The sequence below is a fragment of the Micromonospora sp. NPDC049359 genome (assembly GCF_044466585.1).
Taxonomy (GTDB): Bacteria; Actinomycetota; Actinomycetes; order Mycobacteriales; family Micromonosporaceae; genus Micromonospora.
Genome location: NZ_JBITMW010000001.1, coordinates 113,682 through 226,016, shown reverse-complemented (window position 1 = coordinate 226,016; position 112,335 = coordinate 113,682). Strand labels below are relative to the sequence as shown.

General features: G+C 71.9%; 111 protein-coding genes, 2 tRNA genes and 1 pseudogene (2 of these 114 running past the window's edge). 68 read left to right on the top strand and 46 right to left on the bottom strand.

The window, feature by feature from the left end:
- Window positions 1–667: the 5' portion of an SDR family NAD(P)-dependent oxidoreductase gene (locus tag ACIBTX_RS01105; protein ID WP_357124688.1), read on the bottom strand. The gene continues 158 nt to the left of window position 1, outside the view; the window shows 667 of its 825 coding nt (coding positions 1–667); the start codon lies at window positions 665–667; the stop codon falls past the left edge of the window.
- Window positions 668–792: 125 nt separating this feature from the next.
- Here ACIBTX_RS01105 and ACIBTX_RS01100 point away from each other — a divergent pair, with 125 nt between their 5' ends.
- Window positions 793–1,749 carry a CoA ester lyase gene (locus tag ACIBTX_RS01100; RefSeq protein WP_357394141.1) on the top strand — a complete coding sequence of 319 codons (957 nt, stop codon included), beginning with the start codon at window positions 793–795 and terminating at the stop codon, window positions 1,747–1,749.
- 77 nt (window positions 1,750–1,826) lie between these two features.
- Here ACIBTX_RS01100 and ACIBTX_RS01095 read toward each other — a convergent pair whose 3' ends face one another.
- Complete coding sequence (locus ACIBTX_RS01095) at window positions 1,827–2,369, bottom strand: DUF4190 domain-containing protein (RefSeq protein ID WP_357394139.1); 543 nt, start codon at window positions 2,367–2,369, stop codon at window positions 1,827–1,829.
- A gap of 117 nt (window positions 2,370–2,486) precedes the next feature.
- Between ACIBTX_RS01095 and ACIBTX_RS01090 the strand changes: the two genes are divergently transcribed.
- Entirely contained in the window at window positions 2,487–3,392 is a 906-nt protein-coding gene (locus ACIBTX_RS01090; protein WP_396831816.1) for an SDR family NAD(P)-dependent oxidoreductase, read from the top strand.
- On the opposite strand, the gene ACIBTX_RS01085 is transcribed toward ACIBTX_RS01090, so the two are convergent.
- On the bottom strand, window positions 3,393–3,929 hold the full coding sequence (locus ACIBTX_RS01085) for a DUF4190 domain-containing protein (protein WP_396831814.1): 537 nt from the start codon (window positions 3,927–3,929) through the stop codon (window positions 3,393–3,395).
- Window positions 3,930–4,105: 176 nt separating this feature from the next.
- On the opposite strand from ACIBTX_RS01085, the gene ACIBTX_RS01080 reads away from it, so the two are divergent.
- Window positions 4,106–5,302 (top strand): acyl-CoA dehydrogenase family protein, encoded by a 1,197-nt coding sequence (locus ACIBTX_RS01080; RefSeq protein WP_357124430.1) that lies wholly within the window; start codon window positions 4,106–4,108, stop codon window positions 5,300–5,302.
- Between the two features lie 103 nt (window positions 5,303–5,405).
- Here ACIBTX_RS01080 and ACIBTX_RS01075 read toward each other — a convergent pair whose 3' ends face one another.
- From ACIBTX_RS01075 to ACIBTX_RS01060, 4 genes are all read right to left on the bottom strand, one after another.
- A complete protein-coding gene (locus ACIBTX_RS01075; RefSeq protein ID WP_357124433.1) occupies window positions 5,406–5,813 on the bottom strand; it encodes a CoA-binding protein in 408 nt (135 codons plus the stop codon).
- Window positions 5,814–5,992: 179 nt separating this feature from the next.
- On the bottom strand, window positions 5,993–6,958 hold the full coding sequence (locus tag ACIBTX_RS01070) for a DUF2092 domain-containing protein (RefSeq protein ID WP_396831811.1): 966 nt from the start codon (window positions 6,956–6,958) through the stop codon (window positions 5,993–5,995).
- The gene (locus tag ACIBTX_RS01065; RefSeq protein ID WP_357171865.1) at window positions 6,955–7,545 is read right to left on the bottom strand and encodes a sigma-70 family RNA polymerase sigma factor; all 591 of its coding nucleotides are present in this window, start codon (window positions 7,543–7,545) and stop codon (window positions 6,955–6,957) included. Before ACIBTX_RS01065 ends, ACIBTX_RS01070 begins: the two co-directional genes overlap by 4 nt.
- 196 nt (window positions 7,546–7,741) lie before the next feature.
- Window positions 7,742–9,808 carry an intein-containing Rv2578c family radical SAM protein gene (locus tag ACIBTX_RS01060; protein WP_396831809.1) on the bottom strand — a complete coding sequence of 689 codons (2,067 nt, stop codon included), beginning with the start codon at window positions 9,806–9,808 and terminating at the stop codon, window positions 7,742–7,744.
- Window positions 9,809–9,899: 91 nt separating this feature from the next.
- Between ACIBTX_RS01060 and ACIBTX_RS01055 the strand changes: the two genes are divergently transcribed.
- The gene (locus ACIBTX_RS01055; protein WP_357124444.1) at window positions 9,900–10,319 is read left to right on the top strand and encodes a DUF393 domain-containing protein; all 420 of its coding nucleotides are present in this window, start codon (window positions 9,900–9,902) and stop codon (window positions 10,317–10,319) included.
- Here ACIBTX_RS01055 and ACIBTX_RS01050 read toward each other — a convergent pair.
- The 3 genes from ACIBTX_RS01050 to trxA form a co-directional block, all read right to left on the bottom strand.
- On the bottom strand, window positions 10,283–11,215 hold the full coding sequence (locus ACIBTX_RS01050) for an HTTM domain-containing protein (protein ID WP_357124447.1): 933 nt from the start codon (window positions 11,213–11,215) through the stop codon (window positions 10,283–10,285). The genes ACIBTX_RS01055 and ACIBTX_RS01050 overlap by 37 nt on opposite strands.
- Window positions 11,212–11,652, bottom strand: a complete 441-nt coding sequence (locus ACIBTX_RS01045; RefSeq protein WP_357124450.1) for a hypothetical protein — start codon at window positions 11,650–11,652, stop codon at window positions 11,212–11,214. Before ACIBTX_RS01045 ends, ACIBTX_RS01050 begins: the two co-directional genes overlap by 4 nt.
- Before the next feature lie 153 nt (window positions 11,653–11,805).
- Window positions 11,806–12,168 carry a thioredoxin gene (trxA, locus tag ACIBTX_RS01040; protein ID WP_074316526.1) on the bottom strand — a complete coding sequence of 121 codons (363 nt, stop codon included), beginning with the start codon at window positions 12,166–12,168 and terminating at the stop codon, window positions 11,806–11,808.
- A gap of 549 nt (window positions 12,169–12,717) precedes the next feature.
- On the opposite strand from trxA, the gene ACIBTX_RS01035 reads away from it, so the two are divergent.
- From ACIBTX_RS01035 to ACIBTX_RS00985, 11 genes are all read left to right on the top strand, one after another.
- Complete coding sequence (locus ACIBTX_RS01035) at window positions 12,718–13,233, top strand: MaoC family dehydratase (protein WP_355049005.1); 516 nt, start codon at window positions 12,718–12,720, stop codon at window positions 13,231–13,233.
- 75 nt (window positions 13,234–13,308) lie between these two features.
- Window positions 13,309–13,833 carry a hypothetical protein gene (locus ACIBTX_RS01030; RefSeq protein WP_357124455.1) on the top strand — a complete coding sequence of 175 codons (525 nt, stop codon included), beginning with the start codon at window positions 13,309–13,311 and terminating at the stop codon, window positions 13,831–13,833.
- Window positions 13,834–13,872: 39 nt separating this feature from the next.
- Complete coding sequence (locus tag ACIBTX_RS01025) at window positions 13,873–14,496, top strand: RNA methyltransferase (protein ID WP_357124691.1); 624 nt, start codon at window positions 13,873–13,875, stop codon at window positions 14,494–14,496.
- Between the two features lie 62 nt (window positions 14,497–14,558).
- On the top strand, window positions 14,559–15,269 hold the full coding sequence (locus ACIBTX_RS01020) for a DUF6758 family protein (RefSeq protein WP_357124694.1): 711 nt from the start codon (window positions 14,559–14,561) through the stop codon (window positions 15,267–15,269).
- A gap of 116 nt (window positions 15,270–15,385) precedes the next feature.
- Window positions 15,386–15,544, top strand: a complete 159-nt coding sequence (locus tag ACIBTX_RS01015) for a hypothetical protein (protein ID WP_007455302.1) — start codon at window positions 15,386–15,388, stop codon at window positions 15,542–15,544.
- A gap of 6 nt (window positions 15,545–15,550) precedes the next feature.
- Window positions 15,551–16,426, top strand: a complete 876-nt coding sequence (locus ACIBTX_RS01010; protein ID WP_363660066.1) for a PH domain-containing protein — start codon at window positions 15,551–15,553, stop codon at window positions 16,424–16,426.
- Between the two features lie 103 nt (window positions 16,427–16,529).
- A complete protein-coding gene (locus tag ACIBTX_RS01005; protein WP_363660067.1) occupies window positions 16,530–17,327 on the top strand; it encodes a SigE family RNA polymerase sigma factor in 798 nt (265 codons plus the stop codon).
- On the top strand, window positions 17,324–18,586 hold the full coding sequence (locus ACIBTX_RS01000; RefSeq protein WP_357124464.1) for a hypothetical protein: 1,263 nt from the start codon (window positions 17,324–17,326) through the stop codon (window positions 18,584–18,586). Before ACIBTX_RS01005 ends, ACIBTX_RS01000 begins: the two co-directional genes overlap by 4 nt.
- A 94-nt stretch (window positions 18,587–18,680) precedes the next feature.
- Window positions 18,681–19,553, top strand: coding sequence for a PHP domain-containing protein (locus ACIBTX_RS00995; protein ID WP_357124468.1), 873 nt, complete (start codon window positions 18,681–18,683; stop codon window positions 19,551–19,553).
- Between the two features lie 41 nt (window positions 19,554–19,594).
- Window positions 19,595–20,209 (top strand): MarC family protein, encoded by a 615-nt coding sequence (locus ACIBTX_RS00990; protein WP_355048999.1) that lies wholly within the window; start codon window positions 19,595–19,597, stop codon window positions 20,207–20,209.
- Window positions 20,210–20,253: 44 nt separating this feature from the next.
- Window positions 20,254–21,174: a RecB family exonuclease gene (locus ACIBTX_RS00985; protein ID WP_396831804.1), complete on the top strand. Its 921-nt coding sequence runs from the start codon at window positions 20,254–20,256 to the stop codon at window positions 21,172–21,174.
- 42 nt (window positions 21,175–21,216) lie between these two features.
- Here ACIBTX_RS00985 and ACIBTX_RS00980 read toward each other — a convergent pair whose 3' ends face one another.
- Both ACIBTX_RS00980 and ACIBTX_RS00975 read right to left on the bottom strand, forming a co-directional pair.
- Window positions 21,217–22,074 (bottom strand): oxygenase MpaB family protein, encoded by an 858-nt coding sequence (locus tag ACIBTX_RS00980; protein ID WP_357171859.1) that lies wholly within the window; start codon window positions 22,072–22,074, stop codon window positions 21,217–21,219.
- Window positions 22,075–22,148: 74 nt separating this feature from the next.
- Window positions 22,149–22,577 (bottom strand): Fur family transcriptional regulator, encoded by a 429-nt coding sequence (locus tag ACIBTX_RS00975; protein ID WP_355048996.1) that lies wholly within the window; start codon window positions 22,575–22,577, stop codon window positions 22,149–22,151.
- A 199-nt stretch (window positions 22,578–22,776) separates the two neighbouring features.
- On the opposite strand from ACIBTX_RS00975, the gene ACIBTX_RS00970 reads away from it, so the two are divergent.
- Entirely contained in the window at window positions 22,777–23,259 is a 483-nt protein-coding gene (locus ACIBTX_RS00970; RefSeq protein ID WP_357171858.1) for a DUF2231 domain-containing protein, read from the top strand.
- Between the two features lie 49 nt (window positions 23,260–23,308).
- Here ACIBTX_RS00970 and ACIBTX_RS00965 read toward each other — a convergent pair whose 3' ends face one another.
- Window positions 23,309–23,635, bottom strand: a complete 327-nt coding sequence (locus ACIBTX_RS00965; RefSeq protein ID WP_357124480.1) for a hypothetical protein — start codon at window positions 23,633–23,635, stop codon at window positions 23,309–23,311.
- A 51-nt stretch (window positions 23,636–23,686) separates the two neighbouring features.
- Here ACIBTX_RS00965 and ACIBTX_RS00960 point away from each other — a divergent pair, with 51 nt between their 5' ends.
- On the top strand, window positions 23,687–23,869 hold the full coding sequence (locus ACIBTX_RS00960; RefSeq protein ID WP_357124483.1) for a hypothetical protein: 183 nt from the start codon (window positions 23,687–23,689) through the stop codon (window positions 23,867–23,869).
- Between the two features lie 73 nt (window positions 23,870–23,942).
- Here ACIBTX_RS00960 and ACIBTX_RS00955 read toward each other — a convergent pair whose 3' ends face one another.
- Complete coding sequence (locus ACIBTX_RS00955; RefSeq protein WP_357171857.1) at window positions 23,943–24,311, bottom strand: FmdB family zinc ribbon protein; 369 nt, start codon at window positions 24,309–24,311, stop codon at window positions 23,943–23,945.
- 63 nt (window positions 24,312–24,374) lie between these two features.
- Complete coding sequence (locus tag ACIBTX_RS00950; RefSeq protein ID WP_357171856.1) at window positions 24,375–25,052, bottom strand: 5-formyltetrahydrofolate cyclo-ligase; 678 nt, start codon at window positions 25,050–25,052, stop codon at window positions 24,375–24,377.
- A gap of 85 nt (window positions 25,053–25,137) precedes the next feature.
- Here ACIBTX_RS00950 and ACIBTX_RS00945 point away from each other — a divergent pair, with 85 nt between their 5' ends.
- The 6 genes from ACIBTX_RS00945 (at window position 25,138) to ACIBTX_RS00920 (ending at window position 31,774) form a co-directional block, all read left to right on the top strand.
- Complete coding sequence (locus ACIBTX_RS00945; RefSeq protein WP_396831802.1) at window positions 25,138–27,492, top strand: diguanylate cyclase; 2,355 nt, start codon at window positions 25,138–25,140, stop codon at window positions 27,490–27,492.
- Between the two features lie 9 nt (window positions 27,493–27,501).
- Complete coding sequence (locus tag ACIBTX_RS00940; RefSeq protein ID WP_357124495.1) at window positions 27,502–28,464, top strand: UTP--glucose-1-phosphate uridylyltransferase; 963 nt, start codon at window positions 27,502–27,504, stop codon at window positions 28,462–28,464.
- Window positions 28,461–29,774 (top strand): gephyrin-like molybdotransferase Glp, encoded by a 1,314-nt coding sequence (gene glp, locus ACIBTX_RS00935; RefSeq protein WP_357124498.1) that lies wholly within the window; start codon window positions 28,461–28,463, stop codon window positions 29,772–29,774. Before ACIBTX_RS00940 ends, glp begins: the two co-directional genes overlap by 4 nt.
- A gap of 67 nt (window positions 29,775–29,841) precedes the next feature.
- Window positions 29,842–30,492, top strand: coding sequence for a GNAT family protein (locus ACIBTX_RS00930; RefSeq protein WP_355048988.1), 651 nt, complete (start codon window positions 29,842–29,844; stop codon window positions 30,490–30,492).
- A gap of 179 nt (window positions 30,493–30,671) precedes the next feature.
- Complete coding sequence (locus ACIBTX_RS00925; protein WP_357396413.1) at window positions 30,672–31,451, top strand: hypothetical protein; 780 nt, start codon at window positions 30,672–30,674, stop codon at window positions 31,449–31,451.
- Between the two features lie 246 nt (window positions 31,452–31,697).
- Window positions 31,698–31,774, top strand: a tRNA-Ala gene (locus ACIBTX_RS00920).
- 80 nt (window positions 31,775–31,854) lie between these two features.
- On the opposite strand, the gene ACIBTX_RS00915 is transcribed toward ACIBTX_RS00920, so the two are convergent.
- The 3 genes from ACIBTX_RS00915 to ACIBTX_RS00905 all read right to left on the bottom strand — a co-directional run bounded on the left by ACIBTX_RS00915 (window position 31,855) and on the right by ACIBTX_RS00905 (window position 34,276).
- Complete coding sequence (locus tag ACIBTX_RS00915) at window positions 31,855–32,538, bottom strand: lytic polysaccharide monooxygenase (protein WP_357124504.1); 684 nt, start codon at window positions 32,536–32,538, stop codon at window positions 31,855–31,857.
- A 144-nt stretch (window positions 32,539–32,682) separates the two neighbouring features.
- Window positions 32,683–33,261 carry a hypothetical protein gene (locus ACIBTX_RS00910; protein ID WP_357124507.1) on the bottom strand — a complete coding sequence of 193 codons (579 nt, stop codon included), beginning with the start codon at window positions 33,259–33,261 and terminating at the stop codon, window positions 32,683–32,685.
- 316 nt (window positions 33,262–33,577) lie between these two features.
- Window positions 33,578–34,276: a hypothetical protein gene (locus tag ACIBTX_RS00905; RefSeq protein ID WP_396831798.1), complete on the bottom strand. Its 699-nt coding sequence runs from the start codon at window positions 34,274–34,276 to the stop codon at window positions 33,578–33,580.
- 183 nt (window positions 34,277–34,459) lie between these two features.
- Between ACIBTX_RS00905 and ACIBTX_RS00900 the strand changes: the two genes are divergently transcribed.
- Window positions 34,460–35,461 carry a hypothetical protein gene (locus ACIBTX_RS00900; RefSeq protein ID WP_396831796.1) on the top strand — a complete coding sequence of 334 codons (1,002 nt, stop codon included), beginning with the start codon at window positions 34,460–34,462 and terminating at the stop codon, window positions 35,459–35,461.
- 52 nt (window positions 35,462–35,513) lie between these two features.
- On the opposite strand, the gene ACIBTX_RS00895 is transcribed toward ACIBTX_RS00900, so the two are convergent.
- Window positions 35,514–36,362, bottom strand: coding sequence for a DUF4352 domain-containing protein (locus ACIBTX_RS00895; protein ID WP_357124516.1), 849 nt, complete (start codon window positions 36,360–36,362; stop codon window positions 35,514–35,516).
- Between the two features lie 138 nt (window positions 36,363–36,500).
- A complete protein-coding gene (locus ACIBTX_RS00890) occupies window positions 36,501–37,166 on the bottom strand; it encodes a 4'-phosphopantetheinyl transferase superfamily protein (protein ID WP_357171850.1) in 666 nt (221 codons plus the stop codon).
- Window positions 37,167–37,349: 183 nt separating this feature from the next.
- Between ACIBTX_RS00890 and ACIBTX_RS00885 the strand changes: the two genes are divergently transcribed.
- Window positions 37,350–37,619 (top strand): hypothetical protein, encoded by a 270-nt coding sequence (locus ACIBTX_RS00885; RefSeq protein WP_357124522.1) that lies wholly within the window; start codon window positions 37,350–37,352, stop codon window positions 37,617–37,619.
- A 53-nt stretch (window positions 37,620–37,672) separates the two neighbouring features.
- Here ACIBTX_RS00885 and ACIBTX_RS00880 read toward each other — a convergent pair whose 3' ends face one another.
- From ACIBTX_RS00880 to ACIBTX_RS00870, 3 genes are all read right to left on the bottom strand, one after another.
- The gene (locus ACIBTX_RS00880; RefSeq protein WP_357171849.1) at window positions 37,673–38,455 is read right to left on the bottom strand and encodes a peptidase; all 783 of its coding nucleotides are present in this window, start codon (window positions 38,453–38,455) and stop codon (window positions 37,673–37,675) included.
- The gene (locus tag ACIBTX_RS00875) at window positions 38,455–39,747 is read right to left on the bottom strand and encodes a VWA domain-containing protein (RefSeq protein WP_357124528.1); all 1,293 of its coding nucleotides are present in this window, start codon (window positions 39,745–39,747) and stop codon (window positions 38,455–38,457) included. The genes ACIBTX_RS00880 and ACIBTX_RS00875 overlap by 1 nt, the downstream gene beginning before the upstream one ends.
- A gap of 387 nt (window positions 39,748–40,134) precedes the next feature.
- The gene (locus ACIBTX_RS00870; protein ID WP_357124704.1) at window positions 40,135–41,688 is read right to left on the bottom strand and encodes a phospholipid carrier-dependent glycosyltransferase; all 1,554 of its coding nucleotides are present in this window, start codon (window positions 41,686–41,688) and stop codon (window positions 40,135–40,137) included.
- A gap of 255 nt (window positions 41,689–41,943) precedes the next feature.
- Between ACIBTX_RS00870 and rsmI the strand changes: the two genes are divergently transcribed.
- Window positions 41,944–42,783 carry a 16S rRNA (cytidine(1402)-2'-O)-methyltransferase gene (gene rsmI / locus ACIBTX_RS00865; RefSeq protein ID WP_396831793.1) on the top strand — a complete coding sequence of 280 codons (840 nt, stop codon included), beginning with the start codon at window positions 41,944–41,946 and terminating at the stop codon, window positions 42,781–42,783.
- A gap of 13 nt (window positions 42,784–42,796) precedes the next feature.
- Here the strand turns inward: rsmI and ACIBTX_RS00860 are convergent, their stop codons facing one another.
- The gene (locus tag ACIBTX_RS00860; protein ID WP_396831791.1) at window positions 42,797–44,011 is read right to left on the bottom strand and encodes a hypothetical protein; all 1,215 of its coding nucleotides are present in this window, start codon (window positions 44,009–44,011) and stop codon (window positions 42,797–42,799) included.
- 158 nt (window positions 44,012–44,169) lie between these two features.
- On the opposite strand from ACIBTX_RS00860, the gene metG reads away from it, so the two are divergent.
- Window positions 44,170–45,972, top strand: a complete 1,803-nt coding sequence (gene metG / locus ACIBTX_RS00855) for a methionine--tRNA ligase (protein ID WP_357124537.1) — start codon at window positions 44,170–44,172, stop codon at window positions 45,970–45,972.
- Window positions 45,973–46,015: 43 nt separating this feature from the next.
- Here the strand turns inward: metG and ACIBTX_RS00850 are convergent, their stop codons facing one another.
- On the bottom strand, window positions 46,016–47,263 hold the full coding sequence (locus ACIBTX_RS00850; RefSeq protein ID WP_396831790.1) for a hypothetical protein: 1,248 nt from the start codon (window positions 47,261–47,263) through the stop codon (window positions 46,016–46,018).
- 76 nt (window positions 47,264–47,339) lie between these two features.
- Here ACIBTX_RS00850 and ACIBTX_RS00845 point away from each other — a divergent pair, with 76 nt between their 5' ends.
- The 6 genes from ACIBTX_RS00845 to ACIBTX_RS00820 all read left to right on the top strand — a co-directional run bounded on the left by ACIBTX_RS00845 (window position 47,340) and on the right by ACIBTX_RS00820 (window position 53,313).
- Entirely contained in the window at window positions 47,340–48,239 is a 900-nt protein-coding gene (locus ACIBTX_RS00845) for a TatD family hydrolase (protein ID WP_396831788.1), read from the top strand.
- Window positions 48,233–49,102 carry a 16S rRNA (adenine(1518)-N(6)/adenine(1519)-N(6))-dimethyltransferase RsmA gene (gene rsmA, locus ACIBTX_RS00840; protein ID WP_357396391.1) on the top strand — a complete coding sequence of 290 codons (870 nt, stop codon included), beginning with the start codon at window positions 48,233–48,235 and terminating at the stop codon, window positions 49,100–49,102. Before ACIBTX_RS00845 ends, rsmA begins: the two co-directional genes overlap by 7 nt.
- 86 nt (window positions 49,103–49,188) lie before the next feature.
- Window positions 49,189–50,139 carry a 4-(cytidine 5'-diphospho)-2-C-methyl-D-erythritol kinase gene (locus tag ACIBTX_RS00835; protein ID WP_357124550.1) on the top strand — a complete coding sequence of 317 codons (951 nt, stop codon included), beginning with the start codon at window positions 49,189–49,191 and terminating at the stop codon, window positions 50,137–50,139.
- A 107-nt stretch (window positions 50,140–50,246) separates the two neighbouring features.
- The gene (locus tag ACIBTX_RS00830; RefSeq protein ID WP_357124553.1) at window positions 50,247–52,052 is read left to right on the top strand and encodes an ABC-F family ATP-binding cassette domain-containing protein; all 1,806 of its coding nucleotides are present in this window, start codon (window positions 50,247–50,249) and stop codon (window positions 52,050–52,052) included.
- A 103-nt stretch (window positions 52,053–52,155) separates the two neighbouring features.
- Window positions 52,156–52,611 (top strand): DUF4383 domain-containing protein, encoded by a 456-nt coding sequence (locus ACIBTX_RS00825; protein WP_357124556.1) that lies wholly within the window; start codon window positions 52,156–52,158, stop codon window positions 52,609–52,611.
- A 225-nt stretch (window positions 52,612–52,836) separates the two neighbouring features.
- Window positions 52,837–53,313: a DUF4383 domain-containing protein gene (locus tag ACIBTX_RS00820; RefSeq protein ID WP_357124559.1), complete on the top strand. Its 477-nt coding sequence runs from the start codon at window positions 52,837–52,839 to the stop codon at window positions 53,311–53,313.
- An 8-nt stretch (window positions 53,314–53,321) separates the two neighbouring features.
- On the opposite strand, the gene ACIBTX_RS00815 is transcribed toward ACIBTX_RS00820, so the two are convergent.
- Both ACIBTX_RS00815 and ACIBTX_RS00810 read right to left on the bottom strand, forming a co-directional pair.
- The gene (locus tag ACIBTX_RS00815) at window positions 53,322–54,008 is read right to left on the bottom strand and encodes a TetR/AcrR family transcriptional regulator (protein WP_357124562.1); all 687 of its coding nucleotides are present in this window, start codon (window positions 54,006–54,008) and stop codon (window positions 53,322–53,324) included.
- A 223-nt stretch (window positions 54,009–54,231) separates the two neighbouring features.
- A complete protein-coding gene (locus ACIBTX_RS00810; RefSeq protein WP_357124565.1) occupies window positions 54,232–55,197 on the bottom strand; it encodes an acyl-CoA desaturase in 966 nt (321 codons plus the stop codon).
- Between the two features lie 126 nt (window positions 55,198–55,323).
- On the opposite strand from ACIBTX_RS00810, the gene ACIBTX_RS00805 reads away from it, so the two are divergent.
- The 9 genes from ACIBTX_RS00805 to ACIBTX_RS00765 all read left to right on the top strand — a co-directional run bounded on the left by ACIBTX_RS00805 (window position 55,324) and on the right by ACIBTX_RS00765 (window position 63,323).
- Window positions 55,324–55,545, top strand: a complete 222-nt coding sequence (locus ACIBTX_RS00805; protein ID WP_357171845.1) for a hypothetical protein — start codon at window positions 55,324–55,326, stop codon at window positions 55,543–55,545.
- Window positions 55,546–55,597: 52 nt separating this feature from the next.
- Window positions 55,598–55,669: transfer RNA gene (locus ACIBTX_RS00800), tRNA-Gln, on the top strand.
- Window positions 55,670–55,779: 110 nt separating this feature from the next.
- On the top strand, window positions 55,780–57,339 hold the full coding sequence (glmU, locus tag ACIBTX_RS00795; protein WP_357171844.1) for a bifunctional UDP-N-acetylglucosamine diphosphorylase/glucosamine-1-phosphate N-acetyltransferase GlmU: 1,560 nt from the start codon (window positions 55,780–55,782) through the stop codon (window positions 57,337–57,339).
- A gap of 57 nt (window positions 57,340–57,396) precedes the next feature.
- Window positions 57,397–58,377: a ribose-phosphate diphosphokinase gene (locus ACIBTX_RS00790; protein WP_355048964.1), complete on the top strand. Its 981-nt coding sequence runs from the start codon at window positions 57,397–57,399 to the stop codon at window positions 58,375–58,377.
- 311 nt (window positions 58,378–58,688) lie between these two features.
- The gene (locus tag ACIBTX_RS00785; RefSeq protein ID WP_357124575.1) at window positions 58,689–59,387 is read left to right on the top strand and encodes a 50S ribosomal protein L25/general stress protein Ctc; all 699 of its coding nucleotides are present in this window, start codon (window positions 58,689–58,691) and stop codon (window positions 59,385–59,387) included.
- A gap of 90 nt (window positions 59,388–59,477) precedes the next feature.
- Window positions 59,478–60,068 carry an aminoacyl-tRNA hydrolase gene (pth, locus tag ACIBTX_RS00780; RefSeq protein ID WP_357124578.1) on the top strand — a complete coding sequence of 197 codons (591 nt, stop codon included), beginning with the start codon at window positions 59,478–59,480 and terminating at the stop codon, window positions 60,066–60,068.
- A 134-nt stretch (window positions 60,069–60,202) separates the two neighbouring features.
- Complete coding sequence (locus tag ACIBTX_RS00775; protein ID WP_357124581.1) at window positions 60,203–61,033, top strand: inositol monophosphatase family protein; 831 nt, start codon at window positions 60,203–60,205, stop codon at window positions 61,031–61,033.
- A 65-nt stretch (window positions 61,034–61,098) separates the two neighbouring features.
- Complete coding sequence (cysD, locus tag ACIBTX_RS00770; RefSeq protein WP_357124584.1) at window positions 61,099–62,010, top strand: sulfate adenylyltransferase subunit CysD; 912 nt, start codon at window positions 61,099–61,101, stop codon at window positions 62,008–62,010.
- The gene (locus ACIBTX_RS00765; protein ID WP_357124588.1) at window positions 62,010–63,323 is read left to right on the top strand and encodes a GTP-binding protein; all 1,314 of its coding nucleotides are present in this window, start codon (window positions 62,010–62,012) and stop codon (window positions 63,321–63,323) included. The genes cysD and ACIBTX_RS00765 overlap by 1 nt, the downstream gene beginning before the upstream one ends.
- A 134-nt stretch (window positions 63,324–63,457) precedes the next feature.
- On the opposite strand, the gene galK is transcribed toward ACIBTX_RS00765, so the two are convergent.
- Together galK and galE are read right to left on the bottom strand one after the other, a co-directional pair.
- Window positions 63,458–64,627 (bottom strand): galactokinase, encoded by a 1,170-nt coding sequence (gene galK, locus ACIBTX_RS00760; protein ID WP_363661268.1) that lies wholly within the window; start codon window positions 64,625–64,627, stop codon window positions 63,458–63,460.
- A gap of 54 nt (window positions 64,628–64,681) precedes the next feature.
- Entirely contained in the window at window positions 64,682–65,665 is a 984-nt protein-coding gene (gene galE, locus ACIBTX_RS00755) for a UDP-glucose 4-epimerase GalE (RefSeq protein WP_363661269.1), read from the bottom strand.
- A 170-nt stretch (window positions 65,666–65,835) separates the two neighbouring features.
- On the opposite strand from galE, the pseudogene ACIBTX_RS00750 reads away from it, so the two are divergent.
- The 6 genes and pseudogenes from ACIBTX_RS00750 to ACIBTX_RS00725 all read left to right on the top strand — a co-directional run.
- Window positions 65,836–66,810 (top strand): annotated as a pseudogene (locus tag ACIBTX_RS00750) (hemolysin family protein); the annotation flags it as partial.
- A 189-nt stretch (window positions 66,811–66,999) separates the two neighbouring features.
- On the top strand, window positions 67,000–68,025 hold the full coding sequence (gene trpS, locus ACIBTX_RS00745; protein WP_363661271.1) for a tryptophan--tRNA ligase: 1,026 nt from the start codon (window positions 67,000–67,002) through the stop codon (window positions 68,023–68,025).
- 68 nt (window positions 68,026–68,093) lie between these two features.
- Window positions 68,094–68,621: a 2'-5' RNA ligase family protein gene (locus ACIBTX_RS00740; protein WP_357124707.1), complete on the top strand. Its 528-nt coding sequence runs from the start codon at window positions 68,094–68,096 to the stop codon at window positions 68,619–68,621.
- A 79-nt stretch (window positions 68,622–68,700) separates the two neighbouring features.
- Complete coding sequence (locus tag ACIBTX_RS00735) at window positions 68,701–69,624, top strand: YhjD/YihY/BrkB family envelope integrity protein (protein ID WP_357124603.1); 924 nt, start codon at window positions 68,701–68,703, stop codon at window positions 69,622–69,624.
- Window positions 69,625–69,632: 8 nt separating this feature from the next.
- Window positions 69,633–70,010, top strand: coding sequence for a GntR family transcriptional regulator (locus tag ACIBTX_RS00730; protein ID WP_357124606.1), 378 nt, complete (start codon window positions 69,633–69,635; stop codon window positions 70,008–70,010).
- 86 nt (window positions 70,011–70,096) lie between these two features.
- Window positions 70,097–70,534 carry a hypothetical protein gene (locus ACIBTX_RS00725; RefSeq protein ID WP_089017805.1) on the top strand — a complete coding sequence of 146 codons (438 nt, stop codon included), beginning with the start codon at window positions 70,097–70,099 and terminating at the stop codon, window positions 70,532–70,534.
- A 180-nt stretch (window positions 70,535–70,714) separates the two neighbouring features.
- Here the strand turns inward: ACIBTX_RS00725 and ACIBTX_RS00720 are convergent, their stop codons facing one another.
- On the bottom strand, window positions 70,715–72,340 hold the full coding sequence (locus ACIBTX_RS00720; RefSeq protein ID WP_363661272.1) for a glycoside hydrolase family 13 protein: 1,626 nt from the start codon (window positions 72,338–72,340) through the stop codon (window positions 70,715–70,717).
- Window positions 72,341–72,413: 73 nt separating this feature from the next.
- Window positions 72,414–73,478: a LacI family DNA-binding transcriptional regulator gene (locus ACIBTX_RS00715; RefSeq protein WP_357124613.1), complete on the bottom strand. Its 1,065-nt coding sequence runs from the start codon at window positions 73,476–73,478 to the stop codon at window positions 72,414–72,416.
- 179 nt (window positions 73,479–73,657) lie between these two features.
- On the opposite strand from ACIBTX_RS00715, the gene ACIBTX_RS00710 reads away from it, so the two are divergent.
- The 11 genes from ACIBTX_RS00710 (at window position 73,658) to ACIBTX_RS00660 (ending at window position 86,679) form a co-directional block, all read left to right on the top strand.
- A complete protein-coding gene (locus ACIBTX_RS00710; protein ID WP_363661273.1) occupies window positions 73,658–74,908 on the top strand; it encodes a maltose ABC transporter substrate-binding protein in 1,251 nt (416 codons plus the stop codon).
- Window positions 74,908–76,548 (top strand): ABC transporter permease subunit, encoded by a 1,641-nt coding sequence (locus ACIBTX_RS00705; RefSeq protein ID WP_357171842.1) that lies wholly within the window; start codon window positions 74,908–74,910, stop codon window positions 76,546–76,548. Before ACIBTX_RS00710 ends, ACIBTX_RS00705 begins: the two co-directional genes overlap by 1 nt.
- A gap of 8 nt (window positions 76,549–76,556) precedes the next feature.
- Window positions 76,557–77,456 (top strand): ABC transporter permease subunit, encoded by a 900-nt coding sequence (locus ACIBTX_RS00700; protein WP_357398681.1) that lies wholly within the window; start codon window positions 76,557–76,559, stop codon window positions 77,454–77,456.
- 68 nt (window positions 77,457–77,524) lie between these two features.
- Entirely contained in the window at window positions 77,525–77,872 is a 348-nt protein-coding gene (locus ACIBTX_RS00695) for a hypothetical protein (RefSeq protein ID WP_355048948.1), read from the top strand.
- Between the two features lie 278 nt (window positions 77,873–78,150).
- Entirely contained in the window at window positions 78,151–79,218 is a 1,068-nt protein-coding gene (locus tag ACIBTX_RS00690; protein WP_357124713.1) for a BMP family ABC transporter substrate-binding protein, read from the top strand.
- A gap of 187 nt (window positions 79,219–79,405) precedes the next feature.
- A complete protein-coding gene (locus ACIBTX_RS00685; RefSeq protein WP_396832119.1) occupies window positions 79,406–81,052 on the top strand; it encodes an ABC transporter ATP-binding protein in 1,647 nt (548 codons plus the stop codon).
- Window positions 81,049–82,398, top strand: coding sequence for an ABC transporter permease (locus ACIBTX_RS00680; RefSeq protein WP_357124626.1), 1,350 nt, complete (start codon window positions 81,049–81,051; stop codon window positions 82,396–82,398). The genes ACIBTX_RS00685 and ACIBTX_RS00680 overlap by 4 nt, the downstream gene beginning before the upstream one ends.
- Window positions 82,399–82,401: 3 nt before the next feature.
- Entirely contained in the window at window positions 82,402–83,679 is a 1,278-nt protein-coding gene (locus tag ACIBTX_RS00675) for an ABC transporter permease (RefSeq protein ID WP_363661274.1), read from the top strand.
- A 113-nt stretch (window positions 83,680–83,792) separates the two neighbouring features.
- The gene (locus ACIBTX_RS00670) at window positions 83,793–84,497 is read left to right on the top strand and encodes a cytidine deaminase (RefSeq protein WP_357171840.1); all 705 of its coding nucleotides are present in this window, start codon (window positions 83,793–83,795) and stop codon (window positions 84,495–84,497) included.
- A 129-nt stretch (window positions 84,498–84,626) separates the two neighbouring features.
- Window positions 84,627–85,907 carry a thymidine phosphorylase gene (locus tag ACIBTX_RS00665; protein WP_363661279.1) on the top strand — a complete coding sequence of 427 codons (1,281 nt, stop codon included), beginning with the start codon at window positions 84,627–84,629 and terminating at the stop codon, window positions 85,905–85,907.
- A 91-nt stretch (window positions 85,908–85,998) separates the two neighbouring features.
- Window positions 85,999–86,679 carry a DUF4272 domain-containing protein gene (locus ACIBTX_RS00660; protein ID WP_357130398.1) on the top strand — a complete coding sequence of 227 codons (681 nt, stop codon included), beginning with the start codon at window positions 85,999–86,001 and terminating at the stop codon, window positions 86,677–86,679.
- 2 nt (window positions 86,680–86,681) lie between these two features.
- On the opposite strand, the gene ACIBTX_RS00655 is transcribed toward ACIBTX_RS00660, so the two are convergent.
- Entirely contained in the window at window positions 86,682–87,590 is a 909-nt protein-coding gene (locus ACIBTX_RS00655) for a putative RNA methyltransferase (protein WP_357171839.1), read from the bottom strand.
- Between the two features lies 1 nt (window position 87,591).
- Window positions 87,592–88,083: a MarR family transcriptional regulator gene (locus ACIBTX_RS00650; RefSeq protein ID WP_357130392.1), complete on the bottom strand. Its 492-nt coding sequence runs from the start codon at window positions 88,081–88,083 to the stop codon at window positions 87,592–87,594.
- A gap of 59 nt (window positions 88,084–88,142) precedes the next feature.
- Here ACIBTX_RS00650 and ACIBTX_RS00645 point away from each other — a divergent pair, with 59 nt between their 5' ends.
- Together ACIBTX_RS00645 and ACIBTX_RS00640 are read left to right on the top strand one after the other, a co-directional pair.
- Entirely contained in the window at window positions 88,143–88,556 is a 414-nt protein-coding gene (locus tag ACIBTX_RS00645; RefSeq protein WP_363661275.1) for a PPOX class F420-dependent oxidoreductase, read from the top strand.
- 44 nt (window positions 88,557–88,600) lie between these two features.
- Window positions 88,601–89,674, top strand: coding sequence for an adenosine deaminase (locus tag ACIBTX_RS00640; RefSeq protein WP_363661276.1), 1,074 nt, complete (start codon window positions 88,601–88,603; stop codon window positions 89,672–89,674).
- A 6-nt stretch (window positions 89,675–89,680) separates the two neighbouring features.
- On the opposite strand, the gene ACIBTX_RS00635 is transcribed toward ACIBTX_RS00640, so the two are convergent.
- Window positions 89,681–89,998 (bottom strand): hypothetical protein, encoded by a 318-nt coding sequence (locus ACIBTX_RS00635; RefSeq protein WP_355048938.1) that lies wholly within the window; start codon window positions 89,996–89,998, stop codon window positions 89,681–89,683.
- A 503-nt stretch (window positions 89,999–90,501) separates the two neighbouring features.
- Between ACIBTX_RS00635 and ACIBTX_RS00630 the strand changes: the two genes are divergently transcribed.
- From ACIBTX_RS00630 to ACIBTX_RS00615, 4 genes are all read left to right on the top strand, one after another.
- Window positions 90,502–94,095, top strand: coding sequence for a nitrate- and nitrite sensing domain-containing protein (locus ACIBTX_RS00630; RefSeq protein ID WP_357130383.1), 3,594 nt, complete (start codon window positions 90,502–90,504; stop codon window positions 94,093–94,095).
- Window positions 94,092–94,496 carry a roadblock/LC7 domain-containing protein gene (locus ACIBTX_RS00625; RefSeq protein ID WP_007455462.1) on the top strand — a complete coding sequence of 135 codons (405 nt, stop codon included), beginning with the start codon at window positions 94,092–94,094 and terminating at the stop codon, window positions 94,494–94,496. Before ACIBTX_RS00630 ends, ACIBTX_RS00625 begins: the two co-directional genes overlap by 4 nt.
- Before the next feature lie 98 nt (window positions 94,497–94,594).
- Window positions 94,595–94,972 carry a DUF742 domain-containing protein gene (locus ACIBTX_RS00620; protein WP_357130437.1) on the top strand — a complete coding sequence of 126 codons (378 nt, stop codon included), beginning with the start codon at window positions 94,595–94,597 and terminating at the stop codon, window positions 94,970–94,972.
- Window position 94,973: 1 nt separating this feature from the next.
- Window positions 94,974–95,567 (top strand): ATP/GTP-binding protein, encoded by a 594-nt coding sequence (locus ACIBTX_RS00615; RefSeq protein WP_334628720.1) that lies wholly within the window; start codon window positions 94,974–94,976, stop codon window positions 95,565–95,567.
- Between the two features lie 241 nt (window positions 95,568–95,808).
- On the opposite strand, the gene ACIBTX_RS00610 is transcribed toward ACIBTX_RS00615, so the two are convergent.
- Both ACIBTX_RS00610 and ACIBTX_RS00605 read right to left on the bottom strand, forming a co-directional pair.
- Window positions 95,809–98,217: a transposase gene (locus tag ACIBTX_RS00610; RefSeq protein ID WP_357130434.1), complete on the bottom strand. Its 2,409-nt coding sequence runs from the start codon at window positions 98,215–98,217 to the stop codon at window positions 95,809–95,811.
- A 39-nt stretch (window positions 98,218–98,256) separates the two neighbouring features.
- Entirely contained in the window at window positions 98,257–99,237 is a 981-nt protein-coding gene (locus ACIBTX_RS00605; protein WP_396831779.1) for a DNA primase, read from the bottom strand.
- Between the two features lie 160 nt (window positions 99,238–99,397).
- Between ACIBTX_RS00605 and ACIBTX_RS00600 the strand changes: the two genes are divergently transcribed.
- Complete coding sequence (locus ACIBTX_RS00600) at window positions 99,398–99,739, top strand: helix-turn-helix transcriptional regulator (protein WP_357130377.1); 342 nt, start codon at window positions 99,398–99,400, stop codon at window positions 99,737–99,739.
- 12 nt (window positions 99,740–99,751) lie between these two features.
- Here the strand turns inward: ACIBTX_RS00600 and ACIBTX_RS00595 are convergent, their stop codons facing one another.
- From ACIBTX_RS00595 to deoC, 10 genes are all read right to left on the bottom strand, one after another.
- Window positions 99,752–100,426, bottom strand: coding sequence for a permease prefix domain 1-containing protein (locus ACIBTX_RS00595; protein WP_357130374.1), 675 nt, complete (start codon window positions 100,424–100,426; stop codon window positions 99,752–99,754).
- A 109-nt stretch (window positions 100,427–100,535) separates the two neighbouring features.
- Window positions 100,536–102,350 carry a thiol reductant ABC exporter subunit CydC gene (gene cydC / locus ACIBTX_RS00590; RefSeq protein ID WP_396831778.1) on the bottom strand — a complete coding sequence of 605 codons (1,815 nt, stop codon included), beginning with the start codon at window positions 102,348–102,350 and terminating at the stop codon, window positions 100,536–100,538.
- Entirely contained in the window at window positions 102,347–104,023 is a 1,677-nt protein-coding gene (cydD, locus tag ACIBTX_RS00585) for a thiol reductant ABC exporter subunit CydD (protein ID WP_357171834.1), read from the bottom strand. The genes cydC and cydD overlap by 4 nt, the downstream gene beginning before the upstream one ends.
- Window positions 104,020–105,027, bottom strand: a complete 1,008-nt coding sequence (locus ACIBTX_RS00580) for a cytochrome d ubiquinol oxidase subunit II (protein WP_357171833.1) — start codon at window positions 105,025–105,027, stop codon at window positions 104,020–104,022. Before ACIBTX_RS00580 ends, cydD begins: the two co-directional genes overlap by 4 nt.
- 11 nt (window positions 105,028–105,038) lie before the next feature.
- Complete coding sequence (locus tag ACIBTX_RS00575; RefSeq protein ID WP_357130358.1) at window positions 105,039–106,292, bottom strand: cytochrome ubiquinol oxidase subunit I; 1,254 nt, start codon at window positions 106,290–106,292, stop codon at window positions 105,039–105,041.
- Between the two features lie 181 nt (window positions 106,293–106,473).
- Window positions 106,474–107,379 (bottom strand): M56 family metallopeptidase, encoded by a 906-nt coding sequence (locus ACIBTX_RS00570; RefSeq protein ID WP_357130355.1) that lies wholly within the window; start codon window positions 107,377–107,379, stop codon window positions 106,474–106,476.
- Window positions 107,380–107,386: 7 nt separating this feature from the next.
- Window positions 107,387–107,848: a BlaI/MecI/CopY family transcriptional regulator gene (locus ACIBTX_RS00565; protein ID WP_396831774.1), complete on the bottom strand. Its 462-nt coding sequence runs from the start codon at window positions 107,846–107,848 to the stop codon at window positions 107,387–107,389.
- A 326-nt stretch (window positions 107,849–108,174) separates the two neighbouring features.
- The gene (locus tag ACIBTX_RS00560; RefSeq protein ID WP_357175041.1) at window positions 108,175–108,999 is read right to left on the bottom strand and encodes an aldehyde dehydrogenase family protein; all 825 of its coding nucleotides are present in this window, start codon (window positions 108,997–108,999) and stop codon (window positions 108,175–108,177) included.
- The gene (locus ACIBTX_RS00555; protein ID WP_396831772.1) at window positions 108,992–110,422 is read right to left on the bottom strand and encodes an aldehyde dehydrogenase family protein; all 1,431 of its coding nucleotides are present in this window, start codon (window positions 110,420–110,422) and stop codon (window positions 108,992–108,994) included. The genes ACIBTX_RS00560 and ACIBTX_RS00555 overlap by 8 nt, the downstream gene beginning before the upstream one ends.
- A 6-nt stretch (window positions 110,423–110,428) precedes the next feature.
- Window positions 110,429–111,388: a deoxyribose-phosphate aldolase gene (gene deoC / locus ACIBTX_RS00550; protein ID WP_396831770.1), complete on the bottom strand. Its 960-nt coding sequence runs from the start codon at window positions 111,386–111,388 to the stop codon at window positions 110,429–110,431.
- Between the two features lie 124 nt (window positions 111,389–111,512).
- Between deoC and upp the strand changes: the two genes are divergently transcribed.
- Window positions 111,513–112,145, top strand: a complete 633-nt coding sequence (gene upp / locus ACIBTX_RS00545) for a uracil phosphoribosyltransferase (RefSeq protein ID WP_357130340.1) — start codon at window positions 111,513–111,515, stop codon at window positions 112,143–112,145.
- Window positions 112,146–112,219: 74 nt separating this feature from the next.
- On the top strand, window positions 112,220–112,335 hold the beginning of the coding sequence (locus ACIBTX_RS00540; protein ID WP_357130337.1) for a GPP34 family phosphoprotein. 562 nt of this gene lie beyond the right edge of the window; 116 of the gene's 678 nt are visible here — the first part of the coding sequence; the start codon lies at window positions 112,220–112,222; its stop codon lies off the right edge, out of view.

Below are 112,335 nucleotides of genomic sequence, written 5' to 3'. Positions count from 1 at the left end.
TCTCGGCCCCCTTCTCCGGGCTGCGGAACGGCATGAACCGCATGCCGAAGGCGACCAGCCGACTGTCGTTGGCGAACCGGGTCCGCACCACTCCCGGATGGAAGCTGTACGCGGAGATGCCCGGCCAGCGCCGGGACGCCTCGGCGGCGAACAGGATGTTCGCCTGCTTGCTGGTGCCGTACGCGCCCATCGGGTGGTAGGCGCGCAGCGGCCTGTTGAGGTCGTCCGGATCGAGCGCGCCGAAGCGGTGTGCCCCCGAGGCGGTCACCACCGTCCGGCCCACCCGGTCGGCCAGCAGGTTCGTGAGCAGGAACGGGGCCAGGTGGTTGGCCTGGATCGACAGCTCGAAGCCGTCGACGGTGGTGAGCGGTTGAAGCGCGATGGCCCCGGCGTTGTTGGCCAGCACATCGATCCGGTCGTACGCGTCGCGCAGCCGCTCGGCCAGTCCGCGTACGTCGTCGAGGACCGCGAAGTCGGCCCGGAACAGCTCCGGGCGCTCGCCGGCTGTCTCCCGTACGCGCTCCGCCGCGGCCTGTAGTCGGGCCGGGTCCCGCCCGACGAGCACCACCTGGTCGCCGCGGCAGGCGAAGGCCACCGCGGCGGCCAACCCGATGCCGGAGCTGGCACCCGTCACCACCACCAGCCGACGCCCAGTGAGATCTTCCACAGGTCCATTCACCGCGGTCATGGCGCGAGGTTACCGTGGCGTCACCACGCCCTTTGGGATCGTTAAGTTTTCCTCGGATTCAGGTGGCGTCGGCGTGCCCGCCGGTCGCTGGAAGGAGCACATCCATGGCCGCAGTCGGTCGTCCCCGCCGGTCGTGCCTGGCCGTACCGGGTTCCAGCGTCAAGATGCTCGGCAAGGCGCAAGGGCTCCCCGCCGACCAGGTCTTCCTCGACCTGGAGGACGCGGTTGCGCCGCTGGCCAAGCCGGAGGCGCGCAAGAACATCGTGGCCGCCCTCAACGACGGCGACTGGGCCGGCAAGACCCGGGTGGTACGGGTCAACGACCTGACCACCCCGTGGACGTACCGGGACGTCATCGAGGTGGTCGAGGGCGCCGGCGCGAACCTCGACTGCATCATGCTGCCGAAGGTGCAGGACGCCGGTCAGGTGCGGTGGCTGGACCTGACGCTCACCCAGATCGAGAAGACGCTCGGCCTCGAGGTCGGCCGGATCGGCATCGAGGCGCAGATCGAGAACGCGGCCGGTCTGGTCAACGTGGACGCCATCGCGGCCGCCTCGCCCCGGGTCGAGACCATCATCTTCGGCCCGGCCGACTTCATGGCCTCGATCAACATGAGGTCGCTGGTGGTCGGTGGGCTGATCCCGGACTATCCGGGCGACCCGTACCACTACATCCTGATGCGCATCCTGATGGCCGCCCGGATGCACGACAAGCAGGCCATCGACGGCCCGTTCCTGCAGATCCGGGACGTCGACGCGTTCCGCGAGGTGGCGAAGCGTTCGGCGGCGCTGGGCTTCGACGGCAAGTGGGTGCTGCACCCGGGCCAGATCGACGCCGCGAACGAGGTCTACCAGCCGGCGCAGGCCGACTACGACCACGCCGAGCTGATTCTCGACGCGTACGAGCACTACACCTCGGAGGCCGGCGGCAGGCTGGGCGCGGTGATGCTGGGCGACGAGATGATCGACGAGGCGTCCCGCAAGATGGCGCTGGTGATCGCCGCCAAGGGCCGCGCCGCCGGCATGAGCCGTACCTCGTCGTTCACCCCGCCGGCGCAGTGAGTGGCCGGGCCGGGTCGCCCGCCGCCGGCCGTCGACCCGGTCCCGCATTCGGCGGTACGCCCACCCGCGCGCCCGCCTCAGTAACCGCTGTCGCTGCTCGCGCCCGTCGTGACCGCGAAGATGATCACGGCGACGTACGCGGCGATGCCCAGCACCATCAGCGCGGTGACGATCCAGCCGACGATGATGCCGGCCTTCGCCAACCCCTCGCCGTCCTCGCCGCTGGCCCGAATCTGCTTCTGCGCCACGTGACCGAGGATCGCCCCGATCGGCGCGGTGATGCCGCAGGACGTGAGACCGACCAGGGCCAGCACCAGTGACGCGATGGCCAGACCGTTGGTCTTGCGCGGGGCCGGGTAGCCGTAACCGGGGTACTGCGGCGGGTAGCCCGCCGGCGCGTACCCGGGTGCGGGGTATCCGGGCGGGGCGTAACCGGGCATGGGCTGACCGGGTGCCTGCTGCGCGCCCGCGTACGGGTCGACCGGCACGTACGGGTCGACGGGACCGGGCTGGGCGGGCACCGGCTGACCGGCCACCAGGGTCGGGTCCGGCGGTGTGCTCGACGGCTGAGCCGACCAGGTGGGGTCGTTCCAGTCGCCGGGGGGCGGGGGATTGGTCATGCGTGATCTCCGTCGGCTCGGCTGCGCCGCCAGAGTAGCCAGCAGTGACCAAACCCGACGCCCCCGCTCCCGGGTGCCGCGTTGCTCGGGCCGGTCGTAACGGGCAGGATCCCTGGCATGTCAACTGACGCGCGTGCCGCGGACCGGTCCGGCAGCCGACCGCGACGGGACGTGAGCCGTCCGGGTGTGGCGCGGCGCGGTCGGGCGGCCACGTCGACCGGCGCGACCGGCGCCGACGAGCCGGTCGCGCTGCCCGATCCGGTGACCATGCGGCTCGACGGCCGGGTCGCCCTGGTGACGGGGGCGGGCAGTCCGGACGGCATCGGGTACGCCACCGCGCGGCGCCTCGCCGACCTGGGGGCGCGGGTCGCCATCGTGTCGACCACTCGGCGCATCCACGAGCGGGCCGGTGAACTGGGCGTGACCGGGTTCGTCGCGGACCTGACCGACGAGTCCGAGGTGGGCGCGCTGGCCGACGCGGTGGCCGAGCAGTTGGGCGACGTCGAGGTTCTGGTCAACAACGCCGGCCTGGCGAGCCGGACCAGTCAGGGAGTGCTGCGGCCGGTCGCGCAGCTGACCTACGACGAGTGGCGCGGCGAGATCGACCGCAACCTGTCCACCGCGTTCCTGTGCAGCCGGGCCTTCATCGGCGGGATGGCCGAGCGGGGCTGGGGGCGGATCGTCAACCTGGCGGCCACCGCCGGCCCGGTCAACGCCCTGCCCACCGAAGCCGCGTACGCCGCCGCCAAGGCCGGTGTCGTCGGTCTGACCCGCGCGCTGGCCATGGAGATGATCGCCGACGGGGTGACCGTGAACGCGGTCGCGCCGGGCACCATCTACACGGCGGCCTCCACGATGGCCGAGATCAAGCAGGGTCTGGGCACCCCGGTCGGACGACCGGGCACCCCGGACGAGGTCGCCGCGGCGATCAGCTTCCTCTGCTCGCCGGCCGCGTCGTACATCACCGGTCAGATGCTCGTGGTGGACGGTGGCAACAGCGTCCGGGAGGCCCGGTTCCGCTGATCAGTAGCCGCGGCTGTCGCCGTTGTTACCGAGGATGACCAGCGCCAGCCAGCCGCAGCAGGCCAGCAGGGTCAGCGCGGTGAACACGTACCCAAGGATCAGGCCCCAGGTCGCGAGCTGGTCGCCCTCCTCGCCGGTGGTGCGGATCTGCCGCTTGGCCAGGTGACCGAGGACGGCGCCGGCCGGGGGGAACACGAAGGCGAACACCAGCGACAGGATCGCCAGCACGTTGGTGCCCCGACCGGGGCCGCCGGGAGGTGGGCCGTACTGGCCGTAGGGGCCCTGCGGCGGGTACGGCGGCTGCTGACCCCAGTGCGCCGGCTGGTGCGGCCCCTGCCGCTCGTACGGCGACGGCTCGTCGGCGGGTGGCCCGTACGGCGAGCGCTCCGGCGGTCCGGAGGACGACTGGTCCGGCGGTGGCGCGTACGGCGACTGGCCGGCCGGCGGTGGCGCGTACGGCGACTGGTCCCGGGGTGGCTCGTAGGGTGACGGCGGCGGCTCGTCTCCCGGCGGGCCCGACGGCGGCGGGTAGCTCACGGCTGTCCTCCTCCTGTCGGTGCCGGAAAAGTCCTTCTTGCCGGACGGTACCCGTAGCGGTGAACCTTTTCACAGCGGTTGTGTGGACTGGTCACCTTGGCCTGGCGGGCCGGGCGACCGATACTTACCGAGCGTTCAGTTACCCACGAGTAGTGCGCTGATCCCCGGAGGCCGAGATGGCTCGACTCGCCCAGACGCCCGGCCTCACCGACGTGCAGCAGTCGATCCTGGAGACCGTCCGGGAGTTCGCCGACAAGGAGATCATCCCGCACGCCCAGCGGCTCGAACATGCCGACGAGTACCCCACCGACATCCTCGACGGGATGCGCGAGATGGGGTTGTTCGGTCTCACCATCGACGAGGAGTACGGCGGGCTCGGCGAGTCGCTGCTCACGTACGCCCTCGTGGTGGAGCAGCTCTCCCGGGGCTGGATGTCGATCTCCGGCATCGTCAACACCCACTTCATCGTGGCGTACCTGATCTCCCAGCACGGCTCCGCCGAGCAGAAGGCCCGCCTGCTGCCGAAGATGGCCACCGGCGAGGTGCGCGGAGCGTTCTCGATGTCCGAGCCGGAGACCGGCTCCGACGTCTCGGCGATCAAGTCCAGGGCCGTCCGGGAGGGCGACACCTATGTCCTCAACGGGCAGAAGATGTGGCTGACCAACGGCGCGTACTCCTCGGTGGTCGCCACCCTGGTCAAGACCGACACCGGCGCCGACTCGGTGTACGGCAACATGAGCACCTTCCTGCTGGAGAAGGAGCCGGGCTTCGGCGAGACCGCGCCCGGCCTCACCATCCCCGGCCGGATCGAGAAGATGGGCTACAAGGGCGTCGAGACCACCGAGATGGTGCTCGACGGCGTGACCGTGCCCGACTCCGCGATCCTCGGCGGGGCCGACCAGGTGGGCCGCGGCTTCTACCAGATGATGGACGGCATCGAGGTCGGCCGGGTCAACGTCGCCGCCCGCGCCTGCGGCATCTCCATCCGCGCCTTCGAGCTGGCCGTCGGCTACGCCCAGCAGCGCAAGACGTTCGGCCAGCCACTCGCCAAGCACCAGGCCATCGCCTTCAAGCTCGCCGAGATGGGCACGAAGATCGAGGCCGCGCACGCCCTCATGGTCAACGCCGCCCGACTCAAGGACGCCGGACAGCGCAACGACGTCGAGGCCGGAATGGCCAAGCTGCTCGCCTCGGAGTACTGCGCGGAGGTCGTCCAGGAGGCGTTCCGCATCCACGGCGGCTACGGCTACTCCAAGGAGTACGAGATCGAGCGGCTGATGCGCGAGGCCCCGTTCCTGCTGATCGGCGAGGGCACCTCGGAGATCCAGAAGACCATCATCAGCCGAGGCCTGCTGAAGGAATACAAGCTCTAACCCCCACCCTGAATCCCGCGATCTTGCAGTTACTGCGGCGACATGGCGTGCATAACGGGGCAGAACGCCAACCGAAACTGCAAGATCGCGGGGGAAACGCGGGTCAGCGGAGGCGGGTCAGGTTTCCGGCGGCGCGTTCGACGATGAGGCAGCGGTCCTCGACGTAGTCCATGCCGGCCTCCTCGGCAATCTCGCGCGCCTCGGCCGACACGATGCCCAGTTGCAGCCAGACCGCCGGCGCGCCGATCGCCGCCGCGTCCCGCACCACCTGCACGGCGTCCGCGGCCGGCCGGAACACGTCCACCAGGTCGACCGGGTGCGGGATGTCCGCCAGCGACGCGTACGCCCGCTCGCCGAAGAGTTCGTCGACGCTCGGGTTGACCGGGATGATGCGCCAGCCGTACCGCTGCATCTGCAACGGCACGCTGTGCGCGGCCTTCATCGGGTCGCGGGACGCGCCCACGACGGCGATCACGGCGGAGTCGGCGAGGATCTGCTGAGCGGTACGCACCCGCCGACTGTAGCTCCGCCGCCCGCCGCACGCGGGCGAGGAACACCTGCGCCGAAAGGCCCGACTGGCCGCCCCCAGCGGCCAGTCGGGCCCGGCCGGCGCTTCGCGCGAAGCGAAGCAGACCGGTTACGACGTGGGCTGCCGTTCCCCGGAACCCAGGGCGCGGCAACCCACGGCGGTCAGTCGGTCGTCGGGCTGGGGGCCTGGTCGGAGGGCTCGGGAAGGGTGAACGGGCCGCCCTTGGTGGCCTTGCTCCCGGCCTTCGCATAGCCGGCGGGCGGCGTCAGGTCGAAGTGGCTCAGGTTCGCATCCGTGCGAGGTAGCCATTCGAAGGTGCTGACCTCAGCCCTGTCGGTCACCTTTCCGCTCTTGTCGGCGACCGTCTTGTACGGCAGGAACGAGGTCGAGTCCACCCACAGTTCTGCGGTGTAGGCCGCCGTCCCCGCCGTCAACCGCAGGTGCACGGTGTCGCGCCCGTCCACCTTCTCCTGCCCCACGATCTCCAATTTGCCCCGGGCGAGCCAGGTCCGGATGCTCGCCGCGTCGTTCGGCACGAAGACCGTGCCGGTTGCCTTGTCCGGTGAGTCGACGAACTCGAAGTACGTCCGCTCGAGATGGCTGATCTGGGTGCCACGGTATTTCCCGTCGGCGACGACCGTCACCAGCGTGGAGTCCGGTCTGCCGTCGCCCCCGAAGATGTCGACCCGCCGGCGTCCGGTCTGCCGGTCCTCCCAGGAGTCGATCCAGCCACCCCGATAGGTGTCGTGCACCTTCACGACGTAGTCGTCCGCCTTGCCCAGCGCGGCCTGGGTCTGGCTGCTGACGTAGGTGACATCGCCCAGCTGCGACGGGTGGGACCCGGACCCGTCCGTCGAGCTGGCGATGCCGCCTACCTGCCCGGTCCGGTTGGCCGTGCCCAGCACGACACCGCCGGTGGCGAGTCCGGCCAGAGCGAAGGCGGTGGCGGCCGCGATCGCCGGACGGCGCAGGTACCAGCGCTTCGCGGCCGGTCGTCGGTACGCGGTCCCGTTGAGGATCGCGTGCCGCATCCGGTCGGTCGCGTCCGTTCCAGGGCCGGTCAGGTCCTCGCGAAAGGCGACGAGCAGCTCGACGCCCGCGTTGTCAGATTCCACGTTGTCGTTCATCCGTTTTCCTCATTCGCAGCGGCGGACGGTGCGTAGTGGGCGGGCATCGCGAGGCGCAGGCGTGCCTTGGCCCGGTGAAGGCGGGAGCGGACGGTGCCCGGTGCCAGGCCGAGCGCGGAGGCCAGCTCCGGATAGTCCAGGCCGGCCCAGATGTGCAGCAGGAGCAGGTCACGTTGGTCGTGTGGCATCGCGGCGAGAGCGCCGGCCAGTGCCCGGGTAGCGGCCTCGGCGTCGAGCCGTTCGTCGGCCCGATCGGCGAAGTTGTGCTGGCCGGAACCACTGAGTGGATCTCTGCCCGACTTCTCCAGTGCCCGCAGCCACCGCACCTCGGCGCGGTGGTAGTTCCGGAGCAGGTTGCTCAGGATGCCGAACAGCCACGGACGTGCATTGGGCATCGAGGTGTCGTAGCGGTCCCGTCGCGAGAACGCGATCAGGAACGTCTCGGCGACCAGATCCTCGGCGAGCTGCCGCCCGACCCGGCGGGAGCTGAAGTTGTACAGCCAACCGCCGTACCGCTCGAACAGCTCCCCGAACAGTTCAGGCGCTCCCGTTACCAACAGCGAGTCGGAGCGCTCGGTCACAGTCATGTCCCGATGGCCCCCTGGTTCGACGGTGCGTTCATGCCCTGTTCTTGTCTGGCACCGCCGCCAGGTTCCGTCTTCGCGGTCCCACACCGTCGCGAGCGTCCCCGCGTCCTGCCGGCAGGACGTCAGCGCCACGTGCCAGGGCGCACGGGGGAGGGTATCGCCGCAGTTCCGGGGGCTTTCCACCCGGCGCGGAAGGTCAGAGCAGGGTCAGTTGCTCGACGGCGAGAGCGGGCGGCGGCTCGGGCAGGCGGCGGTTGTCGCCCACCTCGCCCCGGAGCAGCCCGTGGCGACGGGAGGCGATCCGCACCCGGGCGGTCAGCTCCCGCTGGTACGCCTGCGGGGCGTACGCGCCCGCGCGGTACAGCTCTCGGTAACGGCCGACGAGGTGCGGGTGCTCCCGGGCGAGCCACTGGGCATACCACTCGCGGGCGCCAGGGCGCAGGTGCAGCGCCAGCGGGGTCACACTCGTCGCTCCGGCGGCGGCGATCGCCGAGACCGTGGCGTCGATCGACTCCTCGCCGTCGCTGAGGCCGGGCAGGATCGGCGCCATCAGCACCCCGACGGAGAAGCCGGCGTCGGTGAGCCGGCGGACCGCCTCGAGCCGGCGACTCGGGTGCGGCGTGCCGGGCTCGACGCCACGCCAGAGCTGGTCATCGACGAAGCCCACCGAGAAGGAGATGCCGACCGTGGTCACCTCGGCCGCCTGACGCAGCAGGGGCAGGTCACGCAGGATCAGGGTGCCCTTGGTGAGGATGGAGAACGGGTTGGCGAAGTCCCGCAGGGCCGCGATGATCTGCGGCATCAGCCGGTAACGACCCTCGGCACGCTGGTAGCAGTCGACGTTGGTGCCCATCGCGACGTGCGCGCCCCGCCACTTCGGCGCGGCCAGCTCGCGTCGCACCAGCTCACCGGCGTTGACCTTGACGATCACCTGCCGGTCGAAGTCCGTACCAGCGTCGAGATCGAGGTAGGTGTGGGTGTTTCTCGCAAAACAGTTGTGGCTCACCACCCCATTGGCGATGAAATCGCCGGTGCCGGTGGTGATGTCCCAGAGCGGCAGCTCCAGCCCGAGCGCTTGAATGTCGACCACCCTGAGGTCGGCCCTGCACTTCAGCACGGCGCCCTCGATCGAGCGCTTCCTGGTGATGGCCGGGTCCGTGAGGTGGAAGAACCGGAGCCGAGCGGGAAGACCTCCGGTCAATCTGATCTGCCGCACCCGGTTGGGTCTGCCGGGGTCCTCAAGCACGCAGGCGAAGCCGAACTGGCGCAGCGCCGCCGTCGTCTGGTCGAGGATCGTGTCGTCGCTGTTGCTGATGCGCAGGGCGCCTCTACTGCAGCTGCCCTCGGCGTCGAAGATGCCGGCCAGGAAGCCGAGGCGCCATTCGTCGGTGGGGGCGGCCGGCCACTGGATCAGACCGGTGATCGTTTCGATGTCCCGCTGTTTCGAGGTGCGGATCGCCGACAGGGCTTGCCGGGTGGCGCTGGCCGGTGCGAACGAGAAGCGTTGTGTCTCGATGCCCTCCTGGGCGAGGTAGCGCTCGCTCCGACTCAACGCCTCGTCGTCGATCAGCGCCAGACGGAACCGATGCACGACCCCCTGTGGGTACGAGTAGGTGGCGAGGTGAGCGTCGCCCCGGACCATCCCGCAGAGGTAGCCCCGGCGGTAGTCAGGTGACTCCTTCGGCCCGGATGCGAAACGGCCTGTGCCGATGAGGCGATTGTTGGTGGTCAGGTAGGGGCGCTGGCCGGTGCCCTGCATAGCCCCGGTGACGTACTTCCAGCCACGATCGGAGAGGAACCGGTGGTCTCCGCTGGCGATGAGCGTGGTGCCGTCAGTCAGGGTGACCCGGTATGCGGGTTTCACGGTGGACCACTTGTCAAGAACGGTGGTGACGACGTATCGGCGGTAGGCACCGCGTCGCTCGGTCCCGTAGATGCGGTCGCCGGGCTCGAGCTCACTGATCAGCTTCGTGCGACCGTCCGCCATCAGGATCGGAGTGTCACCGGCCAGGCAGTAGACACAAGCATGACTGCATCCCCGGTACGGGTTGATGGTCCACTCGAAGGGGACGCGGGACTCGCCGGGCACCCGGTTGAGGATCGATTTGGCCTGCACCTCGTGGAACGTCATCCCGGCGAACTCGGGGGTGTCGAAGGTACGGACGACGGCGCCGGGCAGCGCCAGCGGCAGGGGTGGCGTCGCTGGCGCTGCCCTCTCGGGGTCTCCCTCGACCGGGGGAGCGGTGAGGTTGTCCCAGCGCATGGGCACTATTCGAACACGTGTACGAGGTCCGCGCAAGTGACCCGCCGGACACCCGTGAGCGATCGTCGCTCCAACGGGGGAGGATGGACCCATGGAGAGGTCGACCTTCGTCTACGACGGTGACTGCGCGTTCTGCACGACCTGTGCGGAGTTCATCGAACGCCGGATCCCCACGGGCGCGCGGGTGGTGCCCTGGCAGTTCGCCGACCTGGACGCCCTCGGCCTCACCGTGGCCGAGTGCGAGGAGGCCGTGCAGTGGGTCGGCGCGGACGCCACCCGCGCAGCCGGCCCGGACGCCATCGCGAAGCTGCTCGCCGCCAGTGGCCCGCTCTGGCGGGTGGCCGGCGCGGGTCTGCGGTTCCCGCCGGTGCGCGCGGTGGCCTGGCCGGTTTACCGCTGGGTGGCCCGAAACAGGCACCGCCTCCCGGGCGGTACGGCGGCGTGTTCCCTGCCGCAGGAGGCCAGGGAGCGGCTCTACGGCCCGACCGGGCGCCCGACCGCCGGAGCCTGATCGCCGAGCCGGGCCCGATCGTCGGGCGGAGCCTGATCGGGCGGCGCCGACGTCGTGTCGACGTCCACCGGGCCCCGCCCCGCGACTCGGCGTGCCCACACCAGCGGTCGTACCCGTTCCAGGGGCAGGAAGCTGGTCATCGCGGCCAGGTGTGGCGCGAACGAGATCGTGATGGTCGCGATGGTCACCACGTGGAACGAGTAGAAGAAGCCGACCATGGCCACTCGCCAGCGGGCCGGTAACAGGAACACCACGGGGCTGAGCAGCTCGAAGGCCACGATGCCGAACTGCGCGACGATCAGCAGGTACGGCACCTGGGCGATGAGGTCGGCCAGGTCGGTGCCGCGTCGGATGATGGCCCTCGCCAGTACCGAGCCGGTCAGCCAGTCCAGACCGCCGAAGCGCAGCTTGGCCCAGGCGGCCAGGAAGTACGTGCAGATGACCGCTATCTGGGTGACGCGCAGGGCCCAGCCGCCGGCCTCCGTGCGGGTGGTGTCGCCATGGCGGGCCCGGCCGGCGGTGGGCAGCACGGCCAGCGCGACGAGCAGGCCGAACCGGTCGTGGTCGACCTTCCCGTAGCTCATCGCGATGATCATCCACTCGAGGTACAGCGCGCAGACCGTCCAGCCGAGCAGCCGGGGTGCCCGGCCGGTCGCGGCGAGCAGGGCGGCGAGCAGGAGCCCCCAGAAGATCAGCGCCACGACCGTCGGCGTCGGGGTCGGCAGCGGGAGCAGGCGGCCGATCAACAGCGGCTGGTACAGCTCACCGGGCACGCTGGCTCTGGTGCGTACCCAGGGGGTGAAGACCACCAGGTCGGCGGCGACGAAGAGGTAGATCAGGGTCCGGAACGCGGCGATCCGTCCACGGGGCACCGCCTCCGTCAGCCAGCCGGTCATCGGGAGACCTGCCAGCTGACGATCGTCTCGTCGGTGTGCCGCCCCGTGGGCCGGCCGGCGCGGATGCCGTGCCAACGGATGACGATGCGGACCTCGACCAGCGCGGGGGCGTCCGGATGACGTTCGGCGTACGCGTCGGCGACCTCGGTGAGCAGCGCGGGGTCGGCCGCGTACCGGTCCTGCTGGCCCTCGATCTCGGCGCGGCGGATGCCGGTCGCGTCCTGGTCGAGGTCGACCACCGCTCCGGCGCTGTTCACGCCCTCCACCCGGGTGTCCGGGGCGGGGGCGTTCGGCGGGTTCGAGGTGGCGTACATCCGGAACGGGCCGAAGGGGAAGTCGTCGTCGCTGCCCCAGAAGGTGCCGAGCAGCAGCAGGACGAGACCGAGGGCGGTCGCGCCCAGCCGGGTCACGCGCCCGCGGGTGGTCAGGGTCTCCATCGGGTCGTGACGATACGGGATGTACCGACCGTCTCGCGTCCCACCGACGGTCAGTTCCGCCTGGCCAGGTCGGTGATCATGGGCGGCTTTCGGGATATGACGAAGGCCGGACCCGAACCGGGCCCGGCCTTCGCGTGCCGTCGCGCGGACGGCTCAGTGCTTGTGCTCGGCCAGCTGCTTGCGGACGTCGTCCATGTCCAGCGCCTCGACCTGCTCGATCAGGTTCTCCAAGGCGGACTCGGGAAGGGCGCCCGGCTGGGCGAAGACGATGACGCCGTCGCGGATCGCCATGATCGTCGGGATCGACCGGATGTCGAACTTCGCGCCCAACTCCTGCTGGGCCTCGGTGTCGACCTTGCCGAAGACGATGTTCTGGTGCTTCTCCGAGGAGCGCTCGTAGACCGGGGCGAACCGCTTGCACGGACCACACCAGTCGGCCCAGAAGTCGACCAGGACGATGCCGTCGTTGCCGGTCACCTCGTCGAAGTTCGCCGAGGTCAGCTCAACGGTTGCCATTGCACTCTCCGATCACCTGCGGGTTGTCTGCGTCCCGTAGAACCAGGGCTGACCGTATCGAATTCCCGGGCGGCTGCGCACGAAACGTGGCCGGGGCTGCTCGGGTGCCGCGCAGACCATCGAACTGTGTCAGTTCATCTCGTCCTGCGGAACGCAAGTGCATGACGCACTTGCGTGACCTGCGGTAATGGGAGCGTTTCCAGGGAGATCCACCCGGTCGAGCGCTACGAATCGGTAACTTGAGCCCTGACAAGGAGGTATCCGGCCTGCGGAGATCGCTGATCAACCCCGCGTTCATCACGGAGAGTAGTGTTACAAAAAGATAAATGTGACCGCGATCTCTGTTGAAGCTACGGCACCGTAGGGCAGAATTCCTCACATCAGAGCGTGGGCGGCGGGTGCCGGGGAGGGCCCCGCCGCTCATTGCGTCTCCCCCCTGGTGAGTGACCGGTGTGACATTTCCGCCGAGGTCCCGCCCGGACCGTCGCCTTAACCACCGGTAAGGCATGCTGTGCCGAACTCCATCGCCGCCCGTCGAAGGGGACCAGCATGCAGTTCGGCCGCTACTACGAGGAGTTCGAGGTCGGCGCGGTCTACCGGCACTGGCCGGGCAAGACCGTCACCGAGTACGACGACCACCTCTTCTGCCTGCTCACCATGAACCACCATCCGCTGCACCTGGACGCGCACTACGCCGAGACGTCCAGCCAGTTCAGGCGCAACGTCGTGGTCGGCAACTACATCTACTCCCTGCTGCTCGGCATGTCGGTGCCCGACGTCAGCGGTAAGGCCATCGCCAACCTGGAGGTGGAGTCGCTGCGGCACGTGGCGCCCACCTTCCACGGCGACACCATCTACGGCGAGACGACGGTGCTCGACAAGCGGGAGTCCGGCTCCAAGCCCGACCGGGGCGTGGTCTCGGTGGAGACCCGCGGCTACAACCAGGACGGCACCATGGTCTGCGTCTTCCGCCGCCGGGTCATGGTCCCCAAGAAGGAGTACGCGGCCAGCGCGGTGCCCGACGGGGTGGACCCGGAGCGGCCCAGCTTCCCCACGCCGCGCTGAACGCGCCCGCCGGAGCAGGGCACCATCGGACAGCAGGTTCCGCCGGTGGCGGCCCTGGTCCCGTTTTCGGGGCTTATGCTGACGCCGGAGGTTCCGATGAGCCACTCCGTCGCCGGAGAGCCGCCCTCTGCCGGCCGCCGTGCCGCACCCTTGACCACCGCCGTCTACTCCGCCGCCGAGTGGGATCTGCTCACCAGCCTGCCCGCTCGGGTCCTCGTGGCCGCCGCCGCGCCCGGCGCCGGCCGCCCGGAGCGCGGGGTGATGGCTGGTTTGGCTGGCCTGGACGCGGTGGCCGCCGGCCGCGGGTTCGACAGTGACCTGGTCCGTGCCGTGGTCGCCGCGATCTACGCCCGGCACGATGGCGCGCCGGCTCCCGCCGAGCGGCTCACCGATCTGGTGGACCTGCTGGCCGCGTGTCGGGCAGCGGCCCGGGTGCTGCGTCGGCGTGCCGATCCGGCCGACTCGGCGGCGTACCGCCAGTGGGTGCAGTCGGTCGCGGCCCGCGTCTGCCGGGCGACGCCCGGCCTCGACGGGCATCCGGCCAGCCCGGCGGACCGACGCTTCCTGGACCGGCTCGGTGACGCGCTCGGCCTGGGCTGAGATCGCGGGGCGCCGGGGTGGCCGTACTCTCTGATGACCGTGACCGACGACCAGCTTGAGGTGGGTGTGGGCCCCTGGCCCGGGGACCTGCCCGAGGATCCGCGCTACGACCCGCAACTGCTGGCCGAGGGCGACCGGCGCAACGTCGTCGACCGCTACCGCTACTGGCGGCACGAGGCGATCGTCGCCGACCTGGACCGACGGCGGCACGGCTTCCACGTCGCCATCGAGAACTGGCAGCACGACTTCAACATCGGCACGGTGGTGCGCAACGCCAACGCGTTCAACGCGGCCGAGGTGCACATCGTCGGTCGGCGTCGGTGGAACCGACGCGGCGCGATGGTGACCGATCGATACCAGCACGTCCGGCACCACGAGACGATCGAGGAGTTCGTCGCCTGGGCGGCCGGACGGCGGCTGCCCGTGCTCGGCATCGACAACCTGCCCGGCTCCCGGCCGATCGAGACCGCCGTGCTGCCGCGTGACTGCGTGCTGCTCTTCGGCCAGGAGGGCCCGGGCCTGTCCGCGCCCGCGCGGGCCGCCTGCGCCCAGCTCCACTCCATCGCCCAGTACGGCTCCACGAGGTCCATCAACGCGGGTGTGGCCAGCGGCATTGCCATGCACGCGTGGATCCGGACGCACGCCGGTCCACCGCCGGACTGACCGTCGTCCCATCGGCGCGCTCGGCGTTCCGGCTTTCGGCGTTCCGGCTTGACGTGGCGGCGATGTGGGGTGACGGTGGGGATGTGAGTGTCGCGGTGAGTTGTCCGAGATGCGGGGGCCCGGTACGGGCGCCGGATCTGATGCACACCGAGTCGAGGTGCCTGCGCTGCGGACCCGTGCCGCCGCTGCACGTGCCCGAACACATCGGGGCGGAGATCGTCGCGAGCGTGGTGGAACGGATCACCGCGGCTCCCGGTCCACCCGGGACACCATTGTGGTGCCCGTGGCCGCTGCCGCCCGGCTGGACCCTCACCGGCGTGGCGTACGCCGGGGACGACCGCACCGGCGTGCGGGCGACCGCGGTGGCCTGCGCGGGGCCCGCACCGCTCGACGACGGCCCGGCGGATCTGGTCTTCGTGGCCGAGGAACCGGGCGTGGGCCTGGGTACCCGACTCGCCGGCCTGGCCGGCCCCGATCCCGGACCGGAGCTCGCCGACGCGCTGACCGACCCCGGTCCGGGGCATCCCGAGCACGTCGGGCAGGCCAGGATCAGGGTCGGCGGGCACCCGACTCCACTGTGGTTGGTGAATTCTCCGACGGATCGAAGCGCGTACGCCGGCGAGGCTCGGGGAATGTGGCTACATGCGATAGCCTGGCCGGCGAGTGCGGGTCATCTGCTCGCGGAGGATGTCGTGTTACACGACCTGACCGAGTGGACTCCGCCCGAACTCGTGTACGGCGCACCGTCCCCGTACCTGTCCGGGAGAGCTTGACATCTCTTCCGGGTTGACGGAGAACGGACGCAGATATTCACTGTACGACACCACACTGATACTCTGGGTGCCGCTGCGGTAATGGGACCCGGCGCCGCGCGAGAGGATGGCCCGCCATGGTCAAGAAGGTCCTCACCTGGGCCGGAATCGCATTCTTGATCTTCTTCGTCGCCTATCGGCCAAACTCTGCGGCTGATGTGTTCAAGTCGCTGGGCGGCGGGATCATGGACATCGCCCAGGGGTTCGGCGACTTCTTCACCAGTCTCGTCGCCTAGCCGCCGATGGGCAGCCCCTCCGGTCCACCCTTCGACCCGGACGACCCCGACCGGGACCGTCGCGAGCGCGACACCGAGCCGATTCCGCGGATCGGGCCCGATGACGGCCCGGGCTACGGTGCCGGCCCCGGCCTGTCCGACGGGCCTTCCCTCTCGGACGACGTCGGCTACGGCGAGGGGCCCGGCTATGCCGGCGAAGGGCGGTCCGGTCGGGCCTGGATCCGCGATCCCGACGCCGCCAGCCAGCCGCCGCAGATCTCCGAGGAGGAGCTGGCGGGGCTGCGCGCCGACGCCATGGGGTCGACACCCCGTCGGGTCCTCCCGCTGGAGGACGAGCCCAGCTCGCTGGTCGCCCGTTACCTCTTCCCCACCGAGCGTTACCGGGGCGAGTGGAAGCGGCACTGGATCCACCTCACCAACCCGCTCCTGATCGGCGTCGCGGCGACCTTCGTGCTCGGTTACCTCTCCGGCTTCCTCGCGGGGCGGAACGTGGGCGTGTTGACGACCATCGCGGTGCTGCTCTGGTTCGCCGTCATGGGCTGGGTGGCGTGGAAGGTCGCCGACTGGTGGTATGACCGGTTCATCCTGACCAACAAGCGGGTCATGGTGGTCAACGGCATCGTCACCCGCAAGGTCGCCATGATGCCGCTGGTCCGGGTCACCGACATGAAGTACGAGCAGACCCCGACCGGCCGGGCGCTCAACTACGGCACCTTCGTCCTGGAGTCCGCGGGCCAGGAGCAGGCGCTGCGGGAGGTCAAGAATCTGCCCAACCCGAACGAGCTCTACCTACGGGTCGTCGAAGAGATGTACGAGCCGCAGGCGGTCGAGGCGCGGTTGGGCAAGGAGGCCGACGAGGCCAAGGCCGACGACGGCGCGTGAAAGTTTTCGTCCGAACATCGGAGCAAGTGCGCACCTTTCGTCATGGACCGAAACGCCGCTGACGTGGCACTCTTCCAGGACGGTTTGGGTGCGGAGGTGTGTGGTGGCGAGCAGGGATCCCCTGGAGGAGGAGTTTCGCGAGTTCGTCGCGGCTCGCTCCGCCGCCCTGCTCCGTACCGCCTATCTGCTCTCCGGCGACTGGGCGACGGCCGAGGACCTGCTCCAGACGGCGCTCACGAAGACGTACCTCGCGTGGAAGCGGCTCGGCGGGATCGAGGCGGTCGAGCCGTACGCCCGGCGTGTGATGGTCAACACGTCGACGAGCTGGTGGCGGCGGCGCTGGCACGGTGAGCGCCCCACCGAGGTGCTGCCCGAGCGCCCGGGCCTCGACGAGATCGAGCGGCAGCTCGACCGTGACCTGCTCTGGCGGCACCTCAAGGAGCTGCCCAGCCGGCAGCGGGCGGTGCTCGTCCTGCGCTACTACGAGGACCTGTCGGAAGCGCAGACGGCGGCGCTGTTGGACATCTCGCCTGGAACGGTGAAAAGTCAGGCATCCAGGGCGTTGGCCACGTTGCGCCGCCGCATGGGCGGCGACACTCCGGATCTGGCCGCCGCGCCGACCGGGACCGGCACCGCCCCGCGGCGCGGCCGCGACGCGGCTGCCGCCCGCTCCCGAGAGGTTGCCCGACCCGGCGGGACTGTCGAGGCGGTCCCGTCCGGTTCGGTCGGAGGGCTGGCCGGAGCCCGCTCCGCGATGACGCCGCGTCCCAGCGTCGGTCGGGCCGAGCCCGGGCCGGTCGCGCCGCGCCCGTCCGCGCCCCATCCGATCGCCCCGGCGGTCGACCTGCCCACCGCTTCGGTGGCCGTGCCTGTCGGCACCGGCCCCGGAGAGCAGCAGTGAACGTCTTTCCGCGGCTCCCCGACAACCTCACGGGTGGCCTGCGGCGTCCTAATCAGGTGCGACGTGACCAGCTCGAAGGTGCGGTGCGGGAGGCTCTCTCGCGCCAGGTCGCCGTTACCCGTCCACTGACCGCCGACCCGGCCGGTCAGGCCATCCGGCGCGCCAACCGGATCCGACGGCGGCGTGCCGGAGTCGGTATCGCGCTCGGGGTGGTCACCACCGTGCTGATCGGCGCCGGCATGACACACCTCTCCGGCGGCTCCGACCAGCAGGGGCCGCCCATCGTCGTCATCGGCGACCCGGACCTGTCGGCCCAACCGCTCGCCACGGCCAGCGTCGCCCCGCCTCCGCCCTCGTCGAAGGCGCCCGCCGACGTACTCTTCGCCAGCGCCTTGATCGACGCCGACGGCAAGCGCCTGGCGCTGCCCGGTGTCGGCCCCGCCGAACTCGCGCACCGGCTGCCCAACGGCACGGGTCTGCTGGTGGTCGGAGCGCCCACCGCCGCCGGGCGCTCCCTCTGGGTCGCCCAGGACGACGGCCTGGTGCAGGTGCTGCTGGCCGGCGCGGGGCAGATCGTTCTCGCGCCCGACGCCACGCAGGTCGCCTGGCGGGACGGCGGGGACCTGCTCGTGGCGGGAGTCGTCGGCACCCAGCTCATCGGCACGGTGCGTATCGCGGTCCCGGACAGCGCGCAACCCGTCCGGTTCGTCGGCAGCAGCCTGGTGGTCCGACTTGATCCGACCCGGCCGGGTCACGTCCTGTGGCGGCCCGGCGCGGACAAGCTGACCGAGGTGCCCGAGCAGGACACCCTGAACGTCTACGGTTCGCTGCCGGACGGGCGGTTGGTCAGCCAGGTGCCGGCGAACTCGGCGGACGAAACCTGCCTGACACTTGTCGATCCGAAGCGGGCCACGAAAGCGGCACGTACCGCCTGCGGCAGCCGGTTGAGCCCGGACGGCGTCGGCGGGCTGTCCGACGACGGACGATGGCTCCTGGTGAACGGGAAGGTCGGGTCGACCGACCGCTCCCTGCTGGTCGACCTGGAGCGGCTCGGTACGACGTTGGACGCCGTACCCGTCGGCCCGGCGGTGAGCGGCGCGGTCGCCTGGACGAGCGACTCGGACGTCGCCTACGTCGACAGCTCCGGCTGGCTGGTCCGGGTCAACGTCAAGCGGGTCCGTGCCGGCGAACAGGCCGAGTCGATGCCCGTGGCCGGCCTCGAGCCCGGCGACCGACCGATCCTGGTCAGCGGCTCCTGACCCTGCCGGATCCGCCGGGTTATCGGGCCGGGCGGCGGGGATCTCCGCCCCACCTACGCGAGTCTGCTTCGGGTCCGCTCGGTAGCGTCGGGGAGTGACCTCGCGTACCGGCTCCGCGCCCCGGATCGACCTGCACGCCCACTCGACCGCCAGCGACGGCACGCTGACGCCGGCCGAACTCGTCCGTGCCGGCGCGGACGCCGGTCTGGACGTGCTGGCCATCACCGACCACGACACCACCGCGGGCTGGGCGCCGGCCGTACGGGCGTTGCCGCCCGGCCTGCTCCTGATCCGGGGCGCCGAACTGTCCTGCCGCTGGGAGGGCGCGGATCCGGCGATCCCACTGCACCTGCTGGCCTACCTGTTCGACCCGGAACACCCGGAGCTGGTCGCCGAGCTGGCCCGGGTGCGGGCCGCCCGTGAGGAGCGCGGTGAGCGGATCGTGGCGCTGCTGCGCGCCGACGGCATCGACGTGAGTTGGCCGGAGATCCTCGCCGGCGCGGCCGGCGGGACAGTCGGTCGCCCGCACATCGCGCAGGCGCTGATCCGCGCCGGCCTGGTCGCCGACACCCGCGCGGCGTTCGGCCCGGACTGGCTCGGTGAGCGGTACCGGCTGCCGAAGGAGGACATCGACGTCTTCCGGGCGGTCCGGCTGGTCCGGGCCGCCGGGGGCGTACCGGTGTTCGCCCATCCCCGGGCCACCCGACGTGGCCGGGTGGTGCCCGACGAGCTGATCGCCGAGCTGGCCGCCGCCGGGCTGGCCGGGCTGGAAGCCGACCACGAGGACCACAGCCCGGCCGAACGGGCGCACGTCCGGGCGCTCGCCGCCGAGCTGGACCTCCTGGTGACCGGCTCCTCCGACTTCCACGGCACCCACAAGACCGTCCGGCTCGGCGCGTTCACCACCGGTGTCGAGGCGTACGAGCGGATCGTCGCCGCCGGGGTGACCGAGGTCGCTTCGGTCTGATCCGCGTATTTCGCCCACCGTGACGCGGCTAGGTTGCTCACGTGGATCTGAAGCTGTTCGGCGAGGTTTTCGTGACCCTGCTGGTGATCACCGACCCCCCGGGCATGATGCCGATCTTCCTGGCGCTGACCGGGCCGCTGCCCGCGCGCGACCGTAACCGGGCGGCGTGGCAGGCCGTCGCGCTCGCTCTCGGTGTGATCGTGATCTTCGCGGTGGCCGGGCAGACGTTGCTCGACTACCTGCACGTGGACCTGCCCGCCTTGCAGGCCGCCGGTGGGCTGCTGCTCGTCCTGGTCGCCCTGGAGCTGCTGACCGGCAAGGCCGACGACCCCAGCCAGCAGGTCACCTCGAACATCGCGCTGGTGCCACTGGGTACCCCGCTGCTGGCCGGACCGGGCGCCATCGTGGCGACCATGCTCTTCGTCCAGCAGGCCGACGGGTTCGGCGACTACACCGCGATCGCCGCGGCGATCCTCGCCGTCATGGTCGCCGTGTGGATCGTGCTGCGCTTCTCCGGCGGCATCGTCAAGATCCTGCGCCCCGGCGGCATCGAGGTGCTGACCCGGATCGCCGGCCTGCTCCTTGCCGCGATCGCCGTCCAGCTCATCGCCGACGCGGTGGCCGCCTTCGTCACGCACTACGTGAACATGACCTGACCGGGACAGTCCGGATGTCGGGGGTGGATGGCAGGATCGCAGGCGTGCGACGAGCCTCTTCATCCGGACGATCCGCCGCTGGCGGTCGGACCCCTCAGCAGCGTCCCGGCGGCGCCGAGCAGCTCGGCTTCGAGGGGATGCCGGAGCGGCTGTTCGTCTGCACCCCGAGCAAACTCGGTACGTACGCCGACTGCCCCCGCCGCTACCGCTACTCCTACGTCGACCGTCCCGCACCGCAGAAGGGTCCGCCCTGGGCCCACAACTCACTCGGCGCCAGCGTGCACACCGCCCTGAAGAACTGGTACGCGTTGCCCGCCGACCGACGCCGCCCCGAAGCGTTGGCCACCCTGCTCAAGGGCACCTGGGTCCGTGAGGGCTACCGCGACGACGAGCAGGAGCGGGCCGCCTACCGGCGGGCGCTGAGCTGGCTGGAGGCGTACGTCGAGACGTTGGAGCCGGACTCCGACCCGCTCGGTGTCGAGCGGGTGGTGGCGGTCAAGACCGCCGTCCTGGCCTTCAACGGCCGCACCGACCGCATCGACTCCCGGCCGGGCCCGGAGGGTCCGGAGCTGGTCATCGTCGACTACAAGACGGGCCGCACCGGGCTGGACGCCGACGACGCCCGGGGCTCGCAGGCGTTGGCCCTCTACGCGTACGCGGCCGAGCGGGTGTTCCGCCGGCCGTGCCGCCGGGTCGAGCTGCACCACCTGCCGACCGGCACGGTCGCCGGTCACGACCACACGGTCGAGTCGCTGGCCCGCCAGTTGACCCGCGCGGAGGACACGGCCCGCGACATCATGGCCGCCGAGCGGGTCGTCGCCGACGGCGGTGACGCCGACGAGGCGTTCCCGGTCGCGCCCGGGCCGCGCTGCGGCTGGTGCGACTACCGGCGGCACTGTCCCACCGGGGCGCAGACCCCGGGCAAGGAGCCGTGGGCGGCCGTGGAACGAACCGTCGAGGGCTGATCGCGTCCGTCGGCCAGCTCGACGCGGCGCACGTGGGGTCGGTCAGCCGGCCAGCGCCGCTCGGTCCGCCGCCCGTTGCTTGGCGGCCTGAACCAACGGCCCCTCCAGGTAGCGACGCGGCACCGCGCCGAGCGCCAGTCGCAGCGCGCGAACGCTGAGATCCGCCGACAACTCGGTGGTGGGCAGCCCCAACCCGCCGTACATCCGCCGGGCCCACGGGGGGAGCAGCGCGAGCGCGGTTCCGGCGATCCCGAGGTACGCCCACCGTGGCGGACCGAGGTTGAGGCCCAGCCGGGCCGGCAGGCCGAGCTTCCACGGCAGCGGTGGGGCGGTGAGGAACAGCGCCGTCTCGGCGGCTTCCCGGGTCATCCGCAGCTCCGGCCGAACGGCACGGTAGTAATCCTGGACCTCGGCGGCGGTGCCCGGCACCGTGGCCGGGTCCAGCCCGACGAGGGCGGCTGACCGACGTTGCTCGGTGTAGTAGCCGTCCACCTCGTCATCGGTGAGCGGCAGACCGGCCCGGCGGGCGGTGCTGAGGAACGACTCGACCTCGGTGACGTGCACCCAGCGCAGCAGGGCCGGGTCGTCGATCCGGAACTGCTCGCCGGTGGCGGGGTCGGTGGCCCGCAGCCGGGCGTGCAGTCGACGCAGCCGCGCGCCGGCCTGCTCCGCGTCCAGGGTCGTGCCGTAGACGGTGGTCTCCACGTAGGTGGCCGTGCGGACCAGCCGTCCCCACGCGTCCGTGCGGTAGTCGCTGTTCTGCGCGACGCCGGCCATGGCGCGCGGGTGCAACGCCTGGAGGTAGAGCGAGCGCAGGCCGGCGACGATCAGGATCGGCTCCTCGTGCACCTTCCACGTGACCGAACCCGGACCGAAGAGGCCGAGGTCATCGGAGTCCACCGACCAAGCGTGCCACGGCCGGCGCGTCGGTGCCGGCCAGCCCGGCCGGCCGGGGTCCCGGCGACGGGGAGGGGTCAGCCGTCGGCGGCGCGCCGCGACTGACAGCTCGGGCAGAGACCCCAGAAGGTCACCTCCGCCTCGTCCACCTCGAAGCCGTGCGCGACGCCCGGATCCAGGCAGGGCGCGCTGCCGACCGCGCAGTCGATGTCGGCGATCTCGCCGCAGCCCCGGCAGACCACGTGGTGGTGGTTGTCGCCGACGCGTGCCTCGTACCGGGCGGGGCTGCCGGCCGGCTCGATCCGGCGGGACAACCCGGCCCTGCTCAGCGCCCCCAGCACGTCGTAGACCGCCTGGGTGGAGACGGAGTCGAGGCGTTCCCGGACCCGCCGGGTGATCTCGTCGACCTCCAGGTGGCCACCGTCGGCGAGGACATCCAGCACCGCCAGGCGCGGTCGGGTGACGCGCAGCCCCCGCGATCGCAGCAGTTCCTCACCTCTGGACACGCGCCAATGACAGCACGCGCGACCAGCGACGACAACAGTCGGCCGAGGGCGGTGGTCACGAACACAGCTCGTAAAGATCGATCCGGACACTGAACCTCGTCAGCGCCGTGCGCGTGTCTTTCGGGGGAGAGCCCGGGGACGACCAGCGGTTCGTACGTACGCTGACGACCCCGGGACCGCGATCCGCCTGGAGGTGTCGATGTTCGAGAAGATTCTGGGTCTACCGACACACGTCTTCGTCGTGCACGCGATGGTGGTCTTCGTCCCCCTGCTGGCGGTGCTGGCCATCGCGTACGTGGGGCTGCCGCGCTGGCGGCACCGACTGGACTGGGCGCTGGGCATCCTCGCCGTGGTGACGCCGGTGACCGCCTTCGTGGCCGTCGAGTCGGGTGAGGCGCTCACCGACGCCCTGGTCGCCCGTGGTTACCAGGGGCAGATCCTCGACCAGATCTTCGAGCACTCGCGCTACGGCGACATCCTCTTCCGGATCGTGGTGCCGCTGGGGATCGTGGCCATCGCGCTGCTCGTGGCGACCAGCGGACACCCCCGGGTGCCACGGCTGCCGGCCCTGGTGACGCCGGTGCTCGCGGTGGCCGCCGTCGCGCTGTCGCTCGCTGCCCTGGTCTACGTCGCTCTGACCGGTCACTCCGGTGCCGAGGCCGTCTGGGGCACCACCCTCTGACCAGCGCGGACCGACGGTCGCTGCCGGCCGCCGCCCAGTGGCGCGGTGGTCAGAAGAGGATCCGCGAGCAGAGCAGGCAGACGAGGGCCACCACCACCACGGCGGCGGCGGCACCGAAACCGTAGGTGACCCGCTGCGACCGCTGCTCCGCCGCGTCCAGGGCGGCCGTGTTCTGCGGTGGCAGGCGTCGTGGCGGCGCCGGCTCCAGGTGTACGGGAGGACGCCAGCCCGCCGGAGGCGGCACGCTCGGTGGTGGCCCCGCGTACCCGTCGGTGGGTGGTGTGGCGGGCGGCGGTTGGTCCGCCGTGGGACGGTCGTCGGTCCCGGGTCGACGCCAGTAGTCGTCGGGGGTGCTGCCACCGCTGGGGGTCGTCACGCCGTCCGAGGCTACCAACGGAGCGGGCGGCCTGCGCTAGTCTTGCCGCTCGTGAGCACCGAGGATCCCGGCGCCGCGGTCGCGCGCGGCGATGACGACCGCACCGTCGACCTGAGCGACGACTTCGTGGTGCTGCCCGAGCAGACCTCGGACGACACCGACCACGGCTGGGGCGAGCGCAGCGCAGGAAACGACGACTGGCTCCTCGCCCAACGCCCTCCGCACTGGGACTGAGCCCCGGGCAGGGTTGACCCCGTCCAGGGCTCAGCGGCGCAGCGCCGACGTGGCGGTCTTAGGCCGAGCGGAATCAGGACGCCGAACTGGCCGCCGCCTTGCCGCCGCCCGACCCGCCGGACGACGAGGACGACCCGGACGAGGACGACCCGGACGTCGAGGACGTCGAGGACGACGAGCCGGAGTCTCCACCCGAGGACGAGGACGAGGACGACTCGGACTTGGCCGGCTTGGCCGCGCCGCCGGCCGACGTCTCCGAGCCGGACGCGCGGGAGTCGGTGCGGTAGAAGCCTGAGCCCTTGAAGACGACGCCGACGGAGTTGAAGACCTTGCGCAGCCGCCCCTGACACGCCGGGCACTCGGTCAGCGGCTCGTCAGAGAAGGACTGCACCGCCTCGAGCTGGTGACCGCACGCGGTGCAGGCGTACTGGTACGTAGGCACGTTCTCCTCCGGTATCTGGACTCGGCCAGTTGGCACTCGACGTATTCGAGTGCCAATGGTGCGTCATTCGGGCCGGGTTCGTCCAGCGGACGTGTGGGGCGCGACACCCTGCGCCGTACCCGGGCCGTCATCAAGCGTACGCATTCCGCCGGAGGGGGTGACCACCGCGCGGACCGGACGGTCGTGCGGCTCGGTGGGCAGCGCCTCGACCAGCTCACCGTCGTGCAACGGCACCACGGTCAGGCTCGCCGTGGGCACCCGTGCCAGCGCCCGGTCGTAGGAGCCGCCGCCGCGGCCCAGCCGCCGGCCGTGGTGGTCGACGGCGAGCGCCGGCACGACCACCAGTTCCGCGCCGGAGACGGCGGCCACGCCGAGGCGGGGGCCGACCGGCTCCCGGAGGCCCCGGCCGGCGGCGGCCAGCGCGTGCGGACCGGTGTACGGCGCCCAGTCCAGGTCGAGATCCGCGCGAAGCACCGGAAGCAGCAACTCACCCTCGGCCGGCAACGCCCCGCGCAACACCTCCGCGAGGTCGGCCCCGCCCGGCTCGGAGCCGACCGGCACGTACGCCGTCATCCGGCGCGGTCGCAGCCGGCGTACCAGGGCGACCAGCTCGGCCTGGACGCGCCGGGCGGCTGCGGCCCGCGCCGCGTCGTCCAGGGTCCGACGGTGGGCGAGCAGCCGTATCCGGGTGTCCCGCTTCGTCACACGGGTCACTTCCGCTTCATCAGAAAAATCTGACACGCAACACTCCTGACGCAACGCCACTCCCACGGTTGCTCTGTGTCAGCATCGCAAGCAACGGAGGCGGAACTTCCGGGGGGACCGAGTGACGCTACGCGGGCGGTTGACGGCAGCCTTCCTCGTGGTGGTGCTCGGCCCGGTCCTGCTCGGTGCGTTCTTCGTCGCCTCCACCGTCACGGCCGTCGACCGCACCCGGTCCACCGAACGCCTCGCCGTGGCGGCGTCCGCGGTGCGTACCTCGGTCGACGCGCTCTGCCAGCAGCTACGTGCCGCCGCCGACGCGGTCGCCCTCACCGGTGATCCGGCCATCGTCGCCGGCCAGCTCGTCGGCCGGGGGTTGGCCGCGGCGGTGCTGGTCAGCGACGTCAGCGGGCGGGCCACGTACGTCTCGCCGGGCGCGCCGTCGACACCCTGGCGGGACTGTTCCGAGCCGGTCGCCGCGACGTCCGGCCCGGTCCGCGCGCTGGCGGCCCACGTCGACCGGCGGGACGCGGCCGGCGCCCTGCTGGGCAGTGTGGCCGCCGCGCAGCTCGTCGACCCGGCCTTCGTGGCCCGGCTGGCGGCGGTGAGCGGAGTCGCGGTCACGCTGCTCGACGGCGGCGCGAGCGCCGCCCGGTTCACCCACACCACCGAGTCCCGCGAGGTACGCGACGGGGTGCTGGCCGCCGCCGGCCACAGCACCGGCGAGCGGGTCACCGAAACCACCAAGGGTCGGTACGTGCGCCGGGTCGGACCGTCCGTGGGCCAGCCGCTGCCGCTGGTGCTGTCGGTGCCGAGCACCAGGCCGCCGGGTCTGCACATCACGCTGGCCGGCGTGGTCGCCCTGGCCGGGCTGCTCGCCGTGCTGACCGCGTGGCGGCTGGCCCGGGTGACCACCCGGCCCCTGGTGGAGCTGGCCGGCGCGGTCGACCGGGTGGCGCACGGCGACCTGACCGCCCGGGTGCCGGTGCGCGGCCGGGACGAGCTGGGTCGGCTCGCCGAGGCGTTCAACCGGATGACCCGCGAGACCGGTTCGTACGTCGCGGCGCTCACCAGCAGCCGTGACCAGCTCCGCGGGCACCTCGCGGTGCTCGGCGACACCCTGGCCAGCACCCACGATCTGCAACGCATCCTGCGGGTGATCCTGCACAGCGCCATCGCGGCCACCGGCGCGCGGGCCGGCGCGGTGCTGCTGGTGGAGACCGGTGGGGTGCTGGTGGCACAGTGCAGTGAGGGTCTGGACGGGCGCTGGCCGGCCCCCGACCCGGACGGCCCGCAGACCCTGCGGGTGCCGGTCGGCGTCGGCGTGGTCGGCGCGGTGGCCGCGACCGGCGAGCCGCAGCGGGGACGCGTGGAACCGACCGAGCCGCCGACCGGCGAGCCGCGCTGCCGCACCTACGTGGCGGTCCCCTTCGCCGCACCGGGCACGACCGGGCTCGGCAGCGGCACGACGACCATCCCGGGCGGCGAGCGGACCATCCTGGGCGGCGAGCGGACCGCCGACGATGCGGTCTCTCCGGCGGTGGCCCTCGGCGTGCTGGCGCTCTACGACCGGGTGGGCGCGGCCGAGTTCGACGACGACGACCTGGTCACCCTGCGGACCTTCGCCGGGCACGCGGCCGTCGCGGTGGAGAACGTGCGGGTGCACGAGGAGGCCCAGCGGCTCTCCCTCACCGACCCGCTCACCGGGCTGTGGAACTACCGCTACCTGCGCGAGTCGATCCGCCGGGAGGTCGAGCGGGCCAGCCGGTTCGGCCGGATGCTCAGCGTCCTCGCCCTCGACCTGGACCGCTTCAAGGACGTCAACGACACGTACGGGCACGCGGCAGGGGACACCGTGCTGGCGGAGTTCGCCCGGCGGGTACGCGGCGAGATCCGCGAGGTGGACCTGGCGTTCCGGCAGGGCGGGGAGGAGTTTGTGCTGCTCCTGCCGGAGACCGACGCCCGGGGCGCGGCGATCGTCGCGGAACGGCTGGGCGCGGCGGTACGCGAGACGCCGATCGCCGTCGAGGCGTACGCGGGGCCGATCGTGGTGACCGTGTCGGTCGGCATCGCCGTCTACCCGGACCACGGCAGCACCGGGCGGGAGGTGCTGGAGGCCGCCGACGACGCCCTCTACGTGGCCAAGGCCGCCGGTCGGGACACCTACCGCGTCGCGGAGGTCCGCCCGGACGTGCCGATGCGGGAGATCCCGGTGCCGGCCGGCGCGGTCAGCCCACCCGACGGGCTGCCGAGAGCCGGCCGGCCCGCGCAGGTCCCGCGGGAGCCGGGCGGCCACGCCCGGTCGGAGTCGGCTGCGGGCGTACCCGAAGCGAACCGTCCGGGGCCCGCGCACGCGCGGCCGGAACCGGCGGACGGCCCGGTGGACGCCGCGCGAGCCGGTCCGGACGCGGCGCGGCCGGGGCCGGGCGGCGGCGCGTCTTCTGGGCCACACCCGCCGCGGCAGAGCCGTGGCCGATAGTCTCGCGGCATGTCGGAGCACTCAGCGAACCCCTCAGCGACGGTCGCCGCGACCGGCCGTCCCCTGGCGGTCAAGGCCGTCATCCCGGCCGCCGGACTCGCCACCCGCTTCCTGCCGGCCACCAAGGCGGTTCCCAAGGAGCTGCTGCCGGTCGTCGACCGGCCGGTGCTGCAGTACATCGTCGAGGAGGCCGCCCAGGCCGGCATCGGTGACGTGTTGCTGATCACCGGTCGGGGTAAGACGTCGATGGTGGACCACTTCGACCGTCGCCCCGACCTGGAGACCAGGCTGGAGGAGAAGGGCGACGCCGAGCGGCTGGCGGCCGTGCGTCGGCCCGGTGAGCTGGCCGAGATCTACACCGTCCGGCAGCCGGAGCAGCTCGGCCTCGGGCACGCGATCGGGTACGCCGAGGCCCACGTCGGCGACCAGCCCTTCGCGGTGCTGCTCGGGGACGAGTTCGTGAAGCCGTCCGAGCCGCTGCTGCCGGCCATGCTGGAGTTGCAGGCCCGCACCGGTGGCGTGGTGCTCGCCTTCTTCGAGGTCGACCCGGCCGACACCAAGCGGTACGGCATCGCCTCGGTCGAGCCCGCCGAGGGCGACCTGACCGACATCGGCGAGGTCGTCAAGGTGACCGGCATGGTGGAGAAGCCGCAGCCGGAGGACGCGCCGAGCAACCTGGCCGTGCTGGGCCGGTACGTGCTGCCCGGCACGATCTTCGACGCGATCCGGCGGACCAAGCCGGGCAGTGGTGGCGAGATCCAGCTGACCGACGCCATGGAGCTGCTCCGCACCGAGGGCACCCCGGTGCACGCGATCGTCTACCGGGGCACCCGCTACGACACCGGCATGCCGCTGGGCTACCTCCAGACGGTCGTGCAGATCGCCGCCGAGCGCGAGGACCTCGGCAGCGAGTTCCGCTCCTGGCTGGCCGAGTTCGTCAAGGCCGACGCGGCAGGCGGATCTGGTACATGACCGCGACGGCCGACGCCGAGGCGGCCGCGAACGAGTTGACGCCGCTCGCCGACTACCTGGGCAGCGTGCTGCGCAGGTTACGCGCGCTGCCGCCACTCGACCTCGACCTCACCCAGGCGCACGGCAACGTCCTCGCCGAGGACGTCGTCGCGCCGCACGCCTTCCCGGCCTTCGACCAGGCGGCCGTGGACGGGTACGCGGCCCGCTGGGAGGACATCTCCGGAGGGGGCCGGGGCCCGAGCTACGTCCCGGCCCCCTCCGGCACGCCCGGCGGCCGGAGCATCCGGCTCAACGTGGTCGGCGACCTGGGCGCGGCGAGCTGGCGACCGGTGCGGCTCACCCCGGGCGCGTGCTTCTCGGTGGCCGCCGGGGCGCCCCTGCCGGTCGCCGCGGACGTGGTGGTCCCGGTGGAGTGGACCGACCAGGGCATGGCCGCCGTCGAGATCTTCCGCACCCCCAAGCGGGGGTACGGCGTCCGCCGCGCCGGTGAGGAGCTGCCCGCCGGCACCCTGCTCGCCCGCGCCGGCACGTACGTCTCCCCGGCCCTCGTCGCCGTGTTCGCGGCCACCGGCATCGGCCACGTGGTGGTCCGGCCGAGTCCACGGGTGGTCATCGTGGCCACCGGGGACGAGCTGGTCGACGTGGGCCGGGGCAGCCAGCCCGGTCAGGTGGTGGACGCCAACTCGCACGCGCTGACCGCCGCCGCGGCCGAGGTGGGCGCGCTGGCGTACCGGGTGGGCATCTGCGACGACGACCCGGAAGGGCTGCGTGGCCTGCTGGAGGACCAGACCCTGCGGGCCGATCTGATCATCACCACCGGCGGGACCGGCACCGGCCCCGGTGACATGGTCCGGCGGATCCTGTCCCGTCGCGAGGGCGGCCGGGCCGGACCGGTGGCCTTCACCGACGTGGCGCTCTATCCCGGCACCGCTCTCGGGTTCGGCACGGTCGGCGCCGAGGAGGTGCCGGTGGTCTGCCTGCCCGGCGACCCGGGCGCCGCGCTGATCGGCTTCGAGGTGCTGGCGCGGCCGGCGATCCAACTGCTCGCCGGCGCGGAGCCGGTGTTCCGTCCCAGCGTCCGGGCGCACCTGCTGGAGACCGTGTCCTCACCCGGCGGGCTGCGCGAGTTCCGGCCCGCACACGTCGCCGAGCGACGCGGCGGCGGTTACACCGTGCAACCGCTGCGTGGGGGGCCGTTCACCCTCTCCGGCCTGGCCGAGGCGAACGGGCTCCTGGTGCTCGGCGAGCGGGTCACCAGCGCCGCCGCCGGCTCCACCGTGGACGTGCTGCTGCTGGACCGCCGTCGGTGAGATCCCCCGGACGGGATGTCGGGAGTCCACTTGCGCGCGAACCGGTCCCGCGCGGGAGACTGTGCGGGTGAGTCTCTTCGGACCGGTCCGTGCGCCCGGCTGGCCGGCGGTGCTGGTCGACGGGCCGGTGCTGTTGCGCCCGTACCGGCGCTCCGACGCGGCGGCCTGGTCGCAGGTACGCCGGGCCAACCAGGCCTGGCTGGCCCCCTGGGAGTCGTCGCTGCCGGGCGGTTGGGACGAGCTGAACTCGCCGGCCGCGTTCCGGTGGGTGCACCGCGACCAGCGGCGCTCGGCCCGTGAGGGCGAGGGAATGCCGTTCGCGGTCTGCCTGCGCGAGGCCGACCGGGATCGGCTGGTCGGGCACCTCAACGTCGGCAGCATCGTGCGCCGCGCCTTCTGCTCCGGATACGTCGGGTACTGGGTGGACGCCCGGGTCGCCGGCCAGGGTGTGATCCCGACCGCGCTCGCGCTCGCCGTCGACCACGCGTTCGGCCCCGGTGGACTCCACCGGATCGAGGTCAACATCCGGCCGGAGAACCGCCCGTCGCGGCGGGTGGTGGAGAAGCTGGGCTTCCGCGAGGAGTCGTACCACGTGCGCTACATGCACATCGACGGCGCGTGGCGCGACCACATCGGATACGCGATGACGAGCGAGGAGGTCGCCGCCGAGGGCGGTCTGCTGGCCCGCTGGCACCGGATCCGCGCGACCGCGCGGTAACGACTGTCCCACGCACGGGATCGGCGCGGCGCTGCGGTATCCCGGTCGGTTCACCGTAACCTCAAGTAACTGCAAGCTGCGGCAAGCGCTCACCGCCCGGATGATCCACGCGCTCAGGCGTGATCGGTGGAAGATCCTGCGGTCGGGGAGCGGTTGCTCCGAATTCGGTGACGGGAGGGGTGAGGGTGCCGACCTCGGTGCTCCTCGCCGTCCTCGCCGCCGCCGGCCTGCTCGCCCTGGCCCCGGCGCTGGTTCGCCGGTACGACGCCACCGAGCGGCTGGTGGCGGAGCGGGCGCAGTCGACGGCGCGGGTGCTCCAACGCCGTCGGCGGCGTCGCACTGTGCCGGGACGGCAGCCCCTCCACCCGCCGCGCTCGCTTGTCGTCACCCTCAGCGAAGATGCGACTACGGGGAAGTTGGCCGTACCGGTCTCCGCGCCCCCGGCGGCCCGTCGCTCCGGCCGGTTGCGCGCCGTGCCGCCGGCTGCGAAGCGTCCCCGCCGCCGTCCGCCGCGCCGGCAGCACACCCCCGCCGTGTACCGGCGACGCCGCGTGCTCGCCGCGCTGCTGCTGCTCAACGTCGTCGAGCTGATCGGCGTGCTGTTCGTCAGCCCCGGCTTCTGGATCGGCTTCTCGGTCACCTTCATGCTGCTGGCCGTGTACGTCGTACACCTGCGCAGGCGAGCCCTCGCCGCTCGCCGCCGGCGTCGCGCCCGGGCCCGGGAGGCGGCGTGGTTGGCCGCCCGCCAGGCCGAGGTCCGCCGCGAGCAGGCCCGTCGCGCGGCGGCCCGCCGGGAGGCGCAGCGTCGTCTGGCGGCCCAACGCGAGGTGGTACGCCGAGCCGCCATGGGCCTCGACCGCCCCGCGGACCTGCCGGCGGCGGTCAACGGCGGCTCGGTCTCGTACCGCCGCTCGGGTGGCCTGCGCGGCCGCCCCTACGAGGCCGGCCGCGGCGCGTGACCGCGCTCGCCCGGGTGCTTGGCCCGCTCTCGCGGCCCTCGTCGGACGCTTGATCGACTCGATTTCCGGGAAGGGGTGGTGTCTGAGTGTCCGGGATGCCCCGGTTTCCAGGACGTCGAGTGGATCTCGGAACGGGCCGGTGCGGCGCACCGGGGGCGGATTCGCGGTGGAGGCGGCCGACCTGTTAGCCTTGCTGCCGGCCCGCCCGGTGCAAGCCGGGTGGGACCGAAGCCGGTTCGCCGGTGGGGGGCTGTGGCGCAGACTGGTAGCGCACCTCGTTCGCATCGAGGGGGTCAGGGGTTCAAATCCCCTCAGCTCCACCAGCGGATAGCAGGTCGAGGGCGGGTTCTCGGGAGACCGAGAACCCGCCCTCGACGTCTGTGGTGGCTGTCGAGTCCTGCCGTCAGCTGACGGTGATGTCGCTGCACCACATGTACGTCTGGTCCATGTGCGACGCCTTCCAGATCACGAACAGGATGTGGTTCCCGCTGCGCGAGGACGGGATCGAGACGTTGAACGAGATGTTCTGCGCCGGCGCGTAGCGGCCGGTCGTCGCGATCAGGTCCAGGTTGCCCCACCCGAGTTTCTGGGTGGCCGGGTTGAACCCCTGCTTCGAGACGTAGACCTGGAAGTAGTCAGCGCCGTGGCTGGCCTGGTCGTACATTTGGACCGTCAGGTTGCGGCTGACGGGGGTCGACTTCCAGGCTCCCGGCTGGTTGAGCGAGTCGTTCCGGGAGAGGGCGTTGCTGCAGAGCTGCCCGTCCGGGGTGCGGGCCTGGAACTGGCCGCCGAGACCGTCGCGCAGCTGGCTCATCCAGTTCCACATGGTGTCGGGGTTGGCCTGGAACGCCCGGTAGCACATCGGGTCCTGCTGCTGCATGGCCGGGTTCGTGTGCTGGTTGCCCCAGGTCTTCCAACACTGGTAGGCGCGAGTCGCCGGGTTGATGACGGTGCCGTGTGCCTGGGCCGCGCCGACCGAGGGCAGTGCGCCGGCCACCATGGCGAACAGCAGGACCAGCGCCTGGAGGGACCGACGGACGGTTGACCGGGGTCGCCCGCCGGATTGATCGGACTTGGTTGAACGCACGGTTCATCCTCCGTTCTCGGGGGTGATCGGGTGGGAACGCTCCCAAACCCACTGTTACATCCATGTGTCTAAATATCAATGCTGATCTATCTAAAATGGGATATGAGGTGGTCAGAGCGGTCACCACCGAGCGGGGGAACGTGCTCAGAGGCCGGCTGCGGCGTCGTACCGGCGACGCTGGTCGGCCATCTCCGACTGGGTCAACGCCTCCTTGAGCGCCAACTCCTCGTACTTGTCCGGGAACATCTGCCGAAGCCGGTCGACGAACATGACATCGGCGGTCGCCTCCACCACCTGGATGCCCGGAGGGTTTGTCGACATATCCATGATCACGGGCCCGGCCAGCTTGACCGCCACGTCCCAGGGGCGCTTCTTCTCGGCGACTCCGCACAGGTGGAAGCCGTAGACCGTACGCACGTCGGCCAGCGCGGCGGCGTCGGTCGGCTCGTACCCGTAGACGCGGACCCCGCAGATCACCGGCGGCTTACCCTCGGTGGCCACCTGCTGGGCGCCGTGGCCGGCATGGTTGTGCTGCCCCGGGTCGGCCTGTTCGAGCGTCGTCCGCATCCGGGCGGTGATCTGGGCCTGCAGGTCCGCCGGCTTCGCGTCCTGATTCGCCTGCCTGATCAGTACGACCGCACCGGCCGACACCGCCAGCAGGATCACCGCCACCCACACCAGGCGGTTGCGGTACCACCTGGCGGCACTCTCTGGGGAACTCATCATTGCCTCTCACCTCGTCGCCGGTTCCGGCGTCCTCACGGACCGGACCGGACGCCCCGGCGGGCGCGTCGGCCATCGGGGGCATGTGTCGGGGGTGCGGACGACGGGAACGGCGAGCTGTCCGTCGTCACGGAGATGGCCCGGCTGTGCGACAGGCGAGCGGCTGCCCAATCGGCGCGCTGCCGGCACTGCGCTGCTCCCGCGCTGGCCGTTTCCAGCGCGGTTGCCCCCGCGCTGCGGCGATACGAGCCATTCCAACACGTCTGGCACCACTCTGGCAACATCGACGTACATCATTGCAAAATCGGCACGGCGGTTAGGCGAACCGTTCGGTCGTCACGGTGATCAGCCCCTGCTGCCGCAGCAGGTTCGTGAGGTTCATCAGGGTCTCGCGCACCGCCGGGGCCCCGCCTTCTCGCATCAGGACCGTCACGTCGAGGCCCCAGGCGAGTGTGTGGCTGACCCGTCTCAGGTCCCAGGTGAACCGGGCGCCGCCACTGTCGTGACGCCCGTCGGCGACCGATCCGGCGGTGCCACCGCCCGTCGTGCGCCAGCGGCTTCGCAAGGCCGTCACCTGCTCCGCCCGCAGGTCCTTCGCGAACAGGACGCGGTACACGCGTCGTTCGTGAAAGCCCTCCGGCGGCGGCTGGGTCGGGCCGAGTCGCAGGGGCGTGGCCGCCGCGATCGGTTGATGGTCGCGGAAGTACGTCCGCAGCACGACCTCGGACGGGAGGTCACCGCCGCCGAGGCGTCGGTAGGCGTCTGCCGCCTCGGCGCGTCCGACGGGAACGACCCGGGCGAGTACGGCGGGGTCCGCCCGCAGACCGCGGCTCAGCGAGGCGGAACTCCACCAGCCATCGCTCGGTGTCCAACTCGCGCTGTGCAGCCCGGTGGCGCAGAGGTCGTCCTGGCGGGTGAACTCCTCGACGAGAACGCTCTCCCCGTCGTGGCCGTCCGATGCGGGCAGGACCAGGTGGTAGTCCAGCGCGCGGCCCGGACGTGGGTCGATGATCACGCGTCCGATCCTGAGGCCACGACGGATACCGGGCAAGGGCCCTCCAGCCGTCCATAGCAGACCGCAAGCCGGCAGGACCGATCACGTCGCTCATCGGACAGGCCGCAACCGTGTGACGTCTTCCGGTGTGGATCTGGCATAAGTCGATGCCCGGGAACGCCGGGCTTCACACGGGGAGAAGAGATGACGTACACCGCTCGACGCAGGATGCTCGCCGGCACCGCCGCCGGACTGCTGGCCGCCTCCCTCGGGGTCGCCCTGTCCTCGACGGCGACCGCCGCGCCCGCGAGGACCACCGCCAGCGCCTGCGCCATCAGCACACTGCCCTACCCGACGGACACCTACCGCGCCGACGCGAGCGCGATCGACCCGTCGGGCCGCTTCGTCGCCGGCACGGCCCTGCGGGTCGGTGAGAGCGAGAACCAGTACCTGCTGCTGGTCTGGGACAGGCAGCGGCTCACCGAGATCGTGGCGCCGGGCAACGGACTCCACCCGGTCGACATCAACGAGAGCGGCACCGTGATCGCCAACGGCTGGGCGGAGAGCGGCATCGGACGGCCGTGGACGTACCGCGACGGCAAGCTCCAGCAGTTGCCGGTGCCGCCGTCCACCGGCATTTTCGTCACCGCCATCAACTCCGCGGGTGACATCGTCGGCTACGGCTCCGACATCGTGCCCGGCGAGTTCAGCGCCCTGCGCTGGCCGGCCGCCCGGCCGGGGACGGTCGAGGTGCTCGACGCCCCGGTCGACGCCCAGGCGACCGGCATCACGCCGAACGGAACCGTCGTCGGTCAGGCGGGACCCTTCGGCGACTGGACCGGATGGGTCCGCCGCCCGAACGGCAAGGTCAAGCCGCTCGCGGTCGCCGGTGGTGGGTCGACGGTGGTCAACGCCGCCGCGGGCCACTGGGCGATCGGCCAGGTCTGGCTCGGCGGTGACAACCCGGCGAAGGTCCGGTGGGACCTCCGCAACGGGTCGCACGTGATCCTCGACCCGGAGGCCGGGCTCGACGACGTGAACGCCAAGGGCGTCGTGGTGGGCGGTGCCCTGGTCACCCGTGGCGCCACCTCCCGGGTCCTGCCGGGCGGCGGCAACGTCGGCGCGAGGGCCATCGCCGACACCGGCGCCATCGTCGGCTTCCGGAACGCCGACCGGGTGACCCCGGTCCGGTGGACCGGCTGCTGACCTGTCGGACGCGTGGGGCCGGTCCGATCATCGGGCCGGCCCCACCAGCACGTCAGGGCCGCCAGGAGCCGGCGGTCGCGAACCGGTGCTGGTACTCCAGCACCCCCGACGTGTCGTGCACATCGAACACCACGCTGCCGGTACGTCTGCTGCCCGCGGCCAGGTCGTTGCCGGCCGGGATCGGCTTGCCGCAGCCGGAGAAGGCACCCGTCACCGCGTTGGTCTCGGTGCCGTCGGCGGCGACCCACTGGAAGAAGAGCGGGTTCGCCGAGCCGGTGCCCTTGGTCACCGTCACCGTCACGTCCGCGATCACGAACATGCCCTCGTCGGGCTTCAGGCCGTACGTCTTGCAGGGCTTCGTGGCGGTGTGGAACTTCGTCACGGTGATCTCGACGGTGCCGCCGTTGTCGTCGATGACGAGAGTGTCCCCGACGGACATGTTCCGGGCCCTGCCGGCGGCGACGGATGGTACGGGCGAGGGCATGGCCCCGGCCGCCGGCTGCCCGGCGTCGCTGCTGACGCCGGGGGTGGGCAGCGCCTCGGTCACCTCGTTGGCGGCGTGCTTCGCGCCGATGACGACGGCCACGATGCCGCCGGCGCAGAACAACAGGGCGAGCACGGCCGTCGTCACCGCGACGGCGACCACGGTCCGCTGCGACGTCGTCGTCGGCGGGACGGGTGGCGGCATCGTGAGCCGATGGCCCGGCCCGTCGCCCTGCGGGTACGCGGCGCCGGAGTACGGCGGCGGGACCGGCTCGCTGCCCGCAGTCGACCAGGGGCTGGGCGTCGCCGGCAGAACCGTCGGGTCTGCGGCGGACTGCCGCGGTGTGGCCGGGAGCAGCGGCTCCGGACTCGGCTGCTGAAGGTCCTGCGGTCCGACGGGGGGTTGGGGGTGGGTCACCGTACTCCTTGACGCCTCGTACGTGCGGTTCGGGAACGCGCCGACGCTACCTCGCGGCGCCGGGCGGCCGGTCGGCACGCCGGCCCGCGTCCCACGGCCTCCGCAGGCCGCCGCGGTGACCACCATGGATGGTGGCGGTCAGCGCGGTGCGAGGACGGCAGCGGTGCGGACCAGGCCGTCGGCGACCACGAACCGGCCGTGGATCGTGCTCGGCGGGTCCGCGACCTCGGCGGCCTCCGCCGCGTCCATCCGCGTCGGCGCGATCCGAGCGGTGAACGTGCCGGCGTCCGGGTCGATCTCCAGCCGGGCGTCGTGGAAGTCCAGCCAGGACCCGACGACCGGGTGCCAGACCTTGTAGACGGTCTCCTTGGCGCTGAAGAACACGATCGGCCACCGGATGCCGGAGGGGAGTCGCGCGTAGTGCTCCTCCTCCTCGGGCAGCAGCACGAGTCGGCGTACCCCCGCATCAATCTCGCGGTGCTGCTCGGCGTCCATACCGACGGACCGCACGTCGGTGGCGCGCGCCGCGGCGGCGGCGCAGTAGCCGGCGGTGTGGGTGATGGCGCCCACCACGCCCGCCGGCCAGACGGGCGCCCGGTTGGCGGCGCTGGGCACGGCCACCGCAGGCAGGCCGAGGTCGGCCATGGCCCGGCGGGCACAGACCCGGCCGGCGGTGAAGTCCCGTCGACGGGTCTGCACCGCCTGGTCGCCGAGACACGCCTGCTCCGCGTCGAGGAGGTCGCCGGTCCAGTCGTCGGGCGCGGCGACCGCCACGGCGACCGTTGGCGGTAGGAGATCACGCACGGCGGAGCCCTACCGATGGGTAGCGAGCAGGCGTTCTCTGGACCGTCAAATTTCCGACTCCCACGACCGCAGAACGTACCGCAAAGATGTAACACCGGAGGGACGCGTCGCGCTCTCCATGATGGCTCCGGGGGGACCACCATCAAGAGCTGCCAAGTCCCGTGAGCATCTGAAGGAGCTGCGATGAGCGATGGCGCCGAACGGCCAGGGGGTCGGGCCGACGACCACGCACCGACGACCCCGGGCTGGAACTGCGGCTCCTGCGGCGACGAGTGGCCGTGCACGACGAAGCGCGACCGGCTGCTGGCGGAGTACGGGGGGGACCGCGCGATGCTCAGCGTCTACCTGGGCTCCTGTCTCGCCGCCGCCGCCGAGGATTTGCGGGCAGCGCCGGTGATGTCGTTGCAGGACCGTTTCATCGGTTGGCTGCCGCGGGGGACGCGACGAGGCTGAACCGTCGGTGGCCCCGCCCGGGGCGGGCGGGGCCACCGACGGACACGGCCGACTCAGGGTCGCCGGGGCCGCCGGGTCAGAGCGAAGCCGACCACCCCGGCCACCGCGGCGAGCACGCCGCCGATGCCGGTCCAGATCCAGCGCGAGCCGAGATCCGGCAGCCAGTCCGTCAGCGAGCCGGTCTCGTCGTCGGCCGCCGGCTCCGGCGTCGGTACGGCGTTGAGCACCGTGCCCGCCTTCGTGTTCGGCACCAGCGGTGCGGCCAGCTCGCCGTCATCGGCTGAGGCGCCCCGGTCGGTGACGACGCCGACCAGCAGGTCCACGTCGACGGGTGCGCCCAGGTCCGGCTCGGGCAGGTCGGTGACCGAGAGCCGGACCACGTACGTGCCGGGCAGCGGATCGGCCGACCACGGTTCCGCCCAGGGACGGACCTCGCGCAGCGTGCAGCCCAGCGCCACGCTGGACGCCTTGCCGTCGACCGTCGGTGTCTGTGCCCCGGCGGTGCACGCCTGCCGCCGACGCAACCCGTCGAACACGTCGATCGTCCACGTGGAGGCGCCGCTGCGGGCCTTCGGGAAGGTGACGGTGGCGTTGATCTCGTGGACCTGCCCGGCCGTCGCGGTGAACGACCAGTACAGGTGGTCCCCGACGGAGGCGTCCACGCGTACCGGCTGACCGGCGGTGATCGGCGTGGCGGTGAGGAACGAGGTGCCGGCCCGGGTCACGGCAGTGGCGCCCGGCGACGGGGTGGGGGCGGCCACGGCCGCCGCGGGCAGTAACGCGACCCCGCCGACGGTGAGCAGCGCCGCCAGCGACCGGAACAGTGCGGTACGCATCAGTTCTCCCTCCAGGTGGCGACCCACCAGCGGGTGAGCAGGCCGGCGACCAGGCCGGTGAGCAGGCCCGCAACGGTGAGCAGGGCGAGCAGGACCCAGCCACGGCCGAGATCGGGGCCGTCCGGGGCGCCGGCGGCGGCGACCACGTCGATGGTCAGCTCCACCGGCAGGCCGGGCGTGGCCGCGGTCCCCGGGCGTGCGGCGAACGAGTTGCTGACCACCAGGCAGACGGTGGTGGGCTCGACGGTCGGCGTCGGGCTCGCCTCGGCGGCGTCCTCGTCGGCGGCGTCCTCCTCGTCCGCCGTGGCCGACCAGCGCAGACCGGCGGAGAGCACGTCGGCACGGCCGCTGCCGGCGTCCGCGCCCCGCACCAGTTCCCGTCCGTCCGCCGCGGTGGCCCGCAGCAGCACCCCGTAGTCCCGGTTCACCGGCCGGTCCAGCGCCATGCTTACCGACGCGCGCAGCTCCTGACCCGGGCGTACGGGCACCCGGTAGTAGCGGTGCTCGGAGAACGACTCCCGGTCGGCGTACACCCCGGGGGCGAGCAGCGGCGCGGACCCGCAGGCGTCGGTGCCGCCGACCACTGTCGGCGCCCGGGTGTGGGTGTCGCCGGCCCGCTCGACGAGCTGCTTGATCCGGCCCGTCAGCTCGTCGGCGCTCTGCGCCGCGGTGTACGTGCCGCCGGTCGCCCCGGCGATGCACAACAACTGCCGGCGTACCTTCTCGTCGGGTGCGAGGCCGAGCGTGTCGACGACCAGGCTGGTGCCCTGCGCGGCCAGTTCCCGGGCCACCTGGCACGGGTCCGGCGGGGCGCAGGTGTCCTCCCCGTCGGTGATCAGCACGATCCGCCGGGTGGTGGCCCCGGTGCCCAGGTCCTGTGCGGCGGAGCGCAGTGCCAGCCCGACCGGGGTGAACCCGGTCGGCCGGAGTGTCGCCACCGCTGCCTTGGCCGCGGTCCGGTCTACCGGACCGACCGGCACGATCTGTTGGGTGTCCTGGCAGCCGACCTTCTTGTCCTTGCCCTTGTAGGTCGCGCCGAGCACCCGGATGCCGAGCTGGGTCTCTTCGGGCAGCGCGTCCACCACGTCGTTGAAGGCCTGCTGGGCCACCGAGATCCGGCTGCGTCCGTCGATGTCCGCTGCCCGCATCGAGCCGCTGACGTCGAGCACCAGCTCAACCCGGGGTGGCTCGGCCACCTGCTCCTCGTCGGCCGCCGCCGGGACCGGCCCGGTCAGCGCGGTGGTCGCCAACAGTCCGAGAAGGACGGCCGCCGATCGTCTGAAGTTGATCACGGCCCGCAGTGTAGTGAGATCCACTTTGGATGGCCGTCGGGGTGGTTGGTCGTTCCGGACGGCCAAAGCGCCCCTTGAGGGCGCTGGGTCCACGTCAGGTCACCCTCGGTCAACGGCCGGAGGATAGTCCTCGGCCCGGCCGGAATCGGTCGGAAATCCGACCCAAGTTGACCCGTTGTGCCGGTGGCGCGCGGTGGTTAAGCTCTTCATGCGCGCCCCAATCGCCCGCTTCCCCCGTGGCAGGCGATCGGGGCGCGCGTCTTTGTCTGGAACGTCTTTGTCTGGAACTTCTTTGTCTGGAACTTCGCAGGCAAGCATCGGGCCCGCACGCGTCACGCGTGCGGGCCCGATGTCCTTCGCGCTGTGCGGCGCGTCGCCTGCCGGTGCTTATATCCAGCGACCGTCGAGCCACATCCGGGCCAGCCAGTCCGAGTACGGGATCAGTTTGCCCACGAAGATCGGGTAGAAGTAGGCGAAGCACAGCCCCACCAGCAGCACGTACGCCCCGGCCGCGATGCTGCCCACCAACCGTCGTTCGTAGCCGGCGTCGCCGGGCACCAGGGTTTTCGTCTCACCCACGTCACCCCCGGCCGGGGCGATCAACGCGCCCAGCACGTACACCACGGCGAGTACCAGGAAGGGCAGCGCCGGGGCCGCGTAGAACGAGAACATCGTCCGGCCGTCGAGGGCGAACCAGAACCAGGGCAGCAGACCCGCGGCCACGGTGAGCAGGATCGCGCCGGCCCGCCAGTCCCGACGGGCGATGCCCAACCAGACGAGCGCCACCAGAGCGGGCAGGAACGACCACCACAGCAGCGGAGTGCCCAGCAGCAGGATCTCCGAGGCGCAGGTCGGTGCGCCGCAGGCGCCGTCCCCCGACCAGTGGAAGGCGACCGGGCGGCCGAGCAGCAGCCACTGCCACGGCCACGACTGGTACTTGTGCGGGTCGTCGAGCTGGGCGTGGAAACCGTACGCGGCGCGGTGGTACTCGTAGAGGTTGACCAGCGGGCCGATGACAGGCGTGTCGCTGAGTGACCCCGTCGGGTACGCCGACGACGTCGCCAGCCGGTAGTAGCCGTCGTCGCTCAGCAACCACCCCGACCAGGTCGCCAGGTAGGTGCCGACCATCAGCACCCCCGCCAGCACCAGCCAGGGCACCTCGTCGAGCAGGGTGTCCCGCCAGGGCCGGCGGACGCCGGCCGACCGGCGGAGCCCGACCTCCCAGAGGACCACGAAGAGGGCGAACACCGGCACGAAGTAGAGCGCGCTCCACTTGACCGCGCAGGCGCAGCCGATCAGCACCCCGGCGGCCAGCCGCCACCACGGCCACGTCCGCCAACCGGTCGACGGTCGGCCCGCACGGCCGGGCAGGCTGGGGTCGAGGCCGTCGTCAAGCGCGCGTGCCCAGCGCCGACGCCGGGCGTCCCGGTCGAGCACCAGCGCGCCGAAGGCCGCCAGCACGAAGAACAGCAGGAAGATGTCGAGCAGCGCGGCGCGGGACAGCACCAGGTGGAAACCGTCCAACGCGAGCAGCAGGCCGGCCGCGCAGCCGAGCACCGTCGAGCGGAACAGTCGCCGGCCGATGCGGACCAGCAGCAGCACCGACAGCGTGCCGATCAGGGCCGCCGAGAACCGCCAGCCGAACTCCGGCGCGGCGGTGAACAGGTGCCCGCCGACAGACACCTTCGAATCCGCGTCCTGATAGCCGAAGGCCCACTCGCCGATGCCGATCAGCCACTTGCCCAGTGGCGGATGCACCACGTACGACGGGACGTTGTCCTTATAGTTCCATTCGACGCCCCGGCTGATCAGCCCGTACGCGTCCTTGGCGTAGTACGTTTCGTCGAAGATCTTGCCCTTGGGGCTGGACAGGCCGACGAAGCGCAGGATCGCCGCGATGGCCACCACCACGGCGGTGGCCAGCCACGAGTACGGGTCCATCCGGCTGTCGACGGTGGCGAACCGGCGACGGACCGCGGCGGACGCACCTCCGCTGTCGGCAGGCGGCGTCGCCGCTTCCTGATGGGGGCTGGGCTCGCCGGAAACCTCGACCGTTCCTGCCGGCTCGACGCTCGGGCTCTGCGCTGTCGACGCACTCGTCACCCGGCGATCGTAGGCTGCCAGGGTGTCCTGTGGCGCCCGTCGTCCCTGATACCGGTATCCGCTGTCAATGAAGGAGACGATGTCGTGGGTGAAATGTCCGAAGCTGGACGCCTGATCCTGCTCGGCGCCCCGCTCGGCAACCCCGCCGACGCCTCGGTCCGGTTCCGCGAGGTGCTGGCGAGCGCCGACGTGGTGGCCGCCGAGGACACCCGCCGCCTCACCCGGCTGGCCCGCGACCTCGACATCACCGTCGGAGGCCGCATCGTCTCCTACTTCGAGGGCAACGAGGAACGGCGTACACCCGAACTCGTCGAGGTCATCCTCGGTGGGTACGCGGTGGCGCTGGTGACCGACGGCGGCATGCCGAGCGTCTCCGACCCGGGATATCGACTGGTCCGGGCCGCGCTGGACGCTGGCGCGCCGGTCACCGTCGCCCCCGGGCCCAGCGCGGTGACCACCGCCCTCGCCGTCTCCGGGCTGCCCTGCGACCGGTTCTGCTTCGAGGGGTTCCTCCCCCGGGCCGGCGGCGCCCGCCGGTCCCGCCTGCGCGCGCTCGCCGCCGAGGAGCGCACCCTCGTCTTCTTCGAGGCGCCGCACCGGATCGGCGCGGCGCTCACCGACCTGGCCTACACGTTCGGCGCGGACCGGCCGGCCGCGCTCTGCCGGGAGCTGACCAAGACGTACGAGGAGGTCCTCCGTCGTCCGCTCGGTGAGCTGGCCCGCTGGGCCGCGGAGACCGAGCCGCGCGGGGAGATCACCCTGGTGGTGGCCGGCGCGCCGGTGACCGCCGCGGAACGCCCCGACGACGAGACCCTGCGCGCCGCGGTCGCCGAGCGGGAGGCCGCCGGACGGTCCCGCCGGGACGCCATCACCGATGTCGCCACCGAGTACGCCCTACGCCGCCGCGAGGTCTACACGATCGTGCACAGCTGACCCGCCGCCGCGCTCACCAGGCGGCGGCCAGGAAGCCGAGGGTGATCAGCGTCGGGCCGGCGAGCGCAGCGGCCACCGCCCACCGGCGGTGTCGCCGGCCGGGCAGCCGGGCCGACCCGGTCCACCGGACGATGCCGGCGGCGCAGCCGAGCACCACCACCAACCCGGGCAGCCAGCGCAGGTGCCGGCTCGCGCCGGTGTCGGCGTACGCGGTGCTGCCGGCCGGTCCGGTCATCCGGGCCCGGTGCGCGGTCCCGGGAGCGCCACCCCCGGCGGGTACGCCGCTGACGCGTACGCCGTGCGCCAGGAACCGTCCCCCGTCCGCCGTGAAGATCCCCCGGCAACGCTGGGTGAGCCCACCGCCGGCACAGGAGTCGATCACCACGGTGCCGTCGCGCGCGTGCCCGACGGCGAGCCAGAACGGTCCCGCGCTGACCCAGGCGAAGAAGGCGGTGACCAGGCTCAACAGCACCAGCACGGTCAATCCGACCAGTGGGTCGGGCGGTACCGCCGTCCGTGCGGTGGCGCGACGACCCGTCGCCGGGGTGCGGGGCCCGGGAGCGGGGTCCTCCCGGACCGGGGTGCCGTCCCAGTGCACCTCCTCGATCGGCGCCCAGAAGGCGCCGCCGTCGTCCGGCGGCTCCGTCCCGTCGGAGCGGTACGCGTCCCGGCCGCGGCTCTGCTGACGGACCGGCACCCGGCGCGGCACCGCGTCCACCGGCGCCCCGGTGGTCGGCTCCAGCTCGGCCGTCGCCGCCTGACCCAGTTCGACAGCGGCGGGCGTCGCGCTCCCGGCCGCCGCCGTCTCGGCGGCCGGGCCGGCCGGTGGCCGCTCGGCGGACGAGCCGGCCGGTGGCCGCTCGGCGGCCGGGCCCGGCGGGTGCGGCCGGGCCGGGCTGGGCGTGGGCGCCGTCGGGCTGGGGCGCGCCGGGGTCGGCGTCGGCGGCCGGGGGGTGGGGCTCGGCCGCGACCCGGCACCGGCGCGTGGCGCGGGACTCGGCGCGGCGCCCGGCTGTGGCACCGGGCTCGGCGCGGCGCCCGGCTGTGGCACCGGGCTCGGCGCGGGGTCCGGACGGGGAGCGGCGGCCGGGTCGGCGGCGGGCACCGGGCGGGGTTGGGGCGCGACCGCGCCGCCCCGGGACGCCTCGGACGCCCTGCCGGGCTCGTCGTCGACCGTCGGCCCGGTGGGACGCTCGTCATGGTCCCGAGCCGCTCGTCTGCCAGTCACGAGGTTCATTGCACACCGGCGGCGGGGGCCGAACGGGCAGCTGGACCGCGTGTCGGCGACAAATCGGACCAAAGGTCGAGGGGTTCAGCCCGGTCCGTCGACCCGTCACCCCCTATTGGTTCGCGGGCCCGCTGGACGGGTCACTAGGCTTGCTGCTCATGAGTCACGTTCTCGCGGCAGTGGCCTGGCCGTACGCCAACGGCCCCCGCCACATCGGCCACGTCTCCGGTTTCGGCGTTCCCTCCGACGTCTTCGCCCGGTACATGCGGATGGCCGGCCACGACGTGCTCATGGTCTCCGGCACCGACGAGCACGGCACCCCCATCCAGGTGCAGGCCGACGCCGACGGAGTCACCCCGCGCGAACTGGCCGACCGGTACAACAGGGTGATCGTGGAGGACCTGCACGGCCTCGGCCTCTCCTACGACCTGTTCACCCGCACCACCACCCGCAACCACTACGCCGTGGTGCAGGAGTTGTTCGAGGGGATGTACCGCAACGGCTACATCGTGCCCAAGACGACCATGGGCGCGATCTCGCCGTCCACCGGGCGCACCCTGCCCGACCGGTACATCGAGGGCACCTGCCCGATCTGCGGCTACGACAGCGCCCGCGGCGACCAGTGCGACAACTGCGGCAACCAGCTCGACCCGATCGACCTGATCGACCCGAAGTCGCGGATCAACGGCGAGACCCCGAAGTTCGTCGAGACCGAGCACTTCTTCCTGGACCTGCCCGCCCTGGCCGACGTGCTGCGGCAGTGGCTGGACACCCGCCAGGGGTGGCGGCCCAACGTGCTGCGGTTCTCCCGCAACCTGCTCGACGACCTCCAGCCCCGGGCGATCACCCGCGACCTGGAGTGGGGTGTGCCGATCCCGCTCGACGACTGGCGCGACCGCCCCGACAAGCGGATCTACGTCTGGTTCGACGCGGTGATCGGCTACCTGTCGGCCTCGATCGAGTGGGCCCGCCGCTCCGGCGACCCGGAGGCGTGGCGGAAGTGGTGGTCCGCCGACGGCCAGGGGAAGGACTCCCAGTCCTACTACTTCATGGGCAAGGACAACATCGTCTTCCACTCGGTGATCTGGCCGGCGCTGCTCTCCGGCTACTCCGGTGCGGGCTCCCGCGACGGTGAGCCGGGCGAGCTGGGCCGGCTGAACCTGCCCACCGAGGTGGTCTCCAGCGAGTACCTGACCATGGAGGGGCGCAAGTTCTCCTCGTCCCGCAAGGTGGTCATCTACGTCCGGGACTTCCTGGAGCGCTACGACGCCGACGCGCTGCGCTACTTCATCGCCGCCGCCGGCCCGGAGAGTAACGACACCGACTTCACCTGGGCGGAGTTCCTGCGCCGCAACAACGACGAGCTGGTCGCCGGCTGGGGCAACCTGGTCAACCGGTGCGTCTCGATGGCGGCGAAGAACTTCGGGGCCATCCCGCCGGTCGACCCGGCCGGGCTCACGGAGGCCGACGAGGCGCTGCTCGCCGTCGCCCGGACCGGCTTCGACACGGTCGGTGACCTGATTGGCCGGCACCGGCAGAAGCAGGCCATCGGTGAGGCCATGCGGGTGGTCGCCGAGGCGAACAAGTACCTCTCCGAGCAGGCGCCGTGGAAGCTCAAGGCCGAGGCCGACAAGCCCCGCCAGGGCACCATCCTGCACGTCGCCCTCCAGGTGGTCAGCGACGCCAACACGCTGCTCACCCCGTTCCTGCCGCACTCCGCGCAGAAGGTGTACGAGCTGCTCGGCGGCACCGACGTACACGCGCCGATGCCCGTCATCGAGCAGGTCGACGACCTGGACGGGGGTCCGTCGTACCCGGTGCTCACCGGGGACTACACGGTGGGCGCGCGCTGGGAGTCGGTGCCGATCGAGACCGGCCGGCCGCTGACCGCGCCGACGCCGGTGTTCCGCAAGCTCGACCCGTCGATCGTCGACGAGGAACTGGCCCGCCTGGTCGGCTGAGCGTTTGGCGGCACGCGGCGGCACGTCCGGCCGCCGCGTGTCGTCAGAGCGCGTACCGGGTGTCCATGACCTGGTCCTCGGTGACCTCGACGCCCGGCGCCCAGGTCTCGTAGACGCCCCGGTCGTGGCACTGCGCGCCGGTGTTGACCACCGCCTCCGGGTCGGGGTGGCGCAGCCGTAACCGCAGCCAGCCGGCCTCCTCGCGCAGCACCAGGCACGGCACGCCCCGCCAGGTGGCGAACCGGAGCCGGCGGGCCACCGCCTCCACCGGGTAGCGGGCCGCCCGGGTCATCGCCAGCACCCGGAAACCTCCGGGCAGGTCGGCCACCGCCTCGTACTCCGTGTCGCCGCAGCGGCCGACGAGCTGGGTGGAGCGCGGGGCGTCGCCGGTCGGCACGAACTCCTGGTCGGGGGAGAGGCCCGGGACCGCGGCCAGCAGGTGCCGCCACTGCGGGCCGACCATCCGCAACCACGCGCGCTGCTCGGCCTGGTAGCTGTAGAGCACCACCTCCATCCCCTCGGCGGTGTACGCCAGCAGCGTCGCGTTCGCCGGCATCGGCAGGTCGGCGAAGTCCCGGGTCACGAACTCCGGGATGAGCTGGCCGTTGCTCGGCGCGAAACCGGTGCCCAGCACCGAAGGGCCCACCCGGTCCCGGGAGCTGAGCGCGGTCAGGCCCCGGTGCGCCTCGCCCACCGGCACGTCGTAGTCGCCCGGGTCGGCCGCCCGCCAGCGCAGCGCGTACGCCACGTCCGATCCGTCCCGCCCGACGTCCCCGTCGGTGCGCAGCACGGCGGTCGTCGCCGGCGTGCGCAGGTGCGCCACGTCGTGCTCCCGATAGCAGAAGCCGTGCGGCAGCCAGCCCCGCACGTACCCGGCGAGCTGCCGTGCGGAGAGCATCTTCACCATCCGGGTTCCGCGCCGCACCACCGCCGAGGCGCGCACCGCGGCCACCACCGGGTCACCCGCCGCGGACGGCTGCTGGCTGAGCTGGTGTACGTGCGACCAACCGTGCTCCCGGTGCGCCGGCAGCATCAGCGGCGTCTCCGGCTCCTCGGCCGCCTCGACTGCCCCGTGCACCGCGTTCACCTCGGTGACGTGCACGAACCGATGCCACGGCAGGGCGCTGCCCGGTCGGGGCGCCCGTTCGAAGCCGGCCACCTCCTCGGCGCTGAACAGCTCGTACGCGGCGCCCCGGGCGATCTCCTCGGCGGGGTACACGTCCCCGCCGAACGCCACCCGCAGGCCGATCCGCTCGCCGGCCGCGTCGCTCGCGTGAGGTGTGACCGTCATTGCCGCGACGGTAGAGTCGCGCGGCGTAGTCGAGGTGAACGCCGGGTGGCGGGCGGATGGACGACGCCGGTGTGTGATGCTGTCGCTGATGAGCGAGCCGACTGAAACCCGCCGCGAGCGTGCCGCCCGGCGGGCCGGAGAGTTCCCGCCCGCCCCCGAGCCGCTGCCCCGGCCGGTGCTGGACAGCCACACCCACCTGGACATCACCGTCAGCGAGGCCGGCGTACCGGGCGGCGGGCCGTCCGACGACCCGGTCGCCACGGCGATCACGGTGGCCGCCAAGGTGGGCGTGGACCGGCTGGTCCAGGTGGGCGTGGACGTCGCGTCCTCGCGCTGGGGCGCGGACATCGCCGACCGGCATCGGGCCGTGCTGACCACCGTGGCGCTGCACCCCAACGAGGCGCCCCGGCTGGCGGACCTCGACGAGGCGCTGCGGGAGATCGAGTCGTTGGCCGCCCGCGACCGGGTCCGGGGGATCGGCGAGACCGGGATGGACTTCTTCCGCACCGGCGACGAGGGGCGGGCCGCGCAGGAGGAGAGCTTCCGGGCGCACATCGCCATCGCCAAGCGGTACGGCAAGGCGCTCGTCATCCACGACCGGGACGCCCACGCGGACGTGCTGCGAATTCTCGACGACGCGGGCGCACCGGAGACGGTGGTGCTGCACTGCTTCTCCGGCGACGCCGAGTTCGCCCGCGAGTGTGTGCGCCGGGGCTACCTGCTCAGCTTCGCCGGCACCGTCACCTTCGGCAGCGCCACCGCCCTGCGCGAGGCCGCCGCGCTCACACCGCTGGACCAGATCCTGGTGGAGACCGACGCCCCCTACCTCACCCCGACGCCGCACCGGGGCCGGCCGAACGCGTCGTACCTGATCCCGCTGACCGTCCGCGCCCTCGCCGCGACCACCGGCAGCGACCTGGACGAGCTGTGCACGGCCATCTCCGCCAACGGCGACCGGGCCTTCGGCCCGTGGTGAGCCTGCTCGGCCCGGCGGAGATCCGGGAACTCGCCAGCCGGCTCGGCGTCGCGCCCACCAAGAAGCTGGGCCAGAACTTCGTGCACGACCCGAACACCGTCCGGCGGATCGTCACCGCCGCCGGCCTGACGCCCGACGATGTGGCGCTGGAGGTCGGCCCCGGCCTCGGCTCGCTCACCCTGGGACTGCTGCCGGTCGCCGGGCACGTGCACGCCGTGGAGATCGATCCCACGCTCGCGGTCGCGCTACCGGAGACCGCCGCGCGGCACGCCGGAGCGGACGCCGACCGACTCACCGTGCACCGCGCCGACGCGCTGCGCGTCACCGCCGCCGAGCTGGGCGGTCCGCCGCCGACGGCGCTGGTCGCGAACCTGCCGTACAACGTCGCCGTGCCCGTGGTGCTGCACCTGCTCGCCGAGCTGCCCAGCCTGCGGCACGGTCTGGTGATGGTGCAGAAGGAGGTCGCCGACCGGCTCGTCGCCGGTCCCGGCTCCAAGGTGTACGGCATCCCGTCGGTCAAGCTCGCCTGGTACGCCGACGCCCGCAGCGCCGGGCGGGTGCCGCCGAACGTGTTCTGGCCGGTCCCCAACGTCGACTCCGGTCTGGTCGCCTTCACCTGTCACGAGCCGCCCCGACCCGACGTACCCCGGAAGCGGGTCTTCGCCGTGGTGGACGCGGCGTTCGCGCAACGCCGCAAGACCCTGCGCGCGGCGCTCGCCGGCTGGGCCGGCGGCCCGGACCGGGCCGAGGCCGCCCTCACCGCCGCCGGCGTCGACCCGGGCGCCCGCGGCGAGTCGCTGACCGTGGAGCAGTTCGCGGCCATCGCCGCGTCGGCTCCGGCCGGTACGCCGGCCGCGAAGTAGGCTGGCGCCGTGCCCGCCCAGGACGCCGAGGAGCTGATCGTGGCCAAGCCGTTCGACATCCGCCTGCGCGTGCGGGACCTCGCCCCGTGACCGAGGCCTGGCGACCGGACGACGAGGACGAGCGGCGCGGGGCCATCGGCCCGGTACGGGTGCGGGTGCCCGCGAAGGTCAACCTGCACCTCGGGGTGGGGCCGCTGCGCCGCGACGGTTACCACGAGCTGAACACCGTCTACCACGCGATCTCCATCTACGACGAGCTGACCGCCCGTCGGGGCGACACCCTCGCCCTCACGATGGAGGGCGAGGGCACCGGTGAGCTTGCCCTGGACGACTCCAACCTGGTGATCCGGGCGGCACACGCCCTGGCCGGGTACGCCGGTGTCCTGCCGCACGCCCGTCTGCACCTGCGCAAGCAGATCCCCCTCGCCGGTGGGCTGGCCGGTGGCAGCGCCGACGCGGCCGCCGCGCTGGTGGCCTGCGACACGCTCTGGGGCACCGGGTTGTCCCGCGACGAGCTGGCCGGGATCGCCGCCGACCTCGGCTCGGACGTGCCGTTTCTCGTCTACGGGGGCACCGCGCTGGGCACCGGACGCGGCGAGGCGGTCAGCCCGGTACTGGTCCGGCCGATGTCCTGGCACTGGGTGGTGGCGATCGCCGACGGCGGTCTGTCCACGCCGGCCGCGTACCGTGAGCTGGACCGGCTGCGCGATTCCGGCACCGCCAGCACGCCGCTGGGCAGCACCGACGCCCTGCTCGGCGCGCTGCGCCAGCGCGACCCCCGGGTTCTCGCCCGTACGCTCGGCAACGACCTCCAGGACGCGGCGCTCGCGATGCGCCCCGCGCTGACCGACACCCTGAAGGCCGGCGAGGCTGCCGGCGCGCTCACCGGCATCGTCTCCGGCTCGGGCCCCACCTGCGTCTTCCTCGCCACCGACGCCGCCGACGCCGAACGGATCGCCGCCGAGCTGACCAGCGCCGGCGTGTGCCGGGAGGCGCGGGTCGCACACGGCCCGGTGGCGGGCGCGCGCGTCGTCTGACGGTGCTCCCCGGCCGGCGCGGCCGGCCGGGACGTCCGCGTACCCTTGGGTCAGGCGTCCCGAGGTGCCCGCCGGCACCCGGACGCCTTGATCTTGAAGGGTGGAACGTGGCCAACATCGTCAATCTGGACCGGGTGTCCAAGGGGTACGGCGCCGCCGGGCGGCTGCTCACGGACGTCTCGCTCGGCCTGGACGACGCCGACCGGATCGGTGTGGTCGGCCTCAACGGCGCCGGCAAGTCCACCCTGCTGCGGCTCCTCACCAAGCAGGAGGACCCCGACGACGGTCGGGTCACCCACCGTCGCGACCTGCGCGTGCTCTGGCTGCCGCAGCAGCTCACCCTCGCCCCCGAGGCCACCGTCCGGGACGTGGTGCTCGGCACCGCCTGGCTGGGCGAGGGCATGGGCGCCGAGCACGAGTGGGCCGGCGACGCCGGTGTCCGCAACATCCTGGACGGCCTCGGCATGCCGCACCTCGGCCTCGACCAGCCGGTCGGCCCGATGTCCGGTGGCGAACGGCGGCGGGTGGCGCTCGCCGCGCTGCTCGTGCGCGACTCGGACCTGCTGATCCTCGACGAGCCCACCAACCACCTCGACGTCGGCGGTGTCGACTGGCTGGCCCGGCACCTGGTCGGCCGCAAGGGCGCCCTCGTCGTGGTCACCCACGACCGGTGGTTCCTGGACGCAGTCTGCACCACCACCTGGGAGGTCGCCGACCAGACCGTCCGCGCGTACGAGGGTGGCTTCGCCGCCTGGACCCTCGCCCGCGTGGAGCGGGAACGCGTCGCCGCCGCCGTGGAGGCCCGCCGGCAGAACCTGCTCCGTAAGGAGATCGCCTGGCTGCGGCGTGGCCCACCCGCCCGCACCTCCAAGCCGCAGTTCCGCATCGACGCGGCCAACGCGCTGATCGCCGACGTGCCGCCGGCCCGCGACACCATGTCGTTGCAGCGCATGGCCGTCTCCCGCCTCGGAAAGCAGGTGTACGAGCTCACGGACGTCGAGCTGCACGCCGGCCCGAAGGAGATTCTGCGTGACGCCACCTGGCTGATCGGCCCCGGTGACCGGATCGCCATCCTCGGCGCCAACGGCGCCGGTAAGACCACGCTGCTGCGAATGCTCGCCGGCATCACCCGGCCCGACGGCGGCCGCCTCACCACCGGCTCCACTGTCCGCCCGGCGTTCCTGTCCCAGGAACTCGTCGAGCTGCCCGGCCACCTGCGGGTGCTCGAAGCCGTCGAGGAGGTCGCCCGGCGCGTGCAGCTCGGCGATCGTGAGGTCTCCGCCGCACAGCTCGCCGAGGTCTTCGGCTTCGACGACCGCCGGCTCTGGACGCCCGTCAGCGACCTCTCCGGCGGTGAGCGTCGCCGTCTGCAGATGCTGCGGCTGCTCGCCGGCGAGCCCAACGTGCTGCTCTTCGACGAGCCGACGAACGACCTGGACACCGACACCCTGGCCGCGCTCGAAGACCTGCTCGACTCGTGGCCGGGCACGATCATCGTGGCCAGCCACGACCGCTACCTGATCGAACGCGTCACCGACACCGCGTACGGGATGTTCGGCGACGGCCGGCTGGTGCACCTGCCCGGTGGCGTCGACGAGTACCTCGCCCGGACCGCCGAGCGGGCCGGCTCCACCCGGGCGGGCGGCACCCCGACCGCCGCGCCCACCGGCCCGGCCACGAGCGGCATGTCCGCCGCCGAGGTACGCCAGGGCCGCAAGGAGCTCACCCGCCTCGAACGGCAACTGGGCAAGCTCGACCAGCGCGAGGTGACCCTGCTCGGCCAACTCGCCGCCGACGCCACCGACTACGCCCGGGTCGCCGAGCTGGACACCCAGCTCAAGGACCTGCGCGCCGAACGGGAACGGATCGAGGAGAGCTGGATGACGTTGGCCGAGGAGTTGCCCGAGGGCTGACCTGCCCCGGGCACGCCGGCGCGGGGGCCGTGTGCGGCGTCACACCGGCACATGCGGGACAATCATCGGCGACACCTCACCCCACGGCGTTGGAGACCCAGACATGGCGCACACCCCCATCAACCACCCCGCGCGGCCGATCTACCGGGCGATCGGCGGGCTGACCGGTCTGTACCTGGTGGTCTTCGGTGTGCTCGGCATCATCGCGAGCGCCGGCAACGAGGTCCTCGCGCAGGATGACACCCGAGTCCTCGGTCAGGGCACCAACCTCGGCTTCTCGCTGCTCAGCGTGCTGCTCGGGCTCGTCGTCCTGGTCGGCGCCGCGCTCGGCCGCAACATCGACGTGGCGGTCAACCAGTGGCTCGCGTACGCCCTGATGGTGATCGGCCTCGGCGGTCTCGCGTTCATCCGTACCGACGCCAACCTCTTCAACTTCAGCGTCGTCACGGTGATGGTGCTGCTGTCGGCCTCCCTGGTGCTGCTCATGGCCGGCATGTACGGCAAGGTCGGCACGGACGAGGAGGCGGAGGCGTTCCAGAAGGCTCGGCTCGTTCTCTGAGGCTTTCTGCTCGCTTTCGTGGTTGCGGCCGTGGGTTTTCGCCGGAGCCCGAGCTGCTCCGGGCGGTCAGGCTTGATCCCTGCGCAGCTCGGGCTCCGGCGAAAACCTGACCTGGTCCAGCCATTCGGCGGACCGTTCCGGCTTCCTGGTTCTTCGGACAGCCGGGTCTGCCCTGGGTGACAATCCTCCTGAAACGGTCGAACTCAGGTGGATGGGGTCTCGGGTATGCCGCACTTTCCGGTCAACCATCCGGCACGGCCGCTCTACCGGGTGCTCTCCGGGCTGATCGGCGTGTACATCCTGGTCTTCGGCGTCTGGGGGGTGGCCGAGACGATCGGTGACCCGCTCTTCGCCCGCAGCAGCACCTGGGCCCTCGGGCTACGGACCAACCTGGCCTTCTCGCTCGCCTCGGTGGTCTTCGGAGTCGTCTTGATCATCGGGGCGTCCCGGCGCACCAACCTCGGCCACTACATGAACCTCACCGCCGGGGTGGTGTTCCTGGTGACCAGCATCCTGATGATGTCCGTGCTGCAGACCGACGCGAACTTCCTCAACTTCTCGATGTCGACCGTGATCGTGTCGATGCTGTTCGGTCTGATCCTGCTCGGCACCGGCCTCTACGACAAGGTCGGCCCGTCGGAGCACGCCGAGGCGGAGTTGGAACGCCGCAAACACCCGGTGGCGGACGCGCACCGGAGCTGAGACCGGGGTCAGTGCCGGCGGGCGGTGATCAGCGTGGGTTTCGCCTCCAGGTGCGACAACCCGTTCCACGCCATGTTGACCAGGTGCGCCGCCACCGTCTCCTTGCGCGGCTTGCGCACCTCCAGCCACCAGCGGCCGGTCAACGCGACCATGCCCACCAGCGCCTGCGAGTAGAGCTCGGCCAGCTTCGGGTCGTACCCCCGGCTCTTGAACTCGGCGCCGAGGATGTGCTCGACCTGGTGGGCGACGTCGTTCATCACGCTGCTGAAGGTGGCCGTGCCGGACATCAGCGGCGACTCGCGGACCAGCACCCGGAACCCGCTCGTCTCCTCCTCGATGTAGCCCAGCAGGGCCATCGCCGCCTGCTCCAACAACTCCCGCGGATGCCCCGCCGTCAGCGCTGTGGTGATCCGGTCCAGCAGGGCCCGGACCTCCCGGTCGACCACGACCGCGTAGAGCCCTTCCTTGCCGCCGAAGTGCTCGTAGACCACCGGCTTGGAGACCTTGGCGCGGGCCGCCACCTCCTCGATCGAGGTGGCGTCGAAACCGCGCTCGGCGAACAGCTGCCTGCCGATCGCGATCAACTGCTCCCTACGCTGCGCCGCCGACATCCGTACCCGGGAGGTGGACTTGGGTTTCGCCGCCGCGGCCGGTGCCGGCCGCCGGCCGGCCGGCTCGTCAGTCACCTCGGGCATGTCGCCGCCTCGCTGGCGCTCCGTCACGCCCTGCCGTGGAATGGTGTCTCCGCTGTGCCCGTTCACGTCGTCGCCTCACTGGCGGGCGGCCCCGACCGCCCTGCCGTGCCGTGCGACCGTACCCGGATCGGGCGCGGCCCTCGTCCGCCGAGCCGTCCGGTCCCCCCGCGTCGCTCGGTCATCCGGCCATCCTGCCAGGCGACCCGCCGTGGCACCGCCCGGTTTACTGGGGTGCGACCGGCTTCACGAGCTTGGCCGCGAGGCGTTCGGGCTTCGGCCAGCGCACCTGCGACGCCGCGCCGACCTTCTCGAAGAACCAGATCACCCGCGCCGAGATGTCCACCTGACCCCGCAGCACACCGTGCCGCGCGCTGGTCGGGTCGGCGTGGTGCAGGTTGTGCCAGCTCTCACCGAACGACAGGATCGCCAGCGGCCAGAAGTTCGACGCGCGGTCGCCCTGACGCATCGCGAACGGACGCTCGCCGTACACGTGGCAGACCGAGTTGATCGCCCAGGTGACGTGGTGCAGAAGGCCTACCCGGACCAGCCCGGCCCAGAAGAACGCGGTGAGCGCGCCCTGCCACGACCAGGTCACCAGGCCCCCGATCAGCGCCGGGCCGAGCAGCGAGATGACCACCAGCGCGGGGAAGAGCCGGTCCACCCGGCTGATGTCCCGGTCGGCGATCAGGTCCGGAGCGAAACGCTCCCGGTTGGACAGCTCGCGGCGGAACAGCCAGCCCACGTGGGCGTGGAACAGGCCCCGGGTCAGCGCCCAGACGCTCGTGCCGAAACGCCACGGCGAGTGCGGGTCACCCTCCAGATCGGAGAACGCGTGGTGCCGCCGGTGGTCGGCCACCCACTGGATGATCTCGCCCTGCACCGCCAGCGAACCCGCGACCGCCAGGGTCACCCGCAGCCACCGCTTGGCCTTGAACGAGCCGTGCGTGAAGTAGCGGTGGAAACCCACCGTGATGCCGAGCCCGGAGACCACGTACCAGACCAGGCCGATGATCACGTCCGTCCAGCCCAGCCAGCCGCCCCAGGCGACGGGCACGGCGACCAGCAGCGCGACGAAGGGGATCACGACGAACGCCCACAGGGCAGCCAGGATCCCGGAGGACTGGGTGCCGTCGGTGAGCGGTTTCGGGCCGGGGCCGGTGGTGTTGGGTTCGAGCACGGTGGTGGACATGACACCTCGCAGGGGGGACGGGGAAAAGATCACTAACCTACGCCTACGTCACCGTAACTTACGGCCCGGTAGATCGCACGAGGAACTTTCGAAGAACCGTCGCACGCCCGTACCAAACTGCTGGTCATGACCGATCTGCTCGCCGTCGAGGTGCCTCGCGTACGCCCCGTTGAACAGCTTTCCGTCGCGCGGATTTTCAACCGCCGCGGCATCGGGCGCAACCGTCTCCAACGTCTTCTGAGCGGGGGCCGCCATCGCCGCGGACGGGGGCGCGGTGCCCGAACGTCGTGGATGATCGAGGGGATCATGAGGGATATGAGTGCTGGCGTCGACGAGGTCGGGCGTTAAGGTGTAGCGGCGGGATGCGCATCCTGCCGCGTCGTCCTTCTTGACGATGCGATCGGCCGTGGTGTAATTGGCAACACCCGGGTCTTTGGTACCCGTATTTCAGGTTCGAACCCTGGCGGCCGAGCTATCCCTGAAAGTCCGCTTTGGGTTCTCCTGGGGGTAAGAGGGAACCGTGCCGGGCCTCGTGGTTAGCATGGCCGCGAGAGTGTCCGCCGTCCCGACGGGAGCCACGTCGTGCCCCAGCCCCACCTTCGTACCGTCGTCGTACTTGCCGCCGGTGAGGGCAAGCGGATGAAGTCGACGCTGCCCAAGGTGCTGCACCCCCTGCTCGGTCGTACCCTGCTGGGCCACGTGTTGAGCGCGGCAGCGCCGCTGGCCGCCGACCGGACCGTCGTCGTGGTGGGTCACGGCGCCGACCAGGTTCGTGCGCATCTCACCGAGATCGCCCCCGACGCCACGCCCGTGCTGCAGGCCGAGCAGCTCGGCACCGGGCACGCCGTGCGGATCGCGTTGGACGCCGTGCCGGAGGGCGCCGGCACGGTCGTGGTGATCAACGGAGATGTGCCGTTGCTGCGCCCGGAGACGGTGGGCGCGTTGGTGACCGCGCACGAGGAGGCCGCCGCGGCGGCCACCGTGCTGGCCGCCGAGGTGCCCGACCCGACCGGGCTGGGGCGGATCGTCCGGGACGCCGACGGCCGGCTGGAGCAGATCGTCGAGGAGCGCGACGCCGACGCGGCGCAGCGTGCGATCCGCGAGATCAACGCCGGCATCTACGCCTTCGACGCGGTCCGGCTGCGTGACGCCCTGGGCAAGCTCTCCACGGACAACGACCAGGGCGAGGAGTACCTGACCGACGTGTTCGGCCTGCTCCGCTCGGCCGGCGAGCCGGTCGCAGTGCACGTGGCCGTCGACCATGTCGAGACGCTGGGCTGCAACGACCGGGTGGAGTTGGCGTCGCTGCGCCGGCTGCTGCGCGATCGGGTCAACGAGGCGTGGATGCGTACCGGAGTGAGTCTGCTCGACCCGGTGACCACCTGGATCGACGTGACGGTGGCTCTGGACCGCGACGCGGTGGTCGACCAGAACACCCAGCTGCGCGGTGCCACGGTGGTCGGCGCGGGCGCGCTGGTCGGGCCGGACGTCACGCTGGTCGACACCATCGTCGGCGAGGGCGCGTCGGTGGTGCGCAGCCACGCGGTCGGCGCCGAGGTGGGCGCGGGCGCGAGCGTCGGGCCCTACGCGTACCTGCGGCCTGCCGCGCGCCTCGCCGACAAGGCGAAGGTCGGCACGTTCGTCGAGGTGAAGAACTCCGAGATCGGGGCGGGCTCGAAGGTGCCGCACCTGACCTACGTGGGTGACGCGACGATCGGCGAGCAGAGCAACATCGGCGCCGCGTCGGTCTTCGTGAACTACGACGGGGTCAACAAGCACCGTACGGTGATCGGCAGCCACGCCCGGACCGGCGCGGACAACATGTTCGTGGCGCCGGTCGAGGTGGGCGACGGCGCGTACACGGCGGCCGGTTCGGTGATCGTGGACGACGTGCCGCCGGGCGCGATGGGTGTCGCCCGAGCGCGGCAGCGCAACATCGAGGGCTGGGTGGTGATGCGGCGGGCCGGTACGGCGGCGGCCGAGGCCGCGCAGCGTGCCCGCGACGCGAAGGGTGCGCAGCGATCCGGCGACGCGAAGGGTGCGTCGGAGGCGACCGGGACCGCAAGTGACAGTGAGGCAATGCACGGGCGGGCCGAGACGGTGGGCGGTGCGTCCGGCGCGGGAGATACTGCAACCGAATAGTCCCCGACCCACCACCACCGGGCCGGGAACCGCCGACAAACGGGAGCAGACGGGCCCATGGGCAGCATCGTCGCCGAAAACCGCAAGAGCCTGATGCTCTTCTCCGGACGGGGTTTCCCGGAGTTGGCCAAGGAGATCGGCGAGGTGCTCGGCGTGGCACCGACGCCGGCTGACGCGTACGAGTTCGCCAACGGCGAGATCTTCGTACGGTTCAAGGATTCGGTGCGTGGTTCGGACGCCTTCGTGGTGCAGTCCGTGACGCACGGAGTGAACACCTGGGTCATGGAGACCCTGATTATGGTCGACGCGTTGAAGCGCGGTTCGGCGAAGCGGATCACCGTGGTGCTGCCGTTCTACCCGTACGCGCGGCAGGACAAGAAGCACCGTGGTCGGGAGCCGATCTCGGCCCGCCTGGTGGCGGACCTGCTGAAGACCGCCGGTGCGAACCGGATCCTCACGGTCGACCTGCACACCGCGCAGATCCAGGGCTTCTTCGACGGGCCGGTGGATCACCTCTTCGCGATGGACGTGCTCGCCGAGTACGTGGAGCACAGGTACGCGGGTCGGCCGATGACCGTGGTGGCGCCGGATTCGGGCCGGGTGCGGGTGGCCGAGCGGTGGACCGACCGGCTGGGCGGCTGCCCGTTGGCGTTCATCCACAAGACCCGTGACCCGATGAAGCCGAACCAGGTGGTGGCTAACCGGGTGGTCGGTGAGGTGGAGGGTCGGGTCTGCCTGATCGTCGACGACATGATCGACACGGGTGGGACGATCACGAAGGCGGCGGACATCCTCAAGGAGTCGGGGGCGGCGGAGATCGTGGTGGCGTCCACCCACGCGCTCCTGTCCGACCCCGCCACGGAGCGGTTGAAGAACAGCCCGATCAGCGAGGTCGTGGTGACCAACACGCTGCCGTTGCCGCCCGAGAAGCAGCTCGACAAGTTGACCGTCCTGTCGATCGCGCCGCTGCTGGCGCGGGCGATCCGCGAGGTGTTCGACGACGGCTCGGTGACCACCCTGTTCGGTGGTCTGAGCTGAACCGGGCCAGGTCCGGCGGGCAAAGCTGACAAACTGGTCGAAACGGGCTGATCCGCCAGCGGGCAACACCGCCGGCGGATCAGTCCGGCGCCGTGACCGGGGACTGCCGGAAACCTGGGAATTGGCTCGGGTAGACTGGTGCGGTTGCCACGGCGAGGGTGCCCGGCGGGCCGCTGAAGAGCGCCGCACGGAGGCACCGTCATCGACGCGGTGCTCCGGGCAGTCGTTCATGACGCATGAGCCCCAGCGAGCCCCTCGCCCCAGCACCGCCAGACGACAAGCCGCCGCAGCGAAGCATCAGGAGTTTCCCCGTGTCCGAGGTAAAGATCAGCGCCGAGCCCCGCACCGAGTTCGGCAAGGGTGGTGCCCGTCGTACCCGCCGGGCCGGCAAGGTGCCCGCCGTGCTGTACGGCCACGGCGAGAAGCCCAAGCACATCGCGCTGCCGTCGCGGGAGTTCGCCGCCGCGATCCGCAAGGGTGGTGCCAACCAGCTCTTCGCGATCGACATCACCGACGGCACCCAGGTGCTGGCGCTGCCGAAGGCGATCCAGCGTGACCCGATCAAGGACACCTTCGAGCACGTGGACCTGCTGCTGGTCCGCCGCGGCGAGAAGGTCACCGTCGAGGTCCCGGTCCAGCTGACCGGTGAGGCCGCGAAGGACACCCTGATCGTGCACGACCACGACACCCTCTCGGTGACCGCCGACGCCACCAAGGTGCCGGACCACCTGGAGGCGTCGATCGAGGGCGCCGAGGCGGGCACCACGATCACCGCCGCCGACGTCGAGCTGCCCTCCGGCGTGGAGCTGGCCGCCGACTCGGAGCTGCCGGTCGCCTCGGTGACCGCCGCGCCGACGGCGGAGCAGCTCGAGGCGACGCTGCCCGAGGTCGAGACGGCCACCGACGAGGCCGAGGCCGAGGTCGGCGAGACCACCGAGGGCTCCGAGGGCGCGGACTCCGCCCCGGCCGCCGAGGGCGACGAGAACACCGAGGCGCGTACCGAGGCCTGATCGGTTCGTACTCTGCTGGCAGGCGTCCCCGAGCTTCGGGGGCGCCTGTCGGTGTATCGGGAGTCGGCGCAGACGTTTGAGGGGCGGATCGTGACGGACGAGGCGGGACCGTGGCTGGTGGTCGGCCTGGGCAACCCGGGGCGGGAGTACGCCGGGAACCGGCACAATGTCGGGTTCATGGTGGCCGAGCTGCTGGCGGGGCGTGTCGGCGCGCGGTTCGGTCGGCACAAGCGGGCGGTGGCCGAGGTCGCCGAGGGGCGGCTGGGGTTCGGTGGTCCGAAGCTGGTGCTGGTGAAGCCACTGACGTACATGAACCTCTCCGGTGGGCCGGTGGCGGCGCTGTCGCAGTTCTACAAGGTGCCCCCGGCGCAGGTGGTCGCGGTGCACGACGAGCTGGACATCGAGTTCGGCCAGGTGCGGATCAAGTTCGGTGGCGGCGAGGGCGGGCACAACGGCCTGCGGTCGATGTCCAAGTCGTTGGGCACCAAGGACTACGTCCGGGTGCGGTTCGGGGTGGGTCGCCCGCCGGGGCGGCAGGATCCGGCGGACTACGTGCTGTCGGATTTCGGCGCGGCGGAGCGCAAGGAGCTCGATTTCCTGGTGGACCGGGCTGCCGACGTGGTGGAGTCGGTGATCGTCAAGGGCGTGGAGCCGACCCAGAACCTGTATCACGGGGGTTGAGTCGGGCGGTGCGTACCGGATTGGAAACGCCGGGCCGGTAGTCTGCGCCTTTCGGCGTGCCGTGACCGGCGACGCGGGTCGCGGCCGATCGGTGCGTGCGGGCACGGCCGCGGCGAGGCGACGGGAGCGGGCAGATGGGCAGTCCTCCGATGATCGACGGGGCGTTCGCCCGGTGGTTGGCCTCCCGGGCCGGTCAGGCGCTGCTGGACCTGCGTACGGAGTTGGGCTTCTCGGACACCGGGGCGCTGAAGTCGGCCGGGGACAAGGTGTCGCACGACCTGATCCGCACGGAGTTGGCGCGGTGGCGGCCGGGGGACGCGGTGCTCTCCGAGGAGGACGAGGGCTCGCGGTTGGCCTGGGCGGCAGAGGTGAACGCGGGAGCGGTGTCCCGGCTGACCGCGGACCGGGTCTGGATCATCGATCCGCTGGACGGCACCCGGGAGTTCGCCGAGGAGGGCCGCTCGGACTGGGCGGTGCACGTGGCGCTCTGGGCGCGGAGCGCGCCGAGCCCGCACGGGCTGGTCGCCGGTGCGGTGGGGTTGCCGGCGCAGCACCGGGTGCTGGGCACCGACTATCCGCCGGCGTACCCGCCGATGACGGTCGAGGCGGCGACCGCCGGCGAGCGCAAGATCCGGCTGGCGGCGAGTCGGAGTCGACCGCCGGTGTTCCTCACCGACCTGGCCGAGGATGTGGGCGCGCACCTGGTGCCGATGGGTTCCGCCGGGGCGAAGATCGCCGCGGTGGTGACCGGCGAGGTGGACGCGTACATCCATGCCGGCGGGCAGTACGAGTGGGACTCGGCGGCGCCGGTCGCTGTGGCGACGGCCACCGGACTGCACGCTTCCCGGATCGACGGTTCTGCGCTTCGATACAACGAGGCGGATCCGCGCCTGCCGGACCTGCTGGTCTGTCGCAAGGATCTCGCCAGCCGGTTGCTTGCAGCGCTGCAGAGGCATTCCGGGTAGCCTGAGCGCACTTCTTGACATGTCCGACCGGAAAGGTCTGGAAATCGGATGAGCGAGCGAGTGTCATGACCTCCCCTGCGGCCTACCGCGTCTCCCACCTGGACGCTCTTGAGGCGGAGAGCATCTTCGTGATGCGTGAGGTTGTCGCCGAGATGGAACGTCCGGTGCTGCTCTTCTCCGGCGGCAAGGACTCGATCGTCATGCTGCGGTTGGCGCAGAAGGCGTTCGCTCCGGCCAACATCCCCTTCCCCGTCATGCACGTCGACACCGGCCACAACTTCCCCGAGGTGCTGGAGTACCGCGATCAGCGGGTCACCGAGCTGGGGTTGCAGCTCGTGGTGGCGAGCGTGCCGGAGGCCCTCGCCAGCGGCATGGTCCGGGAGTCCGGCGACGGCATGCGCAACCGGATCCAGACGCCCGTGCTGCTCGACGCGGTGGAGAAGCACCGCTTCGACGCGCTGTTCGGCGGCGCCCGCCGGGACGAGGAGAAGGCGCGGGCCAAGGAGCGGGTGTTCAGCTTCCGCGACGAGTTCGGCCAGTGGGACCCGAAGAACCAGCGCCCGGAGCTGTGGTCGCTCTACAACGGCCGGCACCACCCGGGCGAGTCGATCCGGGTCTTTCCGCTGTCCAACTGGACCGAGCTGGACGTCTGGCACTACATCGCCAGCGAGCGCATCCCGCTGCCGTCGATCTACTACGCCCACGAGCGTGAGGTGATCGAGCGCGACGGCATGCTCTACGCGGTCAACGAGTTCTTCCGGCCGCGCGCCGGCGAGGAGCGGTTCAAGGCCCAGGTGCGGTACCGCACCGTCGGCGACGCCTCCTGCACCGCGGCGGTCCGCTCGGACGCGGACACCGTGGAGAAGGTCATCGAGGAGGTGGCGGCCACCCGGATCACCGAGCGGGGCGCGACCCGTGGTGACGACCGGGTCAGCGAGGCCGCCATGGAGGACCGTAAGCGGGAGGGCTACTTCTGATGAGCACCGAGATCGTGGCCCCGGCCGCCGGCACCGAGACCGCGCCCGAGGCGCGGGCGATGGACCTGCTGCGGTTCGCGACCGCCGGCAGCGTGGACGACGGCAAGTCGACCCTGATCGGCCGGCTGCTGTACGACACCAAGTCGCTCTTCACCGACCAGTTGGAGGCGGTGGAGGCGGTCAGCGCGGCCCGGGGCGACGAGTACACCAACCTCGCGCTGCTCACCGACGGCCTGCGCGCCGAGCGGGAACAGGGCATCACCATCGACGTGGCGTACCGCTACTTCGCCACGCCCCGGCGCAAGTTCATCATCGCGGACACTCCCGGGCACATCCAGTACACCCGGAACATGGTCACCGGCGCCTCCACGGCCGACCTGGCGTTGATCCTGGTCGACGCCCGCAAGGGCCTGGTCGAGCAGTCCCGCCGGCACGCGTTCCTCTGCTCGCTGCTGCGGGTGCCGCACCTGGTGTTGTGCGTCAACAAGATGGACCTGGTCGACTGGTCGCAGGAGGTCTACGAGCGGATCGCCGACGAGTTCACCGCGTTCGCCGCGAAGCTCGACGTACCGGACCTGACCGTGGTGCCGATCTCCGCGCTGCGGGGCGACAACATCGTGGCCCGGTCGGAGAACATGCCGTGGTACGAGGGCCCGTCGCTGCTGCACCACCTGGAGCGGGTGCACATCGCCAGTGACCGTAACCTGGTCGACGTCCGGTTCCCGGTGCAGTACGTGATCCGTCCGCAGTCGACCACGGTCACCGACTACCGCGGCTACGCCGGTCAGGTCGCGTCGGGTGTGCTCAAACCGGGCGACGAGGTGATGGTGCTGCCGTCCGGCTTCACCAGCCGGATCGCCGCCGTCGAGACCGCCGACGGGCCGGTCGCGGAGGCGTTCCCGCCCATGTCGGTGACGGTACGGCTGGCCGACGAGATCGACATCTCCCGGGGCGACATGATCTGCCGGCCGAACAACGCGCCCGCCGTCGCCCAGGACATCGAGGCGATGGTCTGCTGGATGGACGAGACGGCCCCGCTGCGGGTCGGTGGCCGGTACGCCATCAAGCACACCACCCGTTCGGCACGGGCGATCGTGCGCGGGCTGCACTACCGGTTGGACATCAACTCGCTGCACCGGGATGAGTCGGCGGACGAGCTGCGGCTCAACGAGATCGGTCGGGTCCGGCTGCGCACGACGGTGCCGCTGCTGGCCGACGAGTACCGCCGCAACCGTACGACGGGCGGCTTCGTCATCATCGACGAGACCACCAACCGCACGGTAGGCGCCGCCATGATCGTCGAAGCCGCCTAACCCTCAAACCTCCACCCCACGTCGTGTTGATCAAGAGGTTCGCGTCAGAAATCGCGCAGATTCTGACGCGAACCTCTTGATCACCGGGCTGGACGCGGGTGGTGGGGTGGGGTGGTGGGGTGGGGTGGGTGGGGTTAGGGGAGGCGGGTTGCGCCGGGGGAGGGCAGGACCGGGGTCGTGGTGGGGGCCGGGTAGTTGCGCTCGGCGTAGGCGAGCCTGACTGCGTCGGCTACCGCTTCGACTCGGTCGGTCTCGACCAGGGCGAGGACGCAGCCACCGAATCCGCCGCCCGTCATGCGCGCGCCCAACGCGCCGGCCGACAGCGCCGCCTCGACCGCCGTGTCGATCTCCGGCACGGTGATCTCGAAGTCGTCGCGCATCGAGACGTGCGAGGCGGTGAGCAGCGGGCCGATGTCCCGGACCCGGCCGGCGCGCAACAGCGCGACGGTGTCGAGCACGCGCTGGTCCTCGGTGACCACGTGCCGGACCCGGCGCCGGGTCTCGGCGTCGTCGAGCCGGGCCAGGGCGGCGTCGAGCTCGTCGACGGTCACGTCGCGCAGCGCGGGCACCCCGAGCGCCTTGGCGGCGGCCTCGCAGGAGCGGCGGCGGGCGGCGTACTCACCATCGGCGTGCCGGTGCGGCGCGCGGCTGTCGACGACCAGCACGGTCAGCCCGGCGGCGTCCAGGTCGAACGGGATGTGCTCCACGGACTCGTCGCGGCAGTCGAGGAAGAGCGCGTGCCCGGCGCGGCAGCGGATCACCGCCGACTGGTCCATGATGCCGGTCGGCGCGCCCACGTAGACGTTCTCCGCCCGCTGCGCCAGCCGGGGCTGCCGTTCGGCGGGCAGCTCCAGCCCCGCGAGGTCGAGCAGGGCGGCGAGCACGGCGGACTCGAGCGCGGCCGACGAGGAGAGCCCGGAACCCAGCGGCACGTCGGAGGCGATGGCCAGCCGGGCGCCGGGCACCGCGTGGCCCGCGTCGCGCAGCGCCCAGACCACCCCGGCCACGTACGCGCCCCAGCCGGTCACCCGGCCGGGCTCGGCCACGTCGTCCGCGTCGAAGGTGACCGTCTCGCCGGAGAGCTCGGACCAGACCGTCCAGCGTTCGTCGTCCCGCCGGTCGGCGGCGACCACGGTACGCATGGGAAGCGCGAACGGCAGCACGAACCCGTCGTTGTAGTCGGTGTGCTCGCCGATCAGGTTGACCCGACCGGGCGCGGCCCAGAGGCCGGCGGCCGAGGCGTCGTACTGGTCGGTGAAGCCGGCGGCGGCCCGCTCGGCGACGTCACCGGTGGGGCTGGTCATGGTGCCTCCTTGTTCGGCACTGCGGGGCTCGCACACCCGGCTCACTCGGCGGGCTCACGACTGCTCCAGGACGTGGGCGCGGTAGAAGGCCCAGGCGTCGCCGACCATGTCGTGCAGGGTGGGCTTGCGCGGCACCCAACCCAGCTCGTCACGGGCCAGCGCGGAGGAGGCGACCAGTTCGGCCGGATCGCCCTCGCGGCGTGGCGCGACCTCGACCGGGAGCTGGTGGCCGGTGACCTCGCGGACCACGTCGACCACCTGGCGGTTGGTGAAGCCGTTTCCGTTGCCGAGGTTGTAGATGCGGTGCTGACCCGCGGTGGCGGCGTCCAGCGCGAGCAGGTGCGCGCGGGCGAGATCGACGACGTGGATGTAGTCGCGTACGCAGGTGCCGTCCACGGTCGGGTAGTCGTCGCCGAAGAGTTGGAGCTTCTCCCGCCGGCCGGCGGCGACCTCCAGGGCGATCGGGATGAGGTGCGTCTCCGGGTCGTGCCGCTCGCCGAGTGCGACGTCGCCGGCGAGGTGCGCTCCGGCCACGTTGAAGTAGCGCAGGGACACGGCGGCCAGCCCGTGCGCGTCGGCCTCGGAGGTGAGCGCCATGTCGACCGCGAGCTTGGTGGCGCCGTACGTGTTGGTGGGCGCCTTGACCGCGGTCTCCGGAATCGGCAGCTCGGTGGGGTTGCCGTAGACGGCGGCGGTGGAGGAGAAGACCATCCGGGGCACCCGGGCGGCCCGGACCGCGTTGATCAGGGCGAGCGTGCCGACCGTGTTGTTCTCCCAGTACAGCTCGGGTTTCACCATCGACTCGCCGGCGGCGATGAGGGCGGCGAAGTGCAGCACCCCGTCGAAGCCGGCGTCGGGGGTGAGGACCTGGGCGGCGTCGTGAATGGACGCCTCGACGTGCGTCGCGTCCGGAGCGAGCGCCTCGCGGTGACCGGTGCGCAGGTCGTCCAGGACGACGACCTGGTGGCCGGCGTCGAGCAGCATCCGGGTCACCACGCTGCCGATGAAGCCGGCACCCCCGGTGACGAGCAGTTTCACGTCGTTGCCTCCTGCCTGGCCCGCCGGGACGTGGCCCTTGGTGATCACCCTACGGCGGCGCTCGGGAGCGGTGTGGATCGCGCCGCACGCCATTCCATCATAATCTCTCACGTTTAAACAGAGCCGCACATCTCCGGTGCGGCGGGCACCCGGTGTCTACCATCTCTTTCATGCGGGAAGCAGCCCGTTCCGGGCTCCGGCGGCGGGTGCGGAAACGGTCCCGCCGTGACCCCGGGCCGCTCGCGCGGGCCGTCGCCCGGGTGCTGGTGCGCACCGCCGACGGCGCGACCCGCCTCGTCACCGATCTGCTCGGTACCGGCCCGGCGGCCGGCCGGGAACGCATCTCCGAGGCCGAGCTGCGGGACCTCGTGGCGGTCAACACGGTGCTCGACCCGGACGAGCGGCGGATCATCGACGAGGTGCTGGTGGCCGGGGCGAGTCTCGTCCGCGAGGTGATGATGCCCCGTACCGAGGTGGTCTTCCTGCCGGCCCGGCTGACCATCGCCGAGGCCGCCCGGCTGGTACGGGCCGAGACGCACTCGCGGTACCCGGTCACCGACGGCACCCAGGACGACGTGGTCGGGTTCGTGCACCTGCGGGACGTGCTGCTCCGTCCGGACGCCGACCCCTGCGCCACGGTGGGCGAGCTGACCCGCGAGGTCAAGCAGGTGCCGGGGAGCAAGCGGGTCCTGGCCGCGCTGACCGAGATGCGCCGGGAAGGGCACCACCTGGCGGTGGTGGTCGACGAGTACGGCGGAACCGCCGGCATCATCACCCTGGAGGACCTGATCGAGGAACTCGTCGGAGAGATCCACGACGGGTACGGCAGGCCGCCCGACCCGAGCCACGTCGGCCTGCCGGCCGTGGTCGACGGCCGGCTCAACCTCGCCGACTTCGCCGAGCGGACCGGTGTGGCGCTCCCCGCCGGTCCGTACGAGACCGTCGGCGGGTACGTGATGGCAGTCCTGGGCCGCCTGCCGCTGACCGGCGACGAGGTGCCGGTGCCCGGCGAGCCGCCCGACGGCGGCGGGCCCGATCCGGCGGCACCGGCCGACGGTTGGCTCCTGCGCGTGCTGGCCCTGGACGGACGCCGGGTCGCCCGGCTCGCGGTGACGGCGGCCCGGATGCCGGAGCAGCGGCGCGATCCCGCCGTCAGCCATCAGCGCGAGGCGGACCGGGGCGCGGCGGGACAGCAGCGGGGCACCGCGGTCGGGCCGGGTCCACGGCCGGGGACGAGCGGGCCACGCGAGGTCAGCGCCCCGACACCGGCTGGCCGGGGCCGACGCGCCGGCCCGTCATGACGGCTCCGCATGCTTGCTGACAGAATTATCGCCATGCCCGACGTTCCCGAGCGACCCCGCGTCTTCTCCGGCATCCAGCCGACGGCCGACTCGTTCCACCTCGGCAACTACCTGGGAGCCGTGCGGCACTGGGTGGCCCTGCAGGACACCCACGACGCGTTCTACTGCGTGGTGGACCTGCACGCGATCACCGCCGGTCACGATCCGGCGGTGCTGCGCCAGCGGACCAGGGTGGCGGCCGCCCAGCTCTTCGCGGTCGGTATCGATCCGGACCGCAGCACCCTGTTCGTACAGTCGCAGGTGCCCGAGCACCCGCAGCTGGCGTGGGTGCTCGGCTGCATCACCGGTTTCGGCGAGGCCAGCCGGATGACGCAGTTCAAGGACAAGTCGCAGAAGCAGGGCAACGAGCGGGCCAGCGTCGGGCTGTTCACCTACCCGGTCCTGCAGGCCGCCGACATTCTGCTCTACCAGGCCAACGCGGTGCCGGTCGGCGAGGACCAGCGTCAGCACCTGGAACTCTCCCGCGACCTGGCCCAGCGGTTCAACTCGCTGTTCGGCGCGACGTTCACGATCCCCGCGCCGCACATCGTCAAGGACACCGCGAAGATCACCGACCTGCAGGACCCGACGGCCAAGATGTCCAAGTCGTCGTCCTCGCCGGCCGGCATCATCGACCTGCTGGAAGACCCGGCCCGCTCGGCGAAGAAGATCCGCTCCGCGGTGACCGACACCGGTCGGGAGATCGTCTTCGACGCCGAGACCAAGCCGGGCGTGTCCAACCTGTTGACCATCTACTCGGCGCTCAGCGGGCGTGGCATCGACGACCTGGTGTCCGCGTTCGCCGGTCGCGGCTACGGCGACCTCAAGAAGGAGTTGGCCGATCAGGTGGCGGAGTTCGTCCGTCCCATCCAGGAGCGCACGCGCACGTACCTCGACGACCCCGCCCAACTGGACAAGCTGCTTGCCGCCGGGGCGGAGAAGGCCCGGTCCGTGGCCGGCGCGACGCTGCGGTCCGCGTACGAGCGGGTCGGTTTCTTCCCGCCGATGCGCGGCGAATAGCGCTGCGGGGACGGGTGGGCGAATCGGTGGCCGACGTGGCGGCACGGAGCGTGGATCGCAGCGGCGGGATGCCCCCGCCGGGCGACACCGTGCAGATCGGCATCGCGGTGGACATCCCGGAGCCGTGGGGGGCACAGCTCACCCGGCGACGGGTCGAGGCGGGTGATCCCCTCGCGGTGCCCGCGCACGTGACGCTGCTCGGCCCGACCGAGATCCCGACCGACGTGCTGCCGGGCATCGAGCGGCACCTCGCCGCCGTGGCCGCCGCGCATCTGCCGTTCACGCTGCACCTGCGGGGGACCGGCACGTTCCGGCCGGTGACGCAGGTGGTGTTCGTCGCGGTGGCCGCCGGCATCAGCGAATGCGAGTTGCTGGCCGCGGCCATCGCGGCCGCGCCGGGTCTGCACCGCCAGACCCGCTTCCCGTACCATCCGCACGTCACCGTCGCGCATGACGTCGCTCCGGAGGCGTTGGACAAGGTGTACGAGGATCTGGCCGACTTCTCCGCGATGTTCGAGGTCGACGCGTTCACCCTGTTCTCGCACAGTGGGCCGGCCCGGTGGCAGCCCCGCCGGGACTTCCGCCTCGGCGACTGACGTTCGGCGGCGCGCCGGCTGGCGAGCGGTCTTGTACTGGTTGCCGGGACGGCGGCGGGAGATCGGCGAGGATGATCGCGTGAACGTGATCGGCCGGATCGAGGCGGGCATCGACCGCTGGGTGGGTGCCGCGCGTGCCCGGTCGGGCCTGTTCGACCACGTCTGGCGTGCCGGGACGCTCTACGCCGACGTGCTGGCAGGAAGGCTCGCCGCGGCGATCGCGTACTACGGCTTCTTCGCCGTCTTCGCTCTCGCCCTGGTCGCGTACTCCGTCTTCGGCGCGATCCTGGAGGACAACGACGAGGTCAGCGAGGCGGCGACCGGGTTCCTGAAGGAGAACCTGCCGTTCCTGGACGCGCAGCAGATCGCGAACTCCAGCGGCACGGTCGGTGTGGTCGGCCTGGTCATCCTCGTGTTCACCGGCATCGGCTGGGTGGAGGCGATCCGCTCCTCGCAGCGGCTCATGTACGCGCTCAACCAGCAGCCCGGCAACCTCGTGGTCCGGCGGCTGGTCGACCTCGGGGTGATGATCGGCGTCTTCGTGCTGCTCGGTCTCTCCGTGGCGGCGGTGGACGCGTTGGAATCCCTGCTGCGCTTTCTGCTGCGCAGCACCGGGTCGGTCGGCCTGACCACCGTCAGCGCCGTCCTCAGCGTGCTGGTCAACGCGGTGCTCGCCACCGCGCTGCTGCTCGCGGTGCCCCGGCTGCGGATGAGCCGGTCCCGGCTGCGTCCGGTGGTGCTGCTGGTCGCGGTCGGCATCACGCTGCTCAACACGCTCGGGCGGTACTACGTGGTGCGCACCGAGCGGAACCCGGCGTACACCGTGGTGGCCGGTGCGGTCGGTCTGCTGCTCTACCTCTACCTGCTGAACCAACTGGTGCTGTTCGGCGCGGCGCTGCTCGCGACCAGCCGGAGTGGGCGCGTGGTAGACCTGGCGGCGGGCGCCCCCGTGGTGGATGTCGACGAGGACACCGACCCCGGCGCCCCGGGCGGTGCGGGGTGAGGGTGGAGATGTCCGACGTGCTGATCACCGTCGACCAGGACTCGCCGGTGCCGCCGTACGAGCAGGTGCGTGTGCAGCTCGCCGAGCTGATCGGCGACGGCCGGTTGCCGGTGGGCAGCCGCCTGCCCACCGTCCGGCAGCTCGCGGCCGACCTGCGACTGGCCGCGAACACGGTGGCGCGGGCCTACCGGGAGCTGGAGGCGGCCGGCCTGTTGCAGACCCGGGGACGCAACGGCACCTTCGTCGCTCCCGGGCGGGACGACGCCGTCGACCGGCTGCACCGGTTCGCCGTCGACTACGCCGCCGAGGCGCGGCGGCTCGGCGTGACCCCGGATCGTGCTGTCGCTCTCGTGCGGGCCGCCCTGGACGCCACCCGACACGACTGAGCCGACCGGTCTCTCATCGACCGCCGGACGGGCGGTAACTGAACAGAACGGCACCGGCGCTCACGTTCGCGGACCATGATGAGCCCGTGGGCGCACTCATGACACTGGACCTGCCGGCCGACTCGCCGATGCTCGGCCTGCCGTGGATCATCACCTTCGGGCCGCTCGGTGACCTGGACGAGTGGGAGCCGGTGGTCTGCGGGCCGTACGAACGGCCGCACGCGTTGGCGTTGGCCGAGGCGGTGGTGGCCGAGGAGCAGCTGATGGCCGTGGTGGAACCGCTGCTGCCGGCGCTGTCGGCCGACGAGATCCGCAGCGAGATCGCCGCCGCGCAGGTGGCCGCCGAGGACGAGGCCCGGCAGGTCGAGGGGGCCGACCTGTACGGAGACTTCGAGGACGTGATCGACGAGGAGTTGGACGCGGCGGCCGACGAGGCGGGTCACGGCGAGCCCGCCGAGCCACCGGACGAGGCCGAGGTGCGCGCCGGCTTCACCCGGATCGCGGCGCTGCTCACCGCGAAGTGACGCGGCGGGTCAGGGCCCGGGGCCGGAGCGCACCACGGGCGTCACACGAGCACCGGCGCCGCGCGGAATCCGTTCCGCGTGGCGCCGGTGCACCTCACCCCCCACCACAAGGGGTCGGCAGCCCAGTCGCCCGTTGGCGCGGGGCACGACGGACGACCAGGTCGAGATTGGCTTACCCGCTCAGCGCCGTTCGAACCAGGCGGCCGCGTCGACGGGCAACAGGTGGTCGGTGAGCGGCGCGCTCGCCACGACCGGCGTGCCGTACCCGTCGAGTGCCACGGGCGCTGCGCCGAGGTTGACGACGCAGGTCAGCACGGTGTCACCCGCGCCGCGGGAGAACGCCAACACGCCCGGCTCGGTCTGCGACCAGGTGACCTCGCCGGCGTCGGCGGCCAGCGCCGGGTGCTCGCGGCGGATGCGCAGGGCCGTCCGGTACAGCTCCAGCGTCGAGCCCGGGGCGCCGGCCTGCGTGCTGACCGACAGGGCGCGCCAGGTCGCCGGGGCGGGCAGCCAGCTCAGCTCGCTGCCGGCCGGCCCGAAGCCGTACGGCGCCAGCTCTCCACTCCACGGAATCGGCACCCGGCAGCCGTCGCGGCTCTCACCCGTACGCAGGAACGCCGGATCCTGCCGTAGCTCGTCGGGGAGGTCGAGAACCTCGGGCAGGCCCAACTCCTCACCCTGGTAGAGGTAGGCCGAGCCGGGGAGCGCGAGCATCAGCAGGCTGGCGGCACGGGCCCGGCGCAGCCCGTCGGGGCCGTCGCCGTAGCGGGTGACGTGCCGCTGCTTGTCGTGGTTGGACAGCACCCAGGTGGTGGGCGCGCCGACCACCGTCGCTTCGGCGAGGGCGGTGTCGATCACCTTGCGGAACGAGTCGGCCGACCAGGTGGCGTCGAGAAAGTCGAAGCTGAACGCCTGGTGCAGCTCGTCCGGGCCGATGTAGCGGGCCAGCCGCTCCGGCGTCTCGGCCCACGCCTCGGCGACCGCCATCCGGCCGCCCGGGTAGCTGTCCAGGATGGGCCGCCACGCGCGGTAGATCTCGTGGACCTCGTCCTGGTCGAAGTAGGGCAGGCGACCCTTGCCGAGTAGTTCGACCTGGCGTTGCCCGGTCGTCGCCGTGCTGAAGCCGACGTCCGGCAGCCCTTCGGCCTTGATCATGCCGTGGGCCACGTCGACGCGGAAGCCGTCCACGCCCCGGTCCAGCCAGAACCGCAGCACGTCCTCGAACTCGGCGCGAACCTCCGGGTGCCGCCAGTTCAGGTCCGGCTGGGCCGGGTCGAACAGGTGCAGGTACCACTGGCCGTCGGCGATCCGGGTCCAGGCGGGGCCGCCGAAGATGCTCTCCCAGTCGTTGGGGGGCAGTTCGCCGTGCGCGCCCTTGCCGTCGGCGAAGAGGTAGCGGGCCCGCTCGGGCGAGCCGGGACCGGCGGCGAGGGCGTCGACGAACCAGCGGTGCGCGCTGGACGTGTGGTTGGGCACCAGGTCGACGATGATCCGCAGGCCGAGGCTGTGCGCGTCGGTGATCATCGCGTCGAAGTCGGCGAGTGTGCCGAACATCGGGTCGACGTCCCGGTAGTCCGCGACGTCGTACCCGCCGTCGACCATCGGCGAAGTGTAGAAGGGGGTCAGCCAGAGCGCGTCCACCCCGAGGTCGCGGAGGTACGGCAGGCGTTCCCGGATGCCCGCCAGGTCGCCGACGCCGTCTCCGTTGCTGTCGGCGAAGCTGCGCACGTAGACCTGGTAGACGACCGCGGAGCGCCACCAGTCGTCGTCCGTGCGGGGCAGGGTGATGGTGGTGCTGACGGTCATTGGTGATGTTTCCCCGTCTGTCTCAGGCTCGGGCGCGGCTGTGCGAGCAATATGCCGGCCGCCTTTGCAAGAGTCAAGCAGATCTTGCGTAAGGAAACCGCACGGCGGCCGGGGCCACCGCCGTGGAGCCGCGGACGACCAACTCGGGGCGGAACAGGTATTCGGAGTGCGGGGCGCCGTGCCCGTTGATCTCGTCCACCAGGGCCCGGACCGCCGCCACCGCCATCGCGGTGACCGGTTGCCGCACGGTGGTCAGCGGCGGGTCGGTGAAGGCCATCAGCGGCGAGTCGTCGTAGCCGACCACCGAGAGGTCTCCCGGAACGGACAGGCCGCGTTGCCGGGCCGCCCGCACGGCGCCGAGCGCCATGAGGTCGGAGCCGCAGACCAGCCCGGTCACACCACGGTCGAGCAGCCGGCCGGCCGCCGCCTCGCCACCCTCCACACCGAACAGCGTCAGCTCGGCCAGCGGGCCGAGATCCGCCTCGGCGACGCCGGCCAGCCGGGTCATCGCCGCCCGCCAGCCGGCCACCCTGCGCCGCACCGGCACGAACCGGTCCGGGCCGGTGATCAGGCCGATCCGCCGGTGTCCCAGCGCGACGAGGTGGGCCACCGCCAGGTCGGCGGCCTCCCGGTCGTCGCAGGAGACGAAGGGCGCCGCGACGTCGGGGACGTACCCATTGATCATTACGACCGGCAGCGGCCGGGCGATCAGCGCCCGGTAGCGGTCGTGGTTGGCGGCGGTGTCGGCGTGCAGGCCGGAGACGAAGACGATTCCGGAGACCTGCCGGTCCAGCAGCATCTCCACGTACTCGTCCTCGGTCACGCCGCCGGCGGTCTGGGTGCAGAGCACCGGGGTGAACCCACTCTGCGCCAGTGTCGACTCGATGACCTGCGCGAACGCCGGGAAGATCGGATTGTCCAGCTCCGGCACCACCAGGCCGACCAGGCCGGCGCTGCGCTTGCGCAGTCGCGCCGGGCGCTCGTAGCCGAGTACGTCGAGGGCGGTGAGAACGGCCTGCCGGGTCTCCGGTGCCACGCCGGGGCGGTCGTTGAGCACCCGCGACACCGTGGCCTCGCTGACTTCGGCCTGCTGGGCGATGTCGGACAGTCGAGCGCGCATGGCGGCACTGTAGTCCATCGGCAAGTTCTTGCGGGGTGCTCTGCAAGCCCTTCCATTGTCTGCAACGTCTTGCTAACGTCCCCGCAACATACGAGCGCGGCGGGGCAATATCGCTGCGCCAATCAGCAAGAACTTTCAGCTTTCCACTGGCGGGGCGTCCTTCCCCCGGCGGACCCGCCATGACGACAGGAGTACCGATGCGCATCCGTACCGCGGGTGTGGTTGCCGTTCTCGGCCTGGCGCTCGCCGCCTCCGGCTGTGGTGGCGACAGCGACGAGCCGGCCACGAAGGAAACCCCCACGGCCGCCGGCGGCAAACTGGTGATCTGGGCCGACGACAAGCGGACCGCGGCGCTCAAGCCGTTCGCCGAGAAGTTCGGCCAGGAGAACGGCGTCACCGTCGAGGTGCAGGCCGTCCCGAACGAGGACCTCCAGAACAACTTCGTCACCGTGTCGAGCCAGGGCGGTGGCCCGGACGTGGTGATCGGCGCGCACGACTGGATCGGCAACCTGGTCCAGAACGGCGCCATCGATCCGGTGCAACTGCCCGCCGAGCAGAAGGCAGCCTTCAGCGAGAGCGCGGTCAAGGCCGTCACGTTCAACGGCCAGCTCTACGGCGTGCCGTACGCCCAGGAGAACCTGGCACTGATCCGCAACACCGACCTGGCCCCCGAGGCCCCGAAGACGATCGAGGACCTGGTCGCCGCCGGCAAGCAGCTCAAGGCGCAGAAGAAGGTCACCGAGACGCTCTGCCTCCAGGTCGGACAGAAGGGCGACGCGTACCACATCTACCCGCTGTACGCCTCTGCCGGCGGCTACCTCTTCGGCACCACCGCGAACGGGGACTACGACCCGAAGGACCTCGGCGTCGGCAAGCCGGAGTCGATCGCCGCGTTCAAGAAGATCGCCGCGCTCGGCGAGAAGGGCGAGGGCGTGCTGAAGCGATCCATCGCCGACACCAACGCGACCGCGACCTTCACCGGCAAGAAGTGCGCCTTCCTGGTCTCCGGGCCGTGGGCCACCGCCGACGTGAAGAAGGCCGGCATCGCGTACGACATCTCCGCCGTACCCGGCTTCGCTGGCGGCAAGGCGGCCGCTCCGTTCATCGGCGTGCAGTCCTTCTACGTGGCGGCCAAGGGCAAGAACAAGGCGCTCGCCCAGGAGTTCGTCGTCAACCACGTCGCGAAGCAGGAACTGGCGGTGGCGCTCTACCAGGCCGACCCGCGTCCGCCGGCGTTGACCGCCGCGCTGGACCAGGTCAAGGGCAGCGACCCGGACCTGGCCAAGTTCATCGAGGCCGGCAGGAACGGCCAGGTGCTCCCGGCCATCCCGGCCATGGCCGCGATCTGGGACCCGTTCGGCAAGGCGGAGGCCGCCGTCATCGGCGGCGCCGATCCGACCAGCACGGTCACCGCGGCCGGCCGGATGATCGCCGGTTCGATCAAGTAATGAGTACGCCGCTGTCCGGCCCGGGGACTGCCCAGCAGGCTCCGGGCCGGGGGCCCGTGGGCACCGGGTCCCCGCGCACGTCCCGTACCGCGCGGAACCACGCGCCGATCACCGCGGCCGGCCTCGCCGCGAAGGTGATCCTGCTCGGCCTGGTGGCCGGGATCGCGATCTGGGCGGCGTTCCCGCTCGTGGAGGCCGGACAGTGGATCGGGCTGGCGGTGCTGGCGCTGACCACCGCCGCGCTGTTCTACCTGTACGCGGGCCGCCGGCACGTCCCGGCGAAGTACCTCGTCCCGGGCACGCTCCTTTTGATCGCCTTCCAGATCGTGCCGGTCCTCTACACCGCGAGCACGGCCTTCACCAACTTCGGCGACGGCCACCGGGGCAGCAAGGAGGACGCGATCGTCGCGATCCAGAGCAGTTCGGTGCGGCAGGTCGCGGGCTCCGCCCAGTACCCGATGTCCGTCGCCACGAAGGGCGACCCCGCCACCGGCGCCCTGGTCTTCCTGGTCACCGACCCGGCGACCGACACCGTCTCCGTCGGCGACAGCGGCGGTCTGCGTCCGCTCGACCCCGGCAGGGTCACCGTCGCCCCCGGCGGGAAGGTCACCGCCGCCGACGGCTACACGGTGCTGAACGTCGGTCAGGCCAGCGCGCGCAGCAGGGACATCACCGACCTGGTGGTGCCGACCGCCGGCGGCGCGCTGCGCTCGTCCGGCCTGTCCCGGGCGTACGAGGGCAGGGCCGTGCGGGCGTACGACGCGGGCTGCGACTGCGTCCGGGACAGTGACAGCGGCAGGACCTGGACTGCGGACGGCGGAGCCGGCGCGTTCGTCGCCGCCGACGGCGAGCGCCTGGCCCAGGGGTGGAAGGTGAACGTCGGGCTGTCCAACTTCACCCGGATACTCACCGACGAGCGGATCTCCGGGCCGTTCCTCGGCACGCTGGTCTGGAACTTCGCCTTCGCGATCGGCTCCACCGGCGGCACGTTCGTCCTCGGTCTGCTGATCGCGCTCGCGCTGCACTCGCCCCGGATGCGGGGCACCAACCTCTACCGGATGTTGCTGATCCTGCCGTACGCCATGCCGTCGTTCGCGATGCTGCTGGTCTGGCGGGACATGTTCAACACCGACTTCGGGCTGATCAACAACCTGTTCGGGCTCGGCGTCGACTGGTTCGGCCAGGACTGGACGGCCCGCGCCGCGGTGATCCTGGTGCAGCTCTGGCTCGGCTACCCGTACATGTTCCTGGTGGCCACCGGCGCGCTCCAGGCCATCCCCCGGGAGTTGACCGAGGCCACCTCGGTCGACGGGGCCTCACCCTGGCAGTCCTTCCGTGCGGTCACGCTGCCGCTGCTGCTGGTCGCGCTCTCGCCGCTGCTGATCTCGTCGTTCGCGTTCAACTTCAACAACTTCAACGCGATCTACCTGACCACCGAGGGTGCGCCGTTCCCGGCGGACAACCCCGGCAACGGCGCCACCGACCTGCTGATCACCTACACGTATCGGCTGGCGTTCGGTGGGCAGGCGGCACAGTTCGGCTTCGCCGCGGCGATCTCGCTGTTCATCTTCGCCATCGTCGCCGTGGTGTCGGCCATCAGCTTCCGGCGGACCCGTCAACAGGAGGAGGTGTACGCGTGACCACGCTCATCAACCCGAGCCGCCCGACAACGCTCGACCGCCGGGTCCGAGGGCGGCGGAGCCGTTGGTTCGCCCAGGTCGGTTGGCGGCACCTGGTCGGACTGCTCGGCGTGCTGTTCAGCCTCTTCCCGCTCGTGTTCGTCGTCTCGGCGGCGCTCAACCCGCTCGGCACCCTCTCGTCCACCGAGTTGGTGCCGACCGGCGGAGTGTCGTTCGAGAACTTCGGGGACCTGTTCGCGCGTACCGCGTTCGCCCACTGGTTCCTGAATTCGCTGCTCATCGCCGGCGGCGCCTCGTTCGCCTCGGTGTTCCTCTCGGCGCTCGCGGCGTACGCCTTCTCCCGGATGCGCTTTGCGGGTCGACGGGTGGGGCTGCTGTCGTTGCTGTTGATCCAGATGTTTCCGCAGTTCCTGGCGATCGTGGCGATCTTCCTGATCTTCGGCACGATCACCGACCTGTGGCCGGCCGTCGGCTTCAACACCCCGTGGGGCCTGCTGCTGCTCTACCTGGGTGGTGCGCTGGGCGTGAACACCTGGCTGATGAAGGGCTTCTTCGACACCCTGCCCCGCGAGCTGGACGAGTCCGCCACCGTGGACGGCGCCTCGCACGCGCAGGTCTTCTTCCGGATCATGCTGCCGTTGGTGGCGCCGATCCTCGCGGTGACCGGGCTGCTCGCCTTCATCAACACCATCAACGAGTTCCTGATGGCGAGCGTCTTCCTCACCGACACGGACGCCAAGACCCTCGCGGTCGGCATGCGGGGCATGTTGCAGGGCGCCGAGCGGAACACCAACTTCGGCATCTTCGCGGCCGGCACCCTGCTCACCGCGATCCCGACCGTGCTGGTCTTCCAGTTCCTCCAGCGCTTCATCGTCTCCGGCCTCACCTCCGGAGCGGTCAAGGGATGAGCCCCTCGACGCGCCGGCCGGCCGGCCCCACTACTACAAAGTGTCGTTGATAGGGGAGGATGGGCGGCGTGGAAGCACTGCGACTCATCCTCCTCTATGTCCATCTCATCGGCTTCGCCCTGCTGCTCGGCGGTTCGATCGCCCAGTACGTCAGCGGGAAGCTGCGGATCAACCCCGCCATGCTCTGGGGCGCCGTGATCCAGTTGCTGACCGGCCTCGGGCTCTCCGCGCCCCTGCGCGGTGGCGGTGACGACGAGCCGAACCCGGCGAAACTTGTGACGAAGTTGGTGATCGCGCTGCTGATCTTCGTCATGGTCTTCTTCTCCCGTAAGCGGGACGTGGTCAACCGTGGCCACTTCCTCGCGATCGTCGGCCTGACCCTGGTGAACGCGGCGGTGGCGGTCTTTTGGCGGTAGCGTCCGAGGGGGGAACCGCACCCCGGAAACCGGACTTCCGCGACACCTGGGGGCTCGGTTAGCAGCACGAAGAGTGATCTGCCCCACGCAAGGGTTACACCCGGGTAACAGGCACTCAACAGTCGTGCACGATTGTCGGCCGGTGGGTGGGCGCGGGCGTACGCTCCCGTCCGTAACGTGGGACAGCCGGCGGCACACCCGCAGGTCGGCTGATGGGCTGCCACCGCACTAGGCGCGGTGTGCAATGGGAAGGAGACGTCTTGCGCTCGGTGCGTGGGATGCGGATCGCCTCGATCCTCGCGGCAGGTGGGCTCGTGCTCAGCGCCGCCGCGTGTGGCGAGGCTCCGGATGATGACAAGAACGCCGGCAGTGGCGCCAAGAAGTTCAGCGCCTGCATGGTGACCGACGTCGGCGGCATCGACGACAAGTCGTTCAACACCTCGGCCTGGAAGGGTCTGCAGGAGGCCAAGGCCGCCAACGACAACATCGACATCAAGTACGTCGCGTCGAAGGCCGAGGCCGACTACGAGCCCAACCTGACGCAGTACGTCAACCAGAAGTGCGACTTCATCCTGGCCGTCGGTGGCCTGATGGCCAACGCCACCTCCAAGATCGCCAAGGCGAACCCGAACCAGCAGTTCGGCATCGTCGACGCCCAGCCGGGTGACGCCAACATCTACCCGATGCAGTTCGACACCGCCCAGGCCGCGTTCCAGGCCGGTTACCTCGCCGCCGGGATGAGCAAGTCCGGCAAGGTGGGCACCTACGGCGGTCTGCCGATCCCGCCGGTGACGATCTTCATGGACGGCTTCGTCGACGGCGTGGCGTACTACAACACCACCAAGAAGAAGAACGTCCAGGCGCTGGGCTGGAACAAGGAGACCCAGAAGGGCTCCTTCACCAACGACTTCGCCAAGCAGGACGAGGGCAAGAAGGTCTCCGACGCGCTGGTCGCCCAGGGCGCGGACATCATCATGCCGGTCGCCGGCGGCTCCGGCCTCGGCACCACCGCGGCGGCCAAGGCCTCCGGCGGCAAGTACAACACCATCTGGGTGGACGTCGACGGCTGCGAGAGCACCCCGGACTGCGGCGCGATCATCACCACCGTGGTGAAGAACATCCCGGAGGCCGTCAAGGAGGCTGTGGTCAAGGCCGCCGGTGGCGAGAAGCTGCAGGCCAACCCCGGCTTCGTCGGCACCCTGGCCAACACCGGTGTCTCGATCGCCCCGTACCACGACTTCGACAGCAAGGTTCCGGCCGAGCTGAAGTCCGAGGTCGACAAGATCAAGGCGGACATCGCCGCCGGCACCATCACCGTCACCTCGAAGGCCCAGCCGACCAAGTGACGTCCGGCCGACCTCTCCGGTGAGATCATCGGAGAGGTCGGTGGGCACAGGTACGACCGATCGGCCGCTTCGGCCCCGCGGTGACCGTGGGGGTCGGAGCGGCCGATCGCGCACCGCGTCGGCCAGGCGTTCCGGCCCGTTCGACGGCAGCTAGGCTGCACCATCGCTCGCACTCCAGGAGGTTGCGCTGAGACTCGAACTGCGCGGCATCACCAAGCGGTTCGGTGATCTGGTCGCCAACGACCACATCGATCTGACGGTGGAGCCTGGAGAGATTCACGCCCTGCTCGGCGAGAACGGCGCGGGCAAGTCGACCCTGATGAACGTGCTCTACGGGCTCTACCAGCCCGACGAGGGCGAGATCCTGGTCGACGGCACGCCGCTGCGGCTGAAGGGGCCGTCCGACGCCATCGCGGCCGGGATCGGCATGGTGCACCAGCACTTCATGCTGGTGCCGGTGTTCACCGTCGCCGAGAACATCATGCTCGGTGCGGAGCAGGTCCGGGGCGGTATCGCCGGCTTCCTGGACCGGCGGCGGGCCCGGCGCGAGGTCACGGAGGTGTCCGAGCGCTACAACCTGCGGGTCGACCCCGACGCGGTGATCGAGGACCTGCCGGTCGGCATCCAGCAGCGTGTGGAGATCGTCAAGGCCCTCACCCGCGACGTCGACCTGCTCATCCTGGACGAGCCGACCGCGGTGCTCACCCCGCAGGAGACCGACGAGCTGTTGACGGTCATGCGGTCGCTCAAGGCGGCCGGCAAGTCGATCGTCTTCATCACCCACAAGCTGGGCGAGGTCAAGGCGATCGCCGACCGGATCACGGTGATCCGACGCGGGAAGACGGTCGGCACGGCCTCCCCGGAGACCAGCCGCGACGAGCTGGCCGCGCTGATGGTGGGCCGCAGCGTGCGCCTCACGGTCGACAAGTCGCCGGCCACGCCGGGCGAGCCGGTGCTGGAGGTGGCCGGGCTGGTCGTCGACGACGACCGGCAGATCCGGGCGGTCGACGGCGTGGACCTGACCGTACGGGCGGGCGAGGTGCTCGGCGTGGCGGGCGTGCAGGGCAACGGCCAGACGGAGCTGATTGAGGCGATCATGGGTCTGCGCCCGGTGCTCGCCGGCACGGTCAGCCTGGGCGGTGACCGGATCGACGGCTGGACGCCCAAGCGGGTGCTCCGGGCCGGCGTCGGCTACGTACCCGAGGACCGCAGCGTGGACGGCCTGGTCAAGGAGTTCAGCGTCGCCGAGAACCTGGTGCTGGACATCTACGACCGGCCACCCTTCGGCAGCGGGCTCGCCCTGAAGCCCGACGCCATCGCGTCGTCGGCCCGGGAGCGGATCGAGCAGTTCGACGTCCGTACCTCATCGGCGGACGCGGCGGTGGGCACCCTCTCCGGTGGCAACCAGCAGAAGGTGATCGTGGCACGGGAGCTGTCCCGGCCGCTGAAGCTCTTCATCGCCGCCCAACCCACCCGTGGCGTGGACGTCGGGTCGATCGAGTTCATCCACAGCCAGATCATCCACGAGCGGGACATCGGCACCGCCGTCATGGTGGTGTCCAGCGAGCTGGACGAGGTGGTCGGGCTGGCCGACCGGATCGCGGTGATGTACCGGGGACGGATCATCGGCATCGTCGGCCCGGAGACCCCGCGTGAGGAGATCGGTCTGTTGATGGCCGGCATCCACCCGGACGCGGCGGGCGCGGGCACGCCGGCCGAGCCCGACGCGACCACCGCCGGCACCGCAGCCCAGCCCGGCACGGCTACCGCTGGTGGCGCGGCCGACGGGGGTCCGGCGCGCGCCGACGGCCCCGCGAGCGAGGACGAGGCATGACCAACCCCAATCCGCAGTCGGGCTCTCCGGACAAGGAGCCGGCGAGCGAGGCGCAGGCGGCGCAGAACGCCCTCGGCAACACCGAGCGGGCCGGCACGACCACGACGGAGAAGACGCCGGAGCCGAAGCCGTCCCTGGGCCGGCTCTTCCTGGACAACCTCTGGGCGGCCAACACCTTCACGGTGACCCTGTTGTCGCTGGTGCTGGCGATCGTCGTCGGCGCGGTGTTGATGGTCGTCTCCGACCCGGACGTGCTGCACACCTACACCTACATCACCGCCCGCCCCTCGGACGCGTTCAGTTCGAGCTGGACGCTGGTGAGCGAGGCGTACGCCAACCTGTTCAAGGGCTCGATCTTCGACCCCGAGGCGTTCTCCGGCTGGGTGAACGGCAGCAACGGCTGGCAGGCGGTGCTCGCGCCGATCTCCGAGACGCTGACGTACGCCGCGCCGCTGGTCTTCACCGGCCTGGCGGTGGCGCTGGCCTTCCGTGGCGGCCTGTTCAACATCGGCGCGCAGGGTCAGGCGACCGTCGGCGTCATCCTGGCCGCACTGGCCGGCTTCCTGCTGCCGCTGCCGCCCGGCCTGCACCTGCTGGTGGCGGTGCTCGCCGGCGCGCTGGGCGGGGCGATCTGGGGCTTCATCCCGGGCATCCTCAAGGCCCGCGCGGGCGCCCACGAGGTGATCAACACGATCATGCTCAACTACGTCGCCACGTACTTCCTGACCTGGCTCATCGTGCAGAACGGCGTGCAGGATCCGACCCGGACCGACGCGATCAGCAAGGCGGTGGACACCTCCGCGCAGCTGCCCCGTCTGCTCGGTGACAACCTGCGGGTGCACGCCGGCATCCTGCTCGCCGTGCTGGCCACCTGGGCGGTCGCCTGGCTGCTCAACCGGTCCACCCTCGGCTTCGAGTTGCGGGCGGTCGGCGCCAACCCGGACGCCGCGCGGACGGCCGGCATCAGCGTCACCCGGACGTACATCCTGATCATGGTTTTCTCCGGGATCCTGGCCGGTCTTGGCGGCTCGAACATGGTGCTCGGCTCGACGGCCAGCGCGTTGACGCCGCTGGTGGTGGCGCAGATCGGCTTCGACGGCATCCTGGTGGCGCTGCTCGGCCGGGTGAAGCCGTGGGGAGTGCTGCTCGCCGCGCTGCTGTTCGGTGCGCTCCAGGCCGGCGGTAACCGGATGCAGTCGTACTCCGGCATCTCGCTGGAGCTGGTGACCGTGCTTCAGGCGCTGATCGTCATCTTCATCGCCGCACCCGCCCTGGTGAAGGCGATCTTCCAGCTCCGGGCCGCACGGGCCGCCCGGTTGCAGACGAGCCTGGCGAAGGGCTGGTAACGCATGTCCACCATGGCTGTCCCCGACGTCGCGGTCGGCGTCGACGAGGGTTTCTGGACCCGGACCCGCAAGGTCGGCCTCACGCTGACGGCGCTCGGCCTGCTGGCGGCGGTGCTGTTCGGTGCGCTCGCCACCGACCAGCAGGCCCGGTTCACGCTCAGCGACGACGCGGCCGGCGCCGCCTTGGAGATCAACGGCACGATCGGCGCGATCCTGTTCGGGATCATCACGATCGCCGCCGGCGCGGCCCTGCTCGCCGGGGTGCCGAAGCGCTGGTTCCTGCCGGTGCTCGGCGTCGGGCTGGTCGCCTTCGTGCTCTCCTTCCTCTGCTGGCAGGTCTCCGCCGCGCCGACCGGGCAGAACTTCATGCCGCTGGTCAACATCATCCGGGGCACGTTCATCCTGGCCCTGCCGCTGATCTTCGGCGCGCTCGCCGGTGTGCTCTGCGAGCGGTCCGGCGTGGTCAACGTGGCCATCGAGGGGCAGTTGCTGATGGGCGCGTTCAGCGGCGCCCTGTTCGGCAGCCTCTCCGGCAACGTCTGGGTGGGCCTGGTCGCCGCCGCCATCGGTGGCGCGTTCATCTCGCTGCTGCTGGCCGTCTTCGCCATCCGCTACCTGGTGGACCAGGTCGTCATGGGCATCGTGCTGAACCTGCTCGCGGTCGGCGTCACCGGCTTCCTCTACGAGCGGCTGATGCAGACCGACGCGGAGAAGTACAACAGCGCGCCGCGCTTCAGCAACTGGGAGATCCCCCTGCTCAAGGACATCCCGGTGCTCGGGCCGGCGCTGTTCCGCGGCAACATCTTCCTCTACGTCGGCCTGCTCCTGGTGCTGGTGATCCACATCGGGCTGTTCCGCACCCGGTGGGGCCTGCGTACCCGGTCGGTCGGCGAGCACCCGATCGCCGCCGACACGCTCGGGGTCAGGGTGCTGCGGGTGCGCTACCGCAACGTGCTGCTGGCCGGTGTGGTCGCCGGTATCGGCGGCGCGTCGTACACGCTGGCGCTCTACTCGTTCACCAAGAACATGATCGGCGGCAAGGGCTTCATCGCGTTGGCCGCGCTCATCTTCGGCCGGTGGAACCCGACCGGGGCGCTGCTCGCCGCGCTCTTCTTCGGCTTCGCCGACCAGCTCGCCACCTACCTGAGCGCGATCAACAGCTCGATCCCCAGCCAGTTCCTGGCCATGCTGCCCTATCTGGCGACCATCCTGGCGGTCGCCGGCCTGGTCGGTCGGGTCCGGGCGCCCGCCGCCGACGGCAAGCCGTACATCAAGGGCTGACACCCACCCTCGTTGTGTTGATCAAGAGGTTTGCGTCAGGAACATCGCCGTTCCTGACGCAAACCTCTTGATCACCGCTGCAGGGGTTGGGGGTTTTTCCGGAGAATGGTGCTATGAGCGACATTGACTGGGCGCGGTTGCGCGCTGCCGCCGTTGAGGCGATGCGGCACGCGTACGCCCCGTACTCGACCTTTCCCGTCGGCGCGGCCGCGCTGGTCGACGACGGTCGTGTGGTGGTCGGATGCAACGTGGAGAACGCCGCGTACGGGGTGACGCTCTGCGCCGAGTGCGGAGTGGTGTCCAGCCTGCACGCCACCGGTGGCGGTCGGCTCGTCGCGCTCTCCTGCGTCGACGCCACCGGCGAGCCGCTGATGCCGTGCGGCCGGTGCCGGCAACTCCTCTGGGAGAACGGCGGCCCGGAGTGCCTGATCGAGACGAAGACCCGCCCGCTGCGGATGGCCGAGCTGCTGCCGCACGCCTTCGGCGTCCAGGACCTGGAGGCGGTCACCGGTGAGACGCCGGTGCCGGTCGTCCCGGAGCGGCTGGCCGCCTGGCGCGGTCGCGGCACCGTCTTCGTGCACCCGGACATGTCCGCCGGGCAGCAGGTCTGGACGGCGTACTGGGAGCGGTCGGCCGGGGACGACGCGGGCGCCGAGACCGGTGTGCTGGAGGAGGCGCCGAGCTGGGACGATCCCGCCGAGGCGATCACCTGGGGAATGGCCCGGACGCCCCGGGTCGTCGTGGTGGACGAGACCGGCACGATCTTCTGGGCCGGCGAGGGGGAGCCGCCTCTGGAGATCCCGGTTCGTTGGGGCTGAGCTTTGGGGATTGGGCCGACCGTGCCCGGCTCCGGGCGGTCAGGCTTGATCCCTCCGCCGGGCACGTCGGCCCAATCCCTGACCTGCTAACGGAACGCGGCCGGTTCCCCAGAGAACTAGGAAGATCTTCTGATGAGTTTTGCTGCTGTTGATGTTATTCGGGTCAAGCGGGACGGGGGTGTGCTGTCGGACGCGCAGATCGACTGGGTGATGGACGCCTACACCCGCGGGATCGTCGCCGACGAGCAGATGTCGGCGCTGGCCATGGCCATCCTGCTCAACGGCATGACCGGCCCGGAGATCGCCCGGTGGACCGCCGCGATGATCGCCAGCGGTGAGCGGCTCGACCTCTCGGCCGTCCGGCGTCCCACCGTCGACAAGCACTCGACCGGCGGCGTCGGCGACAAGATCACCCTGCCGCTCACCCCGTTGGTGGCCGCCTGCGGAGCGGCCGTTCCGCAGCTCAGCGGGCGCGGCCTCGGGCACACCGGCGGAACGCTGGACAAGCTGGAGTCCATTCCGGGCTGGCGGGCCGCGCTGACCAACGACGAGTTCATCAGCCAGCTCGGCGAGGTCGGCGCGGTGATCTGCGCGGCGGGCGCGGGGCTGGCTCCCGCCGACCGCAAGCTGTACGCGCTGCGCGACGTGACCGGCACCGTCGAGGCGATCCCGCTGATCGCCAGCTCGATCATGAGCAAGAAGATCGCCGAGGGCACCGGCGCGCTGGTCCTCGACGTCAAGGTCGGCTCGGGCGCCTTCATGAAGTCCGTCGACCAGGCGCGCGAGCTGGCCCGCACGATGGTGGAGCTGGGTGGCGCGCACGGCGTCCGGACGGTCGCTCTGCTCACCGACATGTCGACCCCGCTCGGCCTGGCCATCGGCAACGCGGTCGAGGTGACCGAGTCGGTCGAGGTGCTGGCCGGGGGCGGCCCCGCCGACGTGGTGGAGCTGACCCTCGCGCTGGCCCGGGAGATGCTCGACGCCGCCGGCCTGCCGGACGCCGACCCGGAGGCCGCCCTGCGCGACGGGCGGGCGATGGACTCCTGGCGGGCGATGGTCCGGGCGCAGGGCGGCGACCCGGACGCGCCCATGCCGGCCGCCCCCGAGGTCGAGGTGGTCCGGGCCGACCGGGACGGATACGTGGCGGCCGTCGACGCGTACGCCATGGGGGTTGCGGCCTGGCGGCTCGGCGCGGGCCGGGCCCGCAAGGAGGATCCGGTCAGCGTGCCGGCCGGTGTGGTGTTGCACCGGCGGCCGGGCGACGCGGTGCGGGCCGGCGACCCTCTCTACGAGCTGCGCGCGGAGGATTCGACCCGAATTCCGGCGGCTCTGGCGGAGGCAAGTCGCGCGGTGCACATTGCGCCGACCGCGCCGAGCGCGGCACCGCTGGTCATCGAGCGGATCGGCTGACCGGGCCGGGGTCGGGCCGGCGTGGTGCCAGTCACCTGGGAGCGCTATTGTCGCAGGCCAAAGGCGTCGCGTGCAGACAGGAAGTTGCCCCGTGACCGTACCTGCCCCCGACCCGCGCGAGGTGCGCGAGGCGAGCCTGGACGAGCTGTCCCGGCTCGGTCTGCCGCTGCCACCGGCCCAGTTTCCGCTCGTGTGGGAGCCGGGTGACGCGATCGAGCTGCGTCCCCGGGCCGAGATCGAGGCCCGGATCGCCGTGCTGCACCTCATCCTGGCCCGCTGCTTCGGGATGCCCCCGCAGGCGGCGATGAGCTGGCTGCTCGGCTCGCACCTGGTCGAGATGGTCACCCCACCCGAGTGGCAGTTCGTGATGGGCGGCAAGGGTGACCACCGCTCGTTCGTGCTGCACCACGACGCGCTCTTCGCGCTGGCCTGGGTGCTGGGGCTGAGCAAGCAGCTCGACCCCACCCTGGCGGTGGACGATCGGCTGGTCGAGCGGCTGCCGCACATCGCCGAGGGGGAGACCTTCGGGCGCTGGCAGTCCCGCATCCTCGCCGCGCCGCAGCATCCGGCCGACGCGGCGGCCCTGCTCGACCTGCACTACTGCCTGGACTGGGCGTACCTGGAGACCGAGCGCAACGGTCGCCCCCTGCCGGGCCTGGTCGACGCCAACGCGATCGGGCAGCGGCGCTGGGCGCTGGAGTGGGCGGTGATCCTGCGCGGGCCGTACCACGACGAGCCGCCCGGTTGGGAAGAGGTCGACCTCTCGACCTGAGGTCAGCGGGGCCGGTAGGCGTCCAGCCGGACCGCCACGGACACCCGGGCGGGCTCGGGCAGCGCGGCCAGCCGTTCGGCGAGCGCGGCCGGGTCGGTGTGCCAGGCGCTCGGACCCATCCCGACCAGCGTGGCGATCTCCGGCCGGGTCAGGGTCAGCTCCGCGCGGTGCACGGTCGAGCTGACCGGCGTGAAGTGGCCGCCCAGGGTGGCGGTCACCCGGTCGGCCTTGTCCGGGTCCACCCGGAGCAGGCGTAGGGCGTCCACCAACTCGGTGAGGTGCTCGTCGGCGGGCGTCACCACCAGCAGCGTGCCGGCGCGGTCGAGCACCCGGTGGAACTCCGGGCCGTTCCGCGGGGCGAACACGTTCAGCAGCACCGCCGCCGCACCGTCGGCCAGGGGCAACCGCTGCCAGGTGTCGGCGAGGGCCGCAGCCGCCCGGGGGTGCGCCCGCGCCGCGCGTCGCAGCGCCGGCTTGGCGACGTCCAGGGCCAGACCCACGGCGTCCGGCAGCGCCGCCAGCACCGCGCCGAGGTAGCGGCCCGTGCCCGCGCCGGCGTCCACCACCAGGGGGTACGCGTCAGAGCGCTCGATGCGTACCCCTGCTGTTGGCTCATCGGAAGCGGGCGTGGCGCGAAGCCGCGCGACTGCCTCGGTCGCGGCGGCGGCGAGCGCCGTCGAGATGATGTCGTAGTGGCCGGCGGCCTGGAACTCCGCGCGTGCGGCGACCATCTCGGCGCTGTCGCCGACGTGCGGCGCCCGACCGGTGAGCAGGTTCACGTAGCCCTGACGCGCGACGTCGAAGGTGTGCCGGCGTGGGCAGCGCAGCGCACGGGCGTTGCCGGCGGCGGTCTCGGCCAGCGGTTCGCCGCAGACCGGGCAGCTCAGCCGGTCGAGGATGCGCGGGTCCACGTCAGGCCTCCGGGCCCCGGCGGGGACGAGGCGCGCGGCTCTGCGCGAGGTGGTCGACGACCCGGTGGGTGAACGCGCCGAGCGCCTCGACCTCGGCCGGGGTGAGCAGGTCGAGGAAGTGCTGCCGGACGGCGCTCACGTGGCCGGGGGCGGCGGCCTCGATGGCGTTCCGACCGGCCCGGGTGAGCACGACGATCGCGCCACGGGCGTCGTCCGGGCACTCCTGCCGGGTCACCAGGCCGCGCTGCTGCATCCGGGTCAGGTGGTGCGAGAGTCGACTGCGGGACCAGAGCATCCGGTCGGCAAGTTCGCTGAGACGCAGCCGGCCCTGCGGCGTCTCGGAGAGGTCGGAGAGCACGTCGTAGTCCGGCTCGGACAGGCCGGCGTCCTGGGTCAGCTCCCGGGCCAGTTCCAGGTCGAGCAGGCGACGCATCCGGCGGTAGCCCCGCCAGGCGCGGTCCTGGCGTTCGTCCAGCCACCGGGTCGCTTCCATGCCGCTCAGCCTAACGTCTTGGTTGACATGTCATCGAATCGCCTCCTACGGTCGATGACATGTCAACCAAATTGTGGGACCTCTTCGGCGCCCGAGGGCGCGGCGTGCTCGTCACCCTGCGCCGCGACGGCCGACCCCAACTGTCGAACCTCGACTACCTGGCCGAACCCGGGCTGATCCGCTGCTCCACCACGGGCGACCGGGCCAAGGTGCGCAACCTGCGCCGTGACCCCCGGGCCAGCTTCCACGTGACCACGCCGGACGGCGGCGCGTACGCGGTCGCCGAGGGAACCGTGACGCTCACCGAGCCGGCATCGGCGACCGGCGACGCGGAGGTCGACGAACTGGTCGAGGTCTACCGGGGGATCCGCGGCGACCACCCGGACTGGGTGGACTACCGCGCCGCGATGGTCGCCGACGGGCGGGTGGTCCTGCGACTCGCCGTCGACCGCGTCTACGGCTGGCTTGGATGAGCGGGCTGGCGTGGCCGACCGCCGCAGGTGACTAGGGTCTGGGCATGGTCGCAACTACCCGGTACGAGGACATCGTCAAGGTCCCGAAGGCGCTGCTGCACGATCACCTCGACGGCGGGCTGCGTCCCGCGACGATCGTGGAGTTGGCGGCCGAGGCGGGGCACGAGCTGCCCACCACCGACCCCGAGGCGCTCGGACGCTGGTTCTCCGCGGCCGCCGACTCGGGGTCGCTGGAGCGCTACCTGGAGACGTTCGCGCACACCGTGGCGGTCATGCAGACCGGACCGGCGTTGCGCCGGGTGGCGCGCGAGTGCGCGCTGGACCTGGCCACCGACGGCGTCGTCTACGCCGAGGTCCGCTTCGCTCCCGAGCAGCACCTGGAGCGGGACCTGACCCTGGACGAGGTCGTCGAGGCCGTGCTGGCCGGGTTCGCCGAGGGAACCGCCCAGGCCGCCGAGGCGGGCCTGACCATCCGGGTGGGCACGCTGCTCACCGCCATGCGGCACGCGGCCCGCTCGCAGGAGATCGCCGAGCTGGCCGTGCGGCACCGGGACGCCGGCGTGGTCGGCTTCGACATCGCCGGCGCGGAGGCGGGCTTCCCGCCCACCCGCCACCTGGACGCCTTCGAATACCTCCAGCGGGAGAACTTCCACTTCACCATCCACGCCGGTGAGGCGTTCGGGCTGCCGTCGATCTGGCAGGCGATCCAGTGGTGCGGCGCGGACCGGCTCGGTCACGGCGTACGGATCGTGGACGACATCGCCCCGGACGGCACGCTCGGTCGGCTGGCCGCGTACGTCCGGGACAAGCGGATTCCCCTGGAGCTGTGCCCGTCGTCGAACGTGCAGACCGGTGCCGTGGCCTCGATCGCCGAGCACCCGATCGGTCTGCTGCGGGACCTGCGGTTCCGGGCCACCGTCAACACCGACAACCGGCTGATGAGCGGCACGTCGATGTCGCGGGAGATGTCGCTGCTGGTGGAGACGTTCGGCTACGGCTGGCGCGAGTTGCAGTGGTTCACCATCAACGCGATGAAGAGCGCCTTCATCCCGTTCGACGAGCGGCTGCGGATCATCGACGAGGTGATCAAGCCGGCGTACGCCAAGCTGCTGGCCTGATCCTCGTCAGCCGTGCGGGTGGTCCTGTCGGTGGTGGGTGTGGTGGCCGGCGAGCAGGCCGGCCACCCGGCGCAGCACCTCCCGGGCCCGGGCCGCCTCGGCGCCCAACCCGGTCTGGCGGCGCAGCACCTCGGGTTCGGCCCGCAGCAGGGCCACGCCGCGCCGGACCAGCACCCGGGGCGCCTTGCGCTGCTCGGACAGGTCCCGGGCCAGTCGGCGCAGGAACGTCGCTCCGCGCGGGCGGCGCAGCGCGTACGCCCCGGCGAGCAGCCCACGGCGGCGGCACTCCTCGACGATCTCGGCGGCGAAAATCCCTTCGGCCACGAAAAGTGGCGATCCGTCGACATCAAATGGCCGGGTGGCCACCCGTCGATCCGCGCCGATCGCATAAACCGGCACATCGGCACGTCCCTCGCGGGCCAGTCGCGCAATCGTTTCGACGGCCGTGGAGGCGTCCCAGGACTGCGGCGATTCCCAATCGACCTGGCCGTTTCGTCGCGGCAACGTAGGGTCATCGCCGTCTTTGTAGAAGTCGTCAAGGCACAGCACAGGTAAGCCGGTTTGCTGCGCTATGTACGACTTTCCGGAGCCTGAGGGGCCGGCGAGCAGGACAACACGGTGGGGATGATCCATTACCTTCAGTTACTCCGGCCAGACGGACTGCTATCAAATCGCATCAACATCTCATCACACTCTCGGCCGGTGACAACCTGGGCTTTCTTCTTGTCGAGCGGCGTGATGGAATCTCGGGGGTCCGACCCGCCGGGTCGGTCGCTGGGCGTTGCCCGGGGCAACGCGTTTCAAGCTGTAATCGCGAGGGCGGTGACGTGAGCAAACGGCCAAAGACGGCGGGCTCCTTCCTGTCGCGACTGCGCCGGCCGGCCAGTCGACTCCGGGACATGCCGATCTGGTCCAAGCTCGGTCTCATCATGATCGTGCCGACCATCGCCACGGTCGTTGTGGGCACCAGTGGTCTCGTCGACCACCTGGACACGCTCAACAATGCCAACCGGGCCGGCGACCTGGCCAATCTGTCGAGCTACTCGGGTGAGCTGGTCGACAAGCTCCAGGACGAGCGGACCTCCGCCGTCCTGCTGCTGCAGGCGACCGGGACGCAGCCGAAGGCGCAGTACCAGGAGGCCTACAACCGGGCGAACAGCCGGGTTGACCAGGCGATGTCCCCCTACCGGCAGCAGCGGGGCGACATCGAGGACCTGCCGGGCAGCCTTGAGGGCGTGCTCGGCGGCATCGACCAGAACCTCAAGGACCTGCCGGGCGTCCGCAGCCAGGTGTTCAACGGCAAGCTCAAGCTCGCCGAGGCGGTCCAGGCGTACGAGGGTCTGATCAACGACCTGCTCGCCATCCGGGACTCCGCCACCCAGCTCGCCGGCAACAACGAGCTGAGCGACCGGATGCGGGCCGCGGCGGCGGTCGCCCGGGAGAAGGAGTTCCTCTCGCTCCGGCGGGTCGTCGTGCACCGCGCGCTCGGCGTGCAGGGTGGTCAGCGGCTGACCCCGGCGCTGCGCACCGACTACATCGCCAGCGGCACCGGCCAGCAGCAGGCGCTGCAGAGCTTCAAGGCGGTGGCCAGCCCCGACGAGGCGAAGTTCCACGACCAGACGGTCGCCGGTGGTGACCGCCGCGAGGCGCAGAACTACATCGGCTGGATCGACGGCAACACGACCGGCGACATGCGCGGCGCTCCGTTCGGCCCGGACCAGTGGGAATCGGCCATGACGGCCAACGCCAAGCTGATCCGCGCCGTCGAGACGAAGCTCGACGGTGACGTGGTCGCCGAGGCCGACAACATCCGGTCGGACGTCCAGCGCCAGGTGTTCCTGGAGACCGGCCTGCTGCTCAGCATGCTGCTGCTGGCCATCCTCTTCGCGTACCTGGTCGCCCGCTCGATGGCCCGGTCCCTGCGCGAACTGCGCCAGGGCGCCCTCTCCGTCGCCCAGTACGGCCTGCCGCAGGCGGTGGCCCGACTGCGCGACCCGCAGGTCGTCGGGCAGCTCTCCCCGGTGCAGTTGGCCAACCAGATCGCCGAGCCGCTGCCGGTCCGGAGCAAGGACGAGTTCGGTCAGGTGACCGAGGCGTTCAACGCCGTCCACCTCGAAGCCGTCCGTACGGCCGCCGAGCAGGCGGCGCTGCGCGCCTCCGTCGCGACCATGTTCGTCAACCTGGCCCGTCGTTCGCAGATCCTGGTCGACCGCCTCATCGGGCACCTCGACCGGCTGGAGCGCGGCGAGGAGGACCCGGACCGACTGGCCGAGCTGTTCCAGCTCGACCACCTGGCCACCCGAATGCGGCGTAACGACGAGAACCTGCTCGTTCTCGCCGGCGCCGACTCCACCCGCGTGCAGCGCGAGCCGGCGGCGCTCATCGACGTGCTGCGCGCCGCGCAGTCCGAGGTCGAGCACTACACCCGTATCGAGTTCGGCGTCATCGACCGGGACATCGAGGTCGCCGCGCACGCGGTCAACGACCTCGTGCACCTCGTCGCCGAGCTGTTCGACAACGCCACCGCGTTCTCGCCTCCGGACTCGCAGGTCATGGTGGAGGCCCGCCGGGTCGGTGACCGCGCCTCGCTCTACGTGGAGGACCGCGGCATCGGCATCAGCCGCGAGCAGCTGCACGAGCTCAACGACAAGCTCGCGACGCCGCCCCAGGTGGACGTGGCCGTCTCCCGCATGATGGGCCTGGTCGTGGTCGCCCGCCTGGCGTCGCGGCACGGCGTGCGCGTCGAGCTGCGTCCCGGGTCCGACCGTGGCACGGTCGCCGACGTGACCATGCCCACCTCGGTGCTGGTGCCCCGGGCGCTCTCCGGCCGGGTCCAGCAGCCGCCGGCCCTGCCCGCCGCCGGTCCGCAGTCCACCCCGCCGTCGCCGGTTCTCGGCGCGCTGCCCGCGCTGGGCAACGGGTCGCGCCCCGGCGAGTCCGGCAACCAGGTCACCCTCGGCGGTCGGCCATTCGACCCGGCATCGCGCAACGGTTCCGGTACGCCCGCCAACACCGGCGCGTACCGCTCGATGCCCGCCTGGTCGGACCTGACCGGCGCGAGCGCGAGCGCGACGAACGGCGTCAACGGCGGCGACGGGTTCACCCCGCGCTCGGCCAACGGGCAGTCCATCGACCCACTGCCGCAGCGCCGGGCCGGCGACGAGCCGAACGGCGGCCAGCAGCCGACCATCCCCCGGCAGCTGCCCAGCAGCCCGGAGGCCCAGCCGTACTCCGCGCCGCCGGTCTCCGCCCAGCCGTACTCCGCCCAGCCGTACTCCGGCCCGCCGGTCTCCGCCTCGCCCGCGTCCGGTCAGCCGTACTCCGGCCAGCCGTACTCGGGTGCGCCGTACGGCGGTCCGCCGGTGTCCGCCGCGCCCGTCTCGGCCTCTCCGGCCTCCGGTCAGCCGTACTCGGCGCCGCCGGTCTCCGGCCAGTCGTTCAGCGGCTTCACCCCCCGGTCCGCCCCGCCCGCACCGGCGCCCGGCACCCCGGCGCCGCCGGCCTGGCCGCCGGTTCCCGGCGGCGAGCGGGACACGCAGACCCCGCCGGTGCCCGAGCGGCTCGCCGCCGCCCTGGACATGACGACGGAGCTGCCCCGGGTGCCGCGCCCTGGCGAGCAGCCGACCACCGCGGCCCAGCCGCCGGCTCCCGCGCCGCAGGCGTCGCCGGTCGCTGCCCCGCAGACGCCGGTATCGTCGATGCCGGCCGCGCCGGCCCAGACGTCGTCGGCCCGCCCGGCACCGCAGCAGCCGCAGGCCCAGAACCGCCAGCGGTACGCGGACGAGACGATGGAGCTGCCGATCTTCCGGGAGCTTGAGTCCGCCTGGTTCCGTACCCGCCGTCCGGGTTCGGAGGAGGCCGGTGCCGCGCCGTCGACGAACGGCGGCGACGCGACCCAACAGTTCGCCACGGTCGATGCCACCGGTCGGGCAGTCAAGACACCACCCGGAACGACAGGTAACACACCGATGGCAGACACTCCGACGGCCGGAGGAGCGCCGCGGGACAACGGGTCGACAGCGAACGGTGGCGGACGCCCCGACCTCGCCGAGGGCCTACCGAACCGCCGGCCCCAATCGCCGAGCAACGGCTGGCAGACCGCCGCCGACGACGGCTGGCGTGCCGCCTCGGCAGCGGCCAGCGCGGCGCCGGTGAACGAGACCACCACGACCGGCCTGCCCAAGCGCAAGCCGATGGCGCAGCTGGTGCCGGGCGCGGTGGAGAAGCCCGTCACCTCGGTCCAGCGGCGCTCCCCGGAGGCGGTCCGTGGCCTGCTCTCCGCCTACCATCGGGGCGTGCAGCGAGGGCGTAGCACCTCGGACAACCCGACCAGCCCGGAGGAGACTCCGGGAGGGCAGCAATCCTCGCAGTCTGGCTCAGGCTCAGCGGCCGGGAGCGGGCAGAAGGAGCAAGAAGGATGACAACTACGCAGGATCTTGGTTGGCTGCTGGCCAACTTCGCCGATCGGGTGCCGGGTGTCGCACACGCGGTCGCCGTCTCGGCGGACGGCCTGCTCCTCGCGTCGTCACGGGACCTGCCGCGGGACCGGGCAGACCAGCTCGCCGCGATCGCGTCCGGTCTGGTCAGCCTGACCCAGGGAGCGGCCCGCTGCTTCGAGGGAGGCGCGGTGCTGCAGACCGTCGTGGAGATGGACAATGGCTTCCTGTTCCTGATGTCCATCTCGGATGGTTCCTCCTTCGCCGTGCTGGCGGCCCGAAGCTCCGACGTCGGGCAGGTCGGCTACGAGATGGCGCTACTGGTCGACCGGGTGGGCGACGCCCTGACCCCGCAGCCGCGCGCGGCCGCGGGCATGCTGGGCTGACGTCTCGCCGATCGTGCGGTCGGCGCAACTGATACGACAAGGACGACGAGTTCCACCGGTGGGAGCCGGTACGGGGTGCGAAGGAGGTGAGCGGCGACATGGCCGATCGTGACGAACCGACCGGAGCGTTGGTCCGTCCATACGCCGTGACCCGTGGTCGAACCCGTCCCCGGCTCGACATCGCGCTGGAGGCGCTCGTCGAGACGACGGTGCGCGGCCGGGCCACTGCCAATGGCAGCGGCGGCCAGGGCCGCGAACACCAGTACATCGCCGCGCTGTGTGACGGACGCGTGCAATCGCTCGCCGAGATCGCGGCGCGGATGCAGCTGCCGCTCGGTGTGGCCCGGGTGCTCATCGCCGACATGGCGACGGACGGCCTGGTCGCGGTCCACGAGCCGACCATCCTGGACGACTCCGACGACGCGGTGGGCACTGAACTGCTGGAGAGGGTGCTGAGTGGACTTCGCAGGCTCTGACATGTCGCACCGCCCACCGACCCCGAGTGGGCGCGTGACGTCGGCGAAGATCGTTATCGCCGGTGGATTCGGCGTCGGTAAGACGACGCTGGTCGGCTCGGTCTCGGAGATCACGCCGCTGACCACCGAGGCCATCATGACCTCGGCCGGCGTGGGCGTCGACGATACCCGGCAGGTGCCGGGCAAGACGACGACCACGGTGGCCATGGACTTCGGCCGGATCTCGATCGACCGTGACCTGATCCTGTACCTGTTCGGTACGCCGGGTCAGACCCGATTCTGGTTCATGTGGGACGAACTGGTGCGGGGTGCGATCGGTGCGGTCGTGCTGGTGGATACCCGCCGGCTGGCCGACTGCTTCGCGGCGATCGACTTCTTCGAGCACCGGCGGCTGCCGTACCTGGTGGCCATCAACTGCTTCGACGGGATGCAGTACCACGACCCGCAGGACGTCCGGGACGCCTTGGCGATCTCGAGCGACGTGCCGGTGGTGGCCTGCGACGCCCGTAACCGGGAGTCGACGAAGCACGTGCTGATCTCGCTTGTCGAGTACGTGCTCACCATGCGTCGTACCCGCGCCGTCGCCCCGGCCTGACCGGTAGGCTTTCGCGCCCGGTGGTGGTTCCGACCGCCACCGGGCGGGCGATGCTGCCCACCCACCCACGCGCGCGACCAAGAATCCTGGAACGGCCCGCAGAGGCCCTTCCAGGATTCTGTGCGTCGCGGGCAGTGCCGCCCGTGACGGCGCGGCCCGCCGAGTTCGCTCCTGAACGCACTCCCGCCCCCAGCCATGTCGGCGGTGGGGGCGGGAGGAGGAACGGACGCTACCGAGGCGCTCAGGACTGGTAGCCGGCCGACCGGTACTCGTACTCGCGGTCGTCGTCGCGGTCCCCGTGGTCGCGGCTGAAGTCCCAACCGCCGGCGGCCTCGCGGCCCGGACGACCGCCCACCGCGAAGCCGCCGATCTCCTGACCGCGACGCCAGCCACGGAAGTAACCCGTGGTGTTCTCCGCGAGGCTCGCCGCGTCCCGCACGATCCGGAGTGGACGCTCCTCGCGCAACGGGGAGCCCGGGACCAGGTTGGCCTGCGGAACGCGCTTCGGCAGGCCGGCGTTGGTCTCGGCGCCGACCGCGGGGCGGGCGGCCTGCTCGGCGGCCTGCCATCCGGTGTCGGCGGTGGTCGACCAGTCCAGGTCGGACTCGTCGTCGCCGTGGCCCACGAACCAGGCGGACTTGGCCTGCGCGAAGATCAGCAGGTCGCCGTCACCCTCGTCGGCGACCGGCGGCGGCCGGTGCTCGACCGGGGGCGGCGGCCGGTGCTCGGCGGCCCGCTCGACCAGCGGTGCCGGACGGCCGTTGCGGTTGGCCTGCTCACGGTCGACCAGCCGCAGCGGCGGAGCGTCCAGGCGAGGCTCGCCCGAGGGTGGGTTGAGCCCTTCCCGCAGCGCCCGGTCGGCCAGCGGCGGCGGCTCGACCAGCCGCAGCATGGGAGGTTCCTGGGGTAGGTCATCGGCCAGCCAGGGTGGCGTGACCCGCCCGTCGGCCCGACCCGGGTCCGTCGGGGCTTCGACGCCCCGGTTACCGCCGTACGGGTAGGCGACCGGATTGTTCGGCGAGCTGTCGGCCGGGTCCTCCGGGTTGTTGACCAGAGGCCAGTTCGCCCGGGACCCCGGGGGGGCGGACAACTCCTGCTCCGGCCGGGGAGCGGGCACCGGGATGCTGAGGTCGGTGACGCTGAACCCACCGGTGGGTGGGTCCTGGACCGACGGCCGCTGCGGGTGGCCCTGCCGCTCGCCGTTGGTCTTCGGGCGGGGCGGGATGACCGTGCGCTGCCGCTCGGCCCGAGCGCTGTTGATGGCGGCGGTGGTCAGCGTGGGCCGGAACGGTTCGCCCGCCTCGGCCGGTGGCACCGCACCCCGCTGGGTCGGCGCGATCGGGGTGATCCCCGGTGGCGGGGGCGGAGGCGACGAGACCGGCCGGTTGGTCGGGCCGTCGATCCGGCTCGGGAGCGGCTCGGCACGACCGGGTGGCGCGGACACCGGCGGGCCGGCCACGGCGGCGGGCGCGATCGGCGCGGGCGCGACCGGTGGCGGGGTGACCGGAGCGGGTGCGACCGGTGGCGGGCCGAGTGGTCGAGGCGAGGCCAGGGGGGAGCTGCCCGGGGCGGGCTCCGGCCGGCTGCGTCGGCCACCGACGGGCGTGGGCTCGGCGGGGGTCGGGGTCGGTCGGACGGAGCGCAGGCCGCTGCCCGCGCCCGTGCCGGCGAGACCGGTCAGCTCGCCGACGGCTTCGCCGCGTCGGGCGGCGGCCCGGCGGCCGGGAATCGGCGCGGGGGTGCTGACGCGGGCGCTGAGCGCGCTCACCAGCGCCTCACAGCCCGCGTCGCAGGCCCGTACGGAGGCGACGGCCTGCCGGACCGTCTCGGCCACGGCAGAGGTGAGCGCCCGGTTGACGGCGGCGCGACGTGGCGTCTCCGAGATGGCGACCCGCAGCGCGGTGACCGCCTCGTTGATCTCCTCGGCGTCGGCGACCCCGTCTGCCGCGAGGTGAGCGGCGATGGCGTCCGCGGCGACGGAGACTTCGCGGCCACGGGCAATGGTGCCGCCGAGCATGCCGGGCTCGGGCAGTGCGTCCAGCACGGCCAGCGACACCGGTTCGGCCGGGTCCGGGTATGCGCGCAGCGCCGCCGGATACAGCTCCCGCAGCACCTCGCGCAGCGCCACGGCGGCGGAGTGCCGGCCGCTGGCCAGGGCGGCGTGGGCGGCGAGTACCTGCTTGTAGCCGGCGAGGTCCCGGGGAGCGGGCAGTGTGACGGCGGAGAGAGCGCCGGCCTGCAACGCGCGGGCCAGGCCGACGGCCCGGCGCTCGGCCGGGGGTGACTGCATCTCCTCCAGCGAGTCGTCGTCGGCGAAGCGCTCGGCGAAGTCGTCCACCGAGTCGTCGTCGGCGATCGCCAGGGGCCGACCCGCCGCGCTCAACAGCGAGGTGACCGTGTGGTCGTCGCTGTCGGCGGCGATGGCCGCACCGCTCGGCCCGCCCGACCGCTCCACGAGCAGCGCGACGAGCTGGGCGTAGCCGGCCGCGTCGTCGCCGATCTCGCAGACATGCAGCAGACGGCCTGCGTCGTCGACCACAGCGGACGTCAGCGTCGAACCGGCCGAGGCCGGTCGGTCAGCCGAATCCGCCGAGGCCAGACCGCAGTACACGCGCACGAGCGCCACGGCGTCGTCCTCCTCCCGGGACAGGTCTTCCTACTGCCAGCAACTGATGCTCCCCGGTACGGGTCAGTCGCGCCAGTCCACCACCGCAGAGATCTTGCCGACAATGGTGCGCCAACCCAAACTCGCGGTTTGTGCCCCGATCTTCTTCAGCCGTCGCCGGCCCATGAAGGCGCCGATGCCGCCGTTGGCCGTGGCGCGGAGCGCCTCGTCCAGGTCGTCGAGGCTGGAGCCGGCGGAGAGCATGTCCAGGACCGCAGGCAGGCGCAACGCGTACGACAGGTCGCGGGCGACCTCGCCGGCCTCGATCAGCAGGGTCGAGTCCCAGGTGTCGTGGCCGCCCCGCAGGTTCTCCACGACGAGGTCGAGTTCGTAGGTGTCCTCGTCGAGCGGCACGATGTCGGCCGGCTCCACCCGTTCGGACAATTCATTCCAGCTGTCCAGTTGGGACAGATCGTTGGGCGCGCCGGATCGGACGAAACTGACCAGCGACTCGGGGGCCTTGAACAGCAGCAGCTTGCCCCGGTGGCTGAGGAAGACCGGCACCTCCTCGTCGTCCGCCTCGTCGGTGGCGTCCTCGTCCTCGTCGGCGTCCTCGTCGGCGGTGGCGTCGGCATCACCGTCGGCGTCGGCGTCGCGGCGACGGCGCGAGGACTTCTCCTCCTCGTCGGCGTCGGCGAACTCCTCGGCCAGCTCCTCGTCCAGGATGACGACCGTCTCGTCGTCCTCCTCCTCGATGACCTGGCGGCGGGCGAGGAACGGGTCGTCCTGGTCGCGCTCGGTCACGTCGGTCGGGGTCAGCGAGCCGGCCGTCCGGTAGGCGCGCAGCGTGAAGCCGGTACCCGCTGGTAGGGCGATCTCGACCGGGTCGATCCGCAGCTCTTCCCAGAGCGACCTGTCGACCGCCGCGCGGGGGGTGTCGTCGGCCTCGTCGGCCTCGTCTGGCTCGGCCGGGCCGGTGGTGTCGTCGAGCTCGGGCTCGTCGGCGTCGGGCCGTTGGGGCGACTGGCGGGCCACGCTGACCTCCGTGTGCTTCGGGTTGCCCACCCACCGGGGTCTCCGACCGGCGAGTGACTCTGGGCACATACCCTAGTCGGCGACTCGGGAAGCCCGGAGCCCGCACCCCGGTGGCCGGCCGGGGAACGTCTCGTACCTGCGGGTGCGCGATGGTGGCGGACCGGCCGCCGGACAAGTAGCGTAGCTACACATGAAGGCCCAGTCGCTGCACGGTCACCTCGACGCCCTTCTGCTCGCCGTCCTCGAACAGGGGGCGCTGCACGGCTACGCCATCATCGAGTCCCTGCGGACACGCAGCGACGGCAGCCTCGACCTGCCCACCGGCACGATCTATCCGGCGCTGCGCAGGCTGGAGCGGGCCGGGCACGTGGCGAGCGCCTGGAGCACCGTCAACGGTCGGGAGCGGCGGACGTACCAGCTCACCGACTCCGGCCGCCGCGCGCTGGCCGGGGAGCGGGCCGGGTGGCAGGAGTTCCGGGTGACGGTCGGTCGGTTCCTCGACCCCGGCGGCGCGCCCGTCACCCCCGCCTGAGCGGCGACCGGGTCAGCGGGCGGTGGCCCGTACCCAGCTGCGCGCCGCCCGCGTCAGCGAGAAGTTTCCCGCACCCACCACCACCATGCCGACGATCATCGGCGGCCAGGTCAGCGCCGCGTCCCACAGGTCGATCGACCACACGAAGAGGGCGCCGCCGGCCGCCATGCCGAGGGCCAGCGTGCCGGTCAGACCGACGCCCACCGCTCGCTGCGCCACCGCCAGGTGGGGTCGCGACGACCGTGCGCTCGCCCAGATCACCAGCAGCCCGGTCACCGCGAGCAGCAGCCCGCCGGCCCAGATCCAGTCGACCGAGGCGGACAGCAGCCGGTAGGCCGCGGGCGGCTGTGGACCGGCGCTCCAGCTCGACCCCTGCCACGTGAGGTCGCCGGCCGCCACCAGGACTCCGGCCACGGCCAGCATCCGCAGGGAGAGGCCGCGCAGGGCGGCCACCGCCAGCTCCGCCTGCCAGGAGGGCAACAGCTGCGCCGGCGCGCCGAACTCGGCCACCGCCCGGCGCTGCGCCTCCGTGGTCGGCACACCCCTTTCGCGGTACGCGTCGACGGCGTCCAGCAGGTCGTGACGCGCCTCGGTCAACAGCTCCGACTTCAACCGCGCCGGGCCCTGCAACCGGGACCCCAGGTCCCGCAGGTGCTCCTCGACCAGGAAGTCGTCCGCATGCCGCATGGCACCACCCTGCCACGGGCGCGCGGGCGTCCACGTCGGGGACAACCCTGGTCCGTCCCCGAAACACGCCGCTGGTCGTCGTTCGGGCCCGCCGCAGGCCGGCCAGTTCTTATGAAACAGGCCCTGAGGGCGCGAACGCCAGGTACCCACGCTCCGCCGCTGCCTGGAGAAGCCACTGGTCCCGGTACCAGCCGGGGACGGCGACCAACTCGGCGTGCCGGCCCCGCTGGATCACCCGACCGCCGTCGAGGACGACGATCTCGTCGAGGCCGGCCAACCCGCTGAGCCGGTGACTGATCAGCAGGACCGAGTGCCCGGCGGGGGCGGCGGCGAGGGCGGAGGCGAGCACCGCGTCGGCGGCGGCCGGGTCCAGGCCCTCGGTGGGCTCGTCGAGCACCAGCACCGGCGGCGCGGCGAGCAGGGCCCGGGCGAGCGCGAGCCGTTGCCGCTGACCGCCGGAGAGTTGGCCGCCCTCCTCGCCGACCAGGGTGTCCCAACCGGCCGGCTGGGCGTGGACCCAGTCCAGCAGGCCGGCGGCCGTCATCGCCCCGGTCAGCTCGGCCTCGCTCGCGCCGGCCCGGCCGAGCAGCAGATTCTCCCGGACGGTGGCGTGGAAGACGTACGCCTCGGCGAGCAGCCCACCCACGACCCGGGGCAACTCCTGCTCGCCGTACGCGGACAGGTCACGGTCGGCCAGGGTGACGTGCCCGGCGGTGGGGCGGACCGCACCGGTCAGCACCGCGGCCAGGGTGCTCTTGCCGGCGCCGCTCGGGCCGACGACAGCGATGCGCCGGCCGGCGGGCAGGTCCAGGCTCAGCCGGTCCAGCGCCGGCGCGGCACCGACCCGGTACCGCACGCTCACCTCGACGAAGCGCAGGTCGTGCGGGCCGGACGGGTCCACCCCGGCGGCGGAGGGCGAGTGGGCGGGCGGGGCGGCGTCGAGGAGAGCGGCGACCCGGGCCAGGCCGGGCCGCAACTGGGTCCACTGCCGGGCGGCCGAGACCAGGGCCAGCGCCACCTCCACGGCGGCGAGGGTGCCGACGGCCAGCACCCCGACGAGGACACCCCGTACGTCGGCGGCCAACGCGACCAGCACCACGGCGGCGGCGGTCAGCCCGGCGACCAGCACCCCGACCGCGTCCACCGCGAAGCCGGTGGCCGCCAACCGGCGTTCCAGGCGAGCCAGCCGACCGGCCCGCCGCTCGGCGGCGCGCAGCGCGGCGTCGGTCGCCCCGAACGCGGCCAGGTCGGCGGCGCCGTGGGTGAGGTCGACGGCGTCGGTGGCCAACGCGCCACGCAGCGGCGCCACCTCGGCCGCGCTGCGACGGGTGACCACGGTGGCCAGCGCCGGCAGCGCCACACCGGCGACGACCAGGCCGACGGCGAGCACCCCGGCGGCCGGTGCGGAGATCAGTGCCGCCCCGAGCACCGCCAGCACCCCGACCAGGGCTGCCGCCGCGCCGGGCACCAGGACCCGCAGCAGCAGATCCTGGACGGCCTCGACGTCGGAGACCAGCCGGCTCAGGACGTCCCCCGAGCGGTGTGGGGTGTGGCGACGGGCCGCGAGGGTGGCGAAGACCCGGGCCCGCACGTCGGTGATCATGCGGAGGACCGCGTCGTGCCCGGCGAGCCGTTCGGCGTACCGGAAGACACCCCGGCTGATGGCGAGGGCCCGGACCGCGACGATCGCCACCGTGAGGCGGTCCAGTGGAGGCCGGCCGGCGGCGCTCATCAGCAGCCACGTGGCGGTGGCCATGAGGGCGAGACCCGCGAACTCCGTGGCGGCGGCGAGCAGCCCGGCGCCGGCCAGGCGACCCAGGTACGGGCGGGCCAGCCGCAGCACGGCACGCTCCGCGGCGACCCGCCCGGTCGGTACGGCGTCGGCCTCCGGCGCGGGGTCCACCGGCTCTGGCACGGTGTTCATCTCCTCACCTTCGGAGTCGGCTCGGGCGTCAGCTCGGTGACCCGCCCGTCCTCGACGCGCAGGACGCGGTCGGCGTCGGCCAGCAGCGCCGGTCGGTGCGCGACCAGCAGCGCGGTCCGGCCCGCCACCAGCCGGCGGGTGGCGTCGAGCACCACCGCCTCACTGGCCGTGTCCAGCCGCGCGGTGGGCTCGTCGAGCAGCACCACCGGCGCGTCCCGCAGGAACGCCCGGGCCAGCGCCACCCGCTGCCGCTGCCCGCTGGAGAGTCCGTGGCCGCGCTCGCCGAGCAGTGTGTCCAGACCGTCGGGCAGGCCGGCGACCACGTCGTCCAGGGCCGCGTCCCGCACCGCGGTGGCGACCGTCTCTGCTCGGGTGTCCGGAGCGCCGAGCCGGATGTTGTCGGTCAGCGAGGCGGCGAACAGGTGGGCGCGCTGCGGTACCCAGGCGAGCTGTCGACGCCAGGCGTCCAGGTCGGCGGTGGCGAGGTCGATCCCGTCCACGGTGACCCGACCCTCGGTCGGCGTCACGAAGCCGAGCAGCAGACCGAGCAGCGTGCTCTTGCCGGCGCCGCTGGGCCCGATGACGGCGATCCGTTCGCCGGGCCGGATGGTCAGGGTCACGTCGCGCAGCGCGGTGGTCCGCTCGTACGCCACGGTCACGGCCTCAAGGTGGATCGCACCGCGCCCGTCGGGGACGGCCGCGCCCTCGGCGGCGCGGGGGGTGGCCGGCGCGGCGGAGACGGTGAGCGCCTCGTCCAGCGCCGTCAGCCCTTCCATGCTGGCGTGGAAGCGGCTGCCGGCCGCCCGGAGCGGCAGGTACGCCTCCGGCGTGAGCAGCAGCACCAGCAGCGCGGTGTGCAGGGCCAGCCCGCCGCCGAGCAGCCGGATGCCGACCGGCACCGCGACCAGGGCCACCGAGAGGGTGGCGACGAGTTCCAGCACCAGCGCGGAGAGGAACGCGATCCGCAGCGTCTTCATGGTGGCGACCCGGTGCCCGTCGGCCATCCGGCGCACCACCTCGGTCTGTGCCCGGGCCCGACCGAACGCCCGCAGGGTCGGCAGCCCGGCGACCATGTCCAGGAAGTGCCCGCCCAGCAGGGCGAGCCGCCGCCACTGCCGCTCGGTGGCGGCCTGCGCCTGCCAGCCCAGCAGCGCGCCGAAGACCGGGATCAGCGGCAGCGTCAACGCGATGATCAGCGCCGAGCTCCAGTCGGCGAGGACGATCCGCGCCAGCACCGCCACCGGCACCGTCACGCTGAGCACCAGCTGCGGCAGGTATCCGGTGAAGTACGCGTCCAGCGCGTCCAGCCCGCGCCCGGTGAGGGTGGCCAGCTCGCCCGCCCGCTGCCCCGCCACCCAGCCCGGCCCGTGCCGGCCCACCGCGCCGAGCAGGTCGGCCCGCAGGGTGGCCTTGACCGTGGCGGCGACCCGCGCGGACACCGTGCCCTGCGCCCAGACCAGCGCCGAACGGGCGGCGACGGCGAGCACGAAGCCCGCCAGCGCCGGCCGGTTCAGGCGCCCGTCGAAGGCGGTGGCCAGCACCGTCGCCAGGGCGGTGGCCTGCGCGACGATCAACGCGGCGGCGGCCACGCCGAGCAGCGCGAGCACGGCGAGGTCGCGCCGGGCCGCAGGGACCCGACGCAGCAGACGCGGGTCGAACGGACGGCGGTTCACCAGTACACCGGTGCCCTACCGTCGGTCCGTCCCCGGAAAACCCACCAGCACATCGCCTGGAAGCCTAGTAGGGCCGGCAGCAGCGGCAGCGCCACCCAGCCGAGCAGCCGCAACGTCGGCGCACTGGCGGCGGCGTCGGCCACCGTCAGTGAGGCGCCCGGGTCGGCCGTGGACACCAGCACGTAGGGCCAGAGGGCCGCGCCGACGAGCGCCACCGGCAGCGCCAGCGCCGCGCCGGTGGCGACCAGGGCCCACCCCGGCCGCCGCCGCGCCAGCGCCGTCCGGGCCGCCAGCAGCGCCGCCACCAGCAACACCGGCAGGAGTACGGCCACCGCCGGTCGCTGGACTGCGTCGCGTACCCGGCCGGAGAGCAGGCCGACGACGGTGGCGAGGCCGACCGCGGCGAGTGCCACCGGCATCAGCCGACGGGCCGTGCGTCCGGCCACGGCGGCGGCGTCGGATGGCAGGCGCAGCGTGAGGAACGTCGCACCGTGCACCGCGACCAGGGCGAGCATGGCCAGCCCGGCGGTGGCGGCGAACGGGGTGGCCAGGTGCGACACCCCGGCGACGTGCCCGTCGGCCTGGCGGGGTACGCCCTGCAACAGCGCGGCCAGCACCACCCCCCAACCCAGCGCGGCGAGCGCGCTCCCAACCACGATCACGCGGTCCCAGCGGGCGCGGACCCGCTCGTCGCCCGGTCGGCTACGCAGTTGCACCCCGGCGGTGACCAGGACGACCCCGACCAGCGCGCCGGCGACCGCCGGATAGCAGCCGGCGAGCAGTTCGCCCTCCAACACCGGGAAGGCGCCGAACAGGATGCCCACGGCGGCGACCAGCCAGACCTCGTTGCCGAGGAAGAACGGGCCGAGGGCGGTCAGCGCGGCCCGCCGTCCGGCCGGGGTGCCGCCCCGGGCGAGCAGCAGCCCGACGCCGTAGTCGTAGCCGGCGAGCACGAGGTAGCTGGCGAAGAAGAGGCCGAGCAGGGCGTACCAGGCGAGGTCCACGGGTGATCTCCTCAGGCGAGCACGGGTTCCGGCTGAGCCGGTTCGGTGGGTGGTGCCGGCGGACGGCCGAGAGCCGGGTCGGCAGCGCCGCGGCTTGCGTGCCGGGCGAGCAGCACCCAGTTGGTGACGGCGAGGGTGCCCAGCAGCAGGCTGAAGCCGATCAGCGAGGTGAGCATCACCGGCGCGCCGACCCCGGAGACGGCCTGTTCGGTGGGGAGCAGCCCGTATGCCACCCAGGGCTGGCGGCCGACCTCCCGGGCGATCCAGCCGAGGATCACCGCGACGAACGGCAGCGGCGCGCCGAGCAGGATCAGCCAGAGCGGGAAGCGCAGCCGGATCACCCAGTCGCGGAAGAGCAGCGGCAGCAGGAACCAGACGCAGCCGAGCGTGAAGCCGATCAGGATCATGAAGCCCAGCCCGACGCTGGCCAGGGCCGGCGGGGTGTAGTCGCCGGGGCCGAACCGCGTCGTCCACTCGCCGATCAGCGCCTGCGCCTCAGGACTGTTCCCGCCGAACTTGGTCGGCTGCACCGTGCCGACCGGCCCGAACTGGGCGAACCCGAAGCCCTGCACGAGGCTGATCGCCAACGCCGAGGTGACCAGGCCGATCCGCAGCGAGGTGCGAAAGAGCGCGAAGTCGGGCGTACGTCGGATCAGGTGCCACGCGCTGACCGCCGCCATCAGCATCCCGCCGACCAGGAGCGCGGCGGAGACCACGTGCCCGAACGCCATGCCGAGACTGGGATTGGTGAGCAGCGCGCCGAAGTCGGTGAGGTGGGCGATGCCGTCGCGGACCTCGTACCCGACGGGGTGTTGCAGCCAGGAGTTCGCCACCATGATCCAGAAGGCCGAGGCGTACGCGGTGAGCGCCACGCCCCAGAGCAGCGCCAGGTGGACGCCCTTGCCGAGTCGGTGCCAGCCGAAGATCCACATGCCGAGGAACGTGGACTCCAGGAAGAACGCCACGAGTGTCTCGATCGCCAGCGGCGCGCCGAAGACGTTGCCGACGTAGCGCGACAGGCCGCTCCAGTTCAGCCCGAACTGGAACTCCATCACGATGCCGGTGGCGATGCCGAGCACGTAGTTGATCACGTAGAGCTGGCCCCAGAACCGGGTCAGTCGCTCCCACTTCGGATTGCCGGTGAGCACCCAGGCGGTCTGCATGCCGACCAGCAGGGTGACGAGGCCGAGCGTGACGACCACGAACAGGAAGTGGATCGACGTGGTGGTGGCGAACTGGAGGCGAGCGAGGAGCAGCGTGTCCATGGCCGGCTCTTTCCTAGCTGTTGGCTCCCTTGTCATAGCTACCCTACACGTAGCCTAGCTACATATCCCGACGCCCGGGCGCGGTGATCAAGAGGTTCGCGTCAGAAATCGAGCGGTTCTTGACGCGAACCTCTTGATCACCGCGCCCGGGCGGGTGGGGGTGGGGTGGGTGGGGGTGGGGTTAGGTCAGGAAGAGGGTTATGGGGAGGGAGACCAGGGTTGCGGCTACCGCGAGGGCCGTGGCGCCGAGGGCGCGGGGCGGTCGGTCGGTGACCAGGAGGCGCTGGACGCGTACGTCGAGATCGCGGTCGCCCAGGCCCAGCGCGCCGGCCGGAGTGACCCGGTGCCCGGCGGCCGCGAAGCGACGCAGCGCACCCGCCAGCGGAGCCTCAGCGTGCAGCTCGCGGGCCTTGTCGTCGGCGCGCATCTCGACCAGCAGGGCGACCCGCTCGTGCGCGTCCCGGACCCAGCCGAACCACGGCAGCGCCCGGCAGAGCGCGGTGAACGGCAGCAGCACCAGGTCGTGCCGTTCGTGGGCGTGGGCGCGTTCGTGCGAGAGCACGGCCGCCAGTTCGGCCCGGTCGAGCAGGCTCAGCGTGCCCGCACTGACCACCACCTGCGGCTTCACCCCGGGCAGGCAGTACGCGGCGGCGCTCGGATGGTCCAGGACGAGCGCCCCCGGGGCGGCCGGGTCGTCCCGGGCCACCAGGGTGAGCAGGTCCCGGTGCCGGCGCTGGGCGCGGATCGTGCCGTGGATGCTGCGGACGGTCGTGGTGACGAGCACCGCGCCGATGCCGAAGCCCACCCCGACGCCGGCGAGGTGCAGCGCCGTCACGCCGATCGGCAGGGTGCCATGGGCGAGGTCGCCGGTCAGGGCGAGCAGGGCGCTCCCGGTGGGCCGGTCGTACGCGGCCAGCCCGAGCGCCATCGGCAGCCCCATCGCGGAGAGGCCCAACGCCAACCCGACGGCCTGCCAGCAGACGATCGCCACCCGCGGACTGCGCCACGTCCAGGTGGAACGGGCCAGCACCTGCGCGGTCAGATAGCAGGCCAGCATGGTGGCGGCGAAGTGCACGGCGTAGGCCATGGCGTGCCTACCGCTCCGCTGTCTCGTCGGCCGGCCGGCGGCCCGCCGGCGGATCCACGCGGTCGGTCAGCTCGGCCTCGCTGCCGGTCGCGCCCGCCCCGGCCAGCCCGGCCTCGCTGCCGAGGGCCGCCCGGAGCACCTCGGCCTCGGTGCCGGTCACCGAGCGGGCGAAGCGCACCAGCGCCGCGTCCCGGCTGCCGCCCAGGTCGAGGGCGTCCAGCATGAGCTGGGCGATGTGCGCCTCGCGGCTGGCCGCCGGCCGGTACCGCCAGGCCCGGCCCTCCCGCTCACGCTGCACCATGCCCTTGCCGGCGAGCCGGTCGAGGACGGTCATCACCGTCGTGTACGCCAGTTCGCGGCCGTCGAGCGCGTCGGCGACCTCGCGCACGGTCACACCGTCCGACGTGCCCGGGACCACGTCCCACAGCACGTCCATCACCGCACGCTCAAGATCGCCCAACCGAGTCACAGCTCAATCCTACCCCCGGTAGTAGACCCCGCCCCCGGGCGGCCCGGACGCTGGTCACCCACCGCAAGATCCCCACAAGAACGGGGATGTTGCTGCCTCCAGCGCTTCGGAAGCAGCAACATCCCCAACGTTGCGCAGATCTTGGCCGCCTCGACCGCAGCAACCCCGCCGACCGGCAACTCAACGTCGGGCGGCACCCGCAAGCTGACCCACCCGACGGGCGTGGCCCACGTCAGGTTTTCCGGGGGGAGCCCGCCCACGCAGGGATCAAGCCTGACCGCCCGGAGTGGGCGGGCTCCCCCCGGAAAACCCCAAGGCCGAACCGATCACACCCCCTTGGGATGCCACACCGTCTTCGTCTCCAGCAGGGTCGTCATCCGGGTCACCCCGGGGTCGGCGGTCCAGTCGTGGTCGGCCGGGGCCGGTCGGAGCACCCGCTTCAGGTTCTCGGCCGCCTTGACCTCCAGCTCGCTGGCGAGCGACGCGTCGGTCACCCCGGTCAGGTCGATCGCGTTGACGTCCAGGTGCGCGGCCAACGTGGGCGCGGTCTCGGTGATCGCGCCGGTCAGGATGTTGACCACACCGCCGGGCAGGTCGGAGGTCGCCAGCACCTCGGCCAGCGTCACCGCCGCCAGCGGTTCGGACGGCGACGCCGCCACGACCACCGTGTTACCGGTGACGATCGCCGGGGCGATCACGCTGACCAGGCCGAGCAGCGCCGGGCGTTCCGGGGCGACCACCGCGACCACGCCGGTGGGCTCGGGCGCGGAGAGGTTGAAGTAGGGGCCGGCGACCGGGTTCGCGCCGCCGTACACCTGGGCGAGCTTGTCGGCCCAGCCGGCGTACCAGACCCAGCGGTCCACGGCGGCGTCCACCTCGTCGCCTCCGATGCCCAGCGCGACGAACTGCTCGCGGCGACCCTCCAGCATCTCGGCGGCCCGGTAGAGGATCTGACCCCGGTTGTACGCGGTCGCGCCGGCCCAGCCCTTCACGGCGGCGCGGGCGGCGACCACCGCGTCCCGGGCGTCCTTGCGGGAGGCCAGTGACACATTCGAGGACTGCACGAGATACGACCGTCCCGACTCGCTGCGCGGGAACTTCCCGCCGATGAAGAGCTTGTACGTCTTGCGTACCGCGACCCGCTCAGACATTGAGGTACCCCTCCAGCCCGTGCCGGCCGCCCTCGCGACCGTAGCCCGACTCCTTGTAGCCGCCGAACGGCGAGGTGGGGTCGAACTTGTTGAACGTGTTGGCCCAGACCACGCCGGCGCGCAGCCGGTCGGCCATCCACAGGATCCGGGAGCCCTTGTCGGTCCAGATGCCTGCCGACAGCCCGTACGGCGTGTTGTTGGCCTTCTCCACGGCCTCGGCCGGCGTGCGGAAGGTGAGCACCGACAGCACCGGCCCGAAGATCTCCTCGCGGGCGATTCGGTGGGCCTGGGTGACGCCGGTGAAGATGGTGGGCGCGAACCAGAAGCCACGGTCAGGCAGCTCGCACGGCGGCGACCAGCGCTCGGCGCCCTCGGCGGAGCCGGCGTCGGACAGCTCGCGGATCCGCTCCAGCTGGGCGGCCGAGTTGATGGCCCCGACGTCGGTGTTCTTGTCCAGCGGGTCACCGACGCGGAGTTGGGCCATCCGCCGCTTGAGCGACTCCAGCACGCGGTCGGCGACGTTCTCCTGGACGAGGAGGCGCGAGCCGGCGCAGCAGACGTGCCCCTGGTTGAAGAAGATGCCGTTGACGATGCCCTCGACGGCCTGGTCGATGGGCGCGTCGTCGAAGACGATGTTGGCGGCCTTGCCGCCCAGCTCCAGGGTCAGCTTCTTGCGGGTGCCGGCGACCGACCGGGCGATGGCCCGGCCGACCCCGGTCGAGCCGGTGAAGGCGACCTTGTCCACGCCGGGGTGTTCGACCAGCGCGCGCCCGGTGTCGCCGGCGCCGGTGACGATGTTGACCACGCCGGCGGGCAGGTCGGCCTGCTGGCAGATCTCGGCGAACAGCAGGGCGGTCAGCGGGGTGGTCTCGGCGGGCTTGAGCACCACCGTGTTGCCCGCCGCCAGCGCCGGGGCGATCTTCCAGGCCAGCATGAGCAGCGGGAAGTTCCACGGGATGACCTGGGCGGCCACCCCGATCGGCTGCGGGTTCGGCCCGAAGCCGGCGTGACCGAGCTTGTCGGCCCAGCCCGCGTAGTAGAAGAAGTGCGCGGCGACCAGCGGCAGGTCGACGTCGCGGGATTCCTTGATCGGCTTGCCGTTGTCCAGCGACTCCAGGACGGCCAGCTCACGCGAGCGCTCCTGGATGAGCCGGGCGATCCGATACAGGTACTTGGCCCGGTCGCGGCCGGGCATCGGACCCCAAACCTTGTCGTACGCCTTACGGGCGGCCTTGACCGCACGCTCCACGTCCTCGGCGTCGGCCTCGGCGACCTCGGCCAGCACCTCCTCGGAGGCGGGGTTGATCGACTTGAAGCTGCCGCCGCTGGTCGGGTCGACGAACGTGCCGTCGATGAACAGCCCGTACGCGGGCTTGAGGTCCACCACCGAGCGGGACTCGGGGGCGGGGGCGTATTCGAACATCGGCTATCAGTCCAGGGTGAAGTAGTCGGGACCGGAGTAGGTGCCGGTCGTCAGCTTGGTGCGCTGCATCAGCAGGTCGTTGAGCAGGCTGGACGCGCCGAAGCGGAACCAGTCCGGGTCGAGCCAGTCCGGGCCGACGGTCTCGTTGACCATCACCAGGTACTTGATCGCGTCCTTGGTGGTCTTGATGCCGCCGGCCGGCTTCACGCCCACCTGTCGTCCGGTCGCCTCGCGGAAGTCGCGGACCGCCTCCAGCATGACCAGGGTCACCGGCAGCGTCGCCGCGACCGGGACCTTGCCGGTGGACGTCTTGATGAAGTCGCCGCCGGCCAGCATGGCCAGCCAGGAGGCGCGGCGCACGTTGTCGTAGGTGGCCAGCTCGCCGGTCTCCAGGATCACCTTGAGGTGGGCGTCACCGCAGGCGTCCTTGGTGGCCACGATCTCGTCGTAGACCTCCTGGTACCGCCCGGCCAGGAACGCGCCCCGGTTGATCACCATGTCGATCTCGTCGGCGCCGGCCTCGACGGCGGCCCGGACGTCGGCGAGCTTGATCTCCAGCGGCGCCTGGCCGGACGGGAACGCCGTCGCCACGCTGGCGAGGTGGACACCGGATCCGGCCAGCACCTCGGCGACGTACGGGACCATCGCCGGGTAGACGCAGACCGCGCCGACGTGTGGGCACGACAGGTCGGCCGGGTCCGGGCGCAGCGCCTTCGCGGCCAGCGCGCGCACCTTGCCGGGGGTGTCCGCGCCCTCGAGGGTGGTCAGGTCGACCATGCGGATCGCCAGGTCGATCGCCTGGGCCTTGGCGGTGGTCTTGATGGAGCGGGTGCCGAGCTGTGCCGCCCGCTGCTCCGCGCCGACCTGGTCCACGCCGGGCAGGCCGTGCAGGAAGGTCCGCAGAGCGGTCTCGGATCGTCCCAGCTCGGAGAGGTCCGACCGGGCCGACGTCGTTGTCGCCGTCATGCCGAGAAGTCTACGCACGGAACCGCGGAGTGATCTTGGTCACGGCGGCTGCGGGCGTGAGCGAGGTCGCCGGTCCGCCCGCACCCCCACCGGCACGCCGACCGGACGGGTAGGTTGAGCGATCGTGGACGTACACGTCATTGACCACCCGCTGGCCCAGTCCCGGCTGACCGCCATGCGGGACGCGCGCACCGACTCCTCGACGTTCCGGGCGGCGCTGCACGAACTGACCACCATGCTGGTGTACGAGGCGGCGCGCACCTTCCCCGTCGAGCGGTACCCGGTGCAGACGCCGGTCACCGGCACCGAGGGCACCCGGCTGGCGAACCCGCCGTTGCTGGTGCCGGTGCTGCGGGCCGGCCTGGGCATGGCGGACGCCGCGCTCGGCCTGCTGCCCGAGTCCTCGATGGGCTTCGTCGGCCTGGCCCGCGACGAGGAGACCTACGAGCCGCGCGCCTACATGGAGTCGCTGCCCCGGGACCTGGCCGGCCTGCCGGTGCTGGTGCTCGACCCGATGCTCGCCACCGGCGGCTCACTGGAGCACTCCTGTCGGCTGCTGGCCGATCGGGGCTGCACCGACATCACCGTGCTCTGCGTGCTCGCCGCACCGGTCGGCATCGAGCGGCTGGAGCGCTCCGGCCTGCCGCTGCGCCTGGTCACCGCCTCGATCGACGAGGGCCTCAACGACAAGATGTTCATCGTCCCCGGGCTCGGCGACGCCGGCGACCGCCAGTTCGGTGGCATGCCCCGGTTCTGAGCGTGGCACCCGGTCGGTGCCGGGTCCGGCGGGTCCGCGCGCGGTGGTGCGCGGACCCGCTACCGTCTCCGGCCATGACTGGTGTTGCGCTCGCCGAGGAGCTGCTGCTCCTCGCCTACGACGACTCGACCGGCAAGGCGACCATGCCGCGGATCAGCCTGGACCTGGGCATGGCCGCCGCGGTGCTGGT

Coding starts and splice junctions, on each gene's coding strand:
- ACIBTX_RS00765 (WP_357124588.1), top strand. CDS start 62,010: ATGAGCACCGAGATCGTGGCCCCGGCCGCCGGCACCGAGACCGCGCCC.
- ACIBTX_RS01050 (WP_357124447.1), bottom strand. CDS start 11,215: ATGACCGGCTGGCTGACGGAGGCGGTGCCCCGTGGACGGATCGCCGCG.
- ACIBTX_RS00675 (WP_363661274.1), top strand. CDS start 82,402: ATGTCCACCATGGCTGTCCCCGACGTCGCGGTCGGCGTCGACGAGGGT.
- ACIBTX_RS00970 (WP_357171858.1), top strand. CDS start 22,777: ATGTTCGAGAAGATTCTGGGTCTACCGACACACGTCTTCGTCGTGCAC.
- ACIBTX_RS00560 (WP_357175041.1), bottom strand. CDS start 108,999: ATGTCTGAGCGGGTCGCGGTACGCAAGACGTACAAGCTCTTCATCGGC.
- ACIBTX_RS00870 (WP_357124704.1), bottom strand. CDS start 41,688: ATGGACCCGTACTCGTGGCTGGCCACCGCCGTGGTGGTGGCCATCGCG.
- cydC (WP_396831778.1), bottom strand. CDS start 102,350: ATGAACACCGTGCCAGAGCCGGTGGACCCCGCGCCGGAGGCCGACGCC.
- ACIBTX_RS01080 (WP_357124430.1), top strand. CDS start 4,106: ATGGCTCGACTCGCCCAGACGCCCGGCCTCACCGACGTGCAGCAGTCG.
- ACIBTX_RS01055 (WP_357124444.1), top strand. CDS start 9,900: ATGGAGAGGTCGACCTTCGTCTACGACGGTGACTGCGCGTTCTGCACG.
- ACIBTX_RS01070 (WP_396831811.1), bottom strand. CDS start 6,958: ATGAACGACAACGTGGAATCTGACAACGCGGGCGTCGAGCTGCTCGTC.
- ACIBTX_RS00600 (WP_357130377.1), top strand. CDS start 99,398: ATGAAGGCCCAGTCGCTGCACGGTCACCTCGACGCCCTTCTGCTCGCC.
- rsmI (WP_396831793.1), top strand. CDS start 41,944: ATGTCCGAAGCTGGACGCCTGATCCTGCTCGGCGCCCCGCTCGGCAAC.
- ACIBTX_RS00850 (WP_396831790.1), bottom strand. CDS start 47,263: ATGACGGTCACACCTCACGCGAGCGACGCGGCCGGCGAGCGGATCGGC.
- ACIBTX_RS00715 (WP_357124613.1), bottom strand. CDS start 73,478: ATGGACTACAGTGCCGCCATGCGCGCTCGACTGTCCGACATCGCCCAG.
- ACIBTX_RS01035 (WP_355049005.1), top strand. CDS start 12,718: ATGCAGTTCGGCCGCTACTACGAGGAGTTCGAGGTCGGCGCGGTCTAC.
- ACIBTX_RS01090 (WP_396831816.1), top strand. CDS start 2,487: ATGTCAACTGACGCGCGTGCCGCGGACCGGTCCGGCAGCCGACCGCGA.
- ACIBTX_RS00775 (WP_357124581.1), top strand. CDS start 60,203: ATGGGCAGTCCTCCGATGATCGACGGGGCGTTCGCCCGGTGGTTGGCC.
- ACIBTX_RS00555 (WP_396831772.1), bottom strand. CDS start 110,422: ATGTTCGAATACGCCCCCGCCCCCGAGTCCCGCTCGGTGGTGGACCTC.
- trpS (WP_363661271.1), top strand. CDS start 67,000: ATGCCCGACGTTCCCGAGCGACCCCGCGTCTTCTCCGGCATCCAGCCG.
- ACIBTX_RS00625 (WP_007455462.1), top strand. CDS start 94,092: ATGACAACTACGCAGGATCTTGGTTGGCTGCTGGCCAACTTCGCCGAT.
- ACIBTX_RS00680 (WP_357124626.1), top strand. CDS start 81,049: ATGACCAACCCCAATCCGCAGTCGGGCTCTCCGGACAAGGAGCCGGCG.
- ACIBTX_RS01020 (WP_357124694.1), top strand. CDS start 14,559: ATGTGGGGTGACGGTGGGGATGTGAGTGTCGCGGTGAGTTGTCCGAGA.
- ACIBTX_RS00615 (WP_334628720.1), top strand. CDS start 94,974: ATGTCGCACCGCCCACCGACCCCGAGTGGGCGCGTGACGTCGGCGAAG.
- ACIBTX_RS00575 (WP_357130358.1), bottom strand. CDS start 106,292: ATGGACACGCTGCTCCTCGCTCGCCTCCAGTTCGCCACCACCACGTCG.
- cysD (WP_357124584.1), top strand. CDS start 61,099: ATGACCTCCCCTGCGGCCTACCGCGTCTCCCACCTGGACGCTCTTGAG.
- ACIBTX_RS00790 (WP_355048964.1), top strand. CDS start 57,397: ATGGGCAGCATCGTCGCCGAAAACCGCAAGAGCCTGATGCTCTTCTCC.
- ACIBTX_RS00885 (WP_357124522.1), top strand. CDS start 37,350: ATGAGCGATGGCGCCGAACGGCCAGGGGGTCGGGCCGACGACCACGCA.
- ACIBTX_RS01015 (WP_007455302.1), top strand. CDS start 15,386: ATGGTCAAGAAGGTCCTCACCTGGGCCGGAATCGCATTCTTGATCTTC.
- ACIBTX_RS00805 (WP_357171845.1), top strand. CDS start 55,324: ATGACCGATCTGCTCGCCGTCGAGGTGCCTCGCGTACGCCCCGTTGAA.
- ACIBTX_RS01010 (WP_363660066.1), top strand. CDS start 15,551: ATGGGCAGCCCCTCCGGTCCACCCTTCGACCCGGACGACCCCGACCGG.
- ACIBTX_RS01045 (WP_357124450.1), bottom strand. CDS start 11,652: ATGGAGACCCTGACCACCCGCGGGCGCGTGACCCGGCTGGGCGCGACC.
- ACIBTX_RS00820 (WP_357124559.1), top strand. CDS start 52,837: ATGCCGCACTTTCCGGTCAACCATCCGGCACGGCCGCTCTACCGGGTG.
- ACIBTX_RS00845 (WP_396831788.1), top strand. CDS start 47,340: ATGCTGTCGCTGATGAGCGAGCCGACTGAAACCCGCCGCGAGCGTGCC.
- ACIBTX_RS00940 (WP_357124495.1), top strand. CDS start 27,502: ATGTCGGAGCACTCAGCGAACCCCTCAGCGACGGTCGCCGCGACCGGC.
- ACIBTX_RS00620 (WP_357130437.1), top strand. CDS start 94,595: ATGGCCGATCGTGACGAACCGACCGGAGCGTTGGTCCGTCCATACGCC.
- ACIBTX_RS00740 (WP_357124707.1), top strand. CDS start 68,094: ATGCCCCCGCCGGGCGACACCGTGCAGATCGGCATCGCGGTGGACATC.
- ACIBTX_RS00595 (WP_357130374.1), bottom strand. CDS start 100,426: ATGCGGCATGCGGACGACTTCCTGGTCGAGGAGCACCTGCGGGACCTG.
- ACIBTX_RS00810 (WP_357124565.1), bottom strand. CDS start 55,197: ATGTCCACCACCGTGCTCGAACCCAACACCACCGGCCCCGGCCCGAAA.
- ACIBTX_RS01060 (WP_396831809.1), bottom strand. CDS start 9,808: ATGCGCTGGGACAACCTCACCGCTCCCCCGGTCGAGGGAGACCCCGAG.
- ACIBTX_RS00730 (WP_357124606.1), top strand. CDS start 69,633: ATGTCCGACGTGCTGATCACCGTCGACCAGGACTCGCCGGTGCCGCCG.
- ACIBTX_RS01095 (WP_357394139.1), bottom strand. CDS start 2,369: ATGACCAATCCCCCGCCCCCCGGCGACTGGAACGACCCCACCTGGTCG.
- ACIBTX_RS01030 (WP_357124455.1), top strand. CDS start 13,309: ATGCTGACGCCGGAGGTTCCGATGAGCCACTCCGTCGCCGGAGAGCCG.
- ACIBTX_RS00645 (WP_363661275.1), top strand. CDS start 88,143: ATGTCAACCAAATTGTGGGACCTCTTCGGCGCCCGAGGGCGCGGCGTG.
- ACIBTX_RS00815 (WP_357124562.1), bottom strand. CDS start 54,008: ATGCCCGAGGTGACTGACGAGCCGGCCGGCCGGCGGCCGGCACCGGCC.
- ACIBTX_RS01100 (WP_357394141.1), top strand. CDS start 793: ATGGCCGCAGTCGGTCGTCCCCGCCGGTCGTGCCTGGCCGTACCGGGT.
- ACIBTX_RS00670 (WP_357171840.1), top strand. CDS start 83,793: ATGAGCGACATTGACTGGGCGCGGTTGCGCGCTGCCGCCGTTGAGGCG.
- ACIBTX_RS00900 (WP_396831796.1), top strand. CDS start 34,460: ATGACGTACACCGCTCGACGCAGGATGCTCGCCGGCACCGCCGCCGGA.
- deoC (WP_396831770.1), bottom strand. CDS start 111,388: ATGACGGCGACAACGACGTCGGCCCGGTCGGACCTCTCCGAGCTGGGA.
- ACIBTX_RS01065 (WP_357171865.1), bottom strand. CDS start 7,545: ATGACTGTGACCGAGCGCTCCGACTCGCTGTTGGTAACGGGAGCGCCT.
- ACIBTX_RS00710 (WP_363661273.1), top strand. CDS start 73,658: ATGCGCATCCGTACCGCGGGTGTGGTTGCCGTTCTCGGCCTGGCGCTC.
- glp (WP_357124498.1), top strand. CDS start 28,461: ATGACCGCGACGGCCGACGCCGAGGCGGCCGCGAACGAGTTGACGCCG.
- metG (WP_357124537.1), top strand. CDS start 44,170: ATGAGTCACGTTCTCGCGGCAGTGGCCTGGCCGTACGCCAACGGCCCC.
- ACIBTX_RS00825 (WP_357124556.1), top strand. CDS start 52,156: ATGGCGCACACCCCCATCAACCACCCCGCGCGGCCGATCTACCGGGCG.
- ACIBTX_RS00650 (WP_357130392.1), bottom strand. CDS start 88,083: ATGGAAGCGACCCGGTGGCTGGACGAACGCCAGGACCGCGCCTGGCGG.
- galK (WP_363661268.1), bottom strand. CDS start 64,627: ATGACCAGCCCCACCGGTGACGTCGCCGAGCGGGCCGCCGCCGGCTTC.
- ACIBTX_RS00690 (WP_357124713.1), top strand. CDS start 78,151: ATGCGGATCGCCTCGATCCTCGCGGCAGGTGGGCTCGTGCTCAGCGCC.
- trxA (WP_074316526.1), bottom strand. CDS start 12,168: ATGGCAACCGTTGAGCTGACCTCGGCGAACTTCGACGAGGTGACCGGC.
- ACIBTX_RS00640 (WP_363661276.1), top strand. CDS start 88,601: ATGGTCGCAACTACCCGGTACGAGGACATCGTCAAGGTCCCGAAGGCG.
- ACIBTX_RS00720 (WP_363661272.1), bottom strand. CDS start 72,340: ATGACCGTCAGCACCACCATCACCCTGCCCCGCACGGACGACGACTGG.
- ACIBTX_RS00570 (WP_357130355.1), bottom strand. CDS start 107,379: ATGGCCTACGCCGTGCACTTCGCCGCCACCATGCTGGCCTGCTATCTG.
- ACIBTX_RS00705 (WP_357171842.1), top strand. CDS start 74,908: ATGAGTACGCCGCTGTCCGGCCCGGGGACTGCCCAGCAGGCTCCGGGC.
- ACIBTX_RS00880 (WP_357171849.1), bottom strand. CDS start 38,455: ATGCGTACCGCACTGTTCCGGTCGCTGGCGGCGCTGCTCACCGTCGGC.
- ACIBTX_RS00910 (WP_357124507.1), bottom strand. CDS start 33,261: ATGAGTTCCCCAGAGAGTGCCGCCAGGTGGTACCGCAACCGCCTGGTG.